The sequence below is a fragment of the Stenotrophomonas sp. genome (assembly GCF_050737575.1).
GTDB lineage: Bacteria > Pseudomonadota > Gammaproteobacteria > Xanthomonadales > Xanthomonadaceae > Stenotrophomonas.
Genome location: NZ_JBOHXW010000005.1, coordinates 1 through 115,343, shown reverse-complemented (window position 1 = coordinate 115,343; position 115,343 = coordinate 1). Strand labels below are relative to the sequence as shown.

At 63.4% G+C, this 115,343-nt stretch carries 89 protein-coding genes, 1 tRNA gene and 4 pseudogenes; 59 read left to right on the top strand and 35 right to left on the bottom strand.

Annotated elements, in window-relative coordinates:
* Window positions 1–134 precede the first annotated feature (134 nt).
* The 4 genes from recG to ACREP4_RS11100 all read left to right on the top strand — a co-directional run bounded on the left by recG (window position 135) and on the right by ACREP4_RS11100 (window position 5,122).
* Window positions 135–2,240, top strand: a complete 2,106-nt coding sequence (recG, locus tag ACREP4_RS11115) for an ATP-dependent DNA helicase RecG (protein ID WP_431596245.1) — start codon at window positions 135–137, stop codon at window positions 2,238–2,240.
* Window positions 2,241–2,304: 64 nt separating this feature from the next.
* Complete coding sequence (locus ACREP4_RS11110) at window positions 2,305–3,240, top strand: nucleoside hydrolase (RefSeq protein WP_431596244.1); 936 nt, start codon at window positions 2,305–2,307, stop codon at window positions 3,238–3,240.
* Window positions 3,241–3,326: 86 nt separating this feature from the next.
* A complete protein-coding gene (locus ACREP4_RS11105; protein WP_054667367.1) occupies window positions 3,327–3,569 on the top strand; it encodes a type B 50S ribosomal protein L31 in 243 nt (80 codons plus the stop codon).
* A gap of 278 nt (window positions 3,570–3,847) precedes the next feature.
* A complete protein-coding gene (locus tag ACREP4_RS11100; RefSeq protein WP_431596243.1) occupies window positions 3,848–5,122 on the top strand; it encodes a citrate synthase in 1,275 nt (424 codons plus the stop codon).
* 554 nt (window positions 5,123–5,676) lie between these two features.
* Here the strand turns inward: ACREP4_RS11100 and ACREP4_RS11095 are convergent.
* Entirely contained in the window at window positions 5,677–6,297 is a 621-nt protein-coding gene (locus ACREP4_RS11095; RefSeq protein WP_431596242.1) for a hypothetical protein, read from the bottom strand.
* Window positions 6,298–6,372: 75 nt separating this feature from the next.
* Window positions 6,373–8,799: a penicillin-binding protein 1A gene (locus ACREP4_RS11090; protein ID WP_431596241.1), complete on the bottom strand. Its 2,427-nt coding sequence runs from the start codon at window positions 8,797–8,799 to the stop codon at window positions 6,373–6,375.
* Between the two features lie 214 nt (window positions 8,800–9,013).
* On the opposite strand from ACREP4_RS11090, the gene ACREP4_RS11085 reads away from it, so the two are divergent.
* From ACREP4_RS11085 to tkt, 13 genes are all read left to right on the top strand, one after another.
* Complete coding sequence (locus tag ACREP4_RS11085; RefSeq protein WP_431596240.1) at window positions 9,014–10,072, top strand: pilus assembly protein PilM; 1,059 nt, start codon at window positions 9,014–9,016, stop codon at window positions 10,070–10,072.
* Window positions 10,072–10,776 (top strand): PilN domain-containing protein, encoded by a 705-nt coding sequence (locus tag ACREP4_RS11080; RefSeq protein ID WP_431596239.1) that lies wholly within the window; start codon window positions 10,072–10,074, stop codon window positions 10,774–10,776. The genes ACREP4_RS11085 and ACREP4_RS11080 overlap by 1 nt, the downstream gene beginning before the upstream one ends.
* Window positions 10,773–11,444: a type 4a pilus biogenesis protein PilO gene (locus ACREP4_RS11075; RefSeq protein ID WP_431596238.1), complete on the top strand. Its 672-nt coding sequence runs from the start codon at window positions 10,773–10,775 to the stop codon at window positions 11,442–11,444. The genes ACREP4_RS11080 and ACREP4_RS11075 overlap by 4 nt, the downstream gene beginning before the upstream one ends.
* A gap of 2 nt (window positions 11,445–11,446) precedes the next feature.
* Entirely contained in the window at window positions 11,447–11,977 is a 531-nt protein-coding gene (locus ACREP4_RS11070; RefSeq protein ID WP_431596237.1) for a pilus assembly protein PilP, read from the top strand.
* A gap of 19 nt (window positions 11,978–11,996) precedes the next feature.
* Window positions 11,997–13,901 carry a type IV pilus secretin PilQ gene (locus tag ACREP4_RS11065; protein ID WP_431596236.1) on the top strand — a complete coding sequence of 635 codons (1,905 nt, stop codon included), beginning with the start codon at window positions 11,997–11,999 and terminating at the stop codon, window positions 13,899–13,901.
* A 101-nt stretch (window positions 13,902–14,002) separates the two neighbouring features.
* Entirely contained in the window at window positions 14,003–15,022 is a 1,020-nt protein-coding gene (locus ACREP4_RS11060) for an AAA family ATPase (RefSeq protein WP_431596235.1), read from the top strand.
* 114 nt (window positions 15,023–15,136) lie between these two features.
* A complete protein-coding gene (locus tag ACREP4_RS11055; RefSeq protein WP_431596234.1) occupies window positions 15,137–16,027 on the top strand; it encodes a DUF58 domain-containing protein in 891 nt (296 codons plus the stop codon).
* Window positions 16,024–16,479, top strand: coding sequence for a DUF4381 domain-containing protein (locus tag ACREP4_RS11050; RefSeq protein WP_431596233.1), 456 nt, complete (start codon window positions 16,024–16,026; stop codon window positions 16,477–16,479). Before ACREP4_RS11055 ends, ACREP4_RS11050 begins: the two co-directional genes overlap by 4 nt.
* Window positions 16,479–17,480, top strand: coding sequence for a vWA domain-containing protein (locus ACREP4_RS11045; protein ID WP_431596232.1), 1,002 nt, complete (start codon window positions 16,479–16,481; stop codon window positions 17,478–17,480). Before ACREP4_RS11050 ends, ACREP4_RS11045 begins: the two co-directional genes overlap by 1 nt.
* Complete coding sequence (locus ACREP4_RS11040) at window positions 17,477–19,270, top strand: vWA domain-containing protein (RefSeq protein ID WP_431596231.1); 1,794 nt, start codon at window positions 17,477–17,479, stop codon at window positions 19,268–19,270. The genes ACREP4_RS11045 and ACREP4_RS11040 overlap by 4 nt, the downstream gene beginning before the upstream one ends.
* Window positions 19,267–20,943, top strand: a complete 1,677-nt coding sequence (locus ACREP4_RS11035; RefSeq protein ID WP_431596230.1) for a BatD family protein — start codon at window positions 19,267–19,269, stop codon at window positions 20,941–20,943. The genes ACREP4_RS11040 and ACREP4_RS11035 overlap by 4 nt, the downstream gene beginning before the upstream one ends.
* A 57-nt stretch (window positions 20,944–21,000) precedes the next feature.
* Window positions 21,001–22,308, top strand: a complete 1,308-nt coding sequence (locus ACREP4_RS11030; protein WP_431596229.1) for a dicarboxylate/amino acid:cation symporter — start codon at window positions 21,001–21,003, stop codon at window positions 22,306–22,308.
* 343 nt (window positions 22,309–22,651) lie between these two features.
* Window positions 22,652–24,658, top strand: coding sequence for a transketolase (gene tkt, locus ACREP4_RS11025; RefSeq protein ID WP_431596228.1), 2,007 nt, complete (start codon window positions 22,652–22,654; stop codon window positions 24,656–24,658).
* Window positions 24,659–24,987: 329 nt separating this feature from the next.
* Here the strand turns inward: tkt and ACREP4_RS11020 are convergent, their stop codons facing one another.
* The 5 genes from ACREP4_RS11020 to ACREP4_RS11000 all read right to left on the bottom strand — a co-directional run bounded on the left by ACREP4_RS11020 (window position 24,988) and on the right by ACREP4_RS11000 (window position 35,265).
* Window positions 24,988–27,015 carry a M10 family metallopeptidase C-terminal domain-containing protein gene (locus ACREP4_RS11020; protein WP_431596227.1) on the bottom strand — a complete coding sequence of 676 codons (2,028 nt, stop codon included), beginning with the start codon at window positions 27,013–27,015 and terminating at the stop codon, window positions 24,988–24,990.
* Window positions 27,016–27,040: 25 nt separating this feature from the next.
* On the bottom strand, window positions 27,041–28,468 hold the full coding sequence (locus ACREP4_RS11015) for an HlyD family type I secretion periplasmic adaptor subunit (protein WP_431596226.1): 1,428 nt from the start codon (window positions 28,466–28,468) through the stop codon (window positions 27,041–27,043).
* Between the two features lie 12 nt (window positions 28,469–28,480).
* The gene (locus ACREP4_RS11010; RefSeq protein ID WP_431596225.1) at window positions 28,481–30,631 is read right to left on the bottom strand and encodes a type I secretion system permease/ATPase; all 2,151 of its coding nucleotides are present in this window, start codon (window positions 30,629–30,631) and stop codon (window positions 28,481–28,483) included.
* Window positions 30,632–30,967: 336 nt separating this feature from the next.
* A complete protein-coding gene (locus ACREP4_RS11005; RefSeq protein ID WP_431596224.1) occupies window positions 30,968–32,698 on the bottom strand; it encodes a M10 family metallopeptidase C-terminal domain-containing protein in 1,731 nt (576 codons plus the stop codon).
* Between the two features lie 611 nt (window positions 32,699–33,309).
* Complete coding sequence (locus ACREP4_RS11000; protein ID WP_431596223.1) at window positions 33,310–35,265, bottom strand: acetyl-CoA hydrolase/transferase C-terminal domain-containing protein; 1,956 nt, start codon at window positions 35,263–35,265, stop codon at window positions 33,310–33,312.
* Between the two features lie 120 nt (window positions 35,266–35,385).
* On the opposite strand from ACREP4_RS11000, the gene ACREP4_RS10995 reads away from it, so the two are divergent.
* The 3 genes from ACREP4_RS10995 (at window position 35,386) to ACREP4_RS10985 (ending at window position 37,944) form a co-directional block, all read left to right on the top strand.
* Window positions 35,386–35,757 (top strand): BlaI/MecI/CopY family transcriptional regulator, encoded by a 372-nt coding sequence (locus tag ACREP4_RS10995; protein WP_431596468.1) that lies wholly within the window; start codon window positions 35,386–35,388, stop codon window positions 35,755–35,757.
* Entirely contained in the window at window positions 35,744–37,318 is a 1,575-nt protein-coding gene (locus tag ACREP4_RS10990) for a TonB family protein (protein ID WP_431596222.1), read from the top strand. The genes ACREP4_RS10995 and ACREP4_RS10990 overlap by 14 nt, the downstream gene beginning before the upstream one ends.
* A gap of 116 nt (window positions 37,319–37,434) precedes the next feature.
* The gene (locus ACREP4_RS10985) at window positions 37,435–37,944 is read left to right on the top strand and encodes a hypothetical protein (RefSeq protein ID WP_431596221.1); all 510 of its coding nucleotides are present in this window, start codon (window positions 37,435–37,437) and stop codon (window positions 37,942–37,944) included.
* Window positions 37,945–38,004: 60 nt separating this feature from the next.
* Here ACREP4_RS10985 and ACREP4_RS10980 read toward each other — a convergent pair whose 3' ends face one another.
* Entirely contained in the window at window positions 38,005–38,829 is an 825-nt protein-coding gene (locus ACREP4_RS10980) for a S1/P1 nuclease (RefSeq protein WP_431596220.1), read from the bottom strand.
* Window positions 38,830–38,945: 116 nt separating this feature from the next.
* Window positions 38,946–39,590: an OmpW/AlkL family protein gene (locus ACREP4_RS10975; RefSeq protein WP_431596219.1), complete on the bottom strand. Its 645-nt coding sequence runs from the start codon at window positions 39,588–39,590 to the stop codon at window positions 38,946–38,948.
* A gap of 209 nt (window positions 39,591–39,799) precedes the next feature.
* Between ACREP4_RS10975 and gap the strand changes: the two genes are divergently transcribed.
* The 3 genes from gap (at window position 39,800) to ACREP4_RS10960 (ending at window position 45,225) form a co-directional block, all read left to right on the top strand.
* On the top strand, window positions 39,800–40,801 hold the full coding sequence (gene gap / locus ACREP4_RS10970) for a type I glyceraldehyde-3-phosphate dehydrogenase (protein WP_431596218.1): 1,002 nt from the start codon (window positions 39,800–39,802) through the stop codon (window positions 40,799–40,801).
* A 318-nt stretch (window positions 40,802–41,119) separates the two neighbouring features.
* Complete coding sequence (locus ACREP4_RS10965) at window positions 41,120–43,843, top strand: DUF2339 domain-containing protein (protein WP_431596217.1); 2,724 nt, start codon at window positions 41,120–41,122, stop codon at window positions 43,841–43,843.
* A complete protein-coding gene (locus tag ACREP4_RS10960; RefSeq protein ID WP_431596216.1) occupies window positions 43,840–45,225 on the top strand; it encodes a DUF3999 family protein in 1,386 nt (461 codons plus the stop codon). Before ACREP4_RS10965 ends, ACREP4_RS10960 begins: the two co-directional genes overlap by 4 nt.
* 75 nt (window positions 45,226–45,300) lie before the next feature.
* Here the strand turns inward: ACREP4_RS10960 and ACREP4_RS10955 are convergent, their stop codons facing one another.
* Window positions 45,301–45,858, bottom strand: coding sequence for a GNAT family N-acetyltransferase (locus tag ACREP4_RS10955; protein WP_431596215.1), 558 nt, complete (start codon window positions 45,856–45,858; stop codon window positions 45,301–45,303).
* 82 nt (window positions 45,859–45,940) lie between these two features.
* On the opposite strand from ACREP4_RS10955, the gene ACREP4_RS10950 reads away from it, so the two are divergent.
* The 5 genes from ACREP4_RS10950 (at window position 45,941) to ACREP4_RS10930 (ending at window position 52,509) form a co-directional block, all read left to right on the top strand.
* Window positions 45,941–47,119: a phosphoglycerate kinase gene (locus ACREP4_RS10950; protein ID WP_431596214.1), complete on the top strand. Its 1,179-nt coding sequence runs from the start codon at window positions 45,941–45,943 to the stop codon at window positions 47,117–47,119.
* A gap of 58 nt (window positions 47,120–47,177) precedes the next feature.
* Entirely contained in the window at window positions 47,178–47,822 is a 645-nt protein-coding gene (locus ACREP4_RS10945) for an HAD-IA family hydrolase (RefSeq protein ID WP_431596213.1), read from the top strand.
* 453 nt (window positions 47,823–48,275) lie between these two features.
* Window positions 48,276–49,742: a pyruvate kinase gene (gene pyk / locus ACREP4_RS10940; RefSeq protein WP_431596212.1), complete on the top strand. Its 1,467-nt coding sequence runs from the start codon at window positions 48,276–48,278 to the stop codon at window positions 49,740–49,742.
* Window positions 49,743–49,903: 161 nt separating this feature from the next.
* A complete protein-coding gene (locus tag ACREP4_RS10935; protein WP_431596211.1) occupies window positions 49,904–50,908 on the top strand; it encodes a class I fructose-bisphosphate aldolase in 1,005 nt (334 codons plus the stop codon).
* Window positions 50,909–51,216: 308 nt separating this feature from the next.
* Window positions 51,217–52,509, top strand: coding sequence for a M1 family metallopeptidase (locus ACREP4_RS10930; RefSeq protein WP_431596210.1), 1,293 nt, complete (start codon window positions 51,217–51,219; stop codon window positions 52,507–52,509).
* 84 nt (window positions 52,510–52,593) lie between these two features.
* Here ACREP4_RS10930 and ACREP4_RS10925 read toward each other — a convergent pair whose 3' ends face one another.
* The 3 genes from ACREP4_RS10925 to cysG form a co-directional block, all read right to left on the bottom strand.
* The gene (locus ACREP4_RS10925) at window positions 52,594–53,169 is read right to left on the bottom strand and encodes an O-acetyl-ADP-ribose deacetylase (RefSeq protein ID WP_431596209.1); all 576 of its coding nucleotides are present in this window, start codon (window positions 53,167–53,169) and stop codon (window positions 52,594–52,596) included.
* Window positions 53,170–53,341: 172 nt separating this feature from the next.
* The gene (gene cysK, locus ACREP4_RS10920; protein ID WP_431596208.1) at window positions 53,342–54,301 is read right to left on the bottom strand and encodes a cysteine synthase A; all 960 of its coding nucleotides are present in this window, start codon (window positions 54,299–54,301) and stop codon (window positions 53,342–53,344) included.
* Between the two features lie 21 nt (window positions 54,302–54,322).
* Entirely contained in the window at window positions 54,323–55,786 is a 1,464-nt protein-coding gene (gene cysG / locus ACREP4_RS10915) for a siroheme synthase CysG (RefSeq protein ID WP_431596207.1), read from the bottom strand.
* A 165-nt stretch (window positions 55,787–55,951) separates the two neighbouring features.
* On the opposite strand from cysG, the gene ACREP4_RS10910 reads away from it, so the two are divergent.
* The 4 genes from ACREP4_RS10910 (at window position 55,952) to ACREP4_RS10895 (ending at window position 60,239) form a co-directional block, all read left to right on the top strand.
* A complete protein-coding gene (locus ACREP4_RS10910; RefSeq protein WP_431596206.1) occupies window positions 55,952–56,935 on the top strand; it encodes a LysR family transcriptional regulator in 984 nt (327 codons plus the stop codon).
* Between the two features lie 198 nt (window positions 56,936–57,133).
* Window positions 57,134–57,589 carry a DUF2946 family protein gene (locus ACREP4_RS10905; RefSeq protein WP_431596205.1) on the top strand — a complete coding sequence of 152 codons (456 nt, stop codon included), beginning with the start codon at window positions 57,134–57,136 and terminating at the stop codon, window positions 57,587–57,589.
* A 72-nt stretch (window positions 57,590–57,661) separates the two neighbouring features.
* On the top strand, window positions 57,662–59,722 hold the full coding sequence (locus ACREP4_RS10900) for a TonB-dependent copper receptor (RefSeq protein ID WP_431596204.1): 2,061 nt from the start codon (window positions 57,662–57,664) through the stop codon (window positions 59,720–59,722).
* Window positions 59,723–59,810: 88 nt separating this feature from the next.
* Window positions 59,811–60,239: a BLUF domain-containing protein gene (locus ACREP4_RS10895; protein ID WP_431596203.1), complete on the top strand. Its 429-nt coding sequence runs from the start codon at window positions 59,811–59,813 to the stop codon at window positions 60,237–60,239.
* Between the two features lie 94 nt (window positions 60,240–60,333).
* On the opposite strand, the gene ACREP4_RS10890 is transcribed toward ACREP4_RS10895, so the two are convergent.
* From ACREP4_RS10890 to ACREP4_RS10880, 3 genes are all read right to left on the bottom strand, one after another.
* A complete protein-coding gene (locus ACREP4_RS10890) occupies window positions 60,334–61,065 on the bottom strand; it encodes a phosphoadenylyl-sulfate reductase (RefSeq protein WP_431596202.1) in 732 nt (243 codons plus the stop codon).
* Window positions 61,062–62,768 (bottom strand): assimilatory sulfite reductase (NADPH) hemoprotein subunit, encoded by a 1,707-nt coding sequence (gene cysI, locus ACREP4_RS10885; RefSeq protein ID WP_431596201.1) that lies wholly within the window; start codon window positions 62,766–62,768, stop codon window positions 61,062–61,064. The genes ACREP4_RS10890 and cysI overlap by 4 nt, the downstream gene beginning before the upstream one ends.
* 89 nt (window positions 62,769–62,857) lie before the next feature.
* Window positions 62,858–64,693, bottom strand: coding sequence for an assimilatory sulfite reductase (NADPH) flavoprotein subunit (locus ACREP4_RS10880; RefSeq protein WP_431596200.1), 1,836 nt, complete (start codon window positions 64,691–64,693; stop codon window positions 62,858–62,860).
* Window positions 64,694–64,715: 22 nt separating this feature from the next.
* Between ACREP4_RS10880 and cysD the strand changes: the two genes are divergently transcribed.
* From cysD to ACREP4_RS10845, 7 genes and pseudogenes are all read left to right on the top strand, one after another.
* Entirely contained in the window at window positions 64,716–65,801 is a 1,086-nt protein-coding gene (gene cysD, locus ACREP4_RS10875; RefSeq protein WP_431596199.1) for a sulfate adenylyltransferase subunit CysD, read from the top strand.
* Window positions 65,801–67,684, top strand: a complete 1,884-nt coding sequence (gene cysN, locus ACREP4_RS10870) for a sulfate adenylyltransferase subunit CysN (protein WP_431596198.1) — start codon at window positions 65,801–65,803, stop codon at window positions 67,682–67,684. The genes cysD and cysN overlap by 1 nt, the downstream gene beginning before the upstream one ends.
* 419 nt (window positions 67,685–68,103) lie before the next feature.
* Window positions 68,104–69,186, top strand: a complete 1,083-nt coding sequence (locus ACREP4_RS10865) for an efflux RND transporter periplasmic adaptor subunit (RefSeq protein WP_431596197.1) — start codon at window positions 68,104–68,106, stop codon at window positions 69,184–69,186.
* A complete protein-coding gene (locus ACREP4_RS10860) occupies window positions 69,183–72,308 on the top strand; it encodes an efflux RND transporter permease subunit (protein ID WP_431596196.1) in 3,126 nt (1,041 codons plus the stop codon). Before ACREP4_RS10865 ends, ACREP4_RS10860 begins: the two co-directional genes overlap by 4 nt.
* A 345-nt stretch (window positions 72,309–72,653) precedes the next feature.
* Window positions 72,654–72,782, top strand: a pseudogene (locus ACREP4_RS10855) (GNAT family N-acetyltransferase); the annotation flags it as partial.
* Window positions 72,783–72,927: 145 nt separating this feature from the next.
* Complete coding sequence (locus tag ACREP4_RS10850; protein ID WP_431596467.1) at window positions 72,928–74,373, top strand: alanine/glycine:cation symporter family protein; 1,446 nt, start codon at window positions 72,928–72,930, stop codon at window positions 74,371–74,373.
* Between the two features lie 15 nt (window positions 74,374–74,388).
* Complete coding sequence (locus tag ACREP4_RS10845; protein WP_431596195.1) at window positions 74,389–75,237, top strand: TrmH family RNA methyltransferase; 849 nt, start codon at window positions 74,389–74,391, stop codon at window positions 75,235–75,237.
* 485 nt (window positions 75,238–75,722) lie between these two features.
* Here ACREP4_RS10845 and ACREP4_RS10840 read toward each other — a convergent pair whose 3' ends face one another.
* Window positions 75,723–77,138, bottom strand: a complete 1,416-nt coding sequence (locus ACREP4_RS10840) for a M28 family peptidase (RefSeq protein ID WP_431596194.1) — start codon at window positions 77,136–77,138, stop codon at window positions 75,723–75,725.
* Window positions 77,139–77,418: 280 nt separating this feature from the next.
* Here ACREP4_RS10840 and ACREP4_RS10835 point away from each other — a divergent pair, with 280 nt between their 5' ends.
* Complete coding sequence (locus tag ACREP4_RS10835; RefSeq protein ID WP_431596193.1) at window positions 77,419–78,402, top strand: hypothetical protein; 984 nt, start codon at window positions 77,419–77,421, stop codon at window positions 78,400–78,402.
* A 65-nt stretch (window positions 78,403–78,467) separates the two neighbouring features.
* Here the strand turns inward: ACREP4_RS10835 and mscL are convergent, their stop codons facing one another.
* The 3 genes from mscL to ACREP4_RS10820 all read right to left on the bottom strand — a co-directional run bounded on the left by mscL (window position 78,468) and on the right by ACREP4_RS10820 (window position 80,142).
* Window positions 78,468–78,884, bottom strand: coding sequence for a large-conductance mechanosensitive channel protein MscL (mscL, locus tag ACREP4_RS10830; RefSeq protein ID WP_431596192.1), 417 nt, complete (start codon window positions 78,882–78,884; stop codon window positions 78,468–78,470).
* A gap of 58 nt (window positions 78,885–78,942) precedes the next feature.
* On the bottom strand, window positions 78,943–79,647 hold the full coding sequence (locus ACREP4_RS10825) for a fumarylacetoacetate hydrolase family protein (protein WP_431596191.1): 705 nt from the start codon (window positions 79,645–79,647) through the stop codon (window positions 78,943–78,945).
* Between the two features lie 213 nt (window positions 79,648–79,860).
* Window positions 79,861–80,142 carry a hypothetical protein gene (locus ACREP4_RS10820; RefSeq protein ID WP_431596190.1) on the bottom strand — a complete coding sequence of 94 codons (282 nt, stop codon included), beginning with the start codon at window positions 80,140–80,142 and terminating at the stop codon, window positions 79,861–79,863.
* A 184-nt stretch (window positions 80,143–80,326) separates the two neighbouring features.
* On the opposite strand from ACREP4_RS10820, the gene ACREP4_RS10815 reads away from it, so the two are divergent.
* Window positions 80,327–80,665 (top strand): Rieske (2Fe-2S) protein, encoded by a 339-nt coding sequence (locus ACREP4_RS10815; RefSeq protein WP_431596466.1) that lies wholly within the window; start codon window positions 80,327–80,329, stop codon window positions 80,663–80,665.
* 70 nt (window positions 80,666–80,735) lie between these two features.
* On the opposite strand, the gene ACREP4_RS10810 is transcribed toward ACREP4_RS10815, so the two are convergent.
* The 4 genes from ACREP4_RS10810 to thiS all read right to left on the bottom strand — a co-directional run bounded on the left by ACREP4_RS10810 (window position 80,736) and on the right by thiS (window position 84,644).
* The gene (locus tag ACREP4_RS10810; RefSeq protein ID WP_431596189.1) at window positions 80,736–82,583 is read right to left on the bottom strand and encodes an SLC13 family permease; all 1,848 of its coding nucleotides are present in this window, start codon (window positions 82,581–82,583) and stop codon (window positions 80,736–80,738) included.
* Window positions 82,584–82,702: 119 nt separating this feature from the next.
* Window positions 82,703–83,470: a tRNA (guanosine(46)-N7)-methyltransferase TrmB gene (gene trmB / locus ACREP4_RS10805; RefSeq protein ID WP_431596188.1), complete on the bottom strand. Its 768-nt coding sequence runs from the start codon at window positions 83,468–83,470 to the stop codon at window positions 82,703–82,705.
* A complete protein-coding gene (locus tag ACREP4_RS10800; RefSeq protein WP_431596187.1) occupies window positions 83,470–84,264 on the bottom strand; it encodes a thiazole synthase in 795 nt (264 codons plus the stop codon). The genes trmB and ACREP4_RS10800 overlap by 1 nt, the downstream gene beginning before the upstream one ends.
* Window positions 84,265–84,443: 179 nt before the next feature.
* Window positions 84,444–84,644: a sulfur carrier protein ThiS gene (gene thiS / locus ACREP4_RS10795; RefSeq protein WP_431596186.1), complete on the bottom strand. Its 201-nt coding sequence runs from the start codon at window positions 84,642–84,644 to the stop codon at window positions 84,444–84,446.
* 169 nt (window positions 84,645–84,813) lie between these two features.
* Between thiS and ACREP4_RS10790 the strand changes: the two genes are divergently transcribed.
* From ACREP4_RS10790 to ACREP4_RS10760, 7 genes are all read left to right on the top strand, one after another.
* The gene (locus tag ACREP4_RS10790; RefSeq protein WP_431596465.1) at window positions 84,814–86,601 is read left to right on the top strand and encodes an autotransporter outer membrane beta-barrel domain-containing protein; all 1,788 of its coding nucleotides are present in this window, start codon (window positions 84,814–84,816) and stop codon (window positions 86,599–86,601) included.
* A 142-nt stretch (window positions 86,602–86,743) separates the two neighbouring features.
* Window positions 86,744–86,817: transfer RNA gene (locus tag ACREP4_RS10785), tRNA-Gly, on the top strand.
* Window positions 86,818–86,821: 4 nt separating this feature from the next.
* A complete protein-coding gene (locus tag ACREP4_RS10780; protein WP_431596185.1) occupies window positions 86,822–87,004 on the top strand; it encodes a hypothetical protein in 183 nt (60 codons plus the stop codon).
* On the top strand, window positions 87,004–87,879 hold the full coding sequence (rimK, locus tag ACREP4_RS10775) for a 30S ribosomal protein S6--L-glutamate ligase (protein ID WP_431596184.1): 876 nt from the start codon (window positions 87,004–87,006) through the stop codon (window positions 87,877–87,879). Before ACREP4_RS10780 ends, rimK begins: the two co-directional genes overlap by 1 nt.
* 231 nt (window positions 87,880–88,110) lie before the next feature.
* Window positions 88,111–88,554, top strand: coding sequence for a hypothetical protein (locus ACREP4_RS10770; RefSeq protein WP_431596183.1), 444 nt, complete (start codon window positions 88,111–88,113; stop codon window positions 88,552–88,554).
* 56 nt (window positions 88,555–88,610) lie between these two features.
* Window positions 88,611–89,288 (top strand): response regulator transcription factor, encoded by a 678-nt coding sequence (locus tag ACREP4_RS10765; RefSeq protein ID WP_431596182.1) that lies wholly within the window; start codon window positions 88,611–88,613, stop codon window positions 89,286–89,288.
* Window positions 89,251–90,615 carry a sensor histidine kinase gene (locus ACREP4_RS10760; protein ID WP_431596181.1) on the top strand — a complete coding sequence of 455 codons (1,365 nt, stop codon included), beginning with the start codon at window positions 89,251–89,253 and terminating at the stop codon, window positions 90,613–90,615. The genes ACREP4_RS10765 and ACREP4_RS10760 overlap by 38 nt, the downstream gene beginning before the upstream one ends.
* Window positions 90,616–90,827: 212 nt before the next feature.
* Here the strand turns inward: ACREP4_RS10760 and coaE are convergent, their stop codons facing one another.
* The 3 genes from coaE to ACREP4_RS10745 form a co-directional block, all read right to left on the bottom strand.
* On the bottom strand, window positions 90,828–91,445 hold the full coding sequence (gene coaE / locus ACREP4_RS10755) for a dephospho-CoA kinase (RefSeq protein WP_431596180.1): 618 nt from the start codon (window positions 91,443–91,445) through the stop codon (window positions 90,828–90,830).
* A 120-nt stretch (window positions 91,446–91,565) separates the two neighbouring features.
* Window positions 91,566–92,426, bottom strand: coding sequence for a prepilin peptidase (locus ACREP4_RS10750; protein ID WP_431596179.1), 861 nt, complete (start codon window positions 92,424–92,426; stop codon window positions 91,566–91,568).
* Window positions 92,427–92,438: 12 nt separating this feature from the next.
* Window positions 92,439–93,698 carry a type II secretion system F family protein gene (locus ACREP4_RS10745; protein ID WP_431596178.1) on the bottom strand — a complete coding sequence of 420 codons (1,260 nt, stop codon included), beginning with the start codon at window positions 93,696–93,698 and terminating at the stop codon, window positions 92,439–92,441.
* Between the two features lie 606 nt (window positions 93,699–94,304).
* Between ACREP4_RS10745 and ACREP4_RS10740 the strand changes: the two are divergent.
* The 3 genes and pseudogenes from ACREP4_RS10740 to pilB all read left to right on the top strand — a co-directional run.
* Window positions 94,305–94,398 (top strand): annotated as a pseudogene (locus ACREP4_RS10740) (prepilin-type N-terminal cleavage/methylation domain-containing protein); the annotation flags it as partial.
* A gap of 445 nt (window positions 94,399–94,843) precedes the next feature.
* Window positions 94,844–95,179 (top strand): prepilin-type N-terminal cleavage/methylation domain-containing protein, encoded by a 336-nt coding sequence (locus ACREP4_RS10735; RefSeq protein ID WP_431596177.1) that lies wholly within the window; start codon window positions 94,844–94,846, stop codon window positions 95,177–95,179.
* Between the two features lie 256 nt (window positions 95,180–95,435).
* The gene (gene pilB / locus ACREP4_RS10730) at window positions 95,436–97,166 is read left to right on the top strand and encodes a type IV-A pilus assembly ATPase PilB (protein WP_431596176.1); all 1,731 of its coding nucleotides are present in this window, start codon (window positions 95,436–95,438) and stop codon (window positions 97,164–97,166) included.
* A 418-nt stretch (window positions 97,167–97,584) separates the two neighbouring features.
* Here pilB and ACREP4_RS10725 read toward each other — a convergent pair.
* The 3 genes and pseudogenes from ACREP4_RS10725 to ACREP4_RS10715 all read right to left on the bottom strand — a co-directional run.
* A pseudogene (locus ACREP4_RS10725) lies at window positions 97,585–97,737 on the bottom strand (helix-turn-helix domain-containing protein); the annotation flags it as partial.
* Between the two features lie 83 nt (window positions 97,738–97,820).
* A pseudogene (locus ACREP4_RS10720) lies at window positions 97,821–98,988 on the bottom strand (sigma-54-dependent transcriptional regulator); the annotation flags it as partial.
* A gap of 60 nt (window positions 98,989–99,048) precedes the next feature.
* Window positions 99,049–100,671 carry a sensor histidine kinase gene (locus ACREP4_RS10715; protein WP_431596175.1) on the bottom strand — a complete coding sequence of 541 codons (1,623 nt, stop codon included), beginning with the start codon at window positions 100,669–100,671 and terminating at the stop codon, window positions 99,049–99,051.
* Between the two features lie 258 nt (window positions 100,672–100,929).
* On the opposite strand from ACREP4_RS10715, the gene sucC reads away from it, so the two are divergent.
* From sucC to ACREP4_RS10695, 4 genes are all read left to right on the top strand, one after another.
* Window positions 100,930–102,099, top strand: a complete 1,170-nt coding sequence (gene sucC / locus ACREP4_RS10710) for an ADP-forming succinate--CoA ligase subunit beta (protein ID WP_431596174.1) — start codon at window positions 100,930–100,932, stop codon at window positions 102,097–102,099.
* Window positions 102,100–102,123: 24 nt separating this feature from the next.
* Window positions 102,124–102,999, top strand: a complete 876-nt coding sequence (sucD, locus tag ACREP4_RS10705) for a succinate--CoA ligase subunit alpha (RefSeq protein ID WP_431596173.1) — start codon at window positions 102,124–102,126, stop codon at window positions 102,997–102,999.
* A gap of 414 nt (window positions 103,000–103,413) precedes the next feature.
* The gene (locus tag ACREP4_RS10700) at window positions 103,414–103,794 is read left to right on the top strand and encodes an endonuclease domain-containing protein (protein ID WP_431596172.1); all 381 of its coding nucleotides are present in this window, start codon (window positions 103,414–103,416) and stop codon (window positions 103,792–103,794) included.
* A 1-nt stretch (window position 103,795) separates the two neighbouring features.
* Window positions 103,796–105,433, top strand: a complete 1,638-nt coding sequence (locus tag ACREP4_RS10695) for an NAD+ synthase (protein WP_431596171.1) — start codon at window positions 103,796–103,798, stop codon at window positions 105,431–105,433.
* 196 nt (window positions 105,434–105,629) lie between these two features.
* Here ACREP4_RS10695 and ACREP4_RS10690 read toward each other — a convergent pair whose 3' ends face one another.
* Entirely contained in the window at window positions 105,630–106,511 is an 882-nt protein-coding gene (locus tag ACREP4_RS10690) for an outer membrane protein assembly factor BamD (protein WP_431596170.1), read from the bottom strand.
* 116 nt (window positions 106,512–106,627) lie between these two features.
* Between ACREP4_RS10690 and rluD the strand changes: the two genes are divergently transcribed.
* Genes rluD through ACREP4_RS10670 form a run of 4 tightly spaced genes read left to right on the top strand, consistent with a single transcriptional unit; the run spans window position 106,628 to window position 109,326 of the window.
* Window positions 106,628–107,617, top strand: coding sequence for a 23S rRNA pseudouridine(1911/1915/1917) synthase RluD (gene rluD / locus ACREP4_RS10685; RefSeq protein ID WP_431596169.1), 990 nt, complete (start codon window positions 106,628–106,630; stop codon window positions 107,615–107,617).
* Window positions 107,617–108,396, top strand: coding sequence for a peptidoglycan editing factor PgeF (gene pgeF / locus ACREP4_RS10680; RefSeq protein WP_431596168.1), 780 nt, complete (start codon window positions 107,617–107,619; stop codon window positions 108,394–108,396). The genes rluD and pgeF overlap by 1 nt, the downstream gene beginning before the upstream one ends.
* A gap of 2 nt (window positions 108,397–108,398) precedes the next feature.
* Window positions 108,399–108,932 (top strand): DUF4166 domain-containing protein, encoded by a 534-nt coding sequence (locus tag ACREP4_RS10675; protein WP_431596464.1) that lies wholly within the window; start codon window positions 108,399–108,401, stop codon window positions 108,930–108,932.
* The gene (locus ACREP4_RS10670) at window positions 108,895–109,326 is read left to right on the top strand and encodes a thiol-disulfide oxidoreductase DCC family protein (RefSeq protein WP_431596167.1); all 432 of its coding nucleotides are present in this window, start codon (window positions 108,895–108,897) and stop codon (window positions 109,324–109,326) included. The genes ACREP4_RS10675 and ACREP4_RS10670 overlap by 38 nt, the downstream gene beginning before the upstream one ends.
* A 240-nt stretch (window positions 109,327–109,566) precedes the next feature.
* On the opposite strand, the gene otsA is transcribed toward ACREP4_RS10670, so the two are convergent.
* The 4 genes from otsA to ACREP4_RS10650 all read right to left on the bottom strand — a co-directional run bounded on the left by otsA (window position 109,567) and on the right by ACREP4_RS10650 (window position 115,075).
* Window positions 109,567–110,937 carry an alpha,alpha-trehalose-phosphate synthase (UDP-forming) gene (gene otsA, locus ACREP4_RS10665; protein WP_431596166.1) on the bottom strand — a complete coding sequence of 457 codons (1,371 nt, stop codon included), beginning with the start codon at window positions 110,935–110,937 and terminating at the stop codon, window positions 109,567–109,569.
* On the bottom strand, window positions 110,934–112,715 hold the full coding sequence (locus ACREP4_RS10660) for a glycoside hydrolase family 15 protein (protein ID WP_431596165.1): 1,782 nt from the start codon (window positions 112,713–112,715) through the stop codon (window positions 110,934–110,936). The genes otsA and ACREP4_RS10660 overlap by 4 nt, the downstream gene beginning before the upstream one ends.
* 15 nt (window positions 112,716–112,730) lie before the next feature.
* A complete protein-coding gene (gene otsB / locus ACREP4_RS10655; protein WP_431596164.1) occupies window positions 112,731–113,486 on the bottom strand; it encodes a trehalose-phosphatase in 756 nt (251 codons plus the stop codon).
* Between the two features lie 257 nt (window positions 113,487–113,743).
* Window positions 113,744–115,075 carry an OmpA family protein gene (locus ACREP4_RS10650; RefSeq protein ID WP_431596163.1) on the bottom strand — a complete coding sequence of 444 codons (1,332 nt, stop codon included), beginning with the start codon at window positions 115,073–115,075 and terminating at the stop codon, window positions 113,744–113,746.
* Window positions 115,076–115,343: the final 268 nt, after the last annotated feature.

Below are 115,343 nucleotides of genomic sequence, written 5' to 3'. Positions count from 1 at the left end.
GGGAGACGCAGGCCTTTCGGAGCCAACCCCAACCGGCGTAAACCTCAGACTTTCAACACCGTTGGGGAGAGGAAACCCCGGCGTCTGCGGGCGTCGGGGTTTCTGTTTTGCGCTCATGACGGCATCCTTGTCGCATGTCTGCCCGCCGTGATGCCGTTTCCCTTGATCTCTCTGCCGAACCGCTCAGCCATCTGGCAGGCGTCGGCCCCCGGGTGGCCGCCAAACTGGAAGCGCGTGGCCTGACCACCTTGCAGGATCTGTGGCTGCATCTGCCGCTGCGTTACGAAGACCGCACAACGCTGCTGCCGATCCGCGCCCTGAAAGCCGGCATGGCCGCGCAGGTCGAAGGCCGCGTCGAAGCGGTGGAGCGCGGCTTCCGCTATCGCCCCATGCTGCGCGTGGCGGTGAGCGACGATTCCGGCGCCACGCTGGTGCTGCGCTTTTTCCATTTCCGCTCCGCGCAGGTCGCGCAATTCGCGGTGGGCACGCGTCTGCGCTGCTACGGCACACCGCGACCGGGCCAGCACGGCTTGGAAATCGTGCATCCCAGCTACCGCGTGTTGGGCGACGGCGAAGATGCCGGGCTGGGCGACGTGCTCGATCCGATCTATCCGGCCGTGGAGGGCATCGGCCCGGCCAGCCTGCGCAAGTTGATCAGCCAAGCGCTGGATCGGCTGCCGGACGCAGCGACGCTGGAGCTGCTACCGCCGGCGATGCTGGCCGACCTGCAACTGCCGTCATTGCGCGACGCGATGCTGACCATGCACCGCCCGCCGGCCGGCGCCGACACCGCCGCGCTGTCGGCCGGCATGCATCCGGCGCAGCAGCGCCTGGCAATGGAAGAACTGCTTGCCCATCACCTGAGCCTGCGCCGTCAGCGCATTGCTCTGCAGCAGCACCGCGCGCCGTCCTTGCGCGGTCGCGATGGCTTGGTGAAAGCCCTGCTCGATTCGCTGCCGTTCAAGCTCACTGGCGCGCAGCAGCGCGTGTTCGACGAAATCCGCAAGGACCTGGCACGCGCGCATCCCATGCTGCGGCTGGTGCAGGGCGACGTCGGCTCCGGCAAGACTGTGGTCGCCGCCCTGGCCGGCATGTTGGCCGTGGAGCGCGGCAAGCAGGTCGCGCTGGCCGCGCCCACCGAACTGCTGGCCGAGCAGCATCTGCTCAACCTACGCGCGTGGTTGGAGCCGCTGGGCGTGCGCGTGACCTGGCTGGCCGGCAAGGTCACCGGCAAGGCGCGCAGCAAGGTGCTGGAAGAGATCGCGTCCGGTCATGCGCAGGTAGTGGTCGGCACGCACGCATTGATGCAGGAAGCGGTGGTGTTCAACGACCTGGCGCTGGCCATCGTTGATGAGCAACACCGCTTCGGCGTGCACCAGCGCTTGGCGTTGCGCGACAAGGGGGCAAGCGCCGGCATCGTGCCGCATCAATTGGTGATGACCGCCACGCCGATTCCGCGCACGCTGGCCATGGCCGCGTATTCCGATCTCGACGTATCAGCCATCGACGAGCTGCCGCCAGGGCGCACGCCGGTGCAGACCATCGTCATCAGTGCCGAACGTCGCCCGGAACTGGTCGAGCGCATCCGCGTGGCCTGCCAGCAAGGCCGGCAGGTGTACTGGGTGTGCACCCTGATCGACGAAAGCGACGAAGTCGTCGCCACCGCCGCACAGAACACCTTTGAAGCGCTGTCCGCGCAGCTGCCGGAGCTGCGCATCGGCTTGGTGCACGGGCGCATGAAGGCTGCCGAAAAACAATCGGCGATGCAGTCGTTCAAATCCGCGCAGACCGATCTGCTGGTCGCCACCACCGTCATCGAAGTCGGCGTGGATGTGCCCAACGCCTCGTTGATGATCATCGAAAACGCCGAGCGCCTCGGCCTGGCCCAACTGCATCAGTTGCGCGGGCGCGTCGGTCGTGGTGCCACCGCATCCAGCTGCGTGCTGATGTATCAGGCGCCGTTGTCGAACATGGCGCGCGAGCGGCTGGAAACCATGCGGCATACCTCCGACGGTTTCTTGATCGCGGAGAAAGATCTGGAATTGCGCGGTCCCGGCGAACTGTTGGGCACGCGACAGACCGGTTTGGCGGAATTCCGCGTGGCCGATCTGGCGCGCGACGCTGGCATGCTGCCGGCGGTGCATGCCTTGTCCGAGCAGTTGCTGAATGAAGCGCCGGAGTTGGCCGACCGCATCGTCCGTCGCTGGATTGGTGGCGCGGTGCGATACGCATCGGCCTGATCGTGTGCTTCCACTGTCATGGTTGAGATGACAGACTCCCTTGCCAACCAGAGTGAAGCAGAAGATGAGCAAGAAGATACCGTTGCTGATTGATACCGATCCGGGCGTTGACGATGCATTGGCGCTGTTGATGGCCTTTGCCGACGAACGCCATGACGTGGTCGGGTTGACGGTGGCGGCGGGCAACGTCGGGCTGGACTACACCGTGCGCAACGCATTGAAGTTGTGCGAGGTCGCCGGCCGTGACGATGTGCCGGTGTTCGCCGGCACCGCCGATCCGCTCGTCTATCCGGCCGAAGACGCGGCACATGTGCACGGCCGCGATGGTTTCGGCGACGTGGACCTGGCGCCGAGCGCACGCACGGCCGAAGCCGAGCACGCCGCACTGGCGATCCTGCGCCTGTCGCATGTGCATGCCGGCGAGTTGATGCTGGTCGCGCTCGGCCCGCTGACCAATGTCGCGCTGGCGCTCAAGCTCGATCCGACCCTGCCGCAGCGGGTGAAGCGTTTCCTGGTGATGGGCGGGGCGATCAACGGCCACGGCAACATCACCCCGGTCGCCGAGTTCAACATCGCCTTCGATCCGGAAGCGGCACACATTGTGTTCACCGCGTTCCCGCACACCGAAGTCGCCGACTGGGAAGCCACCATCGCCCACGGCCTGATGCATCGCGATGTGGAGCAGTGGCTGGCCGCCGATACCGACAAGGCGCGTTTCTACGAGCTGATCTCGCGCAAGACCCGCTTGTGGTCCGAAGACAGCCGTGGCGAGTACTGGTACGCCGCCGATGCCTTGGCGATGGCCTGGGCCTTGCAGCCGGAAGGCGGCATCCATGTCGAGCAGCGCCCGTTGTCGATTGAACTGACCGGCAACCGCAGCCGAGGCGCCACCGTGGTGGACTGGAACCGCCAGACCGGCGCGCCGGACAACACCACTTTGTTGATCGGCTACGACCAGGGGCGGTTCGAGGCCCAGGTGCGCGGCGCATTGGGGCTCTGAGGCCCCGCTGAAATCCCGGCTTGCCTTCCTGCGCAGGCCGGGACTATAATGCCGCTCTTGACCACCAGCCCATACGGTGCGAGCCCATGAAGGCCGATATCCATCCTGATTACCATAACGTCGTGTTTCATGACGTCACTTCCGATTTCAAGTTCCTGACCCGTTCGACCATGTCCTCCAAAGACACGGTCAAGTGGGAAGATGGCGAAGAGTATCCGCTGATCAAGGTGGAAATTTCTTCGGCTTCGCATCCGTTCTATACGGGCAAGCACAAGGTCATCGATACCAGCGGTCGTATCGACAAGTTCCAGAAGCGCTACGCGCGCTAATAGAGCTGTCGTTGACTGCAAGAACAACGGCCGCGATTTTCGCGGCCGTTGTTTTGTGCCATCTGCAATAAATCTGAATCATTTCCAACCATTGCCGGCTACGGTTGCGACGCTGTGTCGCACTGGTACGCAATCTATAAGACTTTCGTCTTCGCAATCTGGAAATGTTGCTGTGCGATAATGGCGCGTACCGCGGTGGAAAACTGCGGATTTCATTCATGCGTCTGCCCATCACCTCTCTGTCTGGACAGGCGCCTTCCACTTGAGGAGCGCACACTGTGTCCGATCTTGATCAGGTCACGCTCAACGCCGGCGACACGTCGGTCGTTCTGCCTGTCGTCAAACCCGTTCTGGGCAATAACTGTGTCGATATCTCGAAGCTGACCAAGGAAACCGGTCTCTTCACCTACGACTCTGGCTACACCGCCACCGCAAGCTGCAAGTCGGCCATCACCTACATCGATGGCGACAACGGCGTGCTGCTGTATCGCGGTTACCCGATTGAACAGCTGGCCGACAAGTCCAGCTTCGTCGAAGTTGCCTACCTGCTGATCAACGGCGAGCGTCCGAACGCCGAGCAGCTGAAGGCCTTCGAGGCTGAGTTGACCGCCGAAGCCGGCGTCGATGATTCGATCAATACGCTGATCGGCAGCTTCGCCAAGGATGCGCATCCGATGGCGATCCTGGCTGCCTCGATCGCGCAGCTGTCGGCCAAGTACCACGACTCGCTGGATCTGTCCGATGCCGAGCAGCGCCGTCAGGCGGCTGTGCGCCTGATCGCCAAGGTGCCGACCCTGTCCGCACTGATCTACCGTCACGGCGCAGGCCTGCCGGCCAACACGCCGGATACCTCGCTGGATTACGTCAGCCGCTTCCTGAAGCAGACCTTCGAGTCGGCCGATGGCAAGTACGACTTGAACAAGGACGTGGTCAAGGCGCTGGATCTGCTGTTCATCCTGCACGCCGATCACGAGCAGAACGCCTCGACCTCGACCGTGCGTCTGGTCGGTTCCACCGGCGCCAACCCGTACGCTTCGGTCGCCGCTGGCGTGACCGCGCTGTGGGGCCCGGCGCATGGCGGTGCCAACGAAGCCGTGCTGAAGATGCTGGAAGAGATCGGTTCGGCCGACAACGTCGAGTCCGCCGTGCTCAAGGCCAAGGACAAGACCTCGGGCTTCCGCCTGATGGGCTTCGGCCACCGCGTCTACAAGAACTTCGACCCGCGCGCCAAGGTCATCGGTGAGATGACCAAGCAGGTGCTGGAGCAGTTGGGTGTTGCTGATCCGCTGCTCGATGTCGCCGTCAAGCTGGAACAGGCTGCGCTGCAGGACGACTACTTCGTCGCCCGCAAGCTCTATCCGAACGTCGATTTCTACAGCGGCATCATCTACAAGGCGCTGAACATTCCGACCGAAATGTTCACCGTGATGTTCGCGCTGGGCCGCACCGCAGGTTGGGTGTCGCATTGGCTGGAACAGCAGGTTGATCCGGAAATGAAGATCGGCCGTCCGCGTCAGGTCTATACCGGCCACGACGTGCGCGACTACAAGTAATGCTGCCGGCGTAGCGATACGCTGAAATCATTGCTGCAGAGCCCCGCTTCGGCGGGGCTTTTTGTTTGTGCGCTATCCACACAGCCTGTGCGGGGCAGCTTACACAAGCTGTGGATAAGCGCTCGCAGGGCTTGTGCTGCATCGCTTTGCGAAGGGTGGTGAATTTTTGTCCAGTATTGGGGTAAGCGGCTGCGCTGTGCGTTGGGGAATCGGGGATCGTCTGAGCGCGGCGGGGGTGCGCAGCGGAGCAACTGGGGTTTTGGTGTCAGTTGCCACACTCGCTGTGCCGCGCCGCTGATCCATGCGTGCTTGGTGGCGTATCTCCGCCTCGCAGGTGCATCGACGTTCTCCTCGCCACGGCGTGAATCTGGCTGCGACATCTGTCAGTGGTAGGAGCGGCTTGAGCCGCGAAGCTGGTGTTTCACCCGGCATGTCGAATACCTGCAATTGCAGAGTGCGGCGTTGCGATCTGCATCTGCGTCGGTCCCTTCATCAGTTTCGCGGCTCAAGCCGCTCCTACGGGCAGTCGGGTAGCGCGGGATTCCAAATTCCCATTACGGCCCCAGCAACAACTGCCGCACCTGCGCCAGCGTTGCGCGCGGCAGGGGTTTGCCGTCGTCACTGGATACCGGTGGTTGTCGCAATGCGACTTCGGGCAGGATCACCAATTCAAACGCAATCCCGTCCGCGGCGAATTCGCAGCCGGGGAAATGCTGCTTCGTCGGGTGGCCGGCCAATTGCAGCGACCACGCGCGTGCTTCGGCAGGAATGCGCTGGTCGTGCAGGAAGTGATGCACCGCCTCGGCGTCATCGCAATGCAGGTGCAGAATGACCGCGCTTGTGTCGCCGGCCACGCCGGTCAGCACTGGACCGCTCAGTCGCGGTTGGAATGCCTGCAGGAACTGCATTGCCTGCACCGCTGATTCGCGCCGCATCTGCAACGCGCCGGGCTGGCGGGTGGAAGCGAACAGGCGCTGGTGTTCACGCAGTGCCTGCTCGACATCGGCCAGGCGCGGCCACAGTGATTCTTCACGAATGCCCAACCGTGCAGCGGCCTTGCGGCGCGCGTGCTCGAAATCCTGGATGCCGCTTTCAGCGATCAGCCGAGCGGCCTCCTGGGCGATGCGCTGGCGGCCACGAGCGTTGCGTTGGACGGCGTGCGGTGTAGATGGCATCGGTCAGCTTCCCGGGGGTGCGGGCCGATTGTAGGCAGACGGCGGGCGCTGCGTCCCGCCGCCTGTCAGTCGTGCTTAGAAAATGTCGAACGCAGCGTCGTCCGCCTGCTGCTGGTGCTGCTCGAAATCGAACTCCTGCACGCGCTCCAGATCTTCCGTCTTGACCCACTCGGTGGCGCCGTTGAGGGTGGCTTCGACCATGCCCGACGGCGGATCGTTCTTGGCGATCGGCGCATCCTTCAATGCGGCGCGCATGTAGTCGATCCAGATCGGCAGCGCTGCCTTGCCGCCGTATTCGCGGTAACCCAGCGAGCGGAAGTCATCGCGGCCCACCCACACGGTGGTTGCCAGCGGCCCGCCAAAGCCCGAGAACCATGCGTCGCGATGGTCGTTGGTCGAGCCGGTTTTGCCGCCGACGTCTTCGCGGCCCAGCACCTTGGCTTGTGCGCCGGTGCCGCGCTGGACCACGTCACGCATCATCGACACCAGCTGGTACGCGGTGCGTTCGTCGATGGCGCGCGGGGCGATGCGGGCATCCGGATTGATCGGCTTGGCCGGTTCAATGGCTTCCGGGCTTGATTCGGGCTTGGCAGGCGCTGGCTTGGTTTCGGCGCCGAAGTTGAAGCCGTCCACCACCTGGTTGACCGGCGTGGTGCCGGTGCCAGTTGCGCCGCCGCAACCGCGGCAGGCCAGGGCGGGGTTTTCCTTGAAGATGACGGTGCCGTCGCGGTCCTTGACCTCGTCAATCAGCCAGGTGTCCACGCGCGAGCCACCGTTGGCGAACACGGCATAGCCGCGCGCAACCGACAGCGGCGTCAGCGAGGCGGTGCCCAGTGACATCGACAGGTTCGGCGGCAACTCGGCCTCCTGGAAGCCAAATTCGCTGATGTACTTGCGTGCGTAATCCACGCCGATGCTGTCCAGCAGGCGCACCGACACCAAGTTGCGCGACTGCACCAGCGCTTCGCGCAGGCGCATCGGGCCACGGAAGCCGCCGCCATCGTTCTGCGGCTGCCAGGTCTTGCCACGACGGTCGCGGAACACCACCGGCGCATCCAGCACGATCGAAGCCGGGTTGAAGCCCTTGTCGAATGCGGCCGCATACACAAACGGCTTGAAGCTGGAGCCGGGCTGGCGGCGGGCCTGGGTGGCGCGGTTGAACTTGTTGCCGGCAAAGCTGAAGCCGCCGACCAGTGCGCGCAGCGCGCCGGTTTCGGCATCCATCGAGACCAACGCGCCTTGGCCGCGCGGAATCTGGTCGATCAACCACTCACCTTCCTTGGCGCCGGCGCGGATGCGGATCATGTCGCCACGGGTGACGAGCTTGGCCGGCGAACGGTTGGTCCAACGGCTGGCACTCACCGGCAACACCAGCTCGCTGCGGTCAGCCAACACCACGGTGATGCTGCCATCGGCGTGCGTGGCCGAGACCACCGCCGGCTGCAGGCCAGCCTGGGTCGGAATGCTGGCGATATGTCGCGCCAATGCGGTGGCATCGGCGTCCGCAGTGACATCGAAATGCTGCTCCACGCCGTGCCAGCCGTGGCGATGGTCGTACAGGATCAGGCCGTCACGGACCGCCGTATTGGCTGCGTCCTGCAGGGCGCCGTTGATGGTGGTGGTGACGTGATAACCCTTGTTGAGCACGTCGCCGCCGTACTTGGCGATCATCTCCTGGCGCACCATTTCGGCGACATACGGCGCGTAGATCTCCACCGGCGGCTCATGCGGTGTGGCGTGCATTGGCACGGCCTTGGCAGCGTCGGCCTCGGCCTGGGTGATGAAATTCAGTTCCGCCATGCGCTGCAGGACGTAATTGTCACGGCGCTGGCGCGCGCGCTCGGGGTTGCTGATCGGGTTGCCGCTGGAGGGAAATTTGGGAATGCCGGCCAGCGAGGCCATTTCGTCCAGATCCAGCTCGTTGAGCTTCTTGCCGTAGTAATACTCGGCGGCAGCGCCCACGCCGTAGGCGCGGTTGCCGAAGAAGCTCTTGTTCAAATACAGCTCGAAAATCTCATCCTTGCTCAGTTCTTTTTCGATCTTACGAGCGAGCAGGATTTCAGCCACCTTGCGGGTGTAGCTGTATTCGGAACTGAGAAAAAATTGGCGCGCGACCTGCTGGGTGATGGTCGAACCGCCCGGCACGCGCTTGGCATCGGTGGTGGCCAACAACCAGATTGCGCGGCCTACGCCTTTGTAATCGACGCCGTCATGTTCGTAGAAGCGGGCGTCCTCGGTGGCGAGGAACGCCTGCTTCAAGCGCTCGGGGACATCCTTCATCTGGACGGGGTAGCGCCGGGTCTCGCCGAACACCGCCATCAATTTCCCTTCGCTGTCATAGACATACATGGGTTCCTGCAGCTCAACATCGCGCAGGGCCTGTACGTCAGGAAGTTTGGAAGAGACAACGTAATAGAGCGAGCCTGCGGCAATCGCACCCACCAGAGCCAGGGCGACAAAGATGGCCAGCAGCCAGCGAAGCCAGCGACGGAAACGTGACATCCAGAAGTTCCCAATTGCGGATTTTGTGGCCGCAGAGTATAGATTACGCAGGGGAACGGCTGGGGCCGGATCCTGGGGAGAGTAGAAGGGAGCCGCCACAGGGCGTGATGCGTATCGCGTCTCGTGCTCTGAACGGTTGCCAACTGCTGAAATTCAGTTATTAATGCGCGGGCGCAACAAGTGCGTCCAAGTGCCCGTCGGCAGGGGAGAAACCGTGGGGCTTATCCCAAAAAGTCAGACGCCAATCATTGGTGTCGACATCAGCTCGACTGCGGTCAAGCTGCTTCAGCTTTCCCGCACAGGGAATCGGTTTCGCGTGGAACATTACGCCGTGGAACCGCTTCCGCCTAATGCGGTAGTAGAAAAGAACATTGTCGAGGTCGAGGCGGTCGGGGAGGCCATCCGCCGCGCCGTAGCGCGTTCTGGCAGCAAGGCCAAGAATGCAGCGGCTGCAGTGGCCGGTTCAGCGGTGATCACCAAGGTGATCCCGATGCCGGCAGACCTGGACGATAACGACATGGAAGCGCAGGTCGAGCTGGAGGCGGTGAACTACATCCCGTATCCGATCGAGGAAGTGAACCTCGATTTTGAAGTGCTCGGGCTGGTGCCCAATAACCCGGAAATGGTGCAGGTGCTGTTGGCTGCGTCGCGTTCGGAAAACGTCGAGCTGCGCCAGTCAGCATTGGAACTTGGCGGTCTGGTTGCCAAGGTGATGGACGTGGAAGCATTCGCGGTCGAGAACGCCTTCGCGCTCGTGGCCAGTGAATTGCCCGTGGCCAGCGACTCGGTAGTGGCGCTGGTGGATATCGGCGCGACCATGACCACGCTCAATGTCCTGCGCGGTGGCCGTAGCCTTTACAGCCGCGAGCAGGTCTTTGGCGGCAAGCAGCTCACCGATGAAGTGATGCGCCGTTACGGCTTGAGCTACGAAGAAGCTGGCCTGGCCAAGCGACAGGGTGGGTTGCCGGAAAGCTACGAGGTCGAGGTGCTGGAGCCGTTCAAGGAAGCAACGGTGCAGCAGATCAGCCGCCTGTTGCAGTTCTTCTATGCTGGCAGCGAGTTCAACCGCGTTGATCACATTGTCCTGGCCGGCGGCTGCGCTGCCTTGGCGGGGCTGCCGACGATGGTCGAAGAGCAGCTGGGTGTGGCGACGTCGGTGGCCAATCCGTTGGCACAGATGACGCTGGGACCGAAGGTGCAGGCACACGCGCTTGCTCAGGATGCTCCGGCGCTGATGATCGCAACGGGTCTGGCCATGAGGGGGTTTGACTGATGGCACGGATCAATCTTCTGCCGTGGCGCGAAGAGCGCCGCAAACAGCGGCAGCGCGAGTTCTACGGCATGTTGGGGTTTGCGGCGTTGGCGGGTGTGATCCTGTCGGGCCTGCTGTGGTTCTACTACAGCCAGCAGATCAGCGGCCAGAACGACCGCAATGCGTTCCTTGAGGCGGAAATTGCCAAGGTCAAGGAACAGAACAAGGAAATCGAACGCCTGGACAAGCAGAAAGCACGTCTGCTCGCCCGCAAGGCGGTGATCGAAGAACTGCAGGGCAAGCGTTCGCAGATGGTGCATCTGTTCGACTCGCTGGTGCGCACCATCCCCGATGGCGTTGTGCTCACCGCGCTCAAGCAGGAAGGCGAAATCCTCACGCTGGAAGGTCGCACCCAGTCCAATGCGCGCGTCAGTACCTACATGCGCAATTTGGAAGGGTCTGGCTGGATGAGCAGCCCGGAGCTTTCGATCATCGAAGCCAAGGCGCAGGAACCCGGCGGTGCGGCGATGGACATCAAGTCGCTGCCCTACGTGTTCACGCTGCGGGTGAAGTTGCCGGCACCGGGTGAAAACGCTGCTCAGCAGGCCGCTACTGAAGATGCCGCTGCCATTGTCGAACCCGCAGCGGCCGCTCCGGCCACGCCCGAAGCACCCAAGGCAGCAGCGGAGCCGGCGGCAGCCGCGCCGAAGGAGGCTCGCTCGTGAGCAAGAAATTCAACGCCAAAGAACTGGATTTCAACAACATCGGCAATTGGCCACAGAAGGCCAAGATGGTCTTCTGCGCGCTGCTGGCTTTGTTGATCGTGGTGCTGTCGTTCCTGCTGGTGGTTCGCGGTCAGATGAATGACCTGGAATCGCTGGAAAGCAAGGAAACCAGCCTGCGTCAGGAGTTCTCCAACGAGCAGCAACGCGCCGCCAACCTGGAGCCGTTGAAGCAGCAGCTCGCGCAGATGGAGCAGGTGTTGCAGCAGATGCTGCGCCAGTTGCCCAGCAAAACCGAGATGCCGGACCTGATCATCGACGTCTCGCAGACGGCGCTGTCCAGTGGCCTGAACAACGAGTTGTTCCAGCCCGGTGCCGAATCGCTGAAGGAGTTCTACGCCGAGAAGCCGATCGCCTTGCGTCTGGTGGGCAGTTATCACCAATTCGGCGCCTTCGTCAGCGGTGTGGCATCGCTGCCGCGCGTGGTGATCCTCACCATGCACGACATCAACCTCAAGCCGAAGGACCCCAAGGGTGTGATCGCCCGCGGCGGTGCGCTGGAGTTGTCTGGCACGGTCAAAACCTACCGCTACTTGGATGACACCGAGTTGGAGGACCAGGAAAAATTGGCCGAAGCGGCGAAGCTCGCTGAGAAGAAGGGAGGCAAGTAAGCATGAGCAGAACTTCTTCTCTTGTCCTGGGGATGGTGTGCATCGCGGCGCTTGCCGGTTGCACACGGGGAGTGACCAGCGCGCCTGGTGACGCCCCCAACCTGGAAAAATACGTGGCCGACGTGCGTGCGCGCCCGGCCGAGGCATTGCCGGCATTGCCGGTGATGCAGCAGTTCGAAACTTTCGAGTACGCCGCGCAGGGCATGCGTGATCCGTTCAGTGACGCGTGGGTGTCCGCCGATGGCGGCAACCAGTTGCGGCCTGATCCGGATCGCCGCAAGGAGCCTTTGGAGGCGTTCCCGCTCGACAGTCTGGACATGGTGGGCACAATTGGCGGCGGTCCGGGGGCCGTTGCCTTGGTGATGGGGCCGGACAAGGTCACTTACCGCGTGCGCCCCGGGGTGTACATGGGCCAGAGCGATGGCCGTGTCACGGGTGTCCGTGAAGACGGGATTGAACTGATTGAACTGGTGCCCGATGGCGCTGGCGGCTGGCTGGAACGTCCTGCGTCTTTGGCGCTGGACGATCGTTGATTGATTAGGGGATAGCACGATGACTTTTACCAAAGCCCTGAGCCGGCGTCCCATTAGGCGCCAAGCACTGGTCCGCGTCTGCGCCTTGGGAGTGGCGTTGGCAGCGGTGTGCGGCTCTTCGTATGCGGCTCAGCCGCTGGCTACCGGCGGCGTACCTGCCACGGCAAGCCAGCAGGCGGCTTCTGCGATTTCAGTAACCAAGATCGACTTCAAGCGGGGAGAAGACGGCGCTGGCCGTTTGATCCTGCAGTTTGATGGTCAAGGGGCAAGCCCGGATCTGCGCAACCAAGGCAACAGCGTGGTGGTGGACGTGGGCAATGCCACGCTGCCGGCCGAGCTGCAGCGCCCGCTCAACGTGGTTGATTTCGCCACGCCGGTGCAGCGCATCGACGCCAAGCCCTCGGGCCAGGGCGCGCAGCTGGTGCTGAGCACCACTGGCTTGTTTGATTCGCTGGCCTACCAGACCGGCAACGAATACGTCGTCGAAATCACGCCGCGTCAGCAGGATGTGGCAACCGGCGCGGTCACTGCCAAGACCGTGGCCCAGGCGGCTGCGACGGTTGCCGCGCGCGGTTACAGCGGGCGTCCGGTGACCTTCAACTTCCAGGACGTGCCGGTGCGTACCGTCCTGCAGTTGATCGCCGAGGAATCGAACCTCAACGTGGTGGCTTCGGACACCGTGCAGGGCAATGTGACGCTGCGCCTGGTCAATGTGCCGTGGGATCAGGCCATGGACATCGTGCTGCGGGCCAAGGGCCTGGACAAGCGTCGCGATGGTGGCGTGATCTGGGTGGCACCGCAGCCGGAGCTGGCCAAGTTCGAGCAGGACAAGGAAGACGCGCGCATCGCGATCGAGAACCGCCAGGATCTGATCACCGATTACGTGCAGATCAACTATCACAACGCTGAGGCGATCTTCAAAGCGCTGACCGAAGCCAAGGGGATTGGCAACAACAACAGCGGTGGCAGCGGCGGTGGCGGTGGTAGCAATGACAAGCAGGAGAACGGCTTCCTGTCGCCGCGCGGCATGCTGGTGGCCGATGAACGCACCAATACGCTGATGATCAGCGACATCCCGAAGAAGGTCGCGCAGATGCGCGAGCTGATCAAGGTGATCGACCGCCCGGTTGACCAGGTGCTGATCGAAGGCCGCATCGTTATCGCGTCGGATACCTTCGCACGCGATCTGGGTGCGCGGTTCGGTGTCCAAGGGCGGCGGATTGGTGATCGTACGCAGGCCATCAGTGGGTCGCTGGGTGGTAACAGCGACATCATCAACAAAGGCCTGGTGACGAATGAGGGCCTGAACGTCAATCTGCCCGCCAAGACCTTCACCGAGAGTCCGGCGGGTGCCATTGCCTATACCTTGCTTGGCCGCAACTTCTCGCTGGACGTCGAGTTGTCGGCGATGCAGGAAGAAGGGCGAGGCGAAGTGGTGTCCAACCCGCGTATCGTCACTGCCAACCAGCGTGAAGGCGTGATCAAACAGGGTAAGGAAATTGGCTACGTCACCATCACCGCCAGCGGTGCAAGTGGTGTCGCCACGCCGAACGTGCAGTTCAAGGAAGTATTGTTGGAGTTGAGGGTCACGCCGACCATCACCCAGGACAACCGGGTCTTCCTGAACATGAACGTCAAGAAGGATGAGGTTGACTATTTCATGGAGGTTGAGAATTTCGGCAACGTGCCGATCATCAACCGTCGCGAGGTCAATACGGCCGTGTTGGTCGAAGATGGCCAGACCGTGGTCGTCGGTGGCGTGTACGAGTTCACCGATCGCAGCAGCGTGAGCAAGGTGCCGTTCCTGGGCGATATCCCGTTCCTTGGCAATCTGTTCAAGAAGCGTGGTCGCAGCAAGGCCAAGGCCGAATTGCTGGTGTTCGTGACGCCGAAGATCCTGCGCGTGGCCAAGGCCGCCGAGTAATCTTCCGCGAATGTGTTTGGGAGAGGGCCGCTTAATGCGGCCCTTTTTCGTTGTCAGCGGCCGTTTGAACCATTTCACCAAAGATCGGTCAAACTGCGCCTATGAACCTGCCTCCCCAGTTCCCTTCACAGACGGATGTGCCGGCCCACGACGCGGGCCTGCATCAGGAATTCACCGCGCTACGCGAGGCGCTGTCCAGCGAGATCGTCGGCCAGTCGTTGCTGGTCGAGCGGCTGCTGATTGCCTTGCTGGCGGACGGCCACCTGCTGGTGGAAGGCGCGCCAGGGTTGGCCAAGACTACGGCGATTCGCGCGCTGGCGTCGCGAGTTGATGCGAGTTTTGCGCGGATCCAGTTCACGCCCGATCTACTGCCTGCGGATCTCACCGGCACCGATATCTGGCGCGCGCAGGAAGGCCGCTTCGAGTTCCAGGCCGGGCCGATCTTTCATCCGATTCTGTTGGCTGACGAAATCAACCGAGCGCCAGCCAAGGTGCAGTCCGCGCTGCTGGAAGCCATGGGTGAGCGTCAGGTGACGGTGGGGCGCAGCACCTATCCGTTGCCGGACGTGTTCCTGGTGATGGCCACGCAGAATCCGATTGAGCAGGAGGGTACGTTCCCGCTGCCCGAAGCACAGTTGGATCGTTTCCTGATGCATGTCCGCATTGGCTATCCCGATGCCGATGCGGAAACGGAAATCCTGCGTCTGGCCCGCGAGCGTGCGTTGCAGGCGATGCAACACAAACCGGCGGCGTTGCAGAAGTTGTCGCTGGAGAAGATCGAGCAGGCCCGCCGGGCCGTGCTTGAACTGCATATGGCGCCGCAGCTGGAGCGCTATCTGATTGCCTTGGTGCTGGCCTCGCGTGATGCCAGTGGCTACGACGCCGCTCTCGCCAAACGCATTGCGTGGGGGGCAAGTCCGCGTGGTTCCATCGCGCTGGAACGTTGCGCGCGTGCCCGCGCCTGGTTGGCTGGACGTGACTTTGTGACGCCCGACGATATTCGTGCGGTGGCGCCGGATGTCCTGCGCCACCGCGTGCTGCCCAGCTACGAAGCTGCAGCTGAAGGTTGGGATGGCGAGCGGCTGGTTGCGGCTTTGCTCGATTGCGTGCCGCTGCCTTGAGGCGTGCCCGGTGTGCAGCGTTGTCATTGTGATGTGCGGTGAAATCCCGGTGCGAGGCCTGCGATGAAAACGCCGGCTTCTGGCACGAATCTGTCTTCTGATCGGGATAATGCGATGCACGCCGGCATCCGTCCGCAGCTGAGCGAATTGATCGCACTGCGGCAGATGGCGGCGCAGGGGCGGCAGGCGCGACGCGGTCACTACGCGGTGAGTGGGCGTGCAGCGTCAACGATGCGCGGGCGTGGCATGGAGTACGCCGAATCGCGTGAATACGTTGCCGGTGACGATGCCCGACATATCGATTGGAAGATCACCGCGCGTACCGATACCACGCATACCAAAACGTTCCAGACCGAGCGCGAGCGGGTCACCTTGCTGGTGGCCGATACGGCTGCTGCGCTGTACTTCGGTACGCGCGTGCGATTCAAGTCGGTGCAGGCCGCTCGCGCGGGTGCGGTAGCGACGTGGTCGGCGTTGCGTGACGGAGATCGATTGGCTGCGTTGCGTGGCAGTCGCCAGCAATCGCTGGTGCCGCCTGCGGGTGGAACGCGCGGCGCATTGCGGGTGCTGGATGCGCTCACGCGTTGGTATGCCGAACCACAGGCCGATGACGCGGGTCTGCAGTTTGCATTGGAGCGTGCGGCGCGCGTGCTGCATCCGGGTGCGCGTGCGGTGGTGTTGGCCGATCCGGCCAGTGCGAACGCGGTGCCGGCGGCGGTGTGGTCTGCGCTGTCCATGCATGTGGAAGTGCAATTGCTGTTGCTGGTGGATCCCTTGGAAGTGTCACCGCCGGACTGCGTGTTGCCGGTGGCGACTGCGGCGGGGCGGATGCGATTTGATCTGGGCGCTGACGCGGTACGCAACGCGTGGCATGAGGCGCTGATTGGCCCGGTGGAAGCGCTGTTGCGTCAGTTGCCCGGCCGTCGTATGCGCGTCAGCACCTTGTCCAGCGACGATGCCAGCGACGCTTGGTTGAGCACGGCTGGCCTTCGGAGTCCGGCATGATCGCCGCGCAACTGCCGCTGCGGGATGTGCACTTGCCCTCGGCACCGGGCTGGTGGCCGCTGGCGCCTGGTTGGTGGTTGGTGATTGCGGCGATCGTGCTGATCGTGTCGGTGATTGCCGCGTTCTACCTGCACCGGAAACGACAACTGCGGCGCTGGATGCAGGTGTTTGATCAACAACTGGCCGTGAGCGAAAGCGGCCCGTCCCGTTTGGCTGCCGCTTCGGAATTGCTGCGCCGTGCATCGCGTCGGGTCGATCCACAGGCGGCGTTGTTGCACGGTGAACCGTGGTTGCGCTTTCTCGATGGGCGCAAGGGCAATGTCTTCAGCAAGGGCGAAGGGCGTGTGCTTCTGGAAGGTGGCTTCCACCCGCAGGTGGATGCCGAAGCGGTTGAGCGTGCCTGTCGATTGGCGCGTACCCGTTTCCTTGAATTGATGGCAGGGAAGCGCTGATGCAGGCCGTGCTCGATATGGTGCCGGCTTGGTGGCCGACGTTCGCTTGGCCGTGGTTGTGGCTGTTGCTGCCGGTGCCGCTGTTGATGCGTTGGTGGCCGTTGCGCGATGACAACGCGCCTGCATTGCGCGTGCCTTACGATCCTGCACGACTCCAATTGCAGGCCACACAGGGACGCGGCGGTGCCTGGTTCGGCACGCTGCTGTTGTGGTTGGCGTGGGCACTGCTATGCGCCGCTGCGGCGCGACCGCAGCAACTGGGCGAGCCGGTGGAACCACCGCGCGAGGCCCGGCAGATGATGTTGGCCGTGGACTTGTCCGGCAGCATGGAAGAACCCGATATGCAACTCGGTGGTCGAATCGTCGACCGCCTCACCGCCGCCAAAGCGGTGCTGGCTGATTTTCTGGATCGCCGCGAAGGCGATCGCATCGGCCTGGTGGTATTCGGCCAACGCGCGTATGCGCTGACCCCGTTGACTGCCGATCGCGCCACCGTGCGCGAACAGCTGCGTGACAGTGTGGTGGGATTGGCAGGGCGCGAGACGGCACTGGGCGATGCGATTGCGCTGTCGGTCAAGCGCCTGCGTGATCAGCCGGAAGGCCAACGCGTGGTGATCATGCTCACCGACGGCCTCAATACCGCCGGCGTGCTGGAGCCGCTGAAAGCGGCGGAACTGGCCAAGGCGGAAGGCGTGCGCGTGTATACGATTGCCTTTGGCGGCACCGGGCAGGCGTCGTTGTTCGGTGTGCAATTGCCGGGCGGCGAAGATCCGGTGGACGAAGACACCTTGTCCAAGATCGCCAGCGAAACCGGCGGCCGCTTCTTCCGCGCGCGAGACACCGATGAGCTGGTCGGCATCTACGCGGAATTGGATCGTCTGGAGCCGGTGCAAAGTGCCGGTCCATCGGTGCGTCCGCGCATCGAACGGTATGCGTGGCCGTTGGCGCTCGCCTTGTTGTTCGGCATGTTGGCGCTGGCATGGCGAGGGCTGCGCGCATGAACCTTTGGCAGCAATTGCACTTCATGCGGCCGGAATGGTTGTGGACATTGTTGCTGGTGCCGGCGGCGTTGCTGGGCAGCAGCTATCTGCAGCGTCGGCACACGCGTTGGCATACTGCGGTGGATGCGCATTTGTTGTCGCACCTGCTGACTGGCACCGGCACGCGCCGTTGGTGGGGACGTATGGCGTTGTCGCTGGGTTTGCTGTGTGCCGCGTTGGCATTGGCCGGGCCGAGCTGGCGGCAGGTGGAACAGCCGTTGTGGGAATCGAAGACGCCGTTGGTGATCGTGCTGGATTTGTCCAGCAGCATCCGCGCTACCGATCTTCCGCCGTCGCGGCTGCTGCAGGCGCGGGCCAAACTGGCGACCCTGCTGCGCGAGCGCAAGGGCGGTGAAGTCGCATTGATCGCCTACGCATGGGCGCCCTTCACGGTGGCGCCGCTGACCGATGACGCGGCCAATGTCGCGTTGTTTCTGGATGCATTGGCGCCGGAAGTAATGCCGCTGGATGGGCAGAAGACCGATCACGCCCTGGCATGGGCCGGTGATTTGTTGAAGCAGTCGGGCGTTCGCAGCGGTGATGTACTGCTGCTCACCGATCACGCGGATGCCGCCGCAGTGACCGCGGCCGCACAGTTGCGTGCGGCCGGTTACGCCGTCTCGGTACTGGGCCTGGGCACGGTGCAGGGCGCGTCGTACCGCGATTCGCGCGGTGGCATCGAGCATGCGCATCTGGATGAGACGTCGCTGCGCGCGTTGGCGGTTGCCGGTGGCGGCCGCTATCAGCGCATCGCCAACACCGATAGCGATCTACAGGCGCTGGAGGTGCTGCAGCCACAAGCGCAGGCCGACGGACGGCAGCAGAGCGAGCAGGGCAAGTCCTGGCAGGACGAAGGTTATTGGTTGTTGCTGCCGTTGCTGCTGCTGGCGTTGTTTGCCTTCCGTCGTCCGCGTCGCGTGCTGCCGTTGCTGGCGCTGTGCGTGTTGCTGCCGATGATGCAGCCGGCGGCAGCTGCCGAGCAGAGCAGTTGGTGGCAACGTGCAGATCAGCGCCAGCATCAACAGTTGAGCGAAGGTGTGGACGCGTATCGGCAGGGCGATTTTGCCACCGCGCAGAAGCGCTTCGAGGGCATCGACTCTGACCAGGGGTGGTACAACCTCGGCAACGCGCTGGCGCGCCAGGGTCGTCTGGATGAAGCGATCACTGCCTACGACCGTGCGCTGAAGCTGCACCCGGGCATGGAAGATGCTGTTGCCAATCGCGCGGCGGTGGATGCGGCGCGCAAGCGCAAGTCGCAGCAGGATCAGCAGCAGGGCGACAACGGCAAGCAGAAGCCGCAGCAGGGCCAGGATTCCAAAGATCAACAGCAATCGGATGCGCAGCAGGGCCCGCAGCAACAAGGTCAACAGCAACAAGACCCATCGCAGCAGGGCCAGCCGCAATCGTCCGACAGCAAGGATCAGGGCCAGCAAGGCCAGCAACCGCCGCCGGGCGACCAAGGCAAGCCACGTCAGGAACCGGGCAAGCCGGAGGGCGAGAACGCCGGTAAACAACAGCAGGCCGACGAGGCCCAACGCCAGCGCATGGAACAGGCCATGCACCAGCGTCAGGCACAGGCAGGGAACGAGACAGACGCAGCCGCTGCGGCGCGCGCGGCGATGACGCCGCAACAGCGTGAACAGCAGCAGGCAGTGGAAGCATGGATGCAGCGCGTGCCGGATGAGCCGGGCGATCTGTTGAAGGCGAAATTCCAGCTCGAATACGAGCGACGGATGCGGGAACGGCGATGAGCACTGCGAACAAACACCGACACCTCAATAGATGGGTACTGCTGTGCCTGCTGGCCTGCATGAGCGTGGGCATGGCGCACGCGCAGACCCGCGCCTGGTTGGATCGGGACAGCATCAATCAGGGCGAAACCGTCACGCTCAACATCGAAACCGACCAGAGCACTGCGCCGGATTACACACCCTTGCGCGCTGATTTCGCCCTGAGCAGCCAGAACAGCACCCGGCAGATGCATGTGGGCAATGGTGCGGTCAGAAACGTCGCGCTGTTCGCCGTCGCGCTGTCACCGCAACGTACCGGCACGCTGGTGATTCCGGCTTTGCGGGTCGGCAACGCGCAGACTGCGCCGTTGCAGTTGGTGGTCGGTCAAGCTGCGGTCGCCAGCCGTGACAGCAATGCGTTGGCCTTCATCGAAACCGACGTGGACGACAGCCAGCCCTATGTGCAGCAAAGCGTGGGCGTGGTGGTGCGCTTGTTCTTCGCCACGCAGCTGGCTTCCGGTGAATTGGTGTTGGATACGCCGGCTGGCGCCTCGTTGCAGCGGGTGGGTGATGACCGCACTTCAACGCGCGAGATCAACGGCCGTCGTTACAACGTGGTCGAACGCCGCTTCCTGCTGGTGCCCGAACGCAGCGGCCCGCTGCAGGTGAAAGGCGCGCGTTTCAGCGGGCAGGGCGTGGGCGGCTTTTTCGATGATTTCTTCGGCCGCGACAGTGGTCAGCTGAGTGCGCGCGGGCCGGATCAGACCTTGCAGGTGCGGGCCACGCCGGCCGATGCGCCGCAGCCGTGGCTACCGCTGAAAGGCCTGCAGCTGCGCTACACCGCCGCACCGAAAGAAGGCCGCACCGGCGAGGCGACCACCATCGTGGTCGAAGCCACTGCCAACGGCGTGACCAAGGCGCAGTTCCCCGAACTGCCGGTGCCTTCGCTCGGTGACAGCGCGCAGGTGTTTGCCGAACCGCCGCAGTACGACGAAACCTTCGACGGCGGCAGTCCACAGTTGAAACTGACGCGGCGCTACTCAATCGTGCCGCAACAGGCCGGTGCGCTGACGGTGCCGGGCATCCGCATGGACTGGTGGGATGTGCAGGCCGGGCAAGCGCGCACCGCGACGCTGCCGGACCTGCAGGTGCAGATAGAACAGGGCGCTGGCGGCATCGCCGCACCACCGCTGGTGCAGCCGGCGCAGGCCGCTACGGCGGTGCCGAATGAAGCATTGACGGTGGCAGGTGCAACGGCGCGGCCATGGTTGTGGCCGGCGCTGGCGGCGGGCTTCGCGCTGTTGTGGTTGGCCACCTTGATCTGGGGGCTGTCGCGACGAACCGCACCTGCCAACGGCGAGCGCGAAGTGCCGCGCAGGGCCGAAGCGCAGGGTGCGCGTTACAGCCAGGCCGACCTGCGTCGCGCGCTGGACGCCGGTGGTCTGGACGAAGTGGTCCACATTCTGGCGACGATGGCCGGCGTGGAAGATCTGGATGCAGTGATCGCCAGATTGGACGACGAGCCGCAGCGTCAGGCGCTGGAGCGCATGCAACGCGCGCGCTGGGCCGGCGAGGGCGATGTCGCCGCGGCGAGAACCCGGCTGCGCGAGGTTTTCCGGCAGGGGCCGCGCTGGCGTGGACAGGCGGTGGCGGAGAAGCCGGTATTGGACCCTCTCTACCCGAGTCAACGCTGAAAAGGCGGCTGTATACCGTCTGTTAAGCTGCGTCATTCTCTGGAGGGAAAACCACCGATGTCCAACGCCGCAGCGCCACGCATGAAAATGCCATTCCACTGGAAGATCGGGATCGGCTTCGGCATCGGTCTGCTGCTTGGCCTGTTAGTGCACATGTTGAGTCCGGGCGCGCCGTGGGTGCACGCGGTCACCACCTACTTGACCACGCCGGTATCGGGGCTGTTCCTGAGCCTGATCTTCATGCTCATCGTGCCGCTGATTTTCTCGGCGCTGGTGATGGGCGTGTCGGAGATGGGCGACATCCGCGCGCTGGGTCGCATTGGCTGGAAATCGCTGGCGTACACCATCGTGCTGTCTGGCGTGGCGGTGCTGATCGGTCTGGTGCTGGTCAACCTGTTCAAGCCGGGCGCGGGCGTGGACCCCGCCGTGGCCGCGCAGCTGCTGGCTGAGAATGCCGAGCGCAGCAAGGAGATCGTGGCCGGTGTCGGCTCCCAGCCCAAGGGCATGGAGATGCTGCTGTCGATCGTGCCGAACAACGTGCTGGAGGCGGCGTCTGACAACGGCAAGATCCTGTCGCTGATGTTCTTCGCGCTGATGCTGGGCGTCGGCATGGTGCTGTCGCCGGCCGAAAAGGTGGCCACGCTGCGCAAGGCCATCGAAGGCCTGTTTGAAATTTCGATGACCCTGATCAACCTGGTCATCCGCTTGGCGCCATACGCGGTGGCCTGCTTCATGTTCAACCTGGCGGCCATCTTCGGCTTCAGTCTGTTGATCAAATTGGGTGCGTATGTGGGCGTCGTGGTGTTGGCGCTGGCGCTGCACATGGTTGTCAGCTACGGCATCGCGGTGAAGCTGGCGGGGCGCTCGCCGCTGGCGTTCTTCCGCCAGACGCAGGAAGCCACGTTGATGGCGTTCTCCACCGCCTCGTCCAACGCCACCTTGCCGACCGCGCTGCGGGTGGCCGACCAGATGGGCTTCCCGCACAAGGTGTCGCGCTTTGTACTGACTGTGGGCGCCACCGCCAACCAGAATGGCACGGCGCTGTTCGAGGGCGTGACGGTGATCTTCCTGGCGCAGTTCTTCGGTGTGGACCTGAGCATCGGCCAGCAGTTCATGGTGATGGTGGTCTGCATATTGGGCGGCATCGGGACGGCGGGTGTGCCGTCCGGCTCGCTGCCGGTGGTGGCGTTGATCTGCGCGATGGTCGGGGTGAATCCGGTCGGCATTGGTCTGATCCTGGGCGTGAACCACTTCCTGGACATGTGCCGCACCGCGCTCAATGTCACCGGCGACCTGGCCCTGACGGCCTTGGTGGCGCGGGGTGAGAGCGATGAGGATGCCGGGCGACAGCTTCCGCGGGGCTGAATCTTCCTGGAGTTGCAATCCCAAGCGGCCACTCTGTTCAGGGTGGCCGTTTTGCTTCGTGTAGCCGCCCTCTCCCCAACCCCTCTCCCGCAAGGGGAGAGGGGCTACAAACCTGCAAGCGCCAGCAATGCCAGCGATTCGGGCATTGAAGCCCCTCTCCCCTTGCGGGAGAGGGGTTGGGGAGAGGGGAGTGCAGCAAGCAAATTCCGGCGCCGGACGACCCTGCCACCGACGGAACCAAATGCCAGCTATCGTCAGGTTTTTACGGCCTGAACCGCGCGGTGGCTTGTGGGACAATAGGCCGCCCGCAGTTCCGCGGGAGCCTCCCGATTCCGACGAAACCATGACGCAGCCCACCCGCCGCCAGTTGGCGAACGCCATCCGTTTTCTTGCCGCTGATGCGGTCGAAGCCGCCAAGTCCGGTCATCCCGGCATGCCGATGGGCATGGCCGACATCGCCGAAGTGCTCTGGAACGACTACCACCGCCACAACCCGAACAATCCGAACTGGTTCAACCGCGACCGTTTCGTGCTGTCCAACGGTCACGGCTCGATGCTGCACTACGCGCTGCTGCACCTGAGCGGCTACGACCTGCCGATCGAACAGCTCAAGGCGTTCCGCCAGTTGGGCAGCCACACCGCCGGCCACCCGGAGCGTCACGAAACCCCGGGCGTGGAAACCACCACCGGCCCGCTGGGTCAGGGTCTGGCCAATGCCGTGGGCTTTGCGCTGGCCGAGAAGCTGCTGGCACAGCGCTACAACCGCCCGGAATTTGAAGTCGTCGATCACCGCACCTGGGTGTTCATGGGCGACGGCTGCCTGATGGAAGGCATCTCGCACGAAGCCGCATCGCTGGCCGGCACCTGGGGCCTGAGCAAGCTGGTCTGCTTCTGGGACGACAACAACATCTCCATCGACGGTGAAGTGGAAGGCTGGTTCACCGACGACACCCCGGCACGTTTCGAGTCCTACGGCTGGAACGTGGTGCGCGGCGTTGACGGTCACGACCCGGAAAGCATCAAGGCCGGCATCGAGCAGGCGCTGTCGCAGTTCGACAAGCCGACCCTGATCTGCTGCAAGACCACGATTGGTTTTGGCTCGCCGAACAAGGCCGGCCAGGAATCCAGCCACGGCGCACCGCTGGGCAAGGACGAACTGGAAGCTACCCGCAAGGCGCTGAACTGGTCGTACGGCCCGTTCGAGATCCCGGAAGAGATCTACGCCGGTTGGCGCGCAGGCGGCACCGGCACGCTGCGTCAGGCCGAGTGGGAGCAGCTGTTCGACAAGTACGCCGCGCAGTTCCCGGCACAGGCCGATGAGCTGACCCGTCGCTCGCACGGCGAGCTGCCGGCCGACTTCATTGCCCAGGCCGATGCCTACATCGCCCAGGTGCAGGCCGAAGCGCCGAACATCGCTTCGCGCAAGGCCTCGCAGAACGCCATCCAGGCCTTCGCACCGCTGCTGCCGGAAATCATCGGCGGCTCGGCCGACCTGGCCGGTTCCAACCTGACCTTGTGGAAGGGCGCGCAGACCGTGGTCGGCGAAGACCCGAATGCCAACTACGTGCACTACGGCGTGCGTGAGTTCGGCATGAGCGCCATCGCCAATGGCCTGGCACTGCACGGTGGCTTCCTGCCATTCGACGCCACCTTCCTGGTGTTCAGCGACTACGCACGCAACGCGCTGCGCATGAGCGCGCTGATCCCGGCGCACGTCATCCATGTGTTCACCCATGACTCGATTGGTCTGGGCGAAGACGGCCCGACCCACCAGCCGGTGGAGCATGTGTCCTCGCTGCGTTACATCCCCAACAACGATGTGTGGCGCCCGTGCGACGCGGCCGAATCGGCCGTCAGCTGGAAGGCGGCGATCGTGCGCAAGGATGGCCCGAGCTGCCTGATCTTCAGCCGCCAGAACCTGGCGCCGCAGCAGCGTACCGCTGAGCAGGTCAAGCAGATCGAGCGCGGTGGTTACGTGCTGGCCGATGCCGCCGGCACGCCGGACGTGATCCTGATCGGTACCGGTTCGGAAATTGGTCTGGCCATGGCCGCCAAGGCCGAGTTGGACGCTGCCGGCATCAAGACCCGTGTGGTGTCGATGCCGTGCACCGATGTGTTCGATCGCCAGGATGCGGCCTACCGCGAATCCGTGCTGCCGAATGCTGTGCGTAACCGCGTTGCCGTGGAAGCCGGCGTTACCGGTTTCTGGCGCCAGTACGTGGGCTTGGACGGTGCGGTGGTCGGCCTGGATACCTTCGGCGCTTCGGCTCCGGCCGACAAGCTGTACCAGCACTTCGGCATCACCACCGAAGCGGTGGTGGCTGCTGCCAAGGCAAACCTGCCGGGCTGATTTCGGCTGGCGGTTTGAGGTAACAAAAAGGCCGGGGATTTCCCCGGCTTTTTTGTTGGGTGTTGTAGGGGCGGATGCAGTGCCGAGGTTGATTCGAGATTTGTGTTGATGGGGAGCGGTGGATGCGCTGAGGTTCTGCTGGTTGTGCTTCTGCCGAACATGGCTCGGCACTACCAGGTGGCGCGCGCTGGGCTTAGATCGCCGATGGGCACTTCGTTCAAAAGCCTGCATCACAGATGGCGGCGGCTATCTGGTTCCACATTCTTCCTTACCAATAAGAACGGACACGCCTCTCGCGAAGAGTGACGTGTCCGGCAATAAATTGCTTCCTAAAGTAGGAGTGATGCAAAAGCTGTGTTGATGTCGTCGCGATATTCCAGTGGCAGTGCGGCGAATGCCGGAGAGTGATTTTCCTGTCCGATCATGACGGCGGGCCAAGTGTTGGTGTCGATGCAATGTGCGGTGACTTGGCTAGCGTCCTGGAGAAGAACCAAGTTGCGGACTGCTTCTGAATCCAGGGTGATGTCGTCCCCGCCATAGGTCAGTAGCGATTGGCTATTTGGGGCTTCTGTCATTGGGTCAACAAGCGGTCCGGCATAGTTGGACGCTGTTCCTGGTGCGGCCATGGGCAACCACACGGAGTCCAAAACGGCACCGAGCGCTAGTTGGTACTCCTGCGAGAGTGCGGTCTGGCCCAACGGCGGTGGCGCGAATGCGGCCATGGCATCGACCAGCTTGTCGATGTTCGCGGTGTCGAGGGACTTGCCGTTACCGACGTCGATGAAGTCGAGTATGTCTTTACGTCTGGCGAAGAAGTCCGCCACCGTGACCGAGTCATTCGTACCGATGACGCTGATCACCAGGTTCTTGCGTTTGGCATCAGTGCTGAACCACAGTTGGTCGCTGCTGATTCCGTCCCGGAACGACAGGGTGTCAATATCATCTGGAGTGGTTATGCCGCGGTATATGGTGTCGTTCCCGTCCCCACGGCCGAAGAGGAAGGTGTCATTGCCTCTGCCGCCATAGAGGCGGTCGTCGCCCTTGCCGCCAACAAGCACATCGTCGCCGTCGCATCCTTGAAGGATGTTCAGGTCGGAGTTTCCGATCATCAGGTTGTTCAGGCCATTGCCCATGATGCTCCGGGTGCTTCCGCCCTCGGCTGCCGTGAAGTTTTCGACATTTTTGTACTTGCCGGCGTCGATGCAATCGATGGAGAGGTGAATGGTATCGGTTCCACCTCCGACTGCCTCAATCACGACGTCGGCGACGTTGTCGACGTAGTAAATGTCATTGCCCGCACCACCAATCATCGTGTCCGCGCCGATGCCGCCGTCCAGAACGTCATTGCCGTCCCCGCCTTCAAGACGATCATTTCCTTCATGTCCGTACAGGTGATCATTCCCGGCGCCGCCGACCAGCTTGTTGGTTGCAGCATTGCCATGAATGACATCAGCACCCTGCGTTCCAATCGCATTCTCAATCACCGCGCCATAAGCGATGCCGATTGCGTTTTCGCCTGTGTAGATATTGTTGGTGTTTATTCCGGTGGGAATTTCATAGGTGATCGAGCTGTAGCTGCCTTCGGCCAGGTTGATGCTTGAACCGTGCTTGTAGCTGGACAGGTCAATGGTGTCTTCCCCGCCGCCGTCCCAGAGAGTGGTGTAAAAACCTGCGCTGGGGTCGTATTTGTAAACCGTGTTTCCGGCGTTATGACTGGTGTTCGCACCATACAAGTATTGCAACGCTGCGATGTCGTAGATGCCGAGGCTCTCGGTTTCCACTCGGCCTAGGTAGTTCCCATGCTTGTCCAGCATCAGCACGTTTTTTCCACCGGTGTAGGACATCACCGTTTCCAGCGTAGTGAACCCGGGGGCGTTGAGTCCAGTGGCATGCCCCGGATGATCCAGTGCTAAAGCGTGCCCGACTTCGTGCAGGGTGAAAGCGACGTCATAGCCGGAATACCACGATGCCCACACGTCGCCACCAAACGATTGCTCGAAAGCTCCATACGCCCAACCGCCGCCCATGCTCCAGTTGGACTGGGTGTCCTGTGCATTGAAGCGAATCGTGGCTTCACCATCAATCTCTTCATCGATGTACTTTAGATTGATATCGATAATGCTGTTGTAGACATCCATTGCCTTGTTGATATTCGCGATGTCGCGGGCACTGGATATCGCACGGAAGTACGGCAACTCCCCTCTGATCCCATACGGCTCATCGGAGAAAATCGCATCCTCTTTGGTGATGGTCCAAGTGATCGTGCGGTCTTCGCCCAGCGTCCATTTCCGATAGGAGATCAGTTCATCGATGTGGTGAATACCGGACGGCGTGGTCTTTTCGATTCCAGGGGTCATTTCGTTTCCTTTCATCTCTCGGGGGTTAACGCTCATGCAGACTTTCAGCGGTGTACTTCTTGAACGGGCTCAGGAAGTAGTCGATCACCCGCTGGCGATCTGTCTTCACTTCCGCGCGCACGGTCATACCGGGTGCCAGCGGGACATCTTCGCGGCCGACGCGCACGTGCTTCTCCTGCAGCTGTATGCGCAGGCTGTATAGCGTGCCTTGACGCTCATCGTTGATCGCATCCTGCGAAACATGCAGAACCGTTCCGTGCAGGATTCCGTACTTGGTGAAGTTGAAGGTCTCGACTTTCACCGACACCGCTTGCCCGGCACGGACGAAGCCGACGTCCTTGTTCTTCAACTGTGCTTCGATCTCCAGCGCTTGATCGGCCGGGACGATGACCATCAACGGTTGCGCAGCGGTGACCACGCCGCCCGCCGTATGCACGGCCAGCTGTTGCACGGTGCCATCCACCGGTGCGGTAAGGCGGGTGAGCATGTCGCGGCGTTCGGCTTTGACCAGTTCCTGTTGCAGGCTGGTGGCGCGGCGTTCGTTCTGATGCAGCAGGTCGAATACCGTGCGCCGGTATTGCGTCAGCGTGCCTTCCTTGCGTTCGACAGCCTCCTGACGTGAAGCGTTGAGTTCGACGATATGGCTGCGGCGCTCGGCCAGTTGCCGTTCCTGCTCCATCAGTTCCTGTTGCTTGGTCAGGTAGTGATGCTTGGAAACCAGCCCTTCGCCGGCCAGCTTGGCGTAGTCGGAAGTGATGCGTTGGGTGAGCGGCAACATCTGCGAAAGTTTTTCGGCCGATTGTTGTGCGGCATGAATTTCCGCATTTCTACGGGAAATCATCGCCTCGCTCTGGGCGAGATTGCTGCGCAACTCTTGATACTGGCTGTGCAACCATTCGTTTGCGGCCTGTTGTTGGGCGATGTCGGCTTGCGGCAATTTGGAAGTGATGTCCGCAGGCGGCAGGCTGTGATCGATGGCTTCCAGCATGATGCGCGCGCGGGCCGTGTCGACCTGGGCGGCAAGCAGGTCGTTGTTCAACCGTTCCAGATCCGCGCCGGTGAGGCTGGCGTCCAGCTCGACCAACACATCGCCGGCACGCACGGTCTGTCCGTCGCGCGCATGAATGGCTTTCACCACTGCAACTTCGTGCGATTGAATGACCTTGCTTTGGTCACTGGGAACGATGCGGCCTTCGGCACTGGCAACCACGTCGATCTTGCCGACGATTGCCCAGATCACGGCCAGACACGCAAAGGCGATGATGGTCCATTGGATGTAGCGCGGTGCGGGATGCACCGGCGATTCCTGCAGCGCCTGGGCGGCGGGCAGAAACTGCACTTCGTGCGCCTCCAGGGTGGGCGAATCCAGGCTGCGCCGACGCCGCCAAGCATTGTTCCAAACGTGTAGATACCGGCCTAGAAGTTCGCGAAGGATGCCGTTGGAGCGTGTCATCGTGTCGTCTCCTCAACCCTGTTGTAGCTGATGGAGATGCGCATAAAGCCCGTCGGGTAGCGCAAGCAGGGTTTCGTGGCTTCCCTGTTCGGCGATCTGGCCGCGTTCAAGCACGATGATGCGATCGGCATGGCGCACCGCGGATAGGCGATGGGCAATGATCAAGACCGTGCGTCCTTGGCAGATCTGCTGCATGTTCTGTTGGATGACACGTTCGGATTCATAGTCCAAGGCGCTGGTCGCCTCGTCGAAGATGAGAATCCGCGGATTGCGCATCAACGCGCGTGCGATGGCGATGCGTTGGCGCTGGCCGCCGGAAAGCGAGGCGCCGTGTTCGCCGACCAGGGTGTCGTAGCCTTCGGGCATTTCCAGAATGAATTCATGGGCGCCGGCCAGTTGCGCGGCGTGCACTACCGATTCCAGTGGCGCACCCGGATCGGTGAGGGCGATGTTCTCGCGGATGCTGCGGTTGAACAGCATGTTCTCCTGCAGCACCACGCCAATCTGCCGGCGCAGTGAACTGACGTCAGCTAGCGACAGATCCATGCCATCTACCAGCACGCGGCCGCTATCAGGCACATGCAGGCGCTGCAGCAATCGGGTCAGCGTGCTCTTGCCGGAGCCGGAGCGCCCGACCAGACCAATCACTTCACCGGGTGCGACGTTGAGACTGATGTCGTGCAGCACATCTTGGCCGTCGCTCCGGTAACGGAAGCGCACGTGATCGAATTCGACGGCACCTTGCAGCACGGGCAAAGGATGTCGATTGCCTGCGGAGGATTCGGTATGCGTGTTGAGGATATCGCCCAGCCGCTGCACCGAGACGCTGGTCTGTTGGAAGTTGGGCCACAACTGCGCCAGGCGCATGATCGGTTGGGCAACGCGACCGGCCAACATGTTGAAGGCGATGAGCTGGCCGACCGAGAGCTGCCCTTCAATTACCAGACGTGCACCCAGCCACAGCGTGGCGAGCGTGACCAACTTGCCAATCAAACCGACGCCTTCATTGGCCAGCGTGGAAAGCACTTGCGTCCTGAAGCTGGCCGCGACGTAGGCAGCCAACTGGTTGTCCCACCGTCGCGAGGATTGCGGCTCCACCGCAAGCGCCTTCAGCGTGTCGATACCGGTCAGTGATTCGACCAGAAAGGCCTGATTTTCAGCGCCGCGGCTGAAGCTCTCCTGCAATCGCGCACGCAACAACGGCGTGATGAAGAGCGTCAGCGCCAGATACAACGGCAAGGACAGGAGTACCACCAAGGTCAGCCAACCGCTGTAGAACAGCATCACCGCGATGAAGAGCATGCAGAACAGCAAGTCCAGCACCAAGGTGATGGCATTGCCGGTGAGGAAGCTGCGGATGTTTTCCAGCTCACGTACGCGTGCGACCGAATCGCCGACGCGACGTGCCTGGAAGTAGGCCAATGGCAAGGCAAGTAGATGGCGATACAGCCGTGAGCCGAGTTCTACATCGATGCGGCTGGCGGTATGCGCGAACACGTAGCCGCGCAGGCCGCTGAGCACGGATTCAAACAGCATGATCGCCAGCAGGCCGATCATCAGCACATCCAGCGTGGACAGCCCACGGTGCACCAGCACCTTGTCCATCACCACCTGGAAGAACAGCGGGGTGATCAGCGCGAACAGCTGCAGGAACAGCGATGCGACCAACACTTCACCCAACACCTTGCGGTGCTTGACGATGGCGGGGATGAACCAGGTGAAGTCGAAGCGCGGCAGTTCACCATCGCTGGGAGCATCCGGGCGCAGCAGAATCAATCGCCCGGACCAGCGTTGGTACAGCGCATCCAAGTCCATCACCTGCGGGCGATCCTGCCCCGGAATCTGCACCAGCGCTTTGCCCTGATCGACCTTGGCGAGAATGAAGAAGTGCCCATCCTTGTCCTTGGCAATTGCCGGCAACGGTGTGCGCATCAACCGCTCGGGACGTGCCTTGATCGGCTTTGCCCGCAGGCCAAGTCGGCGCGCGGCAAGGATGAGCTGGTCTGCCTTGAAGTGATGCTCGCCATCGCCGAATTCATGGCGCAGTTGCTCCGCGCTGGCGGCGATGGTGTGGAATCGGGCCAAGGTGACAAGGCACTCCAGCCCGCTGTCCTGGGCCGACGTCGGAGATTGCTGCGATGTCACGGAGGCTTCCTGTTCCATTGTTGCGGCCTGTTCGGGCGATCAAGTGCTGGCAGGGCCGATGGTTTGCCGGATTGATGCGCCCGATGCGATCAAGACGAAGCGTCTCGATCAATATGGGCTCTATGGATAAACAGGAAGCGCCGCGCTCGCCACGAGAAGTGTCTCAATTGCAGCGAAGGGTGATGCAGTGCGGGTTTGAAACGGGTATGCGGGTGGTGATGCGGTGATGCCGGTTGAGGGACAGGAAGTGTTTGTCGCCAAACAGTCGCTCGACGGTTTCGATGGCGATGAGCGGACAAAAGAAGGGCCGGAACGTTCCGGCCCCTCGCTTGCATGCTGCATTTGATCTACTCGTTAGACCCAGGTGGCAGCGAGTACCGGTGCCAGCGCTTGTTGGTACGCGTTGGACAGGCTTGTCTGGCCCAACGCAGGTGGCGCGAATGCCGCCATGGCATCGACCAGCTTGTCGATGTTCGCGGTGTCGAGGGACTTGCCGTCGCCGACGTCGATGAAGTCGAGTATGTTTTTGCGCTGGGCGAAGAAGTTCGCCACCGTGACCGAATCATTTGTGCCGATGACGTTGATCACCAGGTTTTTGCGCTTTGCGTCGGCACTGAACCATAGCTGGTCGCTGCTGATTTCGTTCCGGAATGACAGGGTGTCGACATCTTGGAGCGTTCCTACACCGCAATAGATCGTGTCGTTTCCATCGCCTCGGTCGAAGATGAAGGTGTCGTCGCCCCTGCCGCCATAAAGACGGTCATCACCCTTTCCTCCGACAAGAATGTCATCACCGTCACATCCCTGGAGCGTGTTTGCGTCCGAATTTCCGATCATCAGGTTGTTCAGGCCATTGCCCATGATGCTCCGTGTATTTCCGCCCTCGGAGGCCGTGAAATTCTCGACATTCATATACTTGTTGGACGCGACGCAATCGACGGAGAGGTAAATGGTATCGGTTCCACCGCCGACTGCCTCAATCACGACGTCGGCGGCGTTGTCGACGTAGTAAATGTCATTGCCCGCACCACCAATCATCGTGTCCGCACCGATACCGCCGTCCAGAACGTCATTGCCGTCCCCACCTTCAAGACGATCATTTCCTTCGTATCCGTACAGGTGATCATTCCCGGCGCCGCCGACCAGCTTGTTGGTTGCCGCATTGCCATGAATGACATCAGCACCCTGCGTTCCAATCGCATTCTCAATCACCGCGCCATAAGCGATGCCGATTGCATTTTCGCCTGTGTAGATACCCTTGATGTTGATCGCGGCGGGAACTTCGTAGGTGATCGAGCTGTAGCTGCCTTCGGTCAAATTGATGTTTGAGCCGTGCTTGTAGTTGGAGAGGTCAATGGTGTCCTCGCCGCCGCCATCCCAGAGAGTGGTATAGAAACCCGCACTGGGGTCGTACTTATAAATCGTGTTACCGGCGTTGTGACTGTTGTTTGCCCCATACAGGTATTGCAGCGCTGCGACATCATAGATGCCGAGGCTTTCGGTTTCCGCGCGACCGAGGTAGTTGCCATTTTTGTCCACCATCAGGACATTCGTTCCACCAGTATAGGACATTACTGTTTCCAGCGTGGTGAATCCGGGGGCGTAGACTCCCGTGGCATGCCCTGGGTGGTCTAGGGCCAATACATGCCCCACTTCATGCAGTGTAAAAGGAACGTCGTAGCCGGAATACCAGGATGCCCATACATCGCCACCGAATGATTGCGCATATGGGCCATAAGCCCAGCCACCGCCCATGGTCCAGTCCGACTGGGTGTCCTGCCCATTGAAGCGAATCGTGGCTTCACCATCGACCTCTTCATCGATGTACTTCAGATTGATATCAAGGATGCTGTTGTAGACATCCATCGCCTTGTTGATGTTGGCGATCTGGATCGGGTTTGAAATGGCGCGGAAGTACGGCAACTCCCCTCTGATCCCATACGGCTCATCGGAGAAAATCGCATCTTCCTTGGTGATGGTCCAAGTGATCGTACGGTCTTCGCCCAGTGTCCATTTCCGGTAGGAGATCAGCTGGTCGATGTGGTGGATACCAGACGGCGTGGTCTTTTCGATTCCAGGGGACATGGTGTTTCTCCTGTTGAGAGGGCGAGTGCTTCAGCGGTACTTGCTTCATGTCAGGCGTGAAGCCAATGACGCGTGTCGTGGATCTGCTTCCGCCTTGCGATGCGCGGGTAGGAAGCGGGCTTTCCAGGACGTTCGCTGCGAGGTGGTTGACCTCGTTGGTGCCGAATCCGCCTTCCGTTGAGCGGCGGGGCCGCAGGGATGGCGTGGTTCTATAGAACGGCTTATCGATGGCGGGTCGCCACCGGATACGTCTCAAATGTTGGAAATTTTCTTTTGTTTTTGTTTCTCGTCGCAGTTAGGTTGTGATGGTTATCACAATGAAGCGAAAGTCGCAGTTGTAATGGATGGAAAAAATTTTCGATCCGCTTTGGCGCGCTGTAGCGGCTATGCCATGACGTCGCGCACGGCCCAGCGTGTTACGTCGTGAGGTGGCGCTTCCTGCTGATTCAGTGGATTTCCATTGATTGCAACGGAACACGGCTGTGCACGTGCTTGTGCATGAGGGGGCCGCGCGTCCAATCAAAGCGGCGCGAAGGACTGTGCCTGAGAGAGCTAGGAGCGCCTTTCGTGTTGAGTCGCCGTCCTCTTCTGCGCAAACGTTCGACGCTGTTTCAGCGCCGCAACGTCTTCGCCAGTGCAAGGCGCAACAGTCGGGCTTCGATCCGCTCGCCGAAGCTCTGAGGTGCATCCAAGCCCATTCGCTGCAGATACATCGCATCGTTCTCGCCGGCGGATTGCCGCAGCGCAGCCACTACCATGCGCAGTTTGTCGGCACGCGTACGCGTGTTGGCTTTGAGCCAGGTCAATGCGCGTAGCAGCTCCTGTTCGAGCGGGGTGAAGTCGCTGCCCAGCGGGTAGTCGGGCAGGCTGCCGTCGTTGCGGAAAGGGGCTACTGCAGCACGAAGCATGTCGGCTTGATTGCGTTGCCAGGCAGTTGGCGCGGTGAATGCATCGCTCACCTTTTTAGCAGCCTTGGCTTGGTTCAATAGCGAAGATTGGAAGGCCGCGTCAGTGATTGCGGTCATCGCGATGGCGCAATCTTCATCGGTGCGATTGCGCAGGTCGGCAATGCCGTATTCGTTGACGAAGATGTCGCGGAGGTGGCGGGGAATCGTGGTGTGACCGTAATTCCAACGCACGTTGGATTGTGGCTTGCCGGCGTCATCGCGAAGCGCGCGGAACATCAGAATGCTGCGCGCATCCGGCAGTGCATGCGCCATCGCAACGAAGTTGTATTGACCGCCAACACCAGACACCACACGTCCATCCTCCAGTGCGTCGGAAGCCGCAGCACCCAGCGCGCTTGCGATCATGCAGGAGTTGAAGAAACGCGCATCGCGGCGTTGCAGTCGCTCCAGTGTTTCGTTGCCGCCGTAGAGTTGATTGATCTCACTGATGCGGCGCATACCGATCGCGCGGCATTCGCCCTCGGGCAGATGCCGCAGCCAGTCGTAGAATTCCGGCGAACCGAGATAGAAAGCCCCGTGCAGATACTCGCCTTCAGCGGCGAGTGTGGCGTAATCGGAGCCGTAGGCGCTGCCGTTGGCAAGGCGCTGCATCACGGCAAGGTCTTCATGCACCTTGCGGTGGATGACGCCGCTTTGTACCAATACGCGGAAACCTTCGTTGAGCATCTCGCTGCAACCGTACAAGCCGATATCGAAGGGCTCCAGACCGCCGATCTCGTGCACAAGTGGGTTGTCGGAAAGCTGTGGGTCCAACGCCTGCAGAATCTGCCTGTAGCGTGCATTTTCGGTGTGCCGCATTACCAGCGCGTGGCTGAGTGCATCGGCCAGTGTGCCGATGCCGATCTGCAGTGTGCCGCCGTCGCGTACCAAGGTGCTCGCGTAGAAGCCGATGGCATAGTCGGCGTCGCTGACCGGTTGCCGTGGCAGGCCGAACAAGCGCGGATACGGCCCCGGCGGGACCACCACCAGGTCGAAGAAGTCGGCCTCCACCGTTGCGCTGCCACCCAGCCAGGGCAGTTGCGGATCCACCTCGGCAATCATCAACGGGCGCGGCAGGCCGCGTGCGGAAATGGCATCCAAGGTGTCCTGGGTGATGTCGTTGTTGCACGACATCGACAGGCGTGTGCTGCCTTCGCGGAAGGCCACTTTCTGCACGATGGCGTGCGGTGCACGTTGTGCTACTGCATCGGCGGCGTGCGTGTAGTTGAGGCTGGTGTAGTTGCGCTGTGCCTGCGACGAAGCCAGCAGGGCGCCGGACTGCATGTAGAACTCTTCCACCTGCACATGCGCGGGCAGCGCGTCGCGGGCGATGGCGTCGGCGTAGGCCAGCCGTGGAAAGTCATTGCCGAAATGGCGCTCGACAAACGGCCGCAGGAAGCGTGCTTCCAGGCCATCGCCCTTGGCTTGTGGTGGATTCAGCGAGAGCGCGGTGTACAGCTGCAGGGGCCGCGAATTGTCAGCTTCGATCCGTGCATACAGCGCATTGAGCAACCGGTGAGGTTTGCCCAGCGCCAGCGGCGCGGCGATGCGCAGCGGGCCCTGAGTGCGGGTCAACAGCCACTCCACGGCGGCATCAAGGTCGGTCAGGTAGTGCGGCATGGGGTCCGGCTCCTGCGGTGTGGGGGCATTACAGCACGGGCGCGCTGAACTCCTGTGCAGGCACTTGACAGTGCAAATGTTTACTTATGTAATCGCAAAAAATTACAGGCGTAAACGATGATCCAGATCAGTGAGGCCGAAGCCGTCGTGATGCAGGTGCTGTGGGGGCAGCATCCGCTCTCTGCCGATGAAGTGATGACGCGCTTGCCGCGCAGCAACGACTGGGCCGAAGCCACGGTCAAGACGCTGCTCAATCGCCTGCTCAACAAGGGTGCGATAGGGGCAGAGAAGGATGGCCGTCGCTATCTGTACTCGCCCTTGGTTGAACGTGACGCTTGGGTGCTGGAGGAAAGCAGCAGCCTGATTGATCGCTTGTTCGACGGCCGTGTTGCGCCGCTGGTGGCGCATTTCAGCCAGCACCAGAAACTCACCCGCGATGATGTGGCCGAGCTGCGCAAACTGCTGGAGACGCTTGATGATGAGCAGCACTGAACTTCTTCGTGCGCTGTTGGCGACGGCGCTGGCTTCGAGTGCGGCGATGGTGCTGGTGATGTTGCTGCGCCGGTCGGTGCGCCAGTGGCTCGGCGCGAGCGCGGCCTATCTGCTGTGGTTGGCGGTGCCGGTGACCGCGCTCGCGGTGATGTTGCCTGCGCCACGTGTTGTTGTCACTGCGATGGATGCCGTTGGCATGGCGCCACGAATTGGTGCGGTACTTGTAGAGCCGCTGCAGTCGCTACCGATGTGGCCGCTGCTAGCCGCCGGTATCTGGGCATGCGGTGCATTGTTGACGGCGATTGGGTTGACGCGACAGCAGCGGCGTTTCGTGCGCGGGCTCGGTCGCGTGGAACGTCGGGCCGACGGCTTCTGGCAGGCGCAGGCGGTCGCGGGTTTGCCCGCGGTGGTGCAGCTATGGCGGCCGCGAATCGTGTTGCCTTCCGGTTTCGAGCAGCGCTACACGCCAGAAGAACAGCAGCTTGTGGTGTTGCATGAGCAGGTGCACGTGCAGCGCGGCGACATTGTCGTCAATGCACTGCTGGCGTTGATGCAATGCATGCATTGGTTCAATCCACTGCTGCCGTTTGCGTTGCGTCGCTGCCGTGAGGATCAGGAATTGTCATGCGATGAACGCGTTGTCGCCCGCATGGGTGGCGCGCGCCGGAGTTATGGCAACGCAATGCTCAAGACCGGCTTGGCGTTGTCCCCGTTGCCGGTGGGTTGCCATTGGCAGAACCAACATCCATTGAAGGAGCGTATTGCCATGTTGAAGCGTCCGGTTCCGGGTAAGAAGCAGTGGTTGATGATGGGCCTGTTGTCGGTAGCGATGTCGTCCGGGCTGGGTTATGCCGCATGGGCAGCGCAGCCGGCCACGCTGCAGGCGGCGCCTGTCGGTGCGTTGCATGCCATCACACTTGAAGTGGATGCGGATGGTGAGCGGCAGCAATTCCAGATTCGCGAGCATCTCGGTCAGCCCTTTGCGTTCACGTTGCAATCCGGTAAGGGCGTGACCTGGAATGCGGAGTTCATGTTGGAAGCCGCAGATGCGGGGCAGCTACGTTTGAGCGGCGAACTGAAAGCGGATGGTGTGGTGGCATCACGCCCGATCCTGCTGATTGCCACTGAAAAATCCGCGCAGGTGAAAGTGTCCAACGCCGGCGGCCATTCGGTGCTTGACGTGATGTTGCAGGTTTCGCCCGCAACGTCCGTTCAACAGCACGCCGCTGCAGGCAAGGGGCGTATTTCCGTCGAGCCAGAAGCCACGCCCGCCAGCATTCCCAGCTTCGCGACGATGTCGCCGCCGCGTTACCCGCCGAGCATGCACACCGGCGAAGTGTGGTTGAAGATCGATGTGGCCGCTGACGGTGCAGTGACCGGTGTGGTGGTTGACCGCAGTTCCGGTCATGCCGATCTGGATGCGGCAGCGGTTGACGCTGCGCGTGGCTGGACCTTGAATCCCGGCAGCAAGGATGGGAAAGCGGTAGCCGGGCAGGTGCGCGTGCCGGTGCGTTTCGATATGGACAAGACCGAGACGGAAACGACGGACGTGACGTCTTGAGTGGGACGCTGCGCTTGCTTTCGTCAGTTGGCCGCCGCGCCAGCTGGCCTGGTGCGCGCGCCGGAATCGCAGTGCTTGTGGCGGCAACAGTGGCCGGCTGCGCAAGCACGACGCCAGTGATCGATGATCCCGACAATCGCTACAACGTCGGCCAGCGATTGCTCACGCCCGAAAGCAACGGCGGCGCAGCCGGCGCGATCCAGGCCTACACGATGGCCGCGAGCGAAACCTTTCGCATGCCGGTGGCAGTGCAGTCCGCGCAACCAATCGTGCCTGCAGACTACGCGCGGCAAACGCTGCCGCCGACAACACTGTGCGTCCGCGTGATCATTGCGGCAGATGGGCAGGTTGAGCGGGTAGAGCCGCTGCTGGAGCATGCCAGCTGCGAGGTGGGACGCGAGCCGGAGCACGCCGCATTGCTGCAGGCCTCGATTGCAGCGGCCGGGCAGTGGACGTTTCAGCCGGCGGCCATCTGCCGTTTCGCGCCGGGAACCGCGCCTATGGAACAAGGCAATTGCGCGGGTGCAATGCAGGTGGAAGACGTGCCGGTGACGTTGTTGTACGCCTTCACCTTTGAAGTGGTGAAAGGCGAAGCACGGGTGCGAAGCCAGAGTGGTCTACGCTGAAGTATCCGTGGCGTTGAGCTGCGCCGACGAAGGACTGAACCCCTTCGTCGGCGCGGCAGATCAGGGACGGTCGAGTAGCTGGTTCAGCAGTACTGCCAGCCGTTCGCCAGCCAGGCGGACCTGCGCTTCAGCCACGGGCCGCCAGGTATCTGCATATTGCTCGTCCAGCTTGCGCGTGTCCGGATAGACGCCCGGGCGCATGGCGATATGGCAGGACTCCACGGCCCAGTGCGGCGCATCGCCTTGCAGATCGGGACGGCTCACGCCTGCAGGTGCGGGCAGGGCGAGCAGCTGTTGCAGGAACTGCTCGTCGTTGCGGCCTTGGGCATAGAACATGCCGCTGTCCCACAGTGAATGCAGGTTGGTGCCGCGCCCGTCGAACTGCAGCTGGTGGGTGTTGCCGCCACGGTCGTGGCCGTAGCCGGCGTGCATCGGCTGGTGGATGTCGCCCATCAGGTGGACCACAAACTTCAGCGCCTGCAGGCGTGCGGCGTTGGTGTTGCTGCGATCGGCAAGCAGCGCGGATTGCGTCTTGAGCGCCTCGACCACGCATTTGCCGTCCGGGCACTGCGTGGGTTGCACATACACGCAGTCGTCTTCGCCCATGTTGATGTAGTGCCAGCTGGCCGAGCGCTTGCCCAGGCTGGGGTCCTGCGCACGCAGCTGATCGGCCCACGGGGCGATGCTGTCCAGCGTGGCGCCGGGCTCGGCGGCGAGCAGGTGCTGGATTTCGGCCTTGGCCTGCGGGTCCAACAGAGGGTCGGCGATGCGCGCTACGAGTCGGTGGCCTTGCGCGCCCCACGCCAACGCTTGGCCGGGGAGGAGCGCGGTGGAGCAGGCAGCAACCAGCAGCAACTGCAATGATCGGAGAGAAAACGTTTTCATCGCCGCATTCTAGCGGCACTGGTGCGCGTGTTTGCATGCCGCATATGGCGAAACCGCACCCGCCGGGAACGCCGGGGGTGCGGTGGTGTCGTCGCGCTACAGCGTTACCGCAGGGCTCAGAACTTGAAGACGTACGCCATGCCGTAGACCAGCGGGTCGATCTTGGCGGTGCCCAGATTGGCGCCGTTGACCTTGACCTTGGTGTCGATGTCAGCCCAGCGCATGTCCAGACGCAGTGCGCCCTTGTCGCTCAGCGCGATGTCCATGCCCGCATGCGCGGCCAGGCCCCAGGAGTCTTCCAGCTTCAGCTTGGTGCCGGCGAGGGCGCCCTTGCTGTCGGTGCTGAAGAACTTGGTGTAGTTCACGCCCAGGCCGACAAACGGGGTGATCTTGCTGCTGTTGGTGAAGTGGTACTGCAGCGAGACGACCGGCGGCAGCTGCTTGGTTTCGCCGACCTTGCCGACGCCATTGATGCTGATTTCGTGCTTGAACGGCAGCGCGGCCAGCACTTCAACGCCCACGTTGTCGGCGACGAAGTATTCAAAGGTGACGGTCGGGCGGACGCTGCTGTCGACCTTGGTCGGCAGGGCGCCCAGGCCCAGGGCCGAGCCATTCAGATCGCCTGCATCGGACTTTGGATCGACGGCGTGTACGCCGACGCCCAAGGTCCAGTCGCCCTTGGACTGAGCCATGGCGGGAGCGGCGGCCAGGGCCATGGCGGCAGCCAGGCCGGAGAGCAACAGGGCGGAAGTCTTGCGCATGTTGTAATTCCGTTACGTGGTGGAGGTGGCGCCAGTGTCCCGGCGCGACTCGAAAGCCGCTTTGATCCTGATCAAACAAGCGTTTGCGCTCAGCGGACAGTCAGTCGCGCTGGCGTTGGGCAAGGGCGGTGAGGGCGGGCTGTGCTGTTAGAATGGCGGCCCCTTTCCACCCCGCCGCAACGGGTTTGCGGCTGCAGGAGCTTGTGAACATGGCAATCAAGGTCGGCATCAACGGTTTCGGGCGCATCGGGCGCAACGTGCTGCGTTCGGCAGTGCTGAACTTCGGCAACGACATCGAGATCGTGGCCATCAACGATCTGCTGGAGCCGGATTACCTGGCCTACATGCTCAAGTACGACTCGGTGCATGGCCGCTTCAAGGCCGATGTGGCCGTTGATGGCAATGACCTGGTGGTCAATGGCAAGAAGATCCGCCTGACCCAGGAACGCGATCCGTCCAACCTGAAGTGGGACGAAGTAGGCGTTGACGTGGTCATCGAATCCACCGGCCTGTTCCTGACCAAGGAAGCGGCGCAGAAGCACATCGATGCCGGCGCCAAGAAGGTGATCCTGTCGGCTCCGTCCAAGGACGACACGCCGATGTTCGTGTTCGGCGTCAACCACAAGACCTACGCCGGTCAGGCCATCGTCTCCAACGCTTCGTGCACCACCAACTGCCTGGCCCCGCTGGCCAAGGTCATCAACGACAAGTGGGGCATCAAGCGCGGCCTGATGACCACCGTGCATGCGGCTACTGCCACGCAGAAGACTGTCGATGGCCCGTCCAACAAGGATTGGCGCGGCGGCCGCGGCATCCTGGAAAACATCATTCCGTCCTCCACCGGCGCTGCAAAGGCCGTGGGCGTGGTGATTCCGGAATTGAACAAGAAGCTCACCGGCATGAGCTTCCGTGTGCCGACCTCGGACGTGTCGGTGGTCGATCTGACCGTCGAGCTGGAGAAGGAAGCCACCTACGCCGAGATCTGCGCCGAAGTGAAGGCACAGAGCGAAGGCGCGCTGAAGGGCATCCTGGGTTACACCGAAGACAAGGTGGTGGCCACCGATTTCCGCGGCGAGACCCACACCTCGGTGTTCGATGCCGAAGCCGGTATCGCCCTGGACAGCACCTTCGTCAAGCTGGTCAGCTGGTACGACAACGAGTGGGGCTATTCCAACAAGTGCCTGGAAATGGTGCGCGTTGTTGCTGCCTGATTCGCAGGCTGCATGAATGAAGAAAGGGCGCCTTGAGGGCGCCCTTTTTTTGTTGCTCAGCAGAGCGGAACCTTGCTCCGCTGGGGCCTGGCCGGTAAAGCCTTGCCGAGCTTGGCTCGGCACTACCGCTTGATGCGGTCGGGGATGCTGGGATTGCGCTGCGCTTCATCCCAGCCTACGGAGAGGTGCCTGGACGGTTGTTGCCGGCGCACATCGCCGGGCCCGCCAAGGACGTCCGCTGGCGGTCTGCCGGCAGCTTGCGTTTCCATCGCGCGTGGATAAGGTGGTGCGGCACCCCGATGGGGACAAGGACGGAAAATGGACGACTCGTTGGTGTTTTGGGGGTTGCTGCTGCTCGCTGCCGTGCTGGTGGTGCCGGTATTGCTGGTGATGGCGCTGCTGCAGGTGGCATCGCTGAAGCGCCGGGTGTCTGTGCTGGAAGCGTCCATCGCGCAGCCTCAGCGCAGAGCGGCACCCGCCGAGACGGTAGCCGCACCGCCTGAAACATGGCGCGAGTCGGCGCCGCGCGCTGCGCCCGTGGTGCCGCAACCACGGGCTGAAGAACCGCAAGCGCCAACGTCAGCGCCACCTTCCGTGCCAGTCAGCGCAACGCCGCCGCTGCCGCCCTTGCCGACACCAACCCGGCCTGTTCCCGCTCGTACCGAAGCGCCGGCCGCGCCGCGTCAGCCGCAGGCATGGAGCCAGCCGGAACCGGCCGAGCCGAACGTCGTTGAACGCGCCATCGCGCACGTCAAACAGTGGTTCACCAGCGGCAATGTGCCGGTCAAGGTCGGCATGCTGGTGCTGCTGGCCGGCGTCGCGGCGTTGTTGAAGTACGCCAGCGACCAAGGCTGGTTGAGCATGCCGATCGAGTTTCGGTTGGCGGCGATCAGCGCCGCTGCATTGGCTGGCTTGGTGTTTGCGTGGCGCAAGCGCGAGAGCCACCGCACCTTCGCGCTTGCGCTACAGGGCGGCGCCATTGGCGTGTTGCTGCTGACGGTGTTCGCTGCGTTCAAGAACTATGGCGTGATCGATGCCGGCCCCGCATTTGCGATCAGCATCGTGCTGATTGCCGGCCTGTCAGTGATGGCGGTGCTGCAGGAGTCGCGCACCTTGGCCATCCTTGGCGTGTTGGCCGGTTTCATGGCACCGATCTGGCTGTCCAGCGACAGCGGCAATCATGTCGGTCTGTTCTCGTACTACGCACTGCTCAACGCCGGCATCTTCGCCATTGCCTGGGTACGGCCGTGGCGCATTCTCAACCTGCTGGGCTTTGCGTTCACCTGGGGCATCGGTACGGCGTGGGGTGTGATGGATTACTCTCCGGCCAAGTTCAGTAGTACCGAGCCGTTCCTGGTGCTGTTCTTCGTGTTCTATCTGTTGCTGCCATTGCTGTACGCACGCAAGGCGGCGACAAGCGGCAGTGCACGTATCGACGGCTGCCTGCTGTTCGGCACGCCGCTGATTGCCTTCAGCCTGCAGGCGGCGTTGTTGGAAGGCGAGCGCATGCCGCTGGCGCTGTGCGCGTTGGGCGTGGCGGTGTTGTACGCGGTGCTGGCGCGTGCGTTGATCAACAAGGAGCGGCTGGATGTGCTGGCGCGCGGCTACGCCATTCTCGCCGTGGGCTTTGCCACGCTGGCGGTGCCGTTGGCGTTGTCGGCGCGTGCCACCGCATCGGTCTTCGCGTTGGAAGGCGCCGGCTTGGTCTGGCTGGGCTTGATGCAGAATCGCCGCCTCGCGCGTTGGACCGGTATTGGTCTGCAGGTGGCCGCAGCCGTGGCGTTGCTGATCGGCAGTAGCCGCTCGCTGCATGGCGGCGCGGTGGCGATTGCCAATGCGGCGTTCATGGGCGCCTTGCTGATTGCCTTGGCCGGCTTCGCCACGGCGTGGTTGTATCGCGGCATCGGCAAGTTGCAGATCGCTACTGCGGCGTATGTGTGGGGCCTGGCCTGGTGGCTGGGCAATCTCACCATGGAAATCGGTGACTTTGTTGCCGTCGGCAGCCGCCTGCATGCGGTGCTGGTGATGCTGGGCGTGACCGGTTGGCTGGCGGCTGAAGTGCAGCGTCGCGCGCCTGCATTGGCGTTGTCGCTGACCACCTTGGGCTGTCTGGTGCTGGCGTTCCCGCTGGCGTTCCTGCAGGTATCCGAATACGGCCAGCCATTCGCCGGTCATGGCATCTGGGCATGGCCGCTGTTCGCGGTGTTGGGCTTGCGCAGCCTGTTGTGCCTGCGTGCTGGTAGCGGCGCGATTGCGGGCTTGGCGCAGCTGGCGTGGCTGCTGTTGTGGCCGACGGTGTTGTCGCAGCTGGCGTGGTACATCGGCGAGCGCTTCACGCTTGCCGAAGGATGGGTCGGCTTGCTGCTGGCACTGCCGTGGCTGCTGGTGGCGGTGTTGTCGATGCGGCATTGGGCGTGGCTGTTGCAACCGTTGGGTGCGGCGTTTGATCGCTACCGGACCGCATTGCAGGCCGCGGTATTCGGCGCACTGGGTTTGTGGTGGCTGACCTCGCTGGCGAGTGCGGGCAGTGCCGCACCGTTGCCGTGGATCGTGCTGTTCAATCCGCTGGAGTTGGCCGAGATCGCCGTGCTGGTGTTGATGGCGATGCGCCTGTGGGAGGGGCGCGGCGAGCGTGTCCCGCCGATGCAATGGGTGGGCATGGCCGTCGCTGCGTTGGTGCTGGTCACGGTGATGACCTTGCGTGCCGTGCACCATTGGGGCGGCGAACCGTGGAATGAAAGCCTGTTGGGCACGCAGTTGGCGCAGACCAGTCTGACCGTGGTGTGGAGCCTGCTCGGTGTGGTTGGTTGGGTATCCGGCTCGCGCCGTGGGCAATGGGAGCTTTGGTTGGCCGGCGCGATTTTGATGGGCGTGGTGTTGGCCAAACTGCTGCTGATTGATCGCGGCAATCTGGGCGACCTGCTCGGCATCGGTGCCTTCATCGCTTACGGCCTGCTGTGTACGTTGGTGGGCTGGCTGGCGCCGGCACCGCCGCGTCGCGCAGCGGCCATCCAGAACAACAATGAGGAAGCGTCCGCATGATCAAGCGTCTGCTGTGGTTGGCCCTGCTGCCGTTGAGTGCGCAGGCCGCCGATGATTTCGCCACGCAATGGCCGTTGCAGTTATCCCAGCCGGATGCCGGCGCTTACCGCGCGTCGCTGGATGCGTCGGTCTACAACGCCGCGCATTGGCGCGACCTGCGCGATGTGCGGGTGGTCGATGCCGACGGCAAGCCGGTGGCGAGCGTCGTGTATGCGGCGGCTACGCCGTTGTCCGGGCCGCTGCGCACGGTGGAATTGCAGTGGTTTGCGCTACCGGTGACCGCCGCCAACGCCGATGACGATCTGAGCGTGGTGGTTCAGCGCGATACCAGTGGCAAGGTGGTGTCGGTTCGCAATTCTGTCGCCAGCGCGGGAGCGGTGGGCGCGGCCGATCCGGTGTGGCTGGTCGACCTGGGCGATGACGCCGGCAAGCTGCGTGCGTTGTCGGTGGATTGGGCTGATGCAGGCGCGACGCTGGATCTGGGTTATCGGCTGGAAGGCAGTGACGATCTGCGCGGCTGGCAGGTGCTGGACCCGCAAGTGCGTCTGGTGCAGTTGAACAACCAGGGGCGCGAACTGCGCAGCAACACCATCAAAGTGGAAACCGGTCTGCGCTACCTGCGGCTGGTGCCGTTGCAGCGCAGCGGCGCGCCGGCGCTGCGTGGTCTGCGCGGCGAGATGGCCGACGTGGTGGTTGCCGGTGATTGGCAATGGCAAGAACTCAAGGCCGATGCCGCCAGCAACGTAAAGGACGGCTACACATACGCGCTGCAGGGGCGCTTTCCGATTCAGCGGCTGGATGTAGTGATGCCGGCCAACAGCGCCGTGAGCTGGAGCGTTTTCAGTCGCGACGCGGACCGTCCCGGTGCTGACGGCAGCACGCCGGATTGGCAGCTGCTGACGCGTGGTTGGAATGCCTGGAGTCTGAGCGAGGCGGGCAAGCAGCAGCGTTCGGCCCCGCTGGAGACCTCTGGAATCATCACCGATCGCCAATGGCGTTTGCTCGCCGAACCGGGTTCCGTGCCCTCGGAAGCACCGCTGCTGCGCTTGGGTTACCGGCCCGGCAGCGTGGTGTTTCTGGCGCAGGGGCGCGCGCCGTATCTGCTGGTTGCCGGCAGTGCCAATATGGCCGATACGCAAGCGGCGCTCGATCCGATGCTGGATGCGCTGCGTGCCCGCAACGGCGCGCACTGGCAGCCGGCGGTTGCCACGCTGGGCGCCAGCGCAGCGCGCGCCGGTGACGCGGCGTATCAACCGACCAAGGCGCCGCGCGATTGGAAGAACGTGCTGCTGTGGGTGATTTTGGTGCTGGGCGCAGCGGCAGTAGCGGGGTTTGCTTTCAGTCTGCTGCGTAGCCAGCGCCCGGATAAAAAAGAAACCTGAAGGAGTGCCGAGCCATGCTCGGCAGAGGAGCTCCACCGGCAACGCCTCAGCGGAGCATGGCTCCGCTCTACAACGTCAGCTTGCTTTGAAGTCCTTCCGCAACAACCCGTAAAACGCGGTATCGCAGATTTCGCCGTTGACGTGCCAGCGCTCGCGCAGCAGGCCTTCGCGGACGAAGCCCAGCTTTTCTAACAGGCGGCACGAGGCCTCGTTGCGGGGGTCGGCATCGGCTTCCACGCGGCGCAGCTGCAGCGTGTCGAACAGATACCCAAGAATCAGCCGCAGTGCTTCGCTGGCCAGCCCGCGACCCTGCCAATCCGGGTGCAGGCTGTAGCCGATTTCGGCGCGGCCCTGATTCTGGTCCAGCGCAAATACCGCGCTGGTGCCGATCAAGCGGTCGCTGGCGGCGTCGGCAATCGCCCAGACCAGAATGTCCTGCTCACGGCGCTGGCGCTGGATATCAGCCACCTTGTCCACCGCCTGCGCCAGCCCGGTCCAGGCCGGATAACTCCAGTAGCGCATCACCTGCGGGTCGGAATGGATGGCGAACAGCGCGCGGGTGTCGTCGCTACGCACTTCGCGCAGGCGCAGGCGCGCGCTGTGCAGTTCGGGTTGGGAAAGGCGTGGTTGCATCAGCAAATAATCCCTGGGTTTGCCCCGGTTGGCGGGGCGGGCGAAAATGGCCGATTCCCACCCCAGCGGAGCTGATCCTGCCATGTCCATCGTTCGTATGACCGACCTCGACCTTTCCGGCAAGCGTGTATTGATCCGCCAGGATCTGAATGTGCCGATCGACGATACCGGCAAGATCACCTCCGAGCAGCGCATTACCGCGTCGCTGCCGACCCTGAAGCTGGCGCTGGAAAAGGGTGCGGCCGTGCTGGTCACCTCGCACCTGGGCCGCCCGAAGGAAGGCGTCTGGAGCGAAGCGGACTCGCTGGCACCGGTCGCCAAGCGCCTGTCCGAGCTGTTGGGCGTGGACGTGCCGCTGGTCAAGGACTGGGTGGACGGTGTTGACGTAGCCCCGGGCAAGATCGTGCTGCTGGAAAACTGCCGCATGAACGTGGGCGAGGGCAAGGACGACGAAGCACTGTCGAAAAAGTACGCCGCGCTGTGCGACGTGTTCGTGATGGATGCCTTCGGCACCGCACACCGCGCACAGGCGTCCACCCACGGCGTGATCCGCTTCGCGCCGGTTGCGGCCGGTGGCCCGCTGCTGATGGCCGAGCTGGATGCACTGGACAAGGCGCTGGCCAATCCGGCGCGCCCGCTGCTGGCGATTGTGGCGGGCTCCAAGGTGTCGACCAAGCTGGAACTGCTGTCCAGTCTGGTCAGCAAGGTCGACCAGCTGATCGTCGGTGGCGGTATCGCCAACACCTTCATCGCGGCCGAAGGCCACGGCGTCGGCAAGTCGCTGGTCGAAAACGATCTGCTCGACACTGCACGCAAGATTGACGCCGACGCCAAGGCGCGCGGCGCTGAAATTCCGCTGCCGACCGATGTGGTTGTCGCCCCGGCTTTCGCCGCTGACGCGCCGGCCACAATCAAGGCGGTGGATGCGGTTGAAGCGGACGACATGATTCTCGATATCGGCCCGCAGACCGCTGCGCGCTACGCCGAGATGATCGCCAACGCCGGCACCGTGGTGTGGAACGGCCCGGTCGGTGTGTTCGAGTTCGACGCCTTCGGCAAGGGCACCGAAGCACTGGCCCGCGCCATCGCCGGTTCCAATGCGTTCTCCATTGCCGGCGGTGGCGACACGCTGGCCGCAGTCGACAAGTACGGCATCGCCAAGCAGGTGAGCTACATCTCCACCGGCGGTGGCGCGTTCCTGGAGTTCCTGGAAGGCAAGGCCTTGCCGGCGGTGGCAGCGCTGGAGGCCCGCGGCGCGTGAGAACGTCCTCGCGAATCGGTTGCGCTTCATCGCTCACGACAGATCGTGAGAATGCTGCATGAGCCGTGATGTCTTTTTCTTCGACCTCGACGGCACGCTGATTGACTCGGCAGTCGGCATCACCAGCTGCGTAGCGTATGCACTGGAAACGCTGCAGCAGCCGGTGCCGCCGATGGTCGAACTGCGCAAGTGGATTGGCCCGTCGCTGCGCACCAGCTTCACGCCGCTGTTGGGCGATGCGCAGCAAGTGGAGCAGGCAGTCGCGTTGTACCGCGAACGGTTCGAGGTGATTGGCTGGCAGGAGCACGACATCTACGCCGGTATCGGCGAGGTGGTGCAGGGCCTGCACGCCGCCGGGCATCGCCTGGCGGTGGTCACCGCCAAGAACGAGCCGCACGCACGTCGCATCGTCGAGCATCTGCCGTTCGGCAACTGCTTCGAGGATGTGATTGGCGCCACCGAGGACGGCTCACGCAGCAACAAGCCGGAGCTGATTGCCGAGGCGCTGCAACGGCTGTCATTGCAGCCGGCGCAGTGCTGGATGATCGGCGACCGCCGCATGGATATCGAAGGCGCGCGCCATCACGGCATGCGCAATGTTGGTGTGTTGTGGGGGTTTGGTGGTCGTGAAGAGTTGCAGGCTGCCGGCGCTGGCGCGTTGGCGTCGACGCCGGAAGCGCTGACTGCGCTGTTGCGTGGTTGATTGAAGGGCTTCGTCTTCGTGTGGCTCTGGCATCCGGAGCCACGGCGCAGTCAGGCCTCAGCAAAATTTCAATTCGTCATTCCCGCCTGCGCGGGAATGACGATCTGAAGGGTTCTCGGGGAAAGCCCCTGGCGTTCGCGCCGGTCACGCGTCACTTGTCACCCGATGTCCTCGGCCTGTCTCCACTGCCAAGTTAGCCTGCTGCAAAGCAGCAAAAGTTCCCCTCAAGCCAACACGCAGCAGCAACCTTCGCGTGCTGAGCCATTCCCCTTGCTGGTTGACCTAGGCAAGTCAGCGGTAGGTCCCGCGTTGTCATACCGTACGGTATGTCCAGACAGTCTGTCCGCACTGTCTTTGGGACAGCGCAGAAAGTGTTTTATGAAATCGTATGCGACATCGTTGTCATGCAGTGAATGTGCTAATTTCGCTGGCTTCATAGGGAGACCGAGCACCATGACCGAACGCCAGCGACGCACCAAAATTCTTGCCACTCTTGGACCGGCTACCGATGCGCCGGGGGTGCTGGATGAGCTGTTCCGCGCCGGCGTCAACGTGGTCCGTCTGAACTTCTCGCACGGCGATCCGGCCGGCCAGGCCAAGCGTGCCGCCGATGTGCGCGCCGCCGCACAGCGGGTAGGCGTGGAAGTGGGCATCCTGGCCGACCTGCCGGGCCCGAAGATCCGCATCGAGCGTTTTGCCGAAGGCAAAGTGCAGCTCAAGGCCGGTGACCGCTTCGACCTGATCGCCAGCAGCACCGCGGCGCCGGGCGATGCCAGCCAGGTGGGCGTGAGCTACCTCGGCCTGCCGCAGGACGTGGGTCCGGGCGACGTGCTGCTGCTCGACGACGGCCTGATGCAGCTGCAGGTGGTTGAAGTGCAGGGCGAGCGCATCATCAATACCGTACTCAACGACGGCGTGTTGTCCGATCGCAAGGGCCTGAACAAGCAGGGCGGCGGCCTCTCGCTGGGCGCGCTGACCGAGCGCGACAAGGAACTGATCGGCATCGTCGCCAAGATCGGCGTGGACTTCATCGCCGTGTCGTTCTGCCGCAATGCGCAGGACATGAACGACGCCCGCGCGATTGCCGAATCGCATGGCTGCTACGCCGCGCTGGTGTCCAAGATCGAGCGCACCGAAGCCATCGAGAACCTGGAAGAAATCGTCGACGCCAGCGACGTGGTGATGGTGGCCCGTGGCGACCTGGGTGTGGAAATCGGCGACGCCGAACTGCCGGGCCTGCAGAAGAAAATCATCAAGGCCTCGCTGGCGCAGAACAAAGTGGTGATCACCGCCACGCAGATGCTGCAGTCCATGGTCGAAAGCCCGATCCCGACCCGTGCCGAAGTGCTGGACGTGGCCAACTCGGTCATCGACGGCACCGATGCGGTGATGCTGTCGGCCGAAACCGCGGCCGGTGCGTATCCGGTCAAGGCGGTCGAAGCGATGGCACGCATCTGCCTGGGCGCCGAGCGTCAGTTCCAGACCGAAACCGACTTTGGTGCCTCGCCGCGTAACCTGGAACGTGCCGACCAGGCGATCGCCATGGCCACCATGTTCCTGTCCCAGCACGTGGGCGTGCGCGCGATCGTGGCGATGACCGAATCCGGCGGCACCGCGCGTTACCTGTCGCGCTTCCGCGCCTCGGCCCCGGTGTTCGCGGTGACCCGCCACGACGGCGCCCGCCGGCAGATGGCGCTGATGCGCGATGTGTTCCCGATCAACTTCGACAGCCGCGGCTTCACTCCGCGCGAAGCAGCACGCGGCAGCATCCGCCTGCTGGTCGAAGCCGGCCTGCTGGAAGCGGGCGACCGCGTGGTGTTCACCAGCGGCGAGCACATGGAAACCCACGGCGCCACCAACACCCTGCGTCTGCTGGAAGTGGGCCCCGACGGCCGCGCCAGCGGCCTGGGCGGGCTCTGAGCGGACATTGCCACGCCACCGCTCCGGTCAAACCCTGATCGGAGCGGACAGGAATTGTCCCAATGCAAGCGTGAAAGCGGTTCCAGACCTCGCGGACAGCCAGCCCGCGAGCGGGCCGGGCTATAATCCCAGTTTTCCCGCACCTTGGTTACAGGAATCTCATGAGCATCGAACTGCTGGCTGAAACCGCCCAGGCAATGGTCGCCCCGGGCAAGGGCATCATCGCCATTGACGAATCCACCGGCACGATTGCCAAGCGCTTTGCCAGCGTTGGCATCGAAAACACGGAAGAGAATCGCCGTGCGTACCGCGAAATGCTGCTGACCACGCCCAAGCTCAACGAGCACATCTCCGGCGCGATCCTGTATGACGAAACCATTCGTCAGTCGACCAAGGACGGCGTGCCGTTCGCCAAGTACATGACCGACAACGGCATGATCCCGGGCATCAAGGTCGACAAGGGTGCACACCCGCTGGCCGGTTGCCCGGAAGAGCTGGTGACCGAAGGTCTCGACGGCCTGCGTGAACGCCTGCAGGAGTACTACAAGCTCGGTGCCCGTTTCGCCAAGTGGCGCGCGGTGATCAACATCGGTGAAAGCATCCCGTCGGGTACCTGCATCGAGTCCAACGCGCACGCGCTGGCCCGTTATGCGGCCCTGTGCCAGGAATGCGGCCTGGTGCCGATGGTTGAGCCGGAAGTGATCATGGACGGCGACCACGACATCGAGACCTGCTACGAAGTCACCGAAGCCACCCTGCGTTCGCTGTTCGACGCCCTGTACCAGCAGAACGTGGTGCTGGAAGGCACCATCCTCAAGGCCTCGATGGTCATCCCGGGCAAGCGCTGCGACGAGCAGGTTGACGTGGAAGAAGTGGCCGAATCGACCGTGATGTGCCTGAAGTCGACCGTGCCGGCGATCCTGCCGGGCATCGTGTTCCTGTCCGGTGGCCAGAGCGACGAGCAGTCCACCGCTCACCTCAACGCCATGAACCAGATGGGCAACCTGCCGTGGCCGCTGAGCTTCTCCTACGGCCGCGCCATGCAGCAGGCTGCACTGAAGCTGTGGGCCAAGGACGTCAAGGGCAACTACGCCGCTGCACAGAAGACCGTGTACGAGCGCGCCAAGGAAAACGGCCTGGCTGCATTGGGCAAGTGGGAAGGCTGATACGTCTTTCCGCGTGATGTGATGTAACGAAAACGCCGGCCTTGTGCCGGCGTTTTTTGTTGGTGAATCCGGGTGACGCAACGGCGGTTGTGTGGCGAAGCAGGGCGTTCATCCGAACGCATTGATCCGTCGGCGGGAATGGAGCGCAGCGGAATCCCAGCAAGGTTGGTTCGCCGGAGTGCTGGGATTTCATCCCAGCCTACGGGAGCGGGATGTTTCCAGCTTGCGAAAGGGATATGCCTACAATCGGCGTTTCCATTCAGGACAGCCGAATGCATTGCAGGATCGCTCGTGGATTGTGCGCGGCAGTGGCGTTACTGCTGGCAACGCCAACGTTTGCGGCATCGACGCGGGGGTTTGATGTCCTGCATTACGCCGTCACGCTGGACGTGGATATCCCGGCGGGCGAGGTGCGTGGTGAAGCAACACTGCGCGTGGCTGCCGAAGACGCGGTGCTGCCGCAGGTGCGGCTGGACAGCGGCGAACTCGTGATTGATTCGGCGACACAGAATGGCAAGGTGCTCGCCTTTGAGCAGGCGGAAGGGAAACTGTCGATCACCCTGGCCGAAACTCTGCAGCCAAGCGCCGAAACCCGAGTGACGCTGCGCTATCACGGCAAGCCGGCTTACGGGCTGGAGTTCTCGGCCGAACGCAACGAGGTCTACACGATCTTTTCCACCAGCCAGTGGATGCCATCGGTGGATGCGCCCGATGAACGCGCCACGCTGCAGCTTGCCTTGCGGCTGCCGGCGCAGCTGCTGGCAACCGCTGTCGGTGATGTGTTGCCTTCGCGGCAACTGGACGATGGCCGCATCGAACGCCGCTGGCATCTGCGTACGCCGATGCCGGGCTATGTCTATGGCTTCGCTGCAGGGCCGTATCAGCATGCCGTTGTCCCTCACGGCGATGGACAACTGCATTACTACGCGGTGGATCGCTCACCTGCCGAACTGCGGCAGGTGTTTTCGACCACCGGTGACATGTTGGAGTTCTTTGCCAGCCGCGCCGGCATTCCATTTGAAGGCGATTATCGGCAGGCGTTGGTGGCCCGCACCATCGGCCAGGAAATGGCGGGTTTGTCGCTGATGTCCGAAGCCTATGGCAAGCGTGTGCTGGATGACCCGAACCAGCTCGGGTTGATGGCGCATGAGGCCGCGCATCAGTGGTGGGGCAACCGGGTGACGTGCGCCGGTTGGGAGCACTTCTGGCTCAACGAAGGGATGGCCAACTTCATGACGGCAGCATGGTTGCAGCATGCGCAGGGGGAGGCGGCTTACCAGCAGATGATGAGTGGCTGGCAGACTCGCGTGCGCGCGTTGCGTGAGAAAGGCGTTGATCGCGCGCTGGTCTTTCCGGATTGGAACAAACCCACCGCCGATGACCGCGCGGTGGTTTACCAGAAGGGCGCGCTGGTGTTGCACCTGTTGCGGCAGGAACTGGGCGATGACGTGTTCTGGCGTGGGCTACGCACGTATACGCAGGCCCATGATGGACGCTCGGTGGTGACCCGGGATTTCCAACAATCCATGGAAGCCGCAGCAGGGCGCTCGTTGCAGCCGTTCTTCGAGCGCTGGGTGTATGGGGTTGGCGGTGAGGTTTGAGGCGGAGGGGAGGATTGGGGAGGGAGCTTCAGAATCGCGGAGATGCCGAACGCAGTCGTTTTCACCGGACAACCAACAGCCAACTCAACCCATCGCCGGTTTCATATCTTCCAGAAACTGGCTTTTCTGCATCCCACCGGCATCGGTCAAGGCCTGCTGATAGATCTTGAATGCCGCCGCGTTGTACGCCACCAGAATGATCCGCAGCGGGCGCGCGTGGCTCTTCTGCCAGGTGAGCGTTTCGGTGACGGCGATGTTGGCGGCTTGATGCAGCGGATAGCCGTACACGCCGCAACTGATGGCCGGGAAGGCAATGGATTCCAGTTCCATCCGTTCGGCCAGGCGCAGCGATTGCCAATAGCAGTTGGCCAGCAACGCGGCTTCGTCGTGGCGGCCGTCGCGCCAGACCGGGCCGACGGTGTGGAACACATGCCGGGCTGGCAGCGCATGGCCGGCGGTGGCGCGGACTTCGCCAGTGGGGCAGCGCACGCCGGGGCGTAGCTCGGTCAATTGTTCGCATTCGGCCAACAGACCCGGGCCTGCCGCGCGGTGGATGGCACCGTCCACACCGCCGCCGCCCAGCAGGGTTTCATTGGCCGCGTTGACGATGACGTCAACGTCCAATTCGGTGATATCGCCCTGCCAGACTTCGATGCTCATGGTTTTGATCTTCCGCCGCCGTGTATGAGAGAAACGTGACGGGCAGCGTGCAGCCGCCCGGCGTCGGCGAAGCCTGACTGGGCGGTGTCTCACCGTGCGCGATTGCGCGCGACGGAATGCACAAAGGCCGCGGATGGCGGCCTTTGTGTGGGATCAAAAACAGTAGTTCGGATTACGGAAGGCCGGCCAACCAGTCGTCGTCCGAGCCGTCGTTGATATCGGCAAACAACGGCGTGGAAAAGTAACGTTCGCCGGTGTCGGGCAGCACCGCCAGAATCACTGAACCGGCCTGCGCCTTGGCCGCGACTTCCAGCGCGGTGGCGACGGTGGCGCCGGCGGAGATGCCAACGAAGATGCCTTCCTCGGCGGCCAGGCGGCGGGAGGTTTCGATGGCGCGGTCGTCCTGCACCGAATACAGCTCGTCATACACGTCGCGGTTGAGCACTTCCGGTACGAAATCCGGGGTCCAGCCCTGGATTTTGTGGGGGGTGAATTCCTTGCCGGCCAGCAGGGCTGCGCCGGCCGGTTCGGTGGCGATGATGCGGGTGTCGGGGCGGGCCAGTTTCAGCACTTCGCCGACGCCGGTGAGGGTGCCGCCGGTGCCCCAGCCACTGACGAAGTAATCCAGCCGCTTGCCGGCGAAGTCACGCAGGATTTCCGCGGCGGTGGTTTGCCGATGGAAGGCCGGATTGGCCGGGTTGGCGAACTGACTGGCCAGGAACCAACCGTGCTGCTGCGCCAGTTCCGCGGCCTTGCGCACCATGCCAGAGCCGCGCTCGGCGGCTGGGGTCAGGATGACCTTGGCGCCGTAGGCGCGCATCAATTTGCGACGTTCGATGGAGAAGGTTTCCACCATCGTTGCGACGAATTTGTAGCCGCGTGCAGCGGCCACCATGGCCAGCGCGACGCCGGTGTTGCCGGAGGTCGCTTCGATGATGGTGTCGCCGGGCTTGAGCAGGCCTTTTTTCTCGGCGTCGAGGATGATCGCCAGCGCCAGGCGGTCCTTGACCGAGCCGCCGGGATTGAACGATTCCACCTTGACGTAGACATCCACGCCCGCCGGCGCCAGGCGGTTGAGCTTGACCACCGGGGTGTTGCCGATGGTGTCCAGAATGCTGTTGTAAATGGCCATGGGGATCTCCGGGAAAGGCAATCAGGCGGCGTCGGCCAGTGTGGTCGGCGAGGTCTTTGCGGGAAGTGAGGAAACGGTGGGCAAGGCGTGCAGCGGGGCATCGCCGAACCAATGCAGCTCGTCGGCCAGCGCCGCGACGTCGCCCAGAATGAGCAGGGCCGGGGACTGCACCTGATGCTGGCGGGCGGTTTCAGGCAGATCGCGCAGTTGGCCGGTGACCACACGCTGATCGCGACGCGAGCCGTTTTCGACCAAGGCGAATGGCGTGCTGGCGGCCAGCCCGGCGCCGGTCAGACGCTCGCGGATCTGCTCCAGCGCGGCAACGCCCATGTAGAACACCAGCGTCTGCCGGGCTTTGGCCAGTTCCGGCCAGTCCAGCGTGTCCATCGACGCCTTGCAGTGCGCGGTGACCAGGCGCAGCTGCTGGGCGTGATCGCGGTGGGTCAGCGGAATGCCGGCGTAGGCCGCACAGGCCAGGGCGGCGGTGATGCCCGGTACCACTTCGTAAGGCACGTCATGGGCGCGCAGGAACTGCAATTCCTCCCCGCCACGGCCAAACACAAAAGCATCACCGCCCTTGAGCCGCACCACGCGGCGGCCTGCACTGGCGTGTTCCAACATCAAGGCATGAATGTGTTCCTGCGCGGTGCTGCGGCCCTGCGCGGACTTGCCGACTTCAATGTAGTCGGCGTCGCGACGCGCCAGCTGCAGCACGTCAAGGCTGACCAGGCGGTCGTAGAGAATCACGTCGGCCTGATTGAGCGCGCGCAGCGCGCTGAGCGTCAGCAACCCGGGATCGCCCGAGCCTGCACCGACCAACACCACCGAGCCGGTGCTGGAGACGCTGTGGCCGGCAATCGTCTGCGACAGCAATGCTTGTGCTGCATCGTTCTGGCGGCGGCGCAGCAGGCCCAGCAAGGGGCTTTCGATCAGGCGGTCGAAGAACTGGCGGCGCGGGCCCAGCTCCGGGAAGCGGCTGCGGATGCGACCGCGGTGCTGGCCGACCAGTTCCACCAACTCGCCCCAGGCATGGTCGAACAGCTGCTCCAACTGGCGGCGCACATGGCGCGCGACCATCGGTGCCGCGCCGCCGCTGGAAATGGCGATCTGCAGCGGGCCGCGTTCGACCACGGCGGGTACATGGAAGCTGGACAGCTGCGCGTCGTCCACCACATTCACGAACAAGCGCTGTGCTTCGGCGGCCTCGGCGATGGCGCGATTTGTGTCGGTGTCGTCGGTGGCGGCGATCACCAACCAGATGTCGTTGGCCAGCCATTGCGGATCAAACCGGCCTTGCAGCCACTGCACGCGTTGCGTTTCGACCAGTTCCGCCAGCGCCGGTGACACCGCCGGCGAGCCGACCCGGGGCAGGGCGCCGGCATGCAGCAGGGCCAGCACCTTGCGCTCGGCGACCGCGCCACCGCCAACCACCAGCACAGCCCGGCCCTTGAGGGCGGCAAACAGCGGGAACAGGGCGGTGTCCAAGGCGTGGGCAGACCCAACAGGAAGGCCGCTGACCGTAGCGCCGCGCTGGATGCCCGCGGAAATGACTTGCGTCGTGCATCAAATAACTTTCGGTTATAAGGACGAACGGCAATTTGACCTACAGTCAACCGACACCTTCTTTCGACGTTTCCCGATGACGCCGCAATGACCCTGACCCAACTGCGCTACCTCGTTGCCATTGCTGACGCCGAGCTCAACATCACGCTCGCTGCGACGCGGGTGCATGCCACGCAGCCAGGGCTGTCCAAGCAGCTCAAACAGCTGGAAGACGAACTGGGCTTCCTGCTGTTTGTACGCAAGGGGCGCAGCCTGGAAACGGTGACGCCGGCCGGTGAAGAGGTCATCAGCCGTGCGCGCGCTGTACTGGCTGAAGCCAACAATATCCGTACCTATGCCGCCAACCAGCGCCGTGAAAGCCACGGCCAGTTGATCCTGACCACCACCCACACGCAGGCGCGCTTCGTGCTGCCGCCGGCGGTGGCGCGGATCAAGCAGGCGTACCCGCAGGTGAGTGTGCATCTGCAGCAGGCGGCCGAAAGCGACGCGCTGGATCTGCTGAGCCAGGGCGATGCCGACATCGCCATCATCAGCACCGCCGGCAGCGAACCGACCACCGGTATTGCCGTGCCGTTGTACCGCTGGCGGCGGCTGGTGCTGGTGCCCAAGGGCCACCCGCTCGAACGTGCTGGCAAGACCCCGGACATGGCCGCGTTGGCCGAGCATCCACTGATCAGCTACGAATCCTCCACGCGCGCGAGTTCATCGCTGCGGCGCGCGTTTGCCGCCACAGGGCTGGAGCCGGACCTGGCGCTGACCGCGCTGGACGCGGACTTGATCAAAACCTATGTGCGTGCCGGGCTGGGCGTAGGCCTGCTGGCGGAAATGGCGGTCAGCGGCAACGACACCGACCTGCGCGCCTGGCCGGCCCCGGCCGCGATTCCCGAGTGCATCGCGTGGGCCGTACTGCCGCGTGACCGGGTGCTGCGTGACTACGCATTGGAGTTGGTGCATGTGCTGGCACCGCAGATCGACAAGCGCGACCTGCGCCGCGTACTCGACGGCAACCAGGACGCGAACTGGCCGGTACCGCCGACATGGGAATCATTGACGCAGACGATTACGAGTTGAAGGGCGCTGCTTCGTAGCAGGCACTCGTAGGCTGGGATGCAGCGAAGCGCAATCCCAGCAGATCGATGTTTTGGCCAAGGGCGATGCTGGGATTGCATCCCAGCCGATGGGGCATATCGCAGTTGATCCTTAGTGCGTCAAACGGTCGCACTGCGTTGAACCGGTAGCAGTGACTCGCGCCGCTAGAATTACGCGGTCATGCGTTCAGCCCGTTTCACATCCTGTTTTCTCCTGCTGGCATTCGCCGCCACGTTGTTGATGGCGGTGGCGCCGGTGGTCAGTCGCTGGATACAGGCCGGGCATGCGCAGCACGCCGCGATGATGGAAACGACGCGAGAGGCTGCAGCGAACGTGAGCGCGGATCCGCATGCCAATCACCACGGCATGAGTGTTGGCGAACATGCGCGACACATGGCGGGCAACGTAGCTGCTGAAATCGTCAAGCCGCAGCCGCCCGTCGATCCACACGCCGCGCATGGCGAAGCGTGCGATTACTGCACCATGGCCTCGCGCCTGCTGCCGTGGCTGGCGTTGTTGTTGGTGCTGGCACCGTTGCTGTACCGGCTTGCGCCGGAGTCGCCGCGCACGGTTCATCTGCCGAGCAGCCTGCGTTGGCCGGCGCATCTGGCGCGCGGCCCTCCGCTGTTCTCCTGAAAGACACCCACCTTTCTTTGCGTCGCGCGCTGCCCATTGGCAGGGCGTGACGGTGTCGTATTGGAGAACCTTATGTATTTTGCTTCCCGCATGCCGGGTGTACCGGCGTGCCTGTCTGTCTGTGTCTGTCTCGCATTGTTTCCAACACGGGCGCTTGCCGATGGCGGTGCCTCCCCGCAAACCCTGGACACGGTGGTGGTCACGGCCGCTGCGCCTTCTTCACCACTGCATTGGGAAACCGATCCGCGCCTGCCACGGCAGCCGGTGCCGGCCAGTGACGGTGCCGATTACCTGAAGACCGTCCCCGGCTTCTCAGCGATCCGCAATGGCGGCACCAATGGCGATCCGGTGCTGCGTGGCATGTCCGGTTCGCGGCTGAACATTCTCAGCAACGACGGCAATCTGATCGGCGCCTGCCCGTCGCGCATGGACAATCCGCTGTCGTACATCGCACCGGAAACCTACGACCGGTTGATCATCATCAAGGGACCGCAGAGCGTGCGCTGGGGCGCGGGTGCGTCAGCCGGTACGGTGCGCTTCGAGCGCGACACGCCGCGTTTTGATGCGCCGGGCATGCAGTTGCAGGCCAGCGCATTGGCCGGCTCCAACAACCGCAACGATCAGATGCTCGATGCCAGTTTCGGCAGCGCGCCGGGCTATGTGCGGATCAATGGCAACCGTTCGGAGGCCGACGATTACCGCGATGGCAACGGTGATGTGGTGCCGTCCCGCTGGCGCAAATGGAACACCGATGCGGCCATCGGCTGGACGCCCGATGCCGACACCGTGCTTGAGATCACTGCCGGCACCGGCGATGCGCTGGCGCGTTATGCCGGGCGCGGCATGGATGGAGCGTCGTTCAAGCGCGACAGTTACGGCATGCGTTTCGAGAAAAGCAATCTGCCCGGTGCCTGGGACACGCTGCAGGCCAACGTGTACTACAACAGTGCCGATCACGTGATGGACAACTACACGCTGCGCATGCCCAACCCGAAGAGCAGCATGCCGATGCCGATGGCGTCGAATGTGGAACGTCGCACTACCGGCGGCCGCGTGGCATCGGAGTGGCGCTGGCAGGATATTGCGATCGTCGCCGGCATCGATGCACAGGACAGCCGCCATAAAAGTCGCAACGGCATGGGCCGTGGCACCTGGCAGCAGCAACCGTGGCGCCGCGATGCCGACTTCAACTCGCAGGGCGCATTTACCGAACTGACCTTCGGTGAAGGCACTGCGCAACGTTGGCTCAGTGGCCTGCGCGTGGACAAGGCCGAGGCCAAGGACCTGCGCCAACGCACCGGCATGATGAACATGCCCAACCCCACCGCCGGGCAGACGCGGAAGGAAACGTTGGGCAGTGGCTTCCTGCGTTACGAGCGCGATGTTGGCCAGGCGTGGACCTGGTACGCCGGGCTGGGTCACAGCGAACGCATGCCGGATTACTGGGAGTTGTTCTCGGCCGACGCCGGCCCGGTCGGCAGCGTCAACGCGTTTGCCGGCGTGAAACCGGAGAAGACCACGCAGCTGGACATTGGCCTGCAGTTCCGCAGCGAGACGCTGGACGCATGGGTGTCCGCCTATGCGGGCCAGTTGCAGGACTACATTCTGTTCAACTATCAAAGCGGCGGCATGATGGGCAGCAGCACCCAGGCCAGCAATGTGGATGCGCGCATTGCGGGTGCAGAAGCCGGCGTGGAATGGCGGCCGTGGCAGGGCTGGAAGCTGGGCAGCACATTGGCCTATGCGTGGGGTGAGAACCGCGACGCACACCGGCCGCTGCCGCAGATTCCGCCGTTGGAGACGCGCTTGAGTGCGAGCTATGAGCGCGAGCGTTGGTCGGCCGGTGCACTGCTGCGTGCGGTGACCCGGCAGAACCGCGTGGCACCGGGGCAGGGGAATGTGGTTGCGCGCGATCTTGGTCCGACGGCGGGCTTTGCCACCTTGTCGCTCAATGGCGCCTATCGCATCAACGATGCGGTGCGGGTCAGCGCGGGCGTGGACAACCTGTTTGATCGCGGCTATGCCGAGCACCTGAATCTGGCCGGCAGTGCGGACTTCGGCTTCCCGGCCGATCCGGTGCGGATCAATGATCCGGGCCGTTCGTTCTGGCTGAAGTTGGACTATCGCTACTGAGTGTTTCCCACGGCCCCTCGCCGCGGCGCACCGCCAGCGAGGGGCATGTGGCATGCTCGCCGCACCTCGACAAAAAGCGATCCCGCGCATGAGCAACCGTGCAGTGGCCTACGTGAGCACCGCCGTGGCCGGGCTGACCCCGACTGACCTTGATCACTTGCTGGTGGATGCGCGTGCGCACAATCAGATGGCGGGCGTCACCGGCGTGCTGTTGTACGACGGGCACCGGTTTTTTCAGTATTTCGAGGGGCCGGCCGAAGGCATGGAACGCATCTACGAGCGCATCAAGAATTCGCGCATGCACGTGCAGTTGCACGAACTGCACAACGGCCCGGTCGATCACCTGTATTTCAGTCATTGGCATATGGGCTGCCGCCTGACCGAAGGCAGCATCTTGCAGAAGATCAGCACGCAGCAGTGGCTGCACGAAGTGGAACTGCTGCAGGACGATGTGGCGCAGGACGCGGCATCGCCCGCACTGCGGGAGCTGCTGGCGTTCTGGGAGCAACCGCATTGAATTGCCGGAAGCGGTAGCGTCGTCGCGTGCTGCTGAAGAATTCTGCCGCGCATGGCTCGGCACGACCGATGCGGGGAAGCCGTCGGCCTGCAGGTCAAATCTCTTCGTGCAATCCGCATTCGCGCTTCAGACCGAAGAAGCGGGTGTCTTCCTCGCGCATGCCCGGTTCCCAGCGGCGGGTGGTGTGGAAATCGCCGATGGACACATAGCCCTGCTCCCATAGCGGGTGGTACGGAAGCTGGTGTTCCTGCAGGTACTTCCACACGTCGCGATCATTCCAATCGGCAATCGGATTGACCTTGTAGCGCTCGCCGCGCCGCTGCAGCACCGGCGTGTTGGCGCGGCTGGCCGCTTGGTTGCGGCGCAGGCCGGTGAACCAGGTGCCGACCTGCAGATCATCGAGCGCGCGCTTCATCGGCTCGACCTTGCGCAGGTTGTTGTACTGCTCGATGCCGACCACGCCCTGTTCCCACAAGCGGCCGTGGCGCGCTTCCATCCACGCGCGGCTGACCAGCGGGCGATAAACCTTGAGGTTGAGCTTGAGGCGGTCGGTCAGTTCGTCGGCGAAGCGGTAGGTTTCCGGGAACAGATAGCCGGTATCGATCAGGATCACCGGAATATCCGGCTGCTGGCTGGCCAGCAGGTGCAGCGTCACCGCCGACTGCGCGCCAAAGCTCGACGACAGCACATGCGCGCCGGGCGCGTTCTGCAATGCCCAGCGCACGCGCGCCTGTGCATCCATTGCGTCCAGTTCGGCGTTGAGCGGGCCCAGGTCGTCCGGCAGCGTGGTAACGGAATCGTTCAAGGATCGGGGCAGGGCGCTCATGCGTGCAGTTCCACGGGAATCTGGCGGTGGGTAGGGTAGGGCGGCAGGCTGACGATGCCGGCGCGGTGCAGGAAATCGCCGAAGCCTTCATCGTGGGAACGCTCACCGGCATAGCGCGCGAACAGCGGTTCCAGCGCGGCAAGGATGTCCGGCTCGGTGATGTTTTCTCGGTACAGCGTGTTCAAGCGCTGGCCGCGGTGGTCGGCGCCGAGCATCAGGTTGTAGCGGCCGGGTGCCTTGCCGACGAGCGCGATCTCGCCCAGATAGGGCCGCGAGCAGCCGTTCGGGCAGCCGGAAATACGCAGCAAAATCGGTGTTTCGGCCAAACCGTGCTGTTCCAGCAGCGGCTGCAACTTGCTGCTGAAGTCCGGCAGATAACGTTCGGCCTCGGCCATCGCCAGACCGCAGGTCGGCAGCGCCACGCAGGCCATCGCTGCGCGTGCCAGCGCGGTGGGGGCTTGGTTGCCCGCATCCAGACCTGCGGCGTTCACCACAGCATCAATTCGTTCGCGCTGGCTGGCTGGCACGCCGGCGATGACCAGGTTCTGGTTGCCGGTCATGCGGAACTCGCCCTCGTGGAAACTGGCGATTTCGCGCAGAGCAGTCAGATGCGGTGCGCCCGGCAGATCGGCGATGCGCCCGGCCGGCAGCGACAGGGTCAGGTGCCAGCGGCCGTCATCGCCTTCATTCCAGCCATAGCGATCACCGTTGTGAGCGAACGGCAGCGAACGGCTCGGCGCGAGCCGGATGCCGGCGCGGCGTTCGATTTCGGCGATCACCGTGTCCAGGCCGTGATCGTCGATGGTGTACTTGAAGCGTGCGCGCTTGCGCAGCTCGCGGTTGCCGAGGTCGCGCTGGGTGGTGACCACGGCGGTGGCAACGTCCAGCAACGCATCGCGCGGAATGAAGCCGACCAGGTTGGCGATGCGCGGGTAGGTTTCCGCATCGCCGTGCGTGGCGCCCATGCCACCGCCGATGCTGACGTCATAGCCCAGCAGTTCACCGGCCCCGTCCAGTACGCCGATAAAGCCCAGGTCATTGGCGAACACATCCACGTCGTTGATCGGCGGCAAAGCAAAGCCGATCTTGAATTTGCGCGGCAGGTAACGCTCGCCGTAGATCGGCTCTTCTTCATTGCCGCTGCCGGCCACGCGTTCTTCGTCCAGCCAGATTTCGTAATAGGCGCGCGTGTTGGGCAGCAGGTGCTCGGAGGTGCGCGCGGCATCGGCGTACAAGGTCGCGTGTGCGCTGGACAGCAGCGGGTTTGCCGCGACCAGCACGTTGCGGTTGACATCGCCGCAGGCGGCCAGCGTGTCGATCAGCGCGGCGTTGATCGCCTGCATGGTCGCCTTCAGTTCGCGCTTGATCACACCGTGGAACTGAAAGGCCTGCCGGGTGGTGATGCGCAGCGAGTGATTGCCAAAGCGGGTGGCGATGCTGTCCAGCTTGAGCCACTGCGCTGGGCTGATCACGCCGCCGGGCGTGCGCGTGCGGATCATGAACTGGTACGCCGGCTCCAGCTTCTGGCGGCGGCGTTCGTCGCGCACGTCACGGTCATCCTGCTGGTAGCTGCCGTGGTACTTGATAAGGGTCTGGTCGTCTTCGCGCAAGGCGCCGGTGACGGGATCGGCCAGACTTTCCAGCAGCGAACCGCGCAGGCGGTTGCTTTCAGCTTTGATGGATTCGACGGAGTGGGTGCTCATGTTCTGTTTGCTATGCCTGAAACGTGTGTAGGCGCGCCTTCAGGCGCGAAGCCAATACGCCGCAGATCGCGGCGATACCGCATCAACCGTCAATACACATCGCGGCCATAACGTCCCTCCGTATGCAGCTGCGTCAGATACTCGCGGGCGCCGTCGTCATCCAGCCCGCCGTGCTCGCGCACGACGTCCAGCAGGGCCGCATGCACGTCCTTGCCCATGCTGATGGCGCCGCACACATACAGGTGCGCGCCGTTCTGCAGCCAGTCGTACAGATCGCGGCCGCGCGTGCGCAGGCGCTGTTGCACGTAGACCTTGTCGGCTTGGTCTCTCGAGAACGCCAGATCCAGGCGATGCAGTTCCTTGCGGCGCAGCGCGTCCTGCCATTCGGTCTGGTAGAGGAAGTCGCTGTTGAAATGACGGGCGCCGAAGAACAGCCAGTTGCGGCCGGTTGCACCGGTCTCCGCGCGCTCCTGCACGAAGGCGCGGAACGGTGCCACACCGGTGCCCGGGCCGATCATGATGATGTCGCGGCTGCTGTCCGCCGGCACGCGGAAGCGCTCGTTGGCTTCGATGAAGACCGGCAGCGAACCGCCTTCTTCCAGCGCGGCAAGGAAGCTGCTGGCTGCACCCTGATGCGCGCTGCCATGGGCGTCGTAACGCAGCTCATCGACGGTGATATGCACTTCTTCGCCCACGCGCTTGCGGCTGGAGGCGATGGAGTACAGGCGATGTGCCGCCGGCCGCAGCGTGCTGACCAGCGCCTCGGCGCTCCACTCGGCCGGCCAGCGGCGCAGCACATCAACCAGTTGGTGGTCGTCGAACACGCGGGTCAGCTCGGCCTTGTGTTCCGGCTCCAGCAGGCGCGTCAGTTCGGCATGGTTGCTGCGCTCGCCGACGTTGATCAGCAGCGGGCGCGAAATGCGGGTGAGTTCGCGGTGCTCGGCCAGCCACTGCGACAGCGGCCGGGCGTGACCGTCATGGCTGACTTCGGTGTCGCCATTCAGGCCCGTGGCGGCCAACACCGATTCGACCAGCGGCTGCGGATTACGGTGCACGATGCCCAGTGCGTCGCCGGGCTCGTAATGCAGACCGCTGCCTTCCAGCGACAGCTCCAGGTGATGCACGGATTTGTTGGCAACGCCGTAGCGCGTATACGCCGGGCCCTTGAAGTCGCGGCCGCTGATGACCTGCCGCGACAGCACTTCGGCGGTGAATGGGTGCTGCGCGGTGTAAGCGCTGGCATGGCGCAGGGGAGTGACGTTGCTCGGCGCCGGGCTTGCCGCTTCGCTGAGGTTGGCGCGGGCGTCGGCCAGCGCTTGGATGCGCCACGGCACGGCCACGGTATCGATGTCCAGGTCGGCTTCTGCGGTCGGCTGCAGGCGGGTGGCTCCCAGTTCGGCCAGGCGCGTGTCCAGCGTGCGGGCGATGCCGCAGAACTCGGCATAGCTGGAGTCACCCAGACCGAGCACGGCGTACTTGAGCTGCGGCAGCTTGGGCGCGCGCTTGCTGGCGATGAACTCGACCAGGCCAATCGCGTCATCCGGCGGGTCGCCTTCGCCCTGGGTGCTGATGACGATGTACAGCAGGCGCTCGTTGGCCAGTTCGCGGGTCGGGTAGGCGTCGGCGCGCAGCAGCCGCACCGGCAGGCCGGTGGCCTCGACGTCGGCGGCCAGCTGCTCGGCGGCGCGGCGGGCATTGCCGGTCTGGCTGCCGTAGATCACGGTCAGCCGCGACTGCACCGACTGCCCGGCTTGGCCGCCGGGGATGATCGCCAGGGACGGGGGAGGGTTTCCCTGGGCCAACCCGGCCGCAAAGCCGGACAGCCACCACAAGCTGTTGCCGTCCAGGCCTTCCACCAGTCGTGACAGCAGGACCTTGCGGTCTTCAGCCAAGGGGCTGGGTGGAACGGTGGCGGCGGCGGTCATTTCCGGTCCGGACTGATTAGGGATGACCGATGCTAGGGAGGCGGGCGGGCAAGCGGAAAGGATCAGCGGTTATCGCTTCATGCCCTGCGTTTATTTCAACCGGCCGGGTTGCCGCCCCACACTCGCCGTCCTGCCCCGGTTCCGGCCGGCCACGCTGTTACCCTTCCTCCAGGCTTCGCCTCCAACTGCCCGCGCAATGACTGCCAACGCACATTTGTCCCACCTCGACCGGCTGGAAGCCGAAAGCATTCACATCCTGCGGGAGGTCGCCGCCGCCTTTGACAACCCGGTGCTGCTGTATTCGGTGGGCAAGGACAGCTCGGTGCTGCTGCATCTGCTGCTGAAGGCCTTTGCCCCCGGCGTGCCGCCGATCCCGCTGCTGCATGTGGACACGCGCTGGAAGTTCGGCGAGATGATCGCCTTCCGCGACCGCCGCGTGGCCGAGACCGGCACCGAGCTGCGGGTGCACATCAACCCGGACGGCATCGCCCAGAACGTCGGCCCGGTGACGCACGGCGCCAGCGTGCATACCGATGTGATGAAGACCCAGGGCCTGAAGCAGGCGCTGGACAAGTGGAAGTTCGATGCCGCCATCGGCGGTGCGCGCCGCGATGAGGAAAAGTCGCGGGCCAAGGAGCGGGTGTTCTCGTTCCGCAACGATCGCCACCGTTGGGACCCCAAGAACCAGCGCCCGGAACTGTGGAACCTGTACAACGCGCGCATCCATCAAGGCGAGAGCGTGCGGGTGTTTCCGTTGTCCAACTGGACCGAGCTGGATATCTGGCTGTACATCTACCGCGAAAAAATCCCGGTGGTGCCGCTGTATCTCGCGGCCGAGCGGCCGGTGGTTGAGCGCGACGGCAGCCTGATCATGGTGGATGACGAACGCCTGCCGCTGCATCCGGGCGAAGTGCCGCAGCTGCGCAAGGTGCGCTTCCGTACCTTGGGGTGCTACCCGCTGACCGGCGCCATTGAATCGGACGCCGACACGCTGGAAAAAATCATCGCCGAGATGTTGGTGTCCACCAGTTCCGAACGGCAGGGCCGCTTGATCGACCACGACCAATCCGCCTCGATGGAAAAGAAAAAGCTCGAGGGGTATTTCTGATGGGCGCGGTTGCCACTTCCACCGATATCGCTGCCTACCTGCAGCAGCACGAAACCAAGCCGCTGCTGCGCTTCATCACCTGCGGCAGCGTTGATGACGGTAAGAGCACGTTGATCGGCCGTTTGCTGTACGAAAGCAAGCGTCTGTTCGATGACCAACTGGCCGCGCTGGAAGCGGACAGTCGCCGTCACGGCACGCAGGGCGAACGCATCGATTACGCGCTGCTGCTCGACGGCCTGGCCGCCGAACGCGAGCAGGGCATCACCATCGATGTGGCGTATCGCTACTTCGATACCGATCGCCGCAAATACATCGTCGCCGACTGCCCCGGGCACGAGCAGTACACCCGCAACATGGCGACCGGCGCGTCCACTGCCGATGTCGCCGTGGTGCTGGTGGATGCACGCAAGGGCCTACTGTCGCAGACCCGCCGGCACAGTTACATCATCTCGCTGCTGGGCATCGAGCACGTGGTGCTGGCGGTGAACAAAATGGATCTGGTGGAGTACGACGCCGAGGTATTTGCGCGTATCCGCGAGGACTATCAGGCGCTGGCCGCGCAGTTGGGCATCGCCCATGTGCAGGCCATTCCGTTGTCGGCGCTGGAAGGGCAGAACCTGTCCACACGTTCGACGTTGATGCCGTGGTACGCCGGCCCCAGCCTGCTTGAACACCTGGACACGGTACAGCTCGGTGCGCGCGACGCGGCCAGTGGCCTGCGCTTGCCGGTGCAGTGGGTCAATCGCCCCAATCAGGATTTCCGTGGCTTTGCCGGCACCATCGCCGGTGGCCAGGTGCGCGTCGGCGATGCGGTGGTGGTATTGCCATCCGCGCGCCGTTCCACGGTCAAGCAGGTGCTGGGCCCGGATGGCCCGCTGGAAGTGGCTTCGGCGGGGCAGGCGGTGACGCTGACGCTGGCCGACGAAGTGGATGTCAGTCGCGGCGACGTGATCGCCGCCGCGGATGATCCGCCGGAAGTGGCCGACCAGTTCGCCGCGCATGTGCTGTGGATGGACGATGCTGCGCTGTTGCCGGGTCGCCCGTACTGGTTGCAGATCGGCAGCCGTACCGTGTCGGCCAGCATCAGTGAGATCAAGCACCGCGTGGATGTGAACACGCAGGAGCGGCTGGCCGCAAAACGTCTGGAACTGAACGAAGTCGGCTACTGCAACCTGGCCTTGGATGAGCCGGTCGCGTTTGCGCCTTATGCGCAGAACCGCGCGCTGGGAGGCTTCATCCTGATCGACCGCCAGACCAATGCCACGGTCGCGGCTGGCACGCTGGATTTCGCCCTGCGCCGCGCCGGCAACGTGCATTGGCAGCATCTGGACGTGGACAAGGCGGCCCGCGCCCGTATCAAGGGCCAGCAGGCGAAGGTGCTGTGGTTCACCGGCTTGTCCGGCGCCGGCAAGTCCACCGTCGCCAATCAGGTGGAAAAGCGCCTGCACGCGCAGGGCCGGCACACCTTCCTGCTGGACGGTGACAACGTTCGGCACGGCTTGAATCGCGATCTGGGGTTCACCGACGAGGACCGCGTGGAGAACATCCGCCGCGTGGCCGAAGTGGCGCGGCTGATGGCCGACGCTGGCTTGATCGTGCTGGTCAGTTTCATCTCTCCGTTCCGCGCCGAGCGGCAGATGGCGCGCGAGCGCTTCGAGGCGGGCGAGTTCATCGAAGTGTTCGTCGATGTGCCGCTGGAAGTGGCGGAAGCCCGCGACGTGAAGGGGCTGTACCGCAAAGCACGCGCTGGTCAGATTCCCAACTTCACCGGTATCGACTCGCCCTACGAAGCCCCGGAAGCCCCGGAGCTGCACCTGCGCGCCGACAGCGACAGCGTGCCGGTGATGGTGGAGCAGGTGCTTAAGGTGCTGGAGCAGGGTTGAGTTGGGCTAGCGCTCTTGAAGTCCCTAGACCAGCAGGGTGCCAGGCTGCTGCTTTTGAAGTCCCTTCTCCCGCGAGCGGGAGAAGGGAGTAGAGCCGAAGCCGAAGACCAGCAGGGTGCCAGGCTGCTGCTCTTGAAGTCCCTTCTCCCGCGAGCGGGAGAAGGTGCCCGCAGGGCGGATGAGGGCAGCTGCTGGCCGACATCAAGGTAGTAAGCGTGAAAAGCTCCCCTCATCCGGTGCTGCGCACCACCTTCTCCCGTAAACGGGAGAAGGGAGTAAAGCCAAAGCCAAAATCAACGCTAAAGCCAAAGCTCCGCGCGCCAATTCAGGCATAAGTTTTCGTTACCCCCCCTAACGGCACATTCGCCCGTCATCTCCCGCCGCTAGAGTGCTTGATCGTGTATCAGACAGGACTGTGTATGTTGGGGCGTTTTGCCGTCACCGTTGTGGGTGGCACTGTCTTGGCGCTGGCACTGGCCGGTTGCAATCGCAAAGGCGCCGAAGCGCCGCGTAGCGCGGGCGATGCCGTGCTTGTCACCACCCAGTTGGTGCAGACATCGGCCTGGAACGACACCCTGCAGGCCATCGGCACCGCCAAGGCGCGTGAGTCGATCATCGTCACCGCCAAGGTCAGCGAAATCGTCGACAAGGTGCACTTTGATAGCGGCCAGCAGGTCACTGCTGGAACCCCGCTGGTCACCTTGCGTGGCGACGCACAGCAGGCGGCATTGGCGCAGGCGCAGGCCACCTTTGCCGAAGCCGACCGTCTGTACCTGCGTCAGCGTGAATTGGCGGCGCAGCAGTTGGTGGCGCATTCCACGCTGGATACGCAGAAGTCGATCCGCGACGGCGCCGAAGCCCGCGTGCGGCAGATGCGTGCGGACATCACCGATCGTCAAGTGCGTGCGCCATTCGCTGGCGTACTGGGCATTCGCCAGATCAGTCCCGGCTCGCTGGTCAGTCCGACCACCGCCATCGCCACGCTCGATGACATCTCGCGTGTGCATGTGGACTTCCAGGTGCCCGAGGCCGAGCTGGCTTCGCTGAAGCCCGGCGACAAAGTCACCGGCAGCAGCATCGCTTACCCGGGCCGCAGTTTTGAAGGTGACGTCAGCACGATTGATGCACGGGTAGATCCGGGCAGCCGCGCGGTCACCGTGCGCGCCGATTTCGCCAATACCGATCACGCGCTGCGTCCCGGCATGTTGCTGGACGTGCGCTTGTTCCGCCCCGAGCGGCAGGCGCTGGTGATTCCGGAAATCGCGGTGGTGCAGGTCGGCCGTGACTCCTTTGTGTATCGGGTCAAGGACGATGCCAGCGTCGAGCGCGTGGATGTGCGCACCGGCACCCGCCGCGCCGGCGTGGTGGAAATCATTGATGGCCTGGCTGTCGGCGAGCGCATCGTGATTGATGGCACCGGCAAGCTGCGCCCGGGCATTCGTGTCCAGGATGCCAAGCCGGCCAAGGCTGCCGCGCCGGTTGCGAAGGCGAGCGCCGGATGAAGCTGTCCGATCTTTCGATCAAGCGGCCGGTGCTGGCCGTGGTAATGAGCCTGTTGCTGCTGGTGCTGGGCGTGATGTCGTTCAACCGCCTCACTTTGCGTGAGTTGCCGGCCATCGATCCGCCCATCGTGTCGGTATCGGTGGATTACACCGGCGCCTCGGCGGCGGTGATCGAAAGCCGCGTCACCCAGGTGCTGGAGGATGCGCTGGCCGGCATCGAAGGCATCGACACGATCAACGCCCGCAGCACCAACGGCCGTGCGTCGGTGAGCATCGAGTTCACCGCCAACCGCGATATCGAAGCGGCCGCCAACGACGTGCGTGATGCGGTCAGCCGCGTTGCCGACCGCATGCCGGAAGAAACGCGTCCGCCGGAAATCGCCAAGGTCGAGAGTGACGCCGACCCGATCATCTGGTTCAACATGGCCTCCTCGGCGATGGACACACTGGAGCTCAGCGACTACGCCGAACGCTATGTGGTGGACCGCTTCTCCAGCATCGACGGCGTGGCGCAGGTGCGCATCGGCGGCCGCCAGCGTTACGCCATGCGCATCTGGCTGGACCGCGATCAATTGGCCGCACGCGGGCTGACCGTTGGCGAGGTGGAAACCGCGCTGCGCAACGAAAACGTGGAACTGCCGGCCGGCCGCATCGAGTCGGCCGACCGCGACTTCACCCTGCGCGTGGAGCGCAGCTATGTGGCACCGGCCGACTTCGCCAGCATCCCGCTGGGCAAGGGCAATGACGGCTACGTGGTGCGCTTGGGCGACGTCGCCAAGGTCGAACTGGCCTCGTCCGAGCGCCGCGCTTATTACCGCAGCAACGGCGAGCCGGGCATCGGCCTGGGCATCGTCAAGACGTCCACTGCAAACGCGCTGGACGTGGCCCGCGCCACCCGCGCCGAGGCCGAACGCATCGGCCTGACGTTGCCCAAAGACACGCAGATTTTCGTCGCCTTCGACAACACCACCTTCATCGAGGCGGCGGTCGAGCGCGTGTATTGGACGCTGGCCGAAGCCATGCTGCTGGTGCTGGTGGTGATCTGGTTGTTCCTTGGCAGCCTGCGCGCGGCATTGATTCCCGCAGTGACGGTGCCGGTGTGTCTGGTTGCGGCGTTCATCGCGCTGTTTGCGTTTGGCTTCTCGATCAACCTGTTCACCCTGCTGGCGCTGGTGCTGTGTATCGGCTTGGTGGTGGATGACGCCATCGTGGTGGTGGAAAACGTGCAGCGCCGCATCGACCTGGGCGAGCCGCCCTTGGTTGCTGCACGGCGCGGCACCACGCAGGTCGCCTTTGCGGTGATCGCGACGACGGCGGTGCTGGTTGCGGTGTTCCTGCCGGTGGGCTTCCTGGAAGGCAACACCGGACGCTTGTTTCGTGAATTGGCGGTGGCGCTGGCATCGGCGGTGGCGCTGTCGGCCTTCGTTGCATTGACGCTGACGCCGATGATGGCGTCCAAGCTGCTCAAACCGCACAGCGAGCAAAAAACCAGTCGCTTGCATGGCTTCATCAATCGCCAGCTGGAGCGCGTGTCAGGCGCTTACGGCCGCGTGCTGGACAAGCATGTGCAGCGCACCTGGATCTTCGGTCTGGTGATGTTGGCCGCGCTCGGCACCAGCTGGGGCCTGTTCAAACTGTTGCCCTCGGAGCTGGCACCGGCCGAGGATCGTGGCTCGTTCCAGATCGTGATCGACGGCCCGGAAGGCGCCGGTTACGACTACACCGTCGGCCAGGTGCAGCAGGTCGAGCAGATCGTCTCGCAGTTCGTCGGCCCGAATGAGCCCATCGTCCGCGCCAACCCGCGCGTACCCGGTGGCTGGGGCAACAGTGAAGAAATGCACACCGGCCGCATCAGCGTGTTTCTGCAGCCGTGGCGCAGCCGCACCGAAGCCACCACCGATGTGGCCAACGACCTGCAGAAAGAACTCAACGACCTGAGTGGCGTGCGCGTGCGCACGATGGTCGGCGGCGGGCTGGTGCGCAGCATGGGCCAGCCGTTCCAGATCGTGCTGGGCGGCCCGGAATATGCGGAAATCGCACAGTGGCGTGATCGCCTGCTGGCCCGCATGGCCGACTATCCCGGTCTGGTCGGCCCCGATTCGGATTACAAGGAAACCCGCCCGCAGATGCGGGTCAACATCGACCGCCAGCGTGCGGCCGACCTGGGTATCTCGGTCACTGACATTGGTCGCGCGCTGGAAACCATGATGGGTTCGCGCCGCGTCACCACCTTCGTCGACAACGGCGAGGAATACGACGTATTGGTGCAGGCCGGTCGCGAAGGCCGCACTTCGCCGGCCGATCTTGCCGCCATCCAGGTGCGCGCACGTTCGGGCGAACTGGTGCCGCTGTCCAACCTGGTCAGCCTCAGCGAAGTGGCTGAAGCCGGCAGTCTCAACCGCTTCAACCGCCTGCGTGCGATCACCATCAGCGCCAACATCGCGCCCGGCCACACGCTGGGTGAAACCATTGCCTGGGTGCAGGACGTGGCCCGCGAGGAATTGCCGGACTACGCGCAGATCGACTGGAAGGGTGAGTCACGCGAATACCAGAGTGCTGGCGGCGCGGTGTTGCTGACCTTCGCGATGGCCTTGCTGGTGGTGTACCTGGTGCTGGCCGCACAGTTCGAGAGCTTCATCCACCCGCTGGTGATCATGCTGACCGTGCCGCTGGGCGTGCTCGGTGCGTTTGTCGGTCTGTATATCAGCGGCGGCACGCTCAACCTGTTCAGTCAGATCGGCATCGTCATGTTGGTCGGCTTGGCCGCCAAGAACGGCATCCTGATCGTGGAGTTCGCCAACCAGCTGCGCGATGAAGGCCGCAACGTGCATCAGGCCATCGTTGAGTCCTCGGTGGTGCGTTTGCGTCCGATCCTGATGACTTCGATCGCCACCGTGGTCGGCGCGATTCCGCTGGTCGCCGCAGGCGGCCCGGGTTCGGCCAGCCGCGGCACCATCGGCATCGTGGTGATTTTCGGCGTGGCTGTTTCCACCTTCCTGTCGTTGTTTGTGGTGCCGGCGTTCTACGCCTTGCTGGCGCCGTACACGCAGTCGCCGGAAACGGTGGCCAACGAGTTGGAGAAGTTGGAAAAGCAGACCCCGTCGGTTGGCGGCCATGCCTGACGGTGAGTGATAGGGAAGCGTTTCCCGCCGGCGGAAAGCCACGCTCTCACCCTTCTCCCGCGAACGGCAGGCCGCGCTGTCTCCTTTCTCCGGCGAACGGGAGGCCGCGCTGTTTCCCTTCTCCCGCGAGCGGGAGAAGGTGCCCCGAAGGGGCGGATGAGGGGCGCTGTGCTGGGATTCCACCCCAGCCTACGTTTGCGGGAAGACTCCTCGCCGTCTCCCTTCTCCCGCGAGCGGGAAGCCGCGCTGTTTCCCTTCTCCCGCGAGCGGGAGAAGGTGCCCCGAAGGGGCGGATGAGGGACGCTCTTTTTTCCTTGCCTGTAGCCGGAGCGAAGCGTCATGACCTCGGCGCGGGTGCTGCTCAAGAACGGATTCGTCGAAGAAGGCGTGGAGCGCCAAGCGGTGTTCAAGGACGGTGCACTGCGCGGCATGCGCTGCTTCGTTCGTGTTGGGTCAATTCTGCAATTGCCGTAAGGGCCCTGCACATCGCGGCTTAATCGTGGAAGAATCGGTCGGTCCCGGGACCCGGGGCTTGCTCACCTTCAGCTTTCCGGGGAACTACGTGGAATCTATCGTCGAATACATCAACGGCATCATCTGGAGCAATGCGCTCATCTTCATGTGTCTGGGCGCGGGCCTGTGGTTCACCGTGCGCACCCGCTTCATGCAGATTCGCGGCTTTGCCGAAATGTGCCGGCTCACCGTGCGCGGGCAGAAGTCCGAAGCCGGCGTGTCCTCCTTCCAGGCGCTGGCCATGTCGATGGCCGGGCGTATGGGTATCGGCAACATCGCCGGCGTGGCGACCGCCATTGCCTACGGCGGCCCGGGCGCGATCTTCTGGATGTGGGTGATGGGCTTCCTCGGCGCTTCCACGTCCTATGTGGAATCCACGCTGGCCCAGATCTACAAGGTCAAGGACGCTGAAGGCCGCTACCGTGGTGGCCCGGCGTATTACATCGAAAAGGCCATGGGCCTGAAGTGGTACGCCGCCGCGTTCGCGCTGGCGACCATCGTTGCGGCAGGCTTCCTGCTGCCGGGCGTGCAGGCCAATGCCATCGCCGACAGCGCGGTCAACGTGCTGTGCACCGGCGCCGATGCCTGCGCCTCGATGGGCGGCGTGGCCAGCATGAAGCTGTGGATTGGTCTGGCGGTGGCGACTCTGCTGGGCATCATCATCTTCGGCGGCGTCAAGCGCATTGCCAGCTTCGCCGAAGTGATCGTGCCGTTCATGGCGCTGGCCTTCATCCTGATGGCCATCGTGGTGATGATGCTCAACGCCAGCAAGGTGCCGACGATGTTCGCCGACATCTTCAGCAGCGCGTTTGGTGCGCATGCGGCCTTCGGCGGCATCATCGGCCAGGCCATCGCCTGGGGCGTCAAGCGCGGCATCTACGCCAACGAAGCCGGCCAGGGCACCGGCCCGCACGCCGCCGCCGCCGCCGAGGTCTCGCACCCGGCCAAGCAGGGTTATGTGCAGGCGTTCGCCATCTATTTCGACACCATGCTGGTGTGCACCTCCACCGCGTTCCTGGTGCTGTCCACCGGCATGTACAACGTGTTCCGCGAAGTGACCGTGGGCGGCGTCACCAAGCTGGAAGCCATCGTTACCGGCGTGCCGGGCGTGGCGCCGTCCGAAGGCGCCCTGTTCACCCAGGCGGCGGTGGAATCGGTGATGCCGGGCTGGGGTGCCGGTTTCGTCGCGCTGGCGCTGTTCTTCTTCGCCTTCACCACGATCATGGCCTACTACTACATGGCCGAAACCAACCTGACCTACCTGGCTGGCAGCAACCGCACCCACCCGGCGGCAACGCTGGTGCTGCGTTTGGGCATCATGGGCATGGTGGTGTTTGGCGCGTTCCACAATGCGAAAATGGCGTGGGCGCTGGGTGACATCGGCGTCGGTCTGATGGCCTGGCTGAACGTTATCGCCATCCTGATCCTGCAGAAGCCGGCAATGCTGGCCCTGCGCGACTACGAACAACAGAAGAAGCAGGGCCTGGACCCTGTCTTCAATCCGGATGCCCTGGGCATCAAGAACGCCGATTTCTGGCGCAGCAACAAGTAAGCGAGCACAACAGCAGTGAGCAATCCCTGGAACAACCGTCGTCCTTCCGTCCGCCCGCCGCGGGCAACGCCCCTGCCGGCCACTCCTCGCGATCGCGACGGGACCGGCGGCCCGCCAGTGCGCGGCAGTGACGAACTGCGTCTGTACGGCGTCAATGCCGTGCAGGCCATGTTTGCCCGTCGCCCGGAAGCGCTGCGCAAGCTGTATCTGGCCGAGGACATGATTCCGCGCATGCAGCCGCTGCTGAAATGGTGCGTGGCCAACCGCGTCGGTTATCGCGTGGTTGCCGACGGCGACCTCAACAAGCTGGCCGCCACCACCCATCACGAAGGTGTCGTGGCCGATGTGCTGCGCCAGGAACCGTTGGCGCTTGCCGCATGGCTGGCAACACTGGGTGATGAAGGTCCGGCGCTGGCGCTGTGGCTGGACGGCGTGGGCAACCCGCACAACTTCGGCGCGATTTTGCGTTCGGCCGCGCACTTCGGTGTTTCGGCGATCCTGCTGCCGGCCGAATCGACGCTGGCCCTGTCCGGGGCCGCTGCGCGCGTGGCCGAAGGTGGCGCCGAGTCGGTGCCGCTGGTGCGCTTGCCGGCACTGCCGCAGGCGGTCGCGCAGCTGCGTGATGCCGGCTTCGGTCTGGCAGCAACGTTGGTGGAAGATGGCGACAACCTGTTCACCACCACCTTGCCCGAGCGCCTGGTCTACGTGATGGGCGCCGAAGGCGAAGGCATGGACCGCGGCTTCGCGCAGAGCTGCGATCTGCGTCTGTCCATTCCCGGCACGGGCGCGGTGGAAAGCTTGAACGTGGCATCGGCCACGGCGGTGTTGCTGTCCAGCTGGTGCAGCCGTCAAGCCAAGCGTTGATCGATCCAATTGCATGAAACAACAAAGGCGCCTTGAGCGCCTTTGTTGTTTCCATCGTCGGCGCGGCATCGGCTGCGAAGCACTGCTATGCCGTCAACCAGGTAGAAATGTTTGATTCCAGCTCTTCTCCCGTTTGCGGGGTGAAGGCATGCGGCCTACGAGCCACTGGCTCGTGCATGGTTGAACGCCACATACGCCGGGGCGCTGAGCAAGGTGTCCCGAAGGGGCGGATGAGGGCGCTCTCAACTTTGTCTGGGAGGAGCTTGGCGCGCACTTCGGGCCTCTTGCGGCTTATTCGTTTGGCTGGCTTCGATGCCCTCTCCCCAACCCCCGCTCCGCGCCCCGGCCTTCGCTAGACGCGAAGGCGCTAGGAGAGCAGCGAATCAATGATTCGCAAGCTGCTCTCCGTCGCCCCGCGAGGGGAGAGGGGCTTGTCGAGATTCGATGCCATCAGGTTGTGCAAGCAGGAAAGCAGCTCGCCGCCATCACTCCTTCGGCGGCACCACATCCTTGGCTTCACTGCCGAAGCTGCCTTCCGACTCCGCCGCCAGATAGGCGAACACCGTGTACGCGGCGACGTTCTGCGCCAGCGCCTTGGGGTCGATCTTGTCCAAGGTGTCGTCCGGGGTGTGGTGCAGGTCGAAGTAGTCGGTTCCGTCCTGCGCCAGCCATGCCCAGGCACCGCCCTTGGCGGCCAGCGGGCCAACGTCCGGGCCGGGGCCACCCTCGTTCGGGCGGTACTCGATGCCCAGTGGCGCCAGTGCTTCGCCGATCTGGCGGCTGGCTTCGCGGGATTCCGCCGGGTTGCCCGAGCCGGTGTTGAACGCATAGATGCGCCCGGCACCGAAGTCGCTTTCAGCGGCAATGTGTTGCTGCACGATCTCGCCGGCCTTCACCCGCGCCGCCGCATAGGCCTTGCCACCGTGCAGCCCCTGTTCCTCGTTGGCGAAGGCGATCACGCGGATGGTGCGCTTGGGCGCCTGCTTGAGCTGGCCGATCAGGTGACCGGCGGCCATGGTGATGCCGATACCCGCGCCGTCATCAATCGCGCCGGTGCCCAAGTCCCACGAATCAAGGTGTCCGCCGATCACCACCACTTCCTTGGGCAGGCTGCGGCCGGTGATCTCACCGATCACGTTCTGTGAGGTGTAGCTGCCGTCCCAGCCGCAATCCAGTGCGATGCGGATGCGGGTAGCGCCGCGTGCGAGCAAACGGTTGAGCTGGTCGGCATCCGGGCCGGACAACGCCGCTGCCGGCACCGGCGTCAGGCCTTCGTCAAAGCGGGTGATGCCGGTGTGCGGCATGCGATGCGAATCGGTGCCGGCCGAACGCATGATGTAACCGATGGCGCCCTTGCGGATCGCCTCGGACGGGCCACGGCTGCGCACGGTGCCGCCGATGCCATAGTCAGCGCCATCCCGCTTGCGGGTCATGGTGAAGTCGACATAGGCGATCTTGCCAACCAGCGAACCTTCCGGCGCCGCCTTCAGTGCATCCAGGCCCTCGAAACGCACCACTTCGGCTTCCACCGTACCGGCCGGGCTGCCGCCCAGCGCGGTGATGGTCAGCGGCTGCGGATGTGTACCGAGCACGACGGCGTGCTCGCTGCGGCGCTCCCACTTCGGGAAGGTGACCGGCTCGGTCCACACCTTGTCAAAGCCCAACGCCTTGAACTTGGCCTTGGCCCATTCCACCGCGCGTGCATCGGCTTCGCTGCCCGCCATACGCGGCCCGATTTCAGTGGTCAGCGATTCCACCACCTGCCAGCCGGTGCTGTCGGCCAACGCCTGCTCACGCAATTGGCTCGCGGTGCTCAGGGCGGAATCGGGAATACGTGTGTTTGCTGCTCCGGCCGAAGCGCAGAGCAGCAGGGTGGCAAGGGCAAGGGCGGTGCGGCGCATCTGATCAACTCCGGGAGTAGTCGGAGGAGCGTATCAGTGATCGTTTTGCTGGCCATGTGCAGTTGGTTTAGGAACGCGACAGAGCGTGGCGCATTTGCCACACAGCAAGCGATGACGCGGCCGACGGCATTGCCGTTGTATCAAATGCGAACAGTGGTTGAGATGAAGTGAGAGTTTTTGCATCAAGACATGCCTCCTCGCCCTTTCCGCGCAGTGATATCGCGCCATTACAAATGAACCTGCGCACCCACCAAATCGGTGGCACAGACAGGAGTACATGATGAGAGATGGAGCCAGCGCTAGCGCGCTGTTGTTGACGATTGCGATGGTGACGGCAGGCGCTTCGGCGCAGGCACATTCAATGGACGACGCGCGTTTTACCGGGCCGTTGCTTACCGCCAGCCCCGAGGCGCTGCCGCCGGGGATGTTTTTTGTCCAACCCTATGTGATCTATACGCGTACCGACGGCCGCTACGACGACGCTGGCGATCGACATGCGGTGGATGCGCGCAGCCGGGATTCAGCGCTCACCATTGTGATGACATACGGCATCCGCGAGCGCCTGAATGGCGAGCTGCAGTTCAACGGCGGCCGAGCATCCGTAGGGCAGCAACATGCCGATGGCGTGCGCATGGGCGACGGCGTGGCGCGACTGAAGTATGTGCTGCGGCCCGGTGATGCGATCAGCAGCAAGATGACGATCAGCGCCATGTTGAACCAGTCGCTGGCCACCGGGAAACATGACCGGTTGAACGACAACGTCCTCAACGGACGTGGCAGTGGCAGTCACGGCACCGGGCTCTCACTGCTGGGCCAGCAGGTGCTGTGGATGCCCAATGACCGTCCGTTGCGCTGGCGCTGGCAGGCGAATTGGACGCCGTCACCCAGCCGTGTGTCGGTTCATGACAGCAGCGTGTATGGCACCGATGCGGGCTTCGCGGGGCAGGCTCGACTGGGCGCTGGCCGCAGCGCGCTGTTGGGGATGGAATACAGCATCAATCGCAATTGGGTGTCGGCGCTGGACCTGACTGCCAGCAGCAAAGGCCGCACCATCGTCAGCGGCAGTGGCTTGAGCGAGGACGGGCAGCGGATCGGAGTTCGCCAGACAGGCTTGCGCAGCCGCAGTTTCAGCATTGCGCCGGCGATGGAGTACATCATCAACAACAATGTCGGTGTGCTGGCCGGGCTGCAGGCGTCGCTGCCGGGCGGCCGTAACAGTGCGTCCTATGTCAGCCCGATGCTGTCGATGACGGCGACGTTCTAGCGTGGCGAGATGAAGCAAAAACGGCCAGGCGCACTGCACCTGGCCGTTTCGTTGATGCGGAGGGCTTAGTGCTTGTTGAGGCTGTCGCGGATCTCGCGCAGCAACAGCACTTCTTCGCTCGGCTCGGCCGGTGCGGCCGGTTCTTCGGCCTTCTTGCGCGAGAGCTTGTTGAGCACCTTGATCAACATGAAGATCGCGAAGGCCACGATGATGAACTGGATCATCGTGTTGATGAAATCGCCATAGCCGATCACCACCGCCGGAATCTCCTTGCCATCGGCGCCGATCCTGGCAGCGGCCAGCTCCCAGGACAGGTTGGAGAAATCGACATTGCCAATCAGCCAGCCAATCGGCGGCATGATCACTTTGTCCACCAGCGAGGTGACGATCTTGCCGAACGCACCACCGATAACGACGCCGACCGCCAGGTCGATGACGTTGCCGCGCATCGCAAATTCCTTGAATTCGCTGATCATTCCCATGTGTTTCTCCAGAGTTTGCATGTAGGGGAGCCGCCGCAGCGTACTCCAGTGCGTGTCATCAGGCGATCACGCCAGTGCAGCGGGCAACTTCGCCCAGACGTGCATCGAAGCGGTCGCCCGGCTGCAGCGCAGCGACACCGGCCGGGGTGCCCATGAACACCAGGTCGCCGGCACGCAGCGCGTACAACTTGGACAGCTCATGCAGGATGTCCGGCACGTTCCAGATCATCTGGTCCAGCGTCGAGCGCTGGCGTGGTTGCCCGTTGATTTCCAACGACAGCAACAGCGGCGACAGTTCACCGACCTGGTCGGCCAGCACCAGCGTGCTGATCGGCGCGGAGTGGTCGAAGCCCTTGGCGATATCCCATGGACCGCCCTTGGCCTTGGCTGCGGCCTGCAGATCGCGGCGGGTCAGGTCCAGGCCGACGCCATAGGCCAGCACCAGCGACATCGCATCGTCCAGCGGCAGCACACCGGCCGGCGCATCCTTGCCCAGCGCGACCACCAGCTCGACCTCGTGATGCAGGTCGGCCGTGCCTGACGGATACGGCACCGGCGCATCGCCAATGACTACCGCATCGGCGGGCTTCATGAAGAACATCGGCTGGCCGCGCTCGGCAGCAGAGGCGGGTGCAGAAGCGCCCATTTCGCGTGCGTGATCGGCGAAATTGCGGCCCACGCAATAGATGCGGTGCACAGGGAAGGTGCCGCCACCGGCCACCGGCACGCGGGGCTGGGGCAGGGCGGGAATCAGATCGGTCATGGTGTTGTCCGCAGTGAAACGACAGCGAAGTCTAGCGGATCAGCCCCGCTGCCCAGCGGCACATTGCACGCTGCGGGTGACAGGGCGGAACTGAAAAGTTCGCACGGCGTGGGATGAAGCCGAGTTGGATCATTCCCAAAACAAAAGATCCCGCACATGGCAGGATCTTGAGGTGTTGGTGCAAACGGTGCAGGGGCGCCAGGCGCGCCGCGTTTAGTGCGCCTGCGGCAATGCCGCCTTGCGAACCACGCTGTACTCGGCATCGACCACATTGGGCGCTGCCTTGCGGGCGGCACGCGCCTTGCGCGAGGCCAGCAGCTTCCAGCCGATGCCGACGAGGATCATCGCCGCGCCGACAAACACGCCGGCCACGATCAACACCGCCAGAATCGCCAGGCCGAGCAGGCCCAGGACGATGCGCACAAGTGGATTGCGCGGCTTGCGCGGCGCGAACAGGTTGCGGAGTTTGGAAAACTGGACGTAGCGAATGTGCATGAAGATCTGGTGACCGTATGTCTGCGAAGGAGTATCGGTGCCGACGCCGGGCAATGCGTGAAGTTGTCGTTAAATTTTGGCCACTTAGCGGGCAAGACATGCGCTGAGTCATGCTTCGTCCATCTGAGTGCGACACGCATGCGACAATCGCGCCCCAGATTGATGCGGTGTTCCAATGACCACGATGCACTCCTCCGAAACTGAATTGGCGCGGCTTGAGGCCTTGCCGGATCAGGGTTTTCACGCGGTGACGGCCGTGCTCGATGGTGATGCGGAAACGCTGGTGCTGTACCGCGACGGTGACCAGGTGCGTGCGTGGTTGAACGTCTGCCCGCATGCCGGGCGCGCGCTGGACTGGGCGCCGGGCCAATTCCTGAAGAGCCGCGAAGGCCATCTGGTGTGCGCTGTCCACGGCGCCTCGTTCGAGTTGCAGGGCGGCGTCTGCGTCGCCGGCCCGTGCCGGGGCGATGCACTGCGCGCCGTGCCGGTGCAGGTCCGCGATGGGCGTGTGTTGCTGGGTTGAGTGGATGATCTGGTGTTCGCCGATGGCGGGTTTCGCGGCTTGAGCCGCTCCTGCGCGGGCGAGTGGATGCTCAGAACATGAGGTTGATCATCACCACGACGATCAGCGTGTAGAGCAGCGACAGCGGCCCAGCGACGCGCCACATTTCGCGCGGCGTGTACTTGGCCGGGCCCATCGCCATCGAGATGACCGGATTGGACGCGGTCATCAGATTGTTGGAGGCCGACAGCGCCACGATCAACGCGAATGCGGTGGGATTGCCGCCGGCCGCCAACGCCAGATTCACCGCAATCGGCACCATCACGATGGTCGCGCCGACGTGGCTGATCACCAGCGAGAACGCGGTGGTCAACAACGCCAGCGCCAGTTCCAGCGCCCACACCGGAATGCCGGCGGGCAGTTTGTCGATGGTGTGACCGGCGATCCACGCCGCCGCGCCACTGCTGTCCATCGCCCAGCCCAGCGGAATCAATCCGGCCATCATGAAGATGGTTTTCCAGTTGATCGACGCGTAGGCCTCGTCCATGCGCAGCACGCCCGTCAGCAACATGCCGGCCACGCCGGTGAGCAACGTCAGCGCGACCGGCAGATGCGAGGTCAGCGCGATGATGATGGTGATGGCGAAGATGGCCATCGCAATCTTGAATTTGTGCGGGCGCTGTTCGCCCTTCGGGTAGTCCGTGACCACCACGAAATCGCGGCTTTCCGCCGCCGCGGCCAGGTCCTGCCAGATGCTGTGGAATACCAGCATGTCGCCGGCCCGCAGCGGCGTGTTGCGCACGTCTTCACGGATCACCTGCTTGTCGCGATTGATCGCCAACAGGCTGATGCCGCGCTCCTTGCGCAGACGCAGTTCACCGGCGGTCTTGCCGATGACGCGCGAAGTGGGCGGAATCACCGCTTCGGAAATACCGGCGCGGGCCGGGTTGAACAGGTCGCCCAATTGTTTGAGTCGCGAGGACATGCGCAGGAACTGGTTCTGCGCGAAGTCGGAAACCTGCTGGCGTGGGCCCATCACGCCGAGTGCGCTGCCAACCCAGATGCGCATGTCTGCCGGCGGCGACAAACGGGTGTCGTTGCCGGTTTTCAACGCCAGCAACAGCGGCGCGTCGAACACGTTCTCGGCTTCGCCGACGGTCATGCCGACCAGCGGGCTTTCGGCGGTGACCAGCAACTCGAAGACATCGCCTTCGATGCCGTAGGCCTTGGCGAAATAGCTTTCGGTACGCGCCGGTGCCTGGCCGTCTTCGCTGACGCCTTCTTCTTCCTTCAGCTTGGCGCTGCCGTAGAAGCGGAAGTACAGCAACGAAGCGATCAGCAACGCCACGCCAATCGGCAGCGGCGCGAACATCCGCAGCGGCTCGATGGTGGCGGTGCCGGACGGCAGGTTGTTGTTGGCCGACATCAACAGATCGTTGAGCAGGATCAACGGCGAGTTGCCGACCATGGTCAGCGCGCCGCCCATCACGATGGCGGCGGAAATCGGCAGCAATTGCCGTTTGAGCGTGAGCGCGGTGCGCGACGCCAGGCGCGATGCCACCGGCAGGTACAACGCCATCACCGACGGGTTCTGCATGAACGAAGAGTTCAAGCCGGCGGTGGCGGTGGTCAGCAACAACAGCCGCTGCTCAAGCCCATGCGAGCGCCGCAGCAACCAGCCGGCCAATCGATTCAGCGCGCCGGTGCGGTCCAGCCCGGCGCCCAGAATGGTGGTGGCGATGATGCTCATCACCGCGTTACCGGAGAAGCCGCCGAAGATTTCCTCCGGCGCGATCAAACCGGTCACGCCCAGCACCACCATCACCACCAACGCGACCACGTCGGCGCGGATGCGCTCGAACAGAAACATCGCCATCGTGAAACCGACCAGCCCGAGAACGAGCTTCATGTCGGTTGTCAGCGTCAGCGCGGTGTCCATTTAGGGCTGGGCGATCAGGGAGCGGGGAATGGGGAGCAGGGAATGAAATTCCCCGCGCACATCAGCCCGTGCTGCGCGGCTTGCGCCCAGTTTGGTTCCCGTAGAGCAGGAAGCTGTCATTACGCCTCCATTCCCGATTCCCCGTTCCCGGTTTCCGGCTTGTCATACAGCAGATCCCACACGCCGTGGCCGAGCTTCTGGCCGCGGGTTTCAAAGTGGGTCTGCGGGCGCCAATCCGGGCGCGGCACGCTGCCGCGCGGGCCGGCGCGATTGACCAGGCCAGCGGTGGCATCCAGCACGTCCCACATCTGCTCGGCGTAATCGGCCCAGTCGGTGGCGCAATGCAGGCGACCGCCGGGGCGCAGCTTGCGCACCAGCAACTCGGCGAACGCCGGCTGCAGCAGGCGGCGCTTGTTGTGGCGCTTCTTGTGCCACGGATCGGGGAAGTAGATGCGCACTTCGTCCAGCGCACCGTCGGCGATTTCCTTCTCCAGCACTTCCACCGCATCGTGGTGATAGAGCTTGACGTGGTCGGCGTTGTCATCGGCCAAGGCATTGAGCAGGCGACCAACGCCCGGCGCATGCACTTCGATGCCGATGTAATCCTTGGATGGATCGAACTGCGCCGCATAACGCAGCGCCGCACCGTTGCCGAAGCCGATTTCCAGCACCTTGGGCGCACTGCGGCCGAAGGTGGCGTCGAGGTCGCGCGGCTGCCCATCGAAGTCGATGCCGAAGCGCGGCCAGCGGTCGTCGAACGCGCGTTGCTGGGCAGGCGTGAAGCGGCCCTGGCGCAGCACGAAGCTGCGAACCTCGCGGCGGCCTTCGGTCACGGTGAAGGGCTTGGGCGGTGCCTTGGAACCGGCGCTGTCAAAAGGATTGGTCATCAGCCGATCAACCCATCAAGCGGCGAGGACGCATTGGCGTAACGCTTGCGCGGAATGCGGCCGGCCAGGAAGGCCTCGCGGCCGGCTTCCACGGCCTTGCGCATGGCGCTGGCCATCAGTACCGGATTGCGGGCGCCGGCGATGGCGGTGTTCATCAGCACGCCGTCGCAGCCCAGCTCCATTGCAATGGCAGCGTCCGAAGCGGTGCCGACGCCGGCATCGACGATGATCGGCACCTTGGCGTTTTCGATGATCTCGATCAGGTTGTACTTGTTCTGGATGCCCAGACCGGAGCCGATCGGCGCGGCCAGCGGCATCACCGCAGCGCAGCCGATTTCTTCCAGGCGCTTGGCCAGGATCGGATCGTCGGAGGTGTAGACCATGACGTCAAAGCCGTCCTTGACCAGCTGTTCGGCCGCCTTGAGGGTGGCGATCACATCCGGATAAAGGGTTTTCTGGTCGCCCAGCACTTCCAGCTTGGTCAGGTTGTGGCCGTCCAGCAGTTCACGGGCCAGACGGCAGGTGCGCACCGCGTCTTCGGCGGTATAGCAGCCGGCGGTGTTGGGCAGGATGGCGTAGCGGTCCGGCGGCAGCACGTCGAGCAGATTGGGCTCGCCCGGGTTCTGGCCAATGTTGGTGCGGCGGATCGCAACGGTGACGATCTGGGCGCCAGCGGCTTGGGTGGCCAGGCGGGTTTCTTCCAGATCCTTGAACTTGCCGGTGCCGGTCAGCAGCCGGGAGGAATAGGTTTTGCCGGCGATGACCAGCGAATCAGTAGGAGCATTTGCGTTCATGCGCCGAATTATCACCCATCACGGCCGTCAAATGCCTCGCATCGCTCGGTAGCCGTGGCTCGAAACCGTGAAGCTGACACAGTCTCCAACGCCGGATACCGCATTGCCCAATCAGAAGAGCGTCCTGCTTTTCAGTTCGTCGGTTTCGCGCCCAAGGGCGCTCCCGCGGCAGCCCGTGCTCAGCCGCCGCCCAGCGCGTGCACGATTTCGACCACATCGCCGTCCTGCAATTGGTACTCGCCGTGCTGGCTGCGCGGCACGATTTCCTGGTTGACCTCAATCGCCACACGGCGCTCGGCCAAGCCCTCGGCAGCCAGCAGTTCGATCAGGGTCAGCGGGGCGGGAAGCGGGCGGGTTTCGCCGTTGAGTTGGATGTTCATGCGGGCATTTTCGCCAGTGCCACCACAAAAGCCCAGCGGTCTTGCGGCGGCGCAGCGTGTGACTCTTACGCCGGAATGAAAAACTAACACCGTGCGGCGGCGTATGCCGCCGTTTCCCTCACGTCAGGAGTTTCACATGTCCCTTGTTTCCCGCCCGCTGCGTTCGGTCATCGCCGTCGCAATTGCCTTGGCCGCCGTGCCGGCCATGGCGCAGTCACCGTTCTCCAAGACCGTGTTCTTCGGCGACAGCCTGACCGACACTGGCTACTTTCGCCCGTTATTGATGAAGCAGGACCCGAACGCCGCCATCGTCGGCCGCTTCACCACCAACCCGGGCTGGGTGTGGGCCGACTATCTGGCCGACCATTACGGCACCAATTCCCAGCCCAACGGCAACGGCCAGACCGGCGACAACTACGCCGTCGGCGGCGCCCGCGTGGGCGTGGATGACGTCGGCCAGTTGGGTCTGACCCCGTCGCTGAAGACTCAGGCCGCCGGTTACCTGGCAGCCAATGGCGGCAAGGCAGACGCCAATGCGCTGTACACCGTGTGGGGCGGCCCGAACGATTTGTTCGCCGCGCAGGCGGCACCCGCACAGGCGCAGGCCATCATCGGTGCGGCGGTGACGGACCAGATCACCTTGGTCGGCGGTTTGAAGGCTGCTGGCGCGGACTATGTGCTGGTGCCCAATCTGCCGGATATCGGCCTGACACCGATGGCGCGTGCCGGTGGTGCACAGGGCATGGGCCAGGCCACGGCCATCGCCAAGCTCTACAACGACGCGCTGTATGGCGGGCTGAAGCAGGCGGGTATTGAATTCATCCCGCTGGATACCTTCACCATCCTGCAGGAAATCGTCGCGACGCCGGGTGCCTACGGCTTCACCAACGTCACCGACATGGCCTGCACCTCGATATCGTCGCTGACCTGCAACCCGCTGACCCTCGTCAACCCGAACGCCGCCGACACCTATGTGTTTGCCGACGGCGTGCACCCGTCCACCGCGGCGCACCGGATTCTCGGTGAGTACGCCATCTCGGTGCTGGAAGCACCGCGTTTCCAGCAGATCCTGAGCCACTCGGCGCAGACCACCGGCCGCGCGCGCGCCGATCAGGTCAGCATGCATCTGGCGGGCCGTCCGGACGATGGCCTGGCCTGGTGGGGCAACCTGCGTGGCGACATGCAGCGCTACGCCCACGCTGACCTGTACGACGGCATGGCACCGGCCGGCTTGTTCGGTGTGGATTGGGCGCGTGACGGCATGGTCGTCGGCGGCTTCGCCGGCTATGGCCGCATGAACGCCGACTTCGGCAACAACAAGGGCGACTTCACCCAGGATGACACCACGCTGGGTCTGTTCGCAGGCTGGTACGGCGACAACATGTGGGTCAACGGCCAGCTCAGCTACAGCTGGCTGGGCTACGACGTGACCCGCAAGGTCCAGCTCGGCCCGGCGACCCGCGAGCACACCGGTTCGCCGGACGGCAGCAACCTGACCGCCGCGATCAACGCCGGCTACGAGTTCGGCCAGCAGGGCGGTTTCCGTCACGGGCCGGTGGCTGCGGTGATCTGGCAGAAGGTCAAGCTCGACGGCTACACCGAGAGCAACACCAGCGCCACCGCGCTGGGTTACGGCGACCAGGACGTCGACTCGACGGTTGGCCGTCTGGGCTGGCAGGCACGCTTCGACGGCGGCACCGTGCAGCCGTATGTGCAGGTCACCTATGACCACGAGTTCGAGGATGGCAAGCAGGCCAGCGCGTGGCTGCAGACCGTGGCCGACGTCGGCAGCTACAAAGTGCCGGGCCTGACGTTCGACCGCGACTACGCAACAGCCGTACTCGGTGCGCGTGTGACCTTGTGGGGGCTGAACAGCAACATCGGCCTGAGCACCACCACGCTGCAGAAGTCCGCACGTGACGCCACGCTGTTCGCCAGCTTCAGCGGCGGCTTCTAAGCGCAACGTAGGACCAGACGCAGTGCGAATACAGGAAAGGCAGCGGCTACCGCTGCCTTTCTCTGTTTGTCGCTGTTAGCGGCTTCCCGGCGCTGTCGCGCTTGCCCAGAATGGGCCGGGCCGCATAGACTTGCCACGCTGTGCGGGTGTAGCTCAATGGTAGAGCAGAAGCTTCCCAAGCTTACGACGAGGGTTCGATTCCCTTCACCCGCTCCACCGCATGCAGCGGTTCAATCTCTGGCGTTTTCCGCCACTGGCCCTTGCCATTGCATCGGCCGCAAACCTCCTCTCGTGGTGTCTTGGCTCCGCCCGCTTCGGCGCGGTGATGACGGCGTTTGCGATCTTCGTCATGGCCCGCGTGCAGCGCGCTATGCTGCGCGCCTCCTGCTCGGCATCGCCGTGATGAAACTCGCCATCCTCTCCCGCAACAGCAAGCTCTATTCCACCCGACGCCTGGTTGAAGCCGGTCGTGCACGCGGCCACACGGTGCGGATTCTTGATCCCCTGCGTTGCTATATGCGGATCACCGCCGATGGCTTCGGCATGCATTACAAGGGCAAGCCGCTGACCGGCTTTGATGCGGTGATTCCCCGCATCGGCGCGTCGGTCACCCGCTATGGCACGGCGGTACTGCGTCAGTTCGAGATGATGGGCACGCGCACGCCCAATCCTTCCGACGCGATCCTGCGCGCGCGCGACAAACTACGGGCGCACCAGATACTGGCCGCCAAAGGCATCGACATGCCGGTCACGGTGTTCGGCGACAACCCGGATGACACCGACGACTTGCTCTCCATGCTCGGTCCGCCACCGCACGTGGTGAAGCTCAGTGAAGGCACGCAGGGCAGGGGCGTGATCCTCACCGAGAAGCTCAGCGCTTCCAAGGGCACGGTCGAGGCCTTGCGTGGCCTGTATGCCAACTTCCTGGTGCAGGAGTTCATCGCCGAAGCGCAGGGCGCGGACCTGCGCTGCCTGGTGGTGGGCGACCGGGTGGTGGCGACCATGCGCCGCCAGGCCCAGGACGGCGACTTCCGCTCCAACCTGCATGCCGGCGGCACCGCCGATGCGGTGGTCTGCAGCAAGGCCGAGCAACAGGTGGCGGTGCGTTCAGCACGGGCGCTGGGGCTGGGGATCGCTGGCGTGGACCTGATCCGTTCCCAGCGCGGCCCGCTGGTGCTGGAGGTCAATTCAACCCCGGGGCTGGAGGGGATCGAGAGCGTTTCGGGCGGCGATGTGGCGGGGCAGATGATCGAGTACGTGACCCAGCTCAAGCGCTGAGGCGGCCCTGCAATTTGTTTGCATGGATTTAACAACCCCTTAATCCGCTTGGTTCTAGCCTGCACCCACTGTGCCCAGCCACTCCTCAGTGGGTCCGGTGATCGGGAATTCTTATGGCCCTGGCGGTTTTCGCCAGGGCCTTGTTTTATGGACGATAGTTGCTAAAACTTGGAAGCTAGGGAGCTCACACATTTTCTTCATAAGGGGGGGCGTATGTACTGCAAGTTGCTCATGATCGCTTTGATTTCGTTGCCGATGTCGTCTTTCGCAGCATCACATGTGAATGTGCCGCTTGAGGAAGGCAAGCCTTTCCAGGAACAGCGTGAACGTATCCTCGCTGATCTAGGCAAAGGAGAGGTTTACAGTGAGATTGATCGAGAGGAGCGTGAGCGCGTCATTGCAGCGCTTGATCGCATCAATGGTGTGTACCAGGAGAAGTCGGCGACTGGACTAGCCGAAACCGAAAAGTTGGCTGTTTTCAATGATCAGGAACTGGTGAACTCTTTGTTGGTCAAAGCGCGGGAAGATAGCCGTCTGATCTGCAGGAGGGAGCGTCCGGTGGGAAGCAATCGACCGCAGAACATCTGCATCACGGTTGCACAGCGTCGGGAAGCTCGTGAGAACGGAGTGGACGTGCTGCGCAATCAGCGGACGTCTCAGACCGCCGAAAAATAATGTAGGCATGCGGAACTCGTCGTGTCGCGTCGAAATGAAACGAAGCAGAGGTTCATGTGCGTATTCTTGTAATCGAAGACAACAGCGACATCGCGGCCAACCTAGGGGATTACCTCGAGGATCGCGGCCACACGGTGGATTTCGCCGCCGATGGTGTCACCGGCCTGCATCTGGCCGTGGTGCATGATTTCGATGCGATCGTGCTTGATCTCAATCTGCCGGGCATGGACGGGATCGAAGTCTGCCGCAAGCTGCGCAACGATGCGCGCAAGCAGACGCCAGTGCTGATGCTCACCGCGCGTGATTCGCTGGACAACAAGTTGGCCGGCTTTGACTCCGGCGCTGATGACTACCTGATCAAGCCGTTCGCACTGCAGGAAGTAGAGGTGCGCCTCAACGCACTGTCACGTCGCGGCAAGGGCACGCATACCCGCGTGCTGGAAGTCGGTGATCTGGAATACAACCTGGACACGCTGGAAGTGCGGCGCCAAGGCAAGCTGCTGCAGCTCAATCCCACCGCGCTGAAGATCCTGCAGGCCTTGATGGAAGCTTCGCCCGCCGTGGTTACCCGGCAAGAGCTGGAAACCCGCGTTTGGGGCGAGGAGCTTCCGGATTCGGATTCGCTGCGCGTGCATATCCACGGACTGCGTGCCGTGGTGGACAAGCCGTTCGACGTGCTGATGATCCAGACCCGTCATGGCATCGGCTATCGCATCTGCGCCCCCGATGCCTGAAGCCGCATTGTCTGAGCCTGTCCGCAAGCGGGGGCGTTATCGCCGCCGCCTGCGCAGCCGCATCATCGTCTCCTTCGTGCTGTTGGGCTTCTGCCTGACGGCACTGTTTGCGTTTGCGACGAACTGGGCACGGATGCGCGTGGAAAATCAGTTGGTCGAAGACGTGATGAATCGAAACATCGACGAGTATGCGCGTCGATTTTACGTCGATCCGGGGCGTAGTCCGGACTTGCCGGTTCAGCAGATCCGAGCTTATGCGTACCCCCAAGACAAATTTGAGCGGGTGCGTGAAGAGCGGCCGGAATGGGCTGCGCTGCCGAATGGAAATCACAACGTAAGCGGGATCGACGAACAAGGCCTGCCTTTCTCGTACAAGTTGGCGGTGCGAAAAACGTCGGACGCTTGGTTTTTCCTTGCGTATGACATGACCGAAAGCATTCGCGGCGAACAACAACTCAAGCGCGCGCTGTTCTTCTCGGTGATTGTTTTCAGTTTGTTGTCGTTGGTGCTGGGTTGGTGGTCCGCATCACGCGTGATGCGTCCGGTGTCGGATCTGGCCGCGCGCCTGCGCGCCTTTCGCGGTGGCAATACGCATCCGGAGCCCTTGGCGCCACGCTTCCCGGACGATGAAGTCGGGCAGCTGGCAGAGGCGCTGGATGATTATTCTTCGCGCCTGACCGAAGTGGTGCAGCGTGACCGCGAGTTCAATGCTGACGTCAGTCATGAGCTGCGCACGCCACTGGCGGTGATTCGTGGCGCCACCGAGTTGCTGCTCACGCGACCCGGCTTGGACGAAAAGATGCTGCAGCGCCTGCAGCGCATCCAGCGTGCGGAGCAGCAATGCACGGATCTGATCGGCTCATTGTTGTTGCTGTCGCGCAATGAGCGCGGGCATGGCGCGAGCAATGTGGCGCGGGTGGGCGAACAGTTGCTGGAGTCGCATCGCGCGCAGTTGGGCGGCAAGCCATTGGAGCTGGCGCTGGAAGGTGAGCGGGATCTGGTTGTCGATGCGCCTGAAGCGGCGCTCTCGGTTGCGCTGGGCAACCTGATCGGCAACGCGGTCAAGTATTCGCAGGAAGGCCGCGTGTTGGTGCGAGTGGGTAGTAACGCGGTGGAAGTGATCGACACCGGCCCCGGCTTGAGCGAAGAGGATGCCGCCAGCCTGTTCCAGCGCGGCTATCGCGGCACCCACGCGGGCTATTCGCAGGGCGGTGGTATTGGCCTGTCCATCGTCAGTCGGTTGTGCACGCTGTACGGATGGCAGGTGAGCATTCGTCCGGGCGCCGAGCGCGGCGTGATCGCAACGTTGACGTTCACTCCAGGCTGAGGCGCTTCCGTTAACGAGGTCGGTCGCGGAGCAGGACGTAGCTAGATCGCTTGATCTCAATCGAGGCCGTTGGAAAACCAGAAGCGCTGATAGCCAGAGGTTCGGCTAGTCAGAAAGACCGAAGACCGGACGTCATAGAAATGCCGGCTTTTTCCCTTCTCCCGCATGCGGGAGAAGGTGGCGCGTAGCGCCGGATGAGGGGAATTTTTCGCTCAACCTCTTATGGCAGCCAACTCCCGATAACGCAGATCCAGCGTTTCGATATGCGCCTGCAACTGCTCCGGGTGCCCATCATTGACGATCACATCATCCGCCTGAGCCAGGCGCTGTGCACGACTGGCCTGTGCCCGAATCATACGGTCAGCGAGCTCGGCATCAATGCTGTCGCGTCGTAACAGACGCGCGTGCTGGACAGCTTCCGGCGCGTCCACCACCAGAACGCGATGCAGCCAAGGATAAGCCGCGCGCCCGCCGGCTTCGGTCAGTAACGGAATCGCCGCGATTGCGTAAGGACTTCGGGCTGTGTCGCACACCTCGCGAACTCGCGCGCGGATTGCCGGATGGGTAATGGCTTCCAGTGCTCGGCGCTCTTCTGCGTCAGCAAAGATGTGCTGGCGCAACCGCGCGCGGTCCAGATTGCCATCGTCCAACAGAACATCGGCACCGAACCGCTCGGCGATCTTCGCAAGCACGGGGCTGCCTTGCGCGACCACTTCGCGCGCTGCGATATCCGCATCGGCCACCACGATCCCAAGCGCCTCAAAGCGGCGACTGACCTCGCTCTTGCCGGAGGCGATGCCGCCGGTCAGGCCAACGATGAAAGTGCTCATGGGCGATAAGAAAGTGGTGGCGAAGGGCTTTCAGTAGTGCCGAGCAGCGCTCGGCAGCGGCATTTCCGATAAGGCATCAGCGGAGCTTGGCTCCGCTCTACAGGACGGTAAGGCGCAATGCTAGAAGCCTGCCAGTTGCTTATAGCTGTCAATCATCGGGTCGCCCCACATGAAAACTAGCCAGCCGGCAATGGCCAGATAGGGGCCGAACGGAATGGGCGTGGCACGGTCGCGGCCGCGCGAGTACAGCCAGATCGAACCGATGATGGCGCCAACCAGCGAAGACAGCAGGATGATCGGCAGAATGCCTTTCAATCCGCACCATGCGCCCAGCGCCGCCAGCAGTTTGAAATCGCCGTGGCCCATGCCTTCCTTGCCGGTGAGCTGCTTGAACAACCACCACACCGTCCATAGCGACAGATACCCCACGGCCGCGCCGATCAACGCCGGCTTGGCCGGCATATACAGGTTGTCCATGCTGCCGATCAGGCCCAGCCACATCAGCGGCAAGGTGAGCTGGTCGGGCAACAGCTGCGTGCGCAGGTCAATGCCGGACAAGGCCACCAGGAAGCAGCTCAGCACAATCGCGCCAAAGCCCTGCCAGCCGAAGCCAAACTGCCACACGCTGGCCAGCACCATCAGCGCGGTGACCAGCTCGACGATCGGGTACTGCAGCGAGATCGGCGCCTGGCAATGCCGGCATTTGCCACGCTGGATCAACCAGCTGAACAAAGGAATGTTCTCGTACCAGCTCAGCTTGTGCTTGCAGTGCGGGCAGTGCGACGGCTCAACCACAATCCCCGGCGGCGGCGGCTCATAGATGTCCGGCTCGCCGAGGATTTCGCGCGCATCGCGCTTCCACTGCCACTCCATGCGCTTGGGCAAGCGCAGGATCACTACGTTGAGGAAGCTGCCGACAAGCAGCCCCAGCGCCGCCGCTGCGGGATAGCCAATGGCGGTGTGCTGGTCGAGAAATGCCATAAGTGTTTCTACTCAGGTAACAGTGGCGGCGAGCTTGAAGATTGGCAGATACATACCAATCACCATGCCGCCAACGATGGTGCCAATGAACACCATGATCAGGGGTTCCAGCAGGCTGCTCAATGCATCGACAGCATTGTTCACTTCCTGCTCGAAGTATTCGGCCACTTTGAACAGCATGGTGTCCAATGCGCCGGCTTCTTCGCCGATGGCTGTCATCTGCACCACCATGTGCGGAAAGACGTTGACCTGTTTCATCGCCATGTTGACTGGATAGCCGACCGAAACATCGTCACGCATATGCAGTACGGCGTCTTCATAGACCTTGTTGCCGGTAGCGCCGGCGACAATGCCAAGGGCTTCCACTAGAGGTACGCCGGCCTTGAACGTCACGGCCGTCGTGCGGGCGAAGCGGGCGATGGCGCTGTTGTTCATGATTTGCCCGATGACCGGCACTTTCAGGATCAATCGATCCATTGCGTGCTGCATCTTGGGTGAGCGTTTGTACGCGAATATCGCTCCGCTGATCGCGCCAGCTGCAAGTAGCAGTACCAGCCACCAATAGCTGACCATGAAGCGAGACGCCTTCACGATCATCTGCGTGAACAGCGGTAGATCAGTTCCGAAGCTCTTGAAGATGTCTTCAAATTGCGGGACCACCCACACCAAGAGGATCGAGCTGACCAGGATGGCGACGGCGATAACGGCTGCCGGGTAGAACAGCGCCTTCTTGATCTTCCCTTTCAGCGCTTCGGTGTTTTCTTTATAAGTGGCGACGGTCTCAAGTACCGTCTCCAGTACACCCGCACCTTCGCCAGCACGTACCAGGTTGCGATACAGCTCATCAAACTGCACGGGGTGCTTGCTGATGGATTCATAGAGAGACGAGCCGCCTTCCAGGTCGGTGCGGATCTGCCCCACCATCTTCTGCATGCGCGGGTTCTTGTGCCCACTGCCGATGATTTCCAACGTGCTGACGATGGGAACGCCGGCTTTCATCATTGTCGCCAATTGGCGGCTGAAGAAGGCTATATCCCTGGGCTTGATGGTGCTGCCCGCTGCGCCAAACAGCGGTTTGGGTTTGGGCTTGACCACGGTAGGCGTGATGCCCAGGCGGCGCAGCTCGGCCCTGAGCAGGTTGACGTTCTTGGCGTCCTGCTCGCCTTTCATCTTTACGCCGCGCTTGTCTGTTCCCTCCCAGACAAACGGTTGCATCTGGCTGGTGTTGCGCCCAGCCGTCTCTTTACTGATCGCGTTGCGGGTAACGGCCATCATTTCTCTCCCCGTCCAGCCATCCCCAGGCCAGACAACAGCCGCATGGTAGCTGGTCAAGCGGCCGTAGGCACAGTCTGACAATAGGCTTTGGCGGCACCGGTCACATCAGGGCCCAGGTCCGAGCCATGGGCGGATGCCGCTTCCCCCGTCTGGGTGACGGTAGGTGGATGGGAGGCTCCGGCCGCCGAGCGGCCGGAGCCTCGCACGGAAGCTGCAATTGCAAATATCCCGGACGCCACCATACGGCCAGCTTCGCGGCGAACGCCGCTCCTGCGGTGTTGCCGAGACGGCGCATATCCGGCGGCTAGTCCTCTTCTGCATATGTGGCGGGGCCGCATTCCATAGTTATACCTGCAGGATGAGTGCGATCCGCCGTCAGTCCATTGCGCAAGGTTGCGTCACAAAGTGACGCAATAGGTCAGCCTGTGGCGCTGTTCCTGAATTGCACCATTGGGGCTTCCCTTCTTTATCGATGCTGCCATCATTGCTGACGGGGAGCAGGGGGCTGTTGATGGGTTGGCACGCAACCTGCTTTGTAACCCCATGCGAGCAGGCATGCGCCTGTAACCATGCTCACAAACCAAACCTCTAGGGGATGTACTCATGAAGAAGCAACAGGGCTTTACCCTGATCGAACTGATGATTGTGGTCGCCATCATCGCAATCCTGGCCGCCATTGCTATCCCGGCTTACCGTGATTTCATGGACAAGGGCAAGGTCAGCGCCTGTCAGGGTGAGGCGGCTGCTTATGGCAAGTCTGCTGCAGCCGCGGTTGTGGCTGAAACCACAATTCCGGATTACACCGCCAGCGCATGTGATGCCAGCACCACAATTGACTCGCCGACCGGTTTGGCAGATCTGACGGGTGACTTCACCGCTACCGCGAAGGACTCTGAGGCCACTGAGATTACCTGCAGCTGGGAAACACTGGCTTGCACTGCTGCTGCTCCTTAATAGCAGTGAAGGGATTGGGGTGATTTAGAGATCAGTTCCTGATTCTTTTGTAGTAGAACAAGCCCGCCGTTGGCGGGCTTGTTCTTTCAAGCTTATGGTTCAGAGGTCAGACCCTGAGTGCGGTCCCGATGAATGAAGGTTCGGGGAGAGCTTTGGGTGGCGATGATTTTTGTTCGACAGGAGGGGGTATGTCGCGCAGGATTGAGGCTGGTTTTACGCTGATTGAGTTGATGATTGTTGTTGCAGTCATCGCGTTGCTGGCTGCAGTTGCATTTCCGGCTTACCGGGAATACATGATCAAGTCCGCTGAGACCGCATGCCAGGCAGAAATGCGAAGTTATGCAGGCTTTGCATTGGCAAAAATTTACGATGACAAGACGCCAGGTCCATCGCCAAAACAGGCATGTGCTACCGCCGATGATGCGGTGGATTCAATCACTGATATCACTGGAACGCCGAAAGCACCCGGGGTGAAAGCCACGGTCTGCAGCATGAGCAACGCCAGTTGTAGATTGGATCCGTAAGCTGACTCGCGTGGTGCTTTTTTCCCAGAACCAAAAGGTTGGAGTGGAGTTGAGCAGCGTTGAGCTTTAGCTCTGACTGATTGCTTGTGAGTGATGCTGGCTTCCAGGCGAGTAGCAGATTCAGGGTTTGCAGGTACAGCCGAGCCATGCTCGGCTGGGGAATTACCGGCAACAGCCTGCCGAGCATGAGTCGGCTCTACATGTGCCTGCAGCCGTGCGTACAATCACCGGGCTACCGTCCGGCTCAGGGGAAATCATGAATACCGCCATCACCGCCAACCTGGTTGGCATCACCGGGATTGCCCGCCGTTTGGTTCAGGACGGGGCGCTGGATGAGGCGGTTGCCCGTACGGCGATGACGCAGGCGGGGGACGCCAAGGTGCCGATGGCGCAGTGGTTGGCCGACAAGAAGCTGGTTTCCGCGGCGAACATGGCCGCTGCCAATGCCATGGAATTCGGCATGCCGCTGCTGGATGTGTCGGTGTTCGACGCCAACCAGAATGCGATGAAGCTGGTCAGCGAGGAGCTGCTGCGCAAGCATCAGGTGCTGCCGCTGTTCAAGCGCGGCGGCAAGTTGTTCGTGGGTACCTTCAACCCGACGCAGCCGCTGGATGAGATCAAATTCCACACCAATCTGGTGGTCGAACCGATCCTGGTTGATGAGGACCAGATCCGGCGCACGCTGGATTTGTGGCTGGCCAGCAATGACAGCATCGGCGGCGCCCTGGGGGGCGACGACGAGGAAATGGGCGATCTGGATGTCAGCGCCGGTGACGAAGACATGTCCGGCGGTGGCGATGCGGGTATCGACGCCAAGGGCGACGACACGCCGGTGGTCAAGTTCGTCAACAAGGTGCTGGTGGATGCGATCCGCAAGGGCGCGTCGGATATCCATTTCGAGCCCTACGAAGATGATTACCGCGTGCGCTTCCGCATCGATGGTCTGCTCAAGACCGTGGCCAAGGCGCCGGTGAAATTGAATCAGCGTATCGCGGCGCGCCTGAAGGTGATGGCGCAGCTGGATATCGCGGAAAAACGCGTGCCGCAGGATGGACGCATCAAGCTCAACCTGTCCAAGAGCAAGCAGATCGACTTCCGCGTCAGCACGCTGCCGACTTTGTTCGGTGAAAAGACCGTGCTGCGTATTCTGGATGGCAGTGCTGCCAAGCTGGGTATCGACAAGCTTGGTTACGAGCCGGAGCAGCAGAAGCTGTTCATGGATGCCATCCACAAGCCCTACGGCATGGTGCTGGTCACCGGCCCGACCGGCTCGGGTAAAACGGTGTCGCTGTATACCGCGCTGGGCATCCTCAACGACGACACGCGCAACATTTCCACCGCCGAAGATCCGGTGGAAATCCGTCTGCCGGGCGTCAACCAGGTGCAGCAGAACAACAAGCGCGGCATGACGTTTGCGGCGGCGCTGCGTTCGTTCCTGCGACAGGATCCGGACATCATCATGGTCGGCGAAATCCGTGACCTTGAGACGGCGGAAATCGCCATCAAGGCCGCGCAGACCGGCCACATGGTGCTGTCCACACTGCATACCAATGACGCGCCGCAGACCATCGCGCGTCTGATGAACATGGGCATCGCGCCGTACAACATCACCTCGTCGGTGACGCTGGTGATCGCGCAGCGACTGGCGCGCCGTTTGTGCAGCAACTGCAAGCGTCCGCAGCAGCTGCCGGAGAACGCGTTGCTGGCCGAGGGTTTCACTGCCAAGCAGATTGATCGCGGCATCCAGTTGTTTGAGCCGGTCGGTTGCGATGAATGCACCGAGGGCTACAAGGGCCGTACTGGTATTTACCAGGTGATGCCGATGACCGACGAGATTGCGGCCATCGTGCTGGAAGGCGGCAACGCGATGGATATCGCTGAAGCCGCACAGAAGATCGGGGTCAACGACTTGAGGCAGTCGGCGCTGGTCAAGGCAGGACAGGGGGTTACCAGCCTGGCCGAGATCAATCGTGTGACCAAGGATTGATGCGGGTTTTGTCGTAAGTGCCGAGGCGAGCTTGGTTGAAGCGGAGCCTGGCAAAGCTTGGAAGCGCCCTCACCCCAACCCCTCTCCCGTAAACGGGCGAGGGGCTTTGTCATGCAGGCGGTTGGTTTGTCGGGCCTGTGCGGCCTTCAATCATTTTCCGGCGCCAGATTTCCTCCCTTCTCCTGCTTGCGGGAGAAGGTGGCGCGCAGCGCCGGATGAGGGCGGTTTGCGCTGGTCAAGGCAGGGCAGGGGGGTACCAGCCTGGCCGAGATCAATCGTGTGACCAAGGATTGATGCGGGTTTTGTCGTAAGTGCCGAGGTGTACTTGGTTGAAGCGGAGCCTGGCAAAGCTTAGAAGCGCCCTCACCCCAACCCCTCTCCCGTAAACGGTAGAGGGGCTTTGAACATCTTCTCGCCCTTACTCCATCCCCAGCTTTTTGAGCTTGTAGCGCAGGGCGCGGAAGGTGATGCCGAGCTGGACGGCCGTTTTGGTCTTGTTCCAGCGATTCTCTTCCAAGGCCTTCTGAATGGCCGCGCGTTCCATCTGCTCGATGTAGGAGGGCAGGGCGCCGCCGCTTACCTCGATGTCGTCTTCATCATCTTCTTCGGCCACGATCACTGCGCTGGCAGTTGCAACCGGCTGTTCGATACGGGCGCCGCTGGCAGCCTGCGGCAAGCGCAGGTCGCTGGCGCCGATGTTTTCATCGTCAGCCAGGGCCAGGGCGCGCTCAAGAATGTTTTCCAGCTCGCGCACGTTGCCGGGGAATGCATAGCCGGCCAGTGCATCCAATGCCGAGGGGGCGAGTTGCGGCGGTTGCTGGCCTTGGCCTTGGGCGAGCCGATTGAGGATGGTGGTGGCCAGCAACGGCAGGTCGCCGCGGCGTTCGCGCAGTGGCGGTACCCGCAGTTCGATCACGTTGATGCGGTAGTACAGGTCGTGGCGGAAGCGCCCGTCCTGTATCAGCGTGCCCAGGTCTTTGTGCGTGGCCGAGAGGATGCGCACGTCGACCGGCAATTCGGTGGATGCGCCAACCGGGCGGATGGATTTCTCCTGGATGGCGCGCAGCAGTTTGACCTGCATCTGCAGCGGCAGCTCGGCGACTTCGTCGAGAAACAGCGTGCCGCCGTTCGCAGCCTGGAACAGTCCCGGCTTGTCGGCGTGGGCGCCGGTGAAGCTGCCCTTGCGGTGGCCGAAGAATTCGCTCTCCATCAACTCGCCCGGAATGGCACCGCAGTTGACCGGGATGAACGGGCCGCTGGCGCGCGCGCCTTGGTCGTGGATGGTGCGTGCGACCAGCTCCTTGCCGACGCCGGATTCGCCGAGGATGTACACCGGCGCCTGGCTGCGGGCGACTTTGGCGATGGTGGCGCGCAGTTCGTCCATGGCGACCGAGCCACCAAGCAATCGGGTCGCGTTTTCCTGCGGTGGTGCCTGCGGGGCGCGGGAGGTGTTGTTGAGTTCGAGCGCGTGGCGGACCAAGCCGCGTAACACGTTGATGTCCACCGGCTTGCTGACGAAGTCGAACGCACCGGCTTTCAGTGCTTCCACGGCCAGGTCCATGCTGCCGAAGGCGGTGATCATGGCCACCGGTGTGCGTGGGTGGTCGCGGGCGATTTCGGTGACCAGTTCAATGCCGTTGCCGTCGGGCAGCCGCATGTCGGTCAGGCACAGGTCGAAGGGGTTGCTGGCAAGCAGTTCCCGCGCTTCGGCCAGGTTGGCGGCGGTGCTGATGCGCAGGCCCATTCGTCCGAGTGTCAGGACCAGAAGCTCGCGGATGTCGCGTTCGTCATCGACGATCAGTGCGCTGTGTGTTGCATTCATGGACAAAACGATAGCCGAGGTATACCCCGCGCACCAAACAGATTGCCGCGCTAGCGGGCGTCAAGGGGCGCTACGGGTGAAGGTGGATTGGGCAGTGGAAAGGGTGAGGCGGAAGCAGGCGCCGCCGGCCGGGATCGAAACGTAGTCCAGTTGAGCCTGATTGGCGCGGCACAGTTCGCGGGCGATATACAGGCCCAGCCCAGTGCCGTGCTCGGAGGTGGTGTAGAAGGGGCGGAACAGCTGTGCGGCCACGCCATCGGCGATGCCCGGACCGCGATCCATGATGTCGATAACGGCATGACGCTCGGCCGATGCGACGCGGATGCGAACCCGCGCTGGTTCGTCGGCGGTGCGACCATACTTGAGCGCATTGTGAACGAGTGCGGTGAGCACTTGGTGAAGGTGGCGCGGGTCCATCATCGCCGGCACCGAAGATTCCTGGATCATTGCCTCCAGACTGTCGTTGTCTGACGAGAGCGTCTGTTTGTGCTCGATCACGAAGCGCCGCACGAACGCGGCCAGATCCAGGTTTTCAGGGTTGGCGCGCTCGCGCCGGGCCAGCGCCAGCACGCTTTCGACGATGCCGTTGGTGCGCTGGCATTGCTGGTGAATGATCTTCAGCAGGCGGCGGTCGGCGTCGCCGATGTCCTCGGATTCTTCCAGCAACTGGGTGGCGTAGTTGATTGCCGCCAACGGGTTGCGGATTTCGTGGGCGAGGCTGGCCGAGAACCGGCCCAGCGTGGAAAGCGTCAACGACTCCGCGCGCTTGGAGACCACGCTGGTGTCATCCAGGAATACCAGCGTCATGTCGCTGTCGGCCAGCAGCCGCGCAAAACGGGGCAGTACCTCCACTTGTTCCGGGGCCAGCTGTAGCGGTTGCTGTTCTTCGTGTGAGCCGCTGCGCCAGCGTTGCAGGCGGCGCGCGAGCTCCGGCGACGCCGATGCCAGCGTGCTGCGTTCGGCAGTCAACGTGCCTTCCATATTGCCGAGCAGGGCGGTTGCCGCTTCGTTGGCCAGGGTGATGCGGCCGTTGATGTCCACCACCAGCACGCCGGTGCGCATGCGGCGGATGATCAGCTCGTTGACCTCGAACAGGTTGGCTACTTCAGCGCCGCGCTGGTCGGCCAGTTGTTGGGTGCGGCGGGTGCGGCTGCCGATCTGATAGCAGATGAAGGCCAGCGCCAGATAACTGGTGACGAACATCGCCAGCTCGGCCAGGGTGCGGGTGGCATCGATGGCTTCAAACGCCGACCAGGTGAATTCGGCGACGGTGGCGATGCCGGCGAGCAGCGCCACCAGCAAGGCGCGTGACAGCGGCAACAGCATCGAGGCAGCGGCGATGTTGAACAGTAACGACATCGAAATGCCAGCGCTGGCCCCGGGCAGCGCATGGCTGAGCAGGGTGGCGGCGACGATGTCGACCATCACGCTCCAGAACACGATGGCCTGCAGCCAACGCTCGTTGCGGCCCCATAACAGCAATGCGGCGGCAAGGATCAGGTAGCCGATGGAGACCGCCGCGGCGAGCAGCGGCTTGTGCGCTTCGCCGACCAACAGCGTCAGCGGGCCGAACACCAGGGCGCAGAGCAAGGAGGCAACCAGCACCCGGTACAGGGCGAAAAAGTACAGCTCGCGCCGGGGGATCGATTCGATCCGGTCGATGAGCGATGGGCTGGGGGCCAAGCCGGACTCCTATCCAGGGCGAATCCGGCAAGTATAGGTGCGCGCCGGCCCGCGCACGACACGCGGCCCAGCGCCCGGCCGGTTCGGCAAGTTGCTGAAAAAACGTCAAAAAACGTGCCGGTTCAGGCCATTTGTACAGACTTCTTTGCGTGCTGCGGCCGGCTCGGCCACAATAGTGGGCCCGCCGCGGTCCATGCTGGCGCCCCTGCCGGGGGCCCGAGGAGATGCGTGCGGTCGTTCCTATTCCCACGGTGACGCATGAATTTCCACGAATACCAGTCAAAACAACTGCTTGCCGAATACGGCATCCCGGTCCCGGCCGGCAAGGTCGCCGCAACCCCGGACGACGCTGTTGCAGCCGCTCAGTCGCTGGGCCAGGGCCCTTGGATGGTCAAGGCGCAGATCCATGCTGGCGGTCGCGGCAAGGCAGGCGGCGTCAAGTTCTGCAAGACCACTGACGACGTGAAGGCCGCTGCGGCCAAGATGCTCGGCACCAAGATGGCCACCTACCAGACTGCAGGCGTTGAACTGCCGGTCAACCTGGTGCTGGTGACCACCGCCGGTGAGATCGTCAAGGAACTGTACCTGTCGGTGCTGGTTGACCGTGGCACCAAGACCATCACCTACATCGCTTCTTCGGAAGGCGGCGTGGAGATCGAGCAGGTTGCCGCTGAAACCCCGGAGCTGATCCATTCGCTCAACGTCGATTTCGTTGAAGGCGTGCAGGGTTACCACGGCCGTGATTTCGGCTTCAAGCTGGGCCTGACTGCCAAGCAGGCCGGCCAGTTCGCCAACATCATGGTGAACCTGTACCGCCTCTTCAACGAAAAGGACCTGGCGCTGGTTGAAATCAACCCGCTGGCCATCCTGGACGACGGCAACCTGTACGCGCTGGACGGCAAGTTCGACAGCGACGACAACGCCGCGTTCCGTCAGAAGGCCCTGGTCGCCATGCGCGACAAGACCCAGGAAGACCCGACCGAAGTGATCGCTTCGGAGATGGACATCAACTACGTCACCATGGACGGCAACATCGGCTGCATGGTGAACGGCGCAGGCCTGGCCATGGCCACCATGGACGTCATCAAGCTCAACGGCGGCGAGCCGGCGAACTTCCTGGACGTGGGCGGCGGTGCCAACAAGCAGCGCGTCATTGAAGCCTTCAAGCTGATCCTGTCCTCGGACAAGGTCGAAGGCATCTTCGTCAACATCTTCGGCGGCATCGTCCGCTGCGACATGATTGCCGAAGGCATCATCGCTGCGGTGAAGGAAGTGGGCGTCAAGGTTCCGGTCGTGGTGCGCCTGGAAGGCACCAACGTGGAAGAAGGCAAGCAGCTGCTGCGTGACAGCGGCATGGCCATCATCCCGGCTGACAACATCAACGACGGTGCCAAGAAGATCGTCGCTGCTGTCAAAGCTGCCGCCTGATCCACGACACCGAAGGAAATATCCATGAGCGTTTTGATCAATAAGAACACCAAGGTGATCGTGCAGGGCTTTACCGGCCAGCAGGGCACCTTCCACGCCACTCAGATGATCGAGTACGGCACCCAGGTTGTTGGCGGCGTGACCCCCGGCAAGGGCGGCACCACCCACATCGATCTGCCGGTGTTCAACACCGTTGCCGATGCCGTGCAGAACACCGGCGCTGACGCGTCGGTCATCTACGTGCCGCCGGCATTTGCCGCTGACGCGATCCTGGAAGCCGCTGCTGCGGGCATCAAGGTCATCGTCTGCATCACCGAAGGCATCCCGGTGCTGGACATGCTGCGCGTCAAGAACGTGCTGACCCGTGCCCATCCGGACACCGTGCTGATCGGGCCGAACTGCCCCGGCGTGATCACCCCGGGCCAGTGCAAGATCGGCATCATGCCGGGCCACATCCACATGCCGGGCAAGATCGGCATCGTGTCGCGTTCGGGCACCTTGACCTATGAAGCGGTCAAGCAGACCACGGAAGTGGGCCTGGGCCAGTCGACCTGCATCGGCATTGGCGGCGACCCGATCAACGGCCTGAACTTTGTTGACTGCCTGAAGCTGTTCAACGAAGACCCGCAGACCGAAGGCATCATCATGGTTGGCGAAATCGGCGGCGACGCTGAAGAAGCCGGTGCTGAGTACATCAAGCAGTTTGTGAAGAAGCCGGTGGTTGGCTTCATCGCTGGCGCATCGGCTCCGGCCGGCAAGCGCATGGGCCACGCCGGTGCGATCGCATCGGGCGGCAAGGGCACGGCCGAAGGCAAGTTCGCAGCGATGGAAGCTGCTGGCGTTGTCACGGTCCGTTCGCCGGGCGACCTGGGCGCAGCCATCGCCAAGCTGGTCAAGTAAGACTCCGCTGCGATGTTGTTTTGAGAAGGCCGCCCTTTGGGCGGCCTTCTTTTTTGGTTGAAGCGAAAGGCTTGCCCTCACCCCTGCCCCTCTCCCGCCAGCGGGAGAGGGGAAAGCCAGAGCCAAAGCCAGAGCCAGAGCCAGAGCCAGAGCCAGAGCCAGAGCCAAAGCCAAAGCCAGAGCCAGAGCCAAAGCCAAAGCCAAAGCCCAGAGCAGTAAGAGAGAGAGCGGTAAGAGGCAGAGCGGTGAAGCTTGGCTGCAGGCTCGCGCTTTTGCAGTTGCTGTCCCCTCTCCCGCTGGCGGGAGAGGGGTAGGGGTGAGGGCAGCTTTCCGAGCAATACACGCCGAAACCACTGATTCCGTCTGCGCCAACCGCAAGCAATCGTCCTTCTCTTCAACGAGAAGGAATTGCCCATGCGCAAAGGCAGCAAGACCTGCACCGCCAAAGCCCTGCGGCTACGCATGACCGATGCCGAACGCCGTCTCTGGTACCACCTGCGTGACCGCCGCCTGCTCGGTGGCAAGTTCCGACGGCAGCATCCGCTCGGACCTTACGTCGTCGATTTCGTTTGCCTTGAACACAAACTGGTCATCGAACTGGACGGCAGCCAGCACATGGATGACCTGAACGACATCACGCGTGACGCCTTCCTGAGGCGCAAGGGCTACCGGGTGCTGCGCTTCTGGAATAATGAGGCGCTGAAGCACACCGCCGCGGTCTGCGAAAGCATCCTCCGCGAAATGTCGGTCAATCCAGCCCCCGCCGGGTGCGAGGGCCAAGCAGAAGGTTGTTGATATGTCCCAATCGCTACGCATCGCCATGGCCCAGTTCGACTTCCCGGTGGGGGATGTGGCTGGAAATACCGGCCGCATCGTCGAGTTGATGCACGAGGCGCGCGATGAGTACGGCGCCGATGTGGTGCTGTTCCCGGAACTGGCCGTCAGCGGTTATCCGCCGGAAGACCTGCTGCTGCGCCCGGGCTTCCTGCGCGATTGCGAGCAGGCGCTGAACCGCATCGCCGCCGAAGCGCAGGGCATCGTGGCGGTGGTGGGTTGGCCGCAAAGCGCCGGTGCGGTGGTCTACAACGCTGCTAGCGTGCTGCGCGACGGTGCTGTCGCCACCACCTACCGCAAGCGTGAGCTGCCCAACTACGCGGTCTTTGACGAACGCCGTTACTTCGACGTGGATCCGGACGGTGGCAACTGCGTGTTCGAGGTCAACGGCGTGCAGGTGGGTGTGGTGATCTGTGAGGACCTTTGGTTCTCCGAGCCGATGATGGGCAGCATCCGGGGCGGCGCCGAGCTGTTGCTGGTGCCCAATGCCTCGCCGTATGAGCGCGGCAAGCACGCCCAGCGCGATGCCTTGCTGGCCGAGCGCTGTGCCGAGGGCGGGGTGGGCATTGCCTACCTCAATACCGTTGGCGGCCAGGATGCACTGGTGTTCGATGGCGCGTCGGTGGTGGCCGATGGTGATGGCACGGTGCATCCGGCGGCGGTCGCGTTTGCCGAAGAAATGCTGGTGCTCGAGTACAACGTGGCGGCGCGCAGCTTCATGCCGTTGCGCTGGATCGACGATGGCGACGAGAGCATGGACGCGCTGGCCTGGCGCGCAGTGACCCGTGGCATCCGCGATTACTGCGGCAAGAATGGCTTCAGCACGGTGTGGCTGGGCCTGTCCGGCGGCATCGATTCGGCGCTGGTACTGGCGTTGGCGGTGGATGCGCTGGGCGCGGAGAACGTGCGCGCGGTGAGCCTGCCGTCGCGCTACACGGCCGATCTGTCCAATGATCTGGCGGTGGAGCAATGCCGCGCGCTGGGCGTGAAGCTGGACACGGTGCCGATCGAGCCGGCGTTCCAGGGCTTGATGCAGTCGCTGTCGGCGATGTTTGAAGGCCAGCCGGCCGATGTCACCGAGGAGAATCTGCAGTCGCGCAGCCGCGGCGTGATCTTGATGGCGCTGTCCAACAAGTTCGGCGGGCTGTTGCTGACCACCGGCAACAAGAGCGAGTACGCGGTCGGTTACGCCACCATTTACGGCGATATGTGCGGTGGCTACGCGCCGCTGAAGGATCTGTACAAGACCGAGGTCTACGGGCTGTCGAAGTGGCGCAACACCGTGGGCGGGGCGCCGGTGATTCCTCCGGCGGTGATCACGCGGGCGCCGTCGGCCGAGCTGCGGGAAAACCAGACCGACCAGGATTCGCTGCCGGCCTACGACGTGCTGGACGGCATCCTGTATCGCTACATCGACCAGGAGCAGTCGCGCGAGGACATCATCGGTGCCGGTTACGCGCCGGAGGTGGTGGACCGTGTGCTGCGGTTGGTGCGCATCAGTGAATGGAAGCGGCACCAAGGCGCGCCGGGGCCGAAGGTCTCACGCCGGGCGTTTGGCCGTGAGCGGCGGTATCCGATCAGTAATGGGTATCGGGGCTGAGCTAGATCCCCCGGTTGGTTGGAAGCCTGGTGTGAAACGCCCAAAGCGCAAAGCTGCCCTCATCCGCCCCTTCGGGTTCTCCCGCCTTGCGGGAGAAGGGATGGAATGGCCGCTTATCCATCGGGTTTTGGGGGATAAGAACCAAAAGAAAAGGGGCCATCAGGCCCCTTTCTTGTTTCCGTTGCTGGAACGCCGCTTACTTGCCGATCGTTGCGTTGCGCTGGCCAGTGGCCACCGACTTCTCGCCGGCAAACGGGTTGAGCTTGCGGATCATCCACGGGTACTTCGGCCAGTTGCCGGCCAGCCACGGGTGCTGCGGCTGGTTCAGCTCCAGCACGCGACGGGCGTCGTCGGCCAGGGTCTTGTTGCCCAGATTGGTATAGGCCTCGCCCAGCAGCGCCACGGCGTCGTACTGGAAGGCGCTCTGCGGGTAGGTTTCCAGCAGATAGTTGGCGCGGCCAGCGGCCGACACCCAGGCGCCACGGCGGGCGTAGTACAGGCCGTCGTCCAGTTCGTGCTGGGCGAACACGTCGCGCAGTTCAACCATGCGCTGGCGCGCGTCGGCGGCGTAGCGGCTGTTCGGGTAGCGGTCGGCGACGATGTTGAAGTCGGCGTAGGCCTGGCGCGGCGTGGACAGATCGCGACGGCTTGCGTCCAGTGACCACACGCGGCGCAGGAATACCGTGTCGCGGTTGCCGTTGGCCAGGCCGCGCAGGTAGTACATGTAGGCGATGTTGCGGTGGGTCGGGTAGGTACGGATGAAGCGATCAACGCTGGACACCGCGTCGTCGTTCTTGCCGGCCTTGTACTGGGCGTAGGCGCTTTCGATCATCGCCTGCTCGGTGTACGGGCCGTACGGATATTGCGCAATCAGGCGCCTGAAGCTGTTTTCGGCACCGGACCAGTTGCCGCCTTCCATGAGCTTGTGGCTCTTCTCGAAGAGCTGCTCAACCGGGGCGCCTTCGTCGGCATCTTTCTTCTTATCGCCGCGGTGACAGCCTGTGGCGGCGAAAACCAGGACCAGCAGCAGGGCGGTGAGGCGGACGGGCGCGGACAGCAGCGAAGAGCGTCGGATCATGGGTTCAGGGCAGGACGCGGCAGGAATACGAAGGGGCGATGATAGCCTAGTGTCCTGTCCTGCGACTGACTGTTGCCGTCAGGACCCCCAAATCGTCTATTTACCGGTCCAGAAACATGTCCGAGAACACCTCCCCCAACCTGCGCCAGGCGCAGGTCCCCGATTCGGCCGCCGGCCGCCGCTTTGACGCGGTGCTGGCTGAGCTTTTCCCTGAATTTTCGCGCTCGCGGCTGACCGAGTGGATCAAAACCGGCGCGGTGCTGCTGGATGGCGAGCCGGTGCGGCCGCGTGACCCGGTCCGTGGCGGCGAAGTGGCTACCCTGAATGTGGTGCTGGAAGTGGAGACCACCGCGCAGCCGGAGGATATCCCGCTGTCGATCCTGTACGAGGACGAGCACGTCTTCGTGATCGACAAGCCGGCCGGTCTGGTGGTCCACCCCGGCGCCGGCAACCCGACCGGCACCCTGGTCAATGCGCTGCTGTTCCGCGACCCGGAGATGGCCAAGGTGCCGCGTGCCGGCGTGGTCCATCGCCTGGACAAGGACACCAGCGGCGTGATGGTGGTGGCGCGCACCGTGCAGGCGCAGACCGCGCTGGTCGAGCAGCTGTCCTCGCGTGAAGTGCACCGCCAGTACCTGGCCGTGGTGGTTGGTGCGCTGGTGTCTGGCGGCACCGTGGATGCGGCCATTGATCGCCACCCGCGCGACCGCCTGAAGATGGGCGTGCGTGAGGACGGAAAGGATGCGGTCACCCATTACCGCCTGCGCGAACGCTTCCGTGCGCACACTGCGCTGGAATGCCGCCTTGAGACCGGTCGTACCCACCAGATCCGCGTGCACATGGCGCACCTGAAGCACGCCATCATCGGCGACCCGCTGTACGGCGGCGCGCTGAAGCTGCCCAAGGGCGCCAGCGACGAGTTGGTCGCGCAGCTGCGCGGCTTCAAGCGCCAGGCGCTGCATGCCGAGACGCTGGACTTCCAGCATCCGATCACCGGTGAGTCCATCCGCAACACCGCGCCGACGCCGGCCGATCTGCTGGCGCTGATGAAGGCGCTGCGCGATGACACGCAGGCCTTTGCCGAGCGCGAGCGGAACCGCTGGTGATGGGCACGGCATCGCCGCTGTGGAAGGCCGAATGGCCGGCGCCGGCTGGCGTGCAGGCATTCACCACGCAGCGGCACGGTGCCGGCGGCTCACTGCCGCCGTTTGACCACTTCAATCTGGGCAACCGCACTGCTGCCGATGGCGACGACCCGGCACAGGTGCAGCGTAATCGGGACGAACTACAGCGCCTGGCGGGGCTGCCGTCGGCACCGCATTGGCTGCGTCAGGTGCATGGCACCGGTGTACTGCGCTTCGACGCACCGCCGTTGGCGCAGGGCATCGACGCGGAACCGGTTGCCGACGCGGCGGTGACCTCGGTGCCCGGCGTGGTGCTGGCGATCCTGACCGCCGATTGCCTGCCCGTGGTGTTCGCCGCGCGCGATGGCAGCGAAGTGGCAGCCGCGCATGCCGGCTGGCGTGGGTTGGCCGACGGCATGCTGGAACGCACGCTGGCCGCGATGCAGACCCCGGCGGAGGCGGTCATCGCCTGGCTGGGCCCGGCTGCAGGGCCGGCGCATTACGAAATCGGTGCCGACGTGCGCGATGCGTTTCTGGCGCATTCGGCGGCGGCTGACGCGGCCTTCACCCCCACCCGGCCCGGCCATTGGCGGGTGGATCTGTACGCGCTGGCGCGACAGCGGCTGCAGGCCGCCGGCATGAACCCGGCCGACATCCACGGCGGCGACCTGTGCACGATTGCGGATCCGGCGCGCTGGTTCTCGCATCGTCGCGACCGCCGCAGCGGCCGTATCGCCACCCTGGTGTGGATGACGCAGTGACCTTGCCGTTGTTCGCGCAGGTGCTGGGCGCCGCGTTTGAACGGCTGTCACCGGAGGTGCGGGCGCTGCATTCTGTGCGTCACCGCCAGCGCTGGAGCGGGCAGGGCGAGGTGCTGCGCGGCACGCATTGGCTGGTGGCGCCGTGTGCGTGGTTGGCGCGATTGCCGCCGACCTCTTCAGTGCCGGTGAGCGTCGAATTCGTGGTCGATGCGCAGGGCGAGCAATGGAAGCGGCAGTTCGGCCCGGCGCGGATGCATTCGCGGCTGTGGCAGCGCGAGGGGAAACTGTTCGAGCAACTGGGCGCGGTGCGTTTCCGTTTTGGTCTGCGTGAAGAGGCGGGGCAGATTCTGTGGCGGGCCGAGCGGGCCTGGGCGTTCGGCTTCCTGCCGTTGCCGACCCGCTGGTTTGCGCAGGTGCACTGTCGTGAGCGTGAGCATGCCGGGCGCTATGAATTTCTGGTGGATGTCTCGATGCCGCTGATCGGGCGGCTGATCCGCTATGAAGGCTGGTTATTGCCGGAGTCCGATGAGCACTGACGGCGCGGTGATCGTGTTCGATGGCGTCTGCGCGCTGTGCAGCCGTTGGGTACGTTTTCTGCTGCGTTTTGATCGTGCCGGGCGTTACCGGTTTGCCGCGATGCAGGGCGAACGAGGGCGCGCGCTGTTGCTGGTGCACGGCTTGGACCCGGACGACCCGCTGTCATTCCTGCTGGTGGAGGCAGGGATCGCGTACACCGACACCGACGCCATCGTGCGGGTGATCAGCGGTTTGGGCGGTGTGTGGCGCTTGGCGGCAGTGGCGCGCTGGGTGCCGAAGGCGTTGCGTGATCGCGGCTATCGCTGGTTGGCGCGTAATCGCTACCGTTGGTTTGGTCGGCATGAATCCTGTTTTCTGCCGACGGCGGAGCAGCGAGGGCGGTTTTTGGAGTGAGGGGGGGATTTGGTGAATCCAACGCGCCCCCTCTCCCCAACCCCTCTCCCGCTAGGGGAGAGGGGCTTTAAAGCTGCAGTTGCTCATGTAGCTTCAACTTGACGTATATCGAGCCCCTCTCCCCTAGTGGGACGAAGAGGAGTGCTTGCGAACCACTGGTTCGCGCTCTGATGAGTGGCCTTGCGCCAGCGCAAGGGCTGGGGCGCGGAGCGGGGGTTGGGGAGAGGGCAGCCTTCGCACTCAATGCGCCCCCTCCAATGCCTGCAGATACTCCCGCCGCCAGCGGTTGATGTCGTAGGTGCTCAGGTGTTCAAACATTGCCCGCCAGCGTTCGATGCGTTCTGGGCGGGGCATGTTGGCGGCGGTGGCGATGGCGTCGGCCACGCCGTCGAGGTCGTGCGGGTTGACCAATAACGCCTGCTTCAATTCATCCGCTGCGCCGGCCAGTAATGACAACACCAGAACGCCCGGGTTTTCTGGATCCTGCGAGGCCACGTATTCCTTGGCGACCAGGTTCATGCCGTCGCGCAATGGCGTCACCAAGCCGACTGCGGCTTCGCGATAAAAGCCGGTCAACGTGCTGTGCGCGTAGTTCTGGTTGACGTAGCGCAGTGGTGTCCAGTCGGCGTCGGCGTGGCTGCCGTTGATGTGGCCGGCCAGTTGTTCCAGTTCCAGACGTAGCTTGCGGTACTCGTTGACGCTGCCGCGCGACACCGGTGCGATCTGCAGGTAAGTCATGCTGCCCTTTTGCTGCGGATAGCGGCGCAGGTAGTGCTCGAAGCCGTTGAAGCGTTCGGGCAGGCCTTTGGAGTAGTCCAGTCGATCCACGCCAATGGCGAGCTTTCGGTTCTCCAGGCTTTGCCGCAGGGCGCGCACCGGTTTGTTGCTGATGGCGGTGCGGGCCTGGCGGGCGATGTGTGCGGTGTCGATGCCGATGGGGAAGGCCGCGGTGCGCACACGGCGACCATCGGACGCCTGTATCCAGTTCGCGTCGATCAACCGGCCGCCGCCAAACAAGCGGGCATAGGATTGAAAACGGTCTACGTCGCGGCGCGTCTGGAACCCCAGCAGGTCGTACGAATACAGCGTGGAGAACAAGGCGCGGTGATCGGGCAATGCCTGGATCAAATCGGCTGACGGCACCGGCACATGCAGGAAGAAGCCAATGCGGCAGCCGACGCCACGCTCGCGCAGTAAGGCGGCCAGTGGAATCAGGTGGTAGTCGTGAATCCACACGGTGTCGTCGTCGCGCAGCAGCGGTGCGAGCTTGTCGGCGAATAGGGCGTTGACGCGCCAATAGCCTTCGCGCTTGCTGCGGTCGTAATCCACCAGATCCAGGCGGAAGTGCAGCAGCGGCCACAAGGCGCGATTGGAAAAGCCGTTGTAGTAGTTGTCCAGATCCTTCTTGGACAGATCCATCGTGACGTAGCGGATGTTGCCTTCGCTCTGCTCGTGCAGACCGCCGCTTTCGCCCTGCACGCTACGGCCGCTCCAGCCAAACCACACACCGCCGCGCTCCTGCAATGCGGCCAGCAGGCCCACCGCCAAGCCGCCGGCGCGGGATTCGCCCGGCACGGCAACACGGTTTGAAACCACGACCAATCTGTTCACGACGCTTCCTGCCAGTTGCGCGACAAGCGCATCGCCGCGGTGATCAGGCCGACATGCGAATACGTCTGCGGAAAGTTGCCCCATTGCTCGCCGTCGGTGAACGCCAGGTCTTCCGACAACAGACCAACGTGGTTGCGCTGTGCCAGCACGTTCTCGAACATCTCGCGCGCTTCGTCCATGTGGCCGATGGCGGCGAGGGCGTCGATGTACCAGAACGTGCAGATGGTGAAGCTGGTCTCCGGCGTGCCGAAATCATCCGGGGCGATGTAACGGAACAGGGCGTCGCCGTGTTTGAGATCGCGGCCGATGGCCTCGACCGTGGCGATATAGCGCGGGTCCATCGGGTCGATGAAGCCGATGTCGGCGAGCAGCAGCAAGGAGGCATCCAGATGTTGGCCGTCCCAGGTGTCGGTGAAGTGGCCGCGCAGCGGATTCCAGCCGCGCGCCAGCACGCGCTGTTGAATGGTGTCGGCACGCTCGCGCCAGTGCGTGGCGCGCTCGTGCAGGTCCAGGCGCGTGGCGATTTTGGACAGGCGGTCGCACGCGGCCCAGCACATCGCCGAGGTATAGGTGTGCACCGAGGTGCGGCCACGGAATTCCCACAAGCCCGCATCGGGCACGTCGTGCAGGGCAAAGGCGCGTTCGCCCAGTGGCTCCAGTCGCGCGAACGTGTGCGCATCGCCGGGTGCTTCCAGACGTTGGTCGAAGAACAACTGCGTGGACGCGAGCACCACCGAGCCGTAGACATCGTGCTGCTTCTGCACCCACGCTAGGTTGCCGCGACGCACCGGGCCCATGCCGCGATAGCCGGCCAGCGACGGCACTTCGTGTTCGTCGAGCTTGTCTTCCATGCCGATGCCATACAGCGGCTGCAGGCTGCCGTCGGTGGTGGCGAGGTTGAAGATGTAATGCAGGAAGCCTTCCATCGAACGGGTCGCGCCCAATCGGTTGAGCGCGCGCACGACGAAGGCGGCATCGCGCAGCCAGCAGTAGCGGTAGTCCCAGTTGCGGATGCTGCCCGGCGCCTCCGGGATGGAGGTGGTCATGGCGGCGATGATCGCGCCGCTGTCTTCGTACTGGCACAGCTTCAAGGTGATGGCGCTGCGGATTACCGCCTCCTGCCACTCCAGCGGAATGGAGAGATAGCGCACCCATTCGCGCCAGTATTCAGTGGTGCGTTGCTGCGCTTCCTGCGCGTAACCGGCGAGGGTGCGGTCCAGTGTTTCATCGACACCGAGGATGCATTCCATCGGATGGGACAGCACGAATGGCGTGCCATCGCGGACGAAACGCACCGGCACGTCGGTGGTCATGCGCAGTGTGAACCCCGGCAGCAGCCAGCGGATGTGATTGCTGCCCCAAGTGGTTTCGGGGACGCGCGCGCCCCAGTCGGCCAGTGGCCGTGCGCGCACGCGGATGCGCGGGCTGCCAGACAGTGGACGAATGCGGCGGATAAGGCTCGGTGGCCGGTACAAGCGGCCGTTGCGCTTCCAGCGCGGCGCGAAGTCGATCACTTCCACGGAACCGCCGTGCACATCACGCAGCACCGTGCGCAGGATGGCGGTGTTGGCGAGGTAGTGCTGCTCGCTGTCGGCAAAGTCTTCCAGCTCGATGTCGAAGTCGCCGCCATCGTGATCGCGCGGCGACAACAACGCGCAGAACGCCGGATCACCATCAAACGCTGGCAAGCAGCCCCAGACCACCCGGGCGCGTTTGTCGATCAGGGCGCCGTAGCTGCCATTGCCGACGACGGCCAGATCAAGGTTGGCCTGCTGCATTGCATTCTCCTGGTTTCAAGTGGGGTGACGTGCGGCATCGCGCAGCCAGGTGTGCACCGCGGCCACGTCGGGTAACGCATAGCGGGCCTGGCTGTTGGCGCGGGTGCCGACCAGTACGCCGTGGCCGTGCAGTTGTTCGGCGATGGCAAAGCCGTGTTCGTCGGTGAGATCGTCACCGACGAACACCGGGCGACGGCCGGCGAAGGGTGCTGATTCCATCAGGGCGAGCACCGCTTGGCCTTTGTCGTGATCGGCGGCGATGAACTCGATGACGTGATTGCCCGGCTGCAATCGAACGCCGGGAAGTCGCGGCAGTTGCGCGTGTGCGAATGCGTGGATGGCGTCGGCCGCATCGGGCGCATTGCGCCAGTGCAGGGCAAGTGCCTGGCCCTTGTTTTCCAACAACATGCCGGGATGTTGATGGGAAAATTTTTCTGCTTGAACGTGCAGTTCGTGCAGCCAATCGGCGGTGGCCGATTGTGGCGCTTCTTCAGCGGGGTGTCGTCGCAACTGCGCGCCGTGCAGGCCGGCGGCTGGCAGGCGGAGTGGGGCGAACAGACCATCCAGCTGCGCGATGCTGCGTCCACTGACCAAGGCCAGTGCGCCGTTGAGATGAAGCGCGAGTGCGGACAGCAGGTGCGGCAGATCGTCGGCTGGCATCACCTTGTCAGGATGGTCGGCAAACGCGACCAAGGTGCCATCGACATCAAGAAACAGCGCATCGTTGTTCGCCAGCGCCGGTGGGAGCGGCCGCTGTAGTTCTTCGAGCATGCGGACACTATGCCGCAGTGGATGTTAGGGGGAGGTAAGGGTGATTGAAGTGTTCTTGCTTCGAGTGTCTTAAACGCTGCCCTCACCCCAACCCCTCTCCCGCAAACGGGAGAGGGGCTCGGAATGAGTCGGCTGCTAATGCACTAGCCCCTCTCCCGTTTGCGGGAGAGGGGTTGGGGTGAGGGCGGCTCTTAGCCTTTGCAGCAAAAAACAAACCGGCCTTTCGGCCGGTTTGTCGTCAATGCCTGCAGCAGAAATTACTTCGCCACAGTGAACTCGATGCGACGGTTCTGTGCCTTGCCTTCGTCGGTGTCATTGCTGGCCCGTGGCTTGTCCTGGCCATAACCCTTGGCGGTAAGCGAGTCCGCCGCAACGCCCAGTTCGCCAAGTCGAGCCACCACGGCATCGGCGCGCTGCTGGCTCAAGGTCACGTTGGCGCCGGCGTCGCCGGTGTTGTCGGTGTGGCCACCCACTTCGATCCGCGTGCCGGCCGGTGCCTGCTTGATCGCATTGGCGGCATTGGTCAACGTCTCGGCACTGTCACGCGAAATCGTGGCCGAGCCAGTGTCGAAGTAGATGTTCATTAGGTTCAACGCCTTGACCAGGTCGTCGCCCGTGAAGCCGGCCTTCAACCCGGCCATTGCCGCGGCGGCACGGTCCCACAAGCCGCTGATCTCAAAGCCACCGAACAGGCTGCGCAGTTTTTCGCTGACGGCAAAACGATCCGCTTCGGGCAGGCCGCTGGTGTCGATGTTGAGCTTGTTGCCATCGAAGCCAAACTTCAGCCCGCTTGCCTTCAAATCAGGCAATGCGGTGATCAGCTTGTCCATCCAGCCTGCGGGCAGCGTTGCCGGATCGACGGCGATGTTGCCGCTGAGATTGGCTTCGCCGAAGGTGGTTTTCAGTGCATCCCACAAGCGGGTCTTGTCGGCATCGCTGGCGACCTGGCCGTTGACCGTGACCTTGCCATCGACATTCTCGAAGCCAAAGCGCGGGTTGACCTCGGCGACCGGTGCAGCAGGCTGTGCGGTGGCGACCGGTTCAACCGGTGGCGGTACGACGACCTCTTCTTTCTTGCAGCTGCGGAACGCCAAAAACGCGGCCAACAGGATCAGCAAGGGGATCAGCCATTTCCACCAACCGCCGGAGGACGCCGCCGCTGGCGTGGCCGAGCCGGCATAGCCTGCGGCCGGTGTTGCGGCACCGAACCAGCGGTCGTAGTCGGCGGGTGGTGACGTGGGAATGCGTCCGCCGGGGGTGAGTTGGCCGACGATTTTGGGCAGCAACCACGCACCGGCCATGTTCACTGCAGCGGCGGGAATACCGAGTTTGCTGGCGATGCCGCCGGCCAGGTTCTGGCCGAAGCCTGCGCTGAACTGGTCAGGTTGCAACACGTTGTCGCCGGGCGTCTTGCCGATCCAGGAGGAGAAAAGATCATCCAGGCCGGCATCGGTAAAGCGTTTCTGCAGGCCGGCAAAGCCGCCGTTGGCAGGGTTGAAGATGGCATCGGCAAGCAGGCGCACGAGGCGTCCCGCGTTGTCGCCCAGGTGAAAGCGGTTGGCCGCTTCGCGAATCAACGACTCGAACATATGCGCCTCCTAGCGTGTGGATTGACCGTGGCATAGCGCCCGGAATGCGTAAGGGAAGCCATGAGGCGTGAAATCCGCATGAATCGGGCTGGGCTGAGGTGTTGGAGGCGGATATGTCCAGGGACGCGTTGGGCTTGGTTGGGCTATGGGCTATGGGCTTTAGCGCTCCCCTCACCCCAACCCCTCTCCCGCAGGCGGGAGAGGGGCTCGGCTAGCATCTGTTGCGAGTGCACTGGCCCCTCTCCCGCCTGCGGGAGAGGGGTTGGGG

Bases quoted from the DNA above. Each gene is read 5' to 3' on its own strand.
- gap (WP_431596218.1), top strand. From the start codon at position 39,800: ATGGCAATCAAGGTCGGCATCAACGGTTTCGGGCGCATCGGGCGCAAC.
- ACREP4_RS10650 (WP_431596163.1), bottom strand. From the start codon at position 115,075: ATGTTCGAGTCGTTGATTCGCGAAGCGGCCAACCGCTTTCACCTGGGC.
- cysD (WP_431596199.1), top strand. From the start codon at position 64,716: ATGACCGATGCTAGGGAGGCGGGCGGGCAAGCGGAAAGGATCAGCGGT.
- cysK (WP_431596208.1), bottom strand. From the start codon at position 54,301: ATGGCCATTTACAACAGCATTCTGGACACCATCGGCAACACCCCGGTG.
- rimK (WP_431596184.1), top strand. From the start codon at position 87,004: ATGAAACTCGCCATCCTCTCCCGCAACAGCAAGCTCTATTCCACCCGA.
- ACREP4_RS10980 (WP_431596220.1), bottom strand. From the start codon at position 38,829: ATGAAAACGTTTTCTCTCCGATCATTGCAGTTGCTGCTGGTTGCTGCC.
- ACREP4_RS10840 (WP_431596194.1), bottom strand. From the start codon at position 77,138: ATGCGCCGCACCGCCCTTGCCCTTGCCACCCTGCTGCTCTGCGCTTCG.
- ACREP4_RS11055 (WP_431596234.1), top strand. From the start codon at position 15,137: ATGCACGCCGGCATCCGTCCGCAGCTGAGCGAATTGATCGCACTGCGG.
- ACREP4_RS10945 (WP_431596213.1), top strand. From the start codon at position 47,178: ATGAGCCGTGATGTCTTTTTCTTCGACCTCGACGGCACGCTGATTGAC.
- ACREP4_RS10950 (WP_431596214.1), top strand. From the start codon at position 45,941: ATGTCCATCGTTCGTATGACCGACCTCGACCTTTCCGGCAAGCGTGTA.
- ACREP4_RS10935 (WP_431596211.1), top strand. From the start codon at position 49,904: ATGAGCATCGAACTGCTGGCTGAAACCGCCCAGGCAATGGTCGCCCCG.
- sucC (WP_431596174.1), top strand. From the start codon at position 100,930: ATGAATTTCCACGAATACCAGTCAAAACAACTGCTTGCCGAATACGGC.
- ACREP4_RS11065 (WP_431596236.1), top strand. From the start codon at position 11,997: ATGACTTTTACCAAAGCCCTGAGCCGGCGTCCCATTAGGCGCCAAGCA.
- ACREP4_RS10960 (WP_431596216.1), top strand. From the start codon at position 43,840: ATGATCAAGCGTCTGCTGTGGTTGGCCCTGCTGCCGTTGAGTGCGCAG.
- ACREP4_RS10735 (WP_431596177.1), top strand. From the start codon at position 94,844: ATGTCGCGCAGGATTGAGGCTGGTTTTACGCTGATTGAGTTGATGATT.
- ACREP4_RS10820 (WP_431596190.1), bottom strand. From the start codon at position 80,142: ATGCACATTCGCTACGTCCAGTTTTCCAAACTCCGCAACCTGTTCGCG.
- ACREP4_RS11035 (WP_431596230.1), top strand. From the start codon at position 19,267: ATGAGCACTGCGAACAAACACCGACACCTCAATAGATGGGTACTGCTG.
- ACREP4_RS10780 (WP_431596185.1), top strand. From the start codon at position 86,822: ATGCAGCGGTTCAATCTCTGGCGTTTTCCGCCACTGGCCCTTGCCATT.
- ACREP4_RS10810 (WP_431596189.1), bottom strand. From the start codon at position 82,583: ATGGACACCGCGCTGACGCTGACAACCGACATGAAGCTCGTTCTCGGG.
- ACREP4_RS11045 (WP_431596232.1), top strand. From the start codon at position 16,479: ATGCAGGCCGTGCTCGATATGGTGCCGGCTTGGTGGCCGACGTTCGCT.
- ACREP4_RS11105 (WP_054667367.1), top strand. From the start codon at position 3,327: ATGAAGGCCGATATCCATCCTGATTACCATAACGTCGTGTTTCATGAC.
- ACREP4_RS11020 (WP_431596227.1), bottom strand. From the start codon at position 27,015: ATGACCCCTGGAATCGAAAAGACCACGCCGTCCGGTATTCACCACATC.
- tkt (WP_431596228.1), top strand. From the start codon at position 22,652: ATGACGCAGCCCACCCGCCGCCAGTTGGCGAACGCCATCCGTTTTCTT.
- pilB (WP_431596176.1), top strand. From the start codon at position 95,436: ATGAATACCGCCATCACCGCCAACCTGGTTGGCATCACCGGGATTGCC.
- ACREP4_RS10660 (WP_431596165.1), bottom strand. From the start codon at position 112,715: ATGCAGCAGGCCAACCTTGATCTGGCCGTCGTCGGCAATGGCAGCTAC.
- ACREP4_RS11030 (WP_431596229.1), top strand. From the start codon at position 21,001: ATGTCCAACGCCGCAGCGCCACGCATGAAAATGCCATTCCACTGGAAG.
- ACREP4_RS10690 (WP_431596170.1), bottom strand. From the start codon at position 106,511: ATGATCCGACGCTCTTCGCTGCTGTCCGCGCCCGTCCGCCTCACCGCC.
- cysN (WP_431596198.1), top strand. From the start codon at position 65,801: ATGGGCGCGGTTGCCACTTCCACCGATATCGCTGCCTACCTGCAGCAG.
- sucD (WP_431596173.1), top strand. From the start codon at position 102,124: ATGAGCGTTTTGATCAATAAGAACACCAAGGTGATCGTGCAGGGCTTT.
- ACREP4_RS11070 (WP_431596237.1), top strand. From the start codon at position 11,447: ATGAGCAGAACTTCTTCTCTTGTCCTGGGGATGGTGTGCATCGCGGCG.
- ACREP4_RS10825 (WP_431596191.1), bottom strand. From the start codon at position 79,647: ATGACCGATCTGATTCCCGCCCTGCCCCAGCCCCGCGTGCCGGTGGCC.
- ACREP4_RS10745 (WP_431596178.1), bottom strand. From the start codon at position 93,698: ATGGCCGTTACCCGCAACGCGATCAGTAAAGAGACGGCTGGGCGCAAC.
- ACREP4_RS10905 (WP_431596205.1), top strand. From the start codon at position 57,134: ATGCGTTCAGCCCGTTTCACATCCTGTTTTCTCCTGCTGGCATTCGCC.
- pyk (WP_431596212.1), top strand. From the start codon at position 48,276: ATGACCGAACGCCAGCGACGCACCAAAATTCTTGCCACTCTTGGACCG.
- otsB (WP_431596164.1), bottom strand. From the start codon at position 113,486: ATGCTCGAAGAACTACAGCGGCCGCTCCCACCGGCGCTGGCGAACAAC.
- ACREP4_RS10965 (WP_431596217.1), top strand. From the start codon at position 41,120: ATGGACGACTCGTTGGTGTTTTGGGGGTTGCTGCTGCTCGCTGCCGTG.
- mscL (WP_431596192.1), bottom strand. From the start codon at position 78,884: ATGGGAATGATCAGCGAATTCAAGGAATTTGCGATGCGCGGCAACGTC.
- ACREP4_RS10910 (WP_431596206.1), top strand. From the start codon at position 55,952: ATGACCCTGACCCAACTGCGCTACCTCGTTGCCATTGCTGACGCCGAG.
- ACREP4_RS11080 (WP_431596239.1), top strand. From the start codon at position 10,072: ATGGCACGGATCAATCTTCTGCCGTGGCGCGAAGAGCGCCGCAAACAG.
- ACREP4_RS11000 (WP_431596223.1), bottom strand. From the start codon at position 35,265: ATGCCGCACTACCTGACCGACCTTGATGCCGCCGTGGAGTGGCTGTTG.
- ACREP4_RS10900 (WP_431596204.1), top strand. From the start codon at position 57,662: ATGTATTTTGCTTCCCGCATGCCGGGTGTACCGGCGTGCCTGTCTGTC.
- cysI (WP_431596201.1), bottom strand. From the start codon at position 62,768: ATGAGCACCCACTCCGTCGAATCCATCAAAGCTGAAAGCAACCGCCTG.
- ACREP4_RS10990 (WP_431596222.1), top strand. From the start codon at position 35,744: ATGAGCAGCACTGAACTTCTTCGTGCGCTGTTGGCGACGGCGCTGGCT.
- ACREP4_RS11040 (WP_431596231.1), top strand. From the start codon at position 17,477: ATGAACCTTTGGCAGCAATTGCACTTCATGCGGCCGGAATGGTTGTGG.
- ACREP4_RS10925 (WP_431596209.1), bottom strand. From the start codon at position 53,169: ATGAGCATCGAAGTCTGGCAGGGCGATATCACCGAATTGGACGTTGAC.
- recG (WP_431596245.1), top strand. From the start codon at position 135: ATGTCTGCCCGCCGTGATGCCGTTTCCCTTGATCTCTCTGCCGAACCG.
- ACREP4_RS10890 (WP_431596202.1), bottom strand. From the start codon at position 61,065: ATGAGCGCCCTGCCCCGATCCTTGAACGATTCCGTTACCACGCTGCCG.
- rluD (WP_431596169.1), top strand. From the start codon at position 106,628: ATGTCCGAGAACACCTCCCCCAACCTGCGCCAGGCGCAGGTCCCCGAT.
- ACREP4_RS10865 (WP_431596197.1), top strand. From the start codon at position 68,104: ATGTTGGGGCGTTTTGCCGTCACCGTTGTGGGTGGCACTGTCTTGGCG.
- ACREP4_RS10955 (WP_431596215.1), bottom strand. From the start codon at position 45,858: ATGCAACCACGCCTTTCCCAACCCGAACTGCACAGCGCGCGCCTGCGC.
- ACREP4_RS11090 (WP_431596241.1), bottom strand. From the start codon at position 8,799: ATGTCACGTTTCCGTCGCTGGCTTCGCTGGCTGCTGGCCATCTTTGTC.
- ACREP4_RS10835 (WP_431596193.1), top strand. From the start codon at position 77,419: ATGAGAGATGGAGCCAGCGCTAGCGCGCTGTTGTTGACGATTGCGATG.
- ACREP4_RS10770 (WP_431596183.1), top strand. From the start codon at position 88,111: ATGATCGCTTTGATTTCGTTGCCGATGTCGTCTTTCGCAGCATCACAT.
- trmB (WP_431596188.1), bottom strand. From the start codon at position 83,470: ATGACCAATCCTTTTGACAGCGCCGGTTCCAAGGCACCGCCCAAGCCC.
- ACREP4_RS11095 (WP_431596242.1), bottom strand. From the start codon at position 6,297: ATGCCATCTACACCGCACGCCGTCCAACGCAACGCTCGTGGCCGCCAG.
- ACREP4_RS10880 (WP_431596200.1), bottom strand. From the start codon at position 64,693: ATGACCGCCGCCGCCACCGTTCCACCCAGCCCCTTGGCTGAAGACCGC.
- ACREP4_RS11060 (WP_431596235.1), top strand. From the start codon at position 14,003: ATGAACCTGCCTCCCCAGTTCCCTTCACAGACGGATGTGCCGGCCCAC.
- ACREP4_RS11050 (WP_431596233.1), top strand. From the start codon at position 16,024: ATGATCGCCGCGCAACTGCCGCTGCGGGATGTGCACTTGCCCTCGGCA.
- ACREP4_RS10895 (WP_431596203.1), top strand. From the start codon at position 59,811: ATGAGCAACCGTGCAGTGGCCTACGTGAGCACCGCCGTGGCCGGGCTG.
- thiS (WP_431596186.1), bottom strand. From the start codon at position 84,644: ATGAACATCCAACTCAACGGCGAAACCCGCCCGCTTCCCGCCCCGCTG.
- ACREP4_RS11010 (WP_431596225.1), bottom strand. From the start codon at position 30,631: ATGGAACAGGAAGCCTCCGTGACATCGCAGCAATCTCCGACGTCGGCC.
- ACREP4_RS10750 (WP_431596179.1), bottom strand. From the start codon at position 92,426: ATGGCATTTCTCGACCAGCACACCGCCATTGGCTATCCCGCAGCGGCG.
- pgeF (WP_431596168.1), top strand. From the start codon at position 107,617: ATGGGCACGGCATCGCCGCTGTGGAAGGCCGAATGGCCGGCGCCGGCT.
- ACREP4_RS10670 (WP_431596167.1), top strand. From the start codon at position 108,895: ATGAAGGCTGGTTATTGCCGGAGTCCGATGAGCACTGACGGCGCGGTG.
- coaE (WP_431596180.1), bottom strand. From the start codon at position 91,445: ATGAGCACTTTCATCGTTGGCCTGACCGGCGGCATCGCCTCCGGCAAG.
- ACREP4_RS10850 (WP_431596467.1), top strand. From the start codon at position 72,928: ATGTGTCTGGGCGCGGGCCTGTGGTTCACCGTGCGCACCCGCTTCATG.
- ACREP4_RS10695 (WP_431596171.1), top strand. From the start codon at position 103,796: ATGTCCCAATCGCTACGCATCGCCATGGCCCAGTTCGACTTCCCGGTG.
- ACREP4_RS10800 (WP_431596187.1), bottom strand. From the start codon at position 84,264: ATGAACGCAAATGCTCCTACTGATTCGCTGGTCATCGCCGGCAAAACC.
- ACREP4_RS10760 (WP_431596181.1), top strand. From the start codon at position 89,251: ATGGCATCGGCTATCGCATCTGCGCCCCCGATGCCTGAAGCCGCATTG.
- ACREP4_RS10860 (WP_431596196.1), top strand. From the start codon at position 69,183: ATGAAGCTGTCCGATCTTTCGATCAAGCGGCCGGTGCTGGCCGTGGTA.
- ACREP4_RS10815 (WP_431596466.1), top strand. From the start codon at position 80,327: ATGCACTCCTCCGAAACTGAATTGGCGCGGCTTGAGGCCTTGCCGGAT.
- ACREP4_RS11110 (WP_431596244.1), top strand. From the start codon at position 2,305: ATGAGCAAGAAGATACCGTTGCTGATTGATACCGATCCGGGCGTTGAC.
- ACREP4_RS10700 (WP_431596172.1), top strand. From the start codon at position 103,414: ATGCGCAAAGGCAGCAAGACCTGCACCGCCAAAGCCCTGCGGCTACGC.
- ACREP4_RS11005 (WP_431596224.1), bottom strand. From the start codon at position 32,698: ATGTCCCCTGGAATCGAAAAGACCACGCCGTCTGGTATCCACCACATC.
- ACREP4_RS11015 (WP_431596226.1), bottom strand. From the start codon at position 28,468: ATGACACGCTCCAACGGCATCCTTCGCGAACTTCTAGGCCGGTATCTA.
- ACREP4_RS10975 (WP_431596219.1), bottom strand. From the start codon at position 39,590: ATGCGCAAGACTTCCGCCCTGTTGCTCTCCGGCCTGGCTGCCGCCATG.